This window comes from Aurantimonas coralicida DSM 14790 (assembly GCF_000421645.1).
GTDB classification, from domain to species: domain Bacteria; phylum Pseudomonadota; class Alphaproteobacteria; order Rhizobiales; family Rhizobiaceae; genus Aurantimonas; species Aurantimonas coralicida.
This window is the reverse complement of record NZ_ATXK01000008.1, coordinates 1-115343: the sequence shown is the minus strand read 5'-3', so window position 1 is coordinate 115343 and position 115343 is coordinate 1. Positions and strand designations below refer to the sequence as shown.

The following is a 115343-nucleotide window of genomic DNA, read 5'->3' as shown; positions in this document are numbered from 1 at the left end:
GATCGACATCGGCAACGCCACCACCGAGATGACCGCGCGCATGTCGAAGGGCGTGCTGCAGGCGGACGGCACGACGGCGGTCGAGCCGACCATCGACGCCGGCCATATCGGCCGCGCCGTGGCGCACATGGCGAGCCTGCCGCTGGAGGCCAACGTCCTGACGATGACCGTCATGGCGACCCAGATGCCCTTCGTCGGTCGCGGCTGACGCTGCCGCACATCGTCCGGGCCAGACCGGCCCGGACGCCTTCGAGACTGACCAGCAGAGCAGGAAACACGATGACCGCATGTTCCGCCGTCCGGCCCTATCGCGGGGTCTATCCCGTCGCGCCGACCATTTTCACCGAGGACGGTGCGCCCGATCTCGACGGCCAGCGCCGGGCGCTCGACTTCATGATCGACGCCGGATCGACCGGCATCTGCATCCTGGCGAACTTTTCCGAGCAGTTCGTCCTGTCCGATGCCGAGCGCGACGAGCAGATGCATCTGGCGCTGGAGCATGTCGCCGGCCGGGTGCCGGTGATCGTGACCACCAGCCATTTCTCCACCGATGTGTGCGTCGCCCGCTGCAAGGCGGCGGAAGCCGCCGGTGCCGCCATGGTCATGGTGATGCCGCCCTATCACGGCGCGACCTTCCGGGTCGGCGAGAAGCAGGTCTTCGAATTCTTCAAGGCGCTGTCCGACGCGATCTCCATCCCGATCATGATCCAGGACGCGCCGGTCGCCGGCACGCCGCTGCCGCCGGCACTGCTCGCCCGCATGGCGGCCGAGATCGAGAACGTCTCCTATTTCAAGATCGAGACCGCCGGCGCCGCCTCCAAGCTGCGCGAGCTGATCGCGCTCGGCGGTGACGCGATCGAGGGTCCGTGGGACGGCGAGGAGGCGATCACGCTGATGGCCGATCTCGACGCCGGCGCCACCGGCGCCATGACCGGCGGCGGCTTTCCCGACGGCATCCGCCAGATCATCGATCCCTATTTCGCCGGCGATCGCGCAGCAGCCGTCGCGGCCTATGCGCGCTGGCTGCCGCTGATCAATTACGAGAACCGCCAGACCAGCTTCGCCACGGCGAAGATCCTGATGAAGGAAGGCGGCATCATTGCCTCCGACGCCGTGCGCAAGCCGATCGCCCCGGCGCATCCGGACACGCGCGCCGGTCTCCTGGAGCTCGCCCGCACGCTCGACCCGCTGGTCCTGCGCTGGGGCCGCTAGGCGGGTAAGCCTCGCCGTCGGCTGACGCCTGACCCGCGCGACGGGGAGGGCGGTCACCCGCTCATCGACGACACGACCGGCGGCCCGGGTGCTCTCCAGCGCCCGGGCCGTTCGTCATACCGGCACGGGAAATCGACCTGCGCGCCGACGCCCCCCTGCTTGTCGCTGCCCGAAACTGGTTTGTGATAAAACTAGTTGCGGCGGGTCTTTCTCTCGCCTAGCCTCCGGGCATGGTCGCCCTTGCGGCGGCCCGGACGGTGACGTCCGGCGGCCTTGGGAGGGGAAGCATGTCAGCGACACGACGGTCCGCGGAGCCGGACAGTCCTTTGCGCGGCGACGATCCGGTCCGCCGCGGTGCGCTGGACGATTACATCGCCTTTCATCTCCAGCTTGCCCAGAACGCCTCCTTCAAATCCTTCAAGCGCCATGCGGCGCAGGCCGATCTGCGGCCCGGCCATTTCGCCGTGCTCTCGCTGATCAACGACAATCCGGGCGTCACGCCGCTAGCGCTGAGCCGCGCGGCCGGTCGCGACAAGTCCACCCTGACGCCGGTGCTGCGCGATCTCGACCGGGCGATGCTGATCCGGCGCTGTCCGAGCACCGCCGATCGCCGCAGCCACGGTTTGCACCTGACCGACAAGGGCAGCGAGAAGCTGGCGCATCTGGCCGAATGCGCCGCCCGTCACGACCGGGAACTGGACGCCATCGTCGGGGCGGGCAAGCCCGCGCTTCTCGACATGCTGCGCCGCCTCATCGCTGCGCTGGATTGAGAGGAACGTCGCCGATGTACACCGCCAGCACCGCCTTTCTCGAAGCCCTGATGGAAGCGGGGGTCACCCATCTCTTCGTCAATTTCGGCAGCGACCATCCCGGCCTGATCGAGGCGATCGCCGAGGCGCGTGCCAAGGGTCGTTCGGTGCCCCGCGTCATCACCTGTCCGAACGAGATGGCCGGGATGAGCGCGGCGCAGGGATTCGCGCAGGTCTCCGGACAGGCGCAGGCGGTCATCGTGCATGTCGAATGCGGCACCCAGGCGCTGGCCGGCGCGGTGCACAACGCCGCCAGGGGCCGCGTGCCCATGCTGATCTTCGCCGGCGCCTCGCCCTTCACCCAGGAAGGCGAGCTGCGCGGCAGCCGCAACGAATTCATCCAGTGGATCCAGGATGTCCACGACCAGCGCGGCATCGTGCGCGGCTACATGAAATACGACAACGAGGTGCGCACCGGGCGCAACGTCAAGCAGCTCGTCCACAGGGCCATGCAGTTCGCCGGCTCCGAACCCCGCGGCCCGGTCTATCTGATGGGCGCGCGCGAGGTGATGGAGGAGGAACTCGCCGAGCCGGTGACGATCGATCCCGGCCAGTGGCGCGCGCTGGCTCCCGCCGCACTGCCCGAGGCGGCGGTCGGCACCATCCTCGACGCGGTCGCGGAAGCCCAGCGGCCGCTGGTGGTGACCTCCTATGTCGGACGCAATCCTGAGGCGGTGCCCGAGCTCGTCCGCTTCTGCGAACGCCTCGGCATCGGCGTTCTGGAATCGGTGCCGAACGCCATGAACTTTCCGCACGACCATCCGCTCTATCGCGGCAACCAGTGGAACGAGCCGCGCCAGAACGCGGCGCTGGCCGAAGCCGACTGCGTCATCGTCATCGACAGCGACGTGCCGTGGATCCCGACCATCAGCAAGCCGGCGGCGGATGCGACGATCATCCATCTCGACGTCGATCCGCTGAAGGCGGCGATGCCGCTCTGGTATATCGGCGCGCGCCACGCCTTCCGCACCGATGCCGCGACGGCGCTCGCGCAGCTCAATGCCGGGCTCGACGCACGGCAGCCGGCGCCCGAGATCGTCGATCGACGCAGCCGCCATCACGCCGCCGCGAGCGCAGCCCGGCGCGAGGGCCTGATCGCGCTCGAAGCCGGCGCGCCGGACGCGATCACGCCGGAATTCGCCACGGCCTGCGTGCGCCGGCACATCGACGCCGACACCATCGTCCTCAATGAGGGCATCACCAATTACCCGGTAATCTTCAACCACATGCGAATGACCGCGCCGGGCTCGATCTTCACCTCCGGCGGGGGCTCGCTCGGCTGGAACGGCGGCGCGGCCATCGGCGCCAAGCTCGCGGCCCCGGAGAAGACCATCGTCGCGATGACCGGCGACGGGTCCTACATGTTCTCGGTGCCGTCCAGCGTGCACTGGATGGCCGCCAAATACGGCACCCCGTTCGTGCAGATCGTCTACAACAACCGGGGCTGGAAGGCGCCGCGCTTCTCGGCGATGGGCGTCCATCCCGACGGCTATGCCAGCCGGGCCGACGATCTGGACATCGGCTTCGACCCGCCGCCACGCTATGCCGACATCGCCGCGGCGGCCGGCGGCGCCCATGCGCGCCGGGTCGAGCGGCCGGACGAGATGGAGGCGGCAGTGGCCGAGGCGTTCGACATGGTGCGCAACCAGGGACGCTCGGCGGTTCTCGACGTCTGGCTGGCATCCGCATGAGGATCGCCGGGATCGCGATCGACCGGGCGCATGCGGGCCGGGATGGCCGGCACCGCTTGCCGTCCAGCGGTTCTCCGACGATGGTCGCATGGCGATGGGGAAGGGATGGCTAAGCCCCGCGCGGCGTGACAATCTAGTTGGAAGCAAAACGAGTTTGCCGGCACTGCCGGAGGTCGAACGAGGTGAGCGGGAGGCGGCGGGAGACGATCCGCACCCGGTACCGGAGCACCCGACGGTGTCGCCCGGAACAAGCGAAGAGGAGGACGCGATGTTGAGGATGAAGAGACGGCAGTTCCTGGCGGCGACGGCGGGCGTGCTTGCGGCCCCCGCGCTGATGCGCAAGAGCTGGGCGGCCGAGCCCGAAGTGACGCTGAAGCTGCATCACTTCCTTGGCCCCAAGGCGCCGGCGCACAGCCAGATGCTGGAGCCCTGGGCCCAGTCGATCGAGGCCGATTCCGGCGGCCGGGTGAAGATCGAGATCTACCCCTCGATGACACTTGGCGGCGCGCCGCCGCAGCTTTTCCGGCAGGTCGCCGACGGCGTCGTCGACATCGTGTGGACGGTGAACGGCTATACGCCGGGCCTCTTCCCGCGCTCGGAAGTGTTCGAGCTGCCGACCATCTTCACCAACGACATCGCCGCGGCCAATCTGGCGATGCGCGAGATGTATGACGAATATCTGGCGCCCGAATACGAGCCGGTGCATCTCCTGTTCAATCACGTCCATGCCGGACAGGCGATCCAGATGGCCAACAGCCCGGTGCGCACGGTCGCCGATACCCAGGGCAAGAAGCTGCGCGTGCCGGGCCCGACCGGCAACGACGTCGTCACCGCGATGGGCGCGACCCCGGTCACCATGCCGGTGCCGGACCTGCCGCAGGCGCTGTCGACAAACGCCGTCGACGGGGCGCTGATCCCCTGGGAGATCATTCCGCCGCTGAAGCTGCAGGAGGTCACCCAGTACCAGATCGAGGGACCGGACAAGAACCGGTTCGGCACGACCACCTTCCAGGTCTCGATGAACAAGGGTCGCTGGGAAGCGCTGCCGGACGATCTGAAGGCGGTGTTCGACAAGAACTCCGATGAGGCGTTCCTGCGCAAGGTCGCCGAGATCTGGCGCGGTGCCGACGATCACGGCATCAAGGTCGCGGTCGACGCCGGCAACGAGCACATCCAGCTCACCGCCGAGGAGATGCAGACCTTCAACGACGCGCTCGGACCGGTCGTCGACAAATGGCAGGCCGACCACACCGACTTCGATTCCGCGGCCCTCGTGGCGGCGGCGCGGGCGGCCATGGACAAGCACAAGTCCTGATGGTCCGCGACGAGACAAACCGCGGCGGGGCAGTCATGCCCCGCCGCACCGGCTGGCTGGCCGCCGGCGTCCGGCTGGTCGCACGCCTCGTGCGCTACTGGGCGCTGGCCGGCGGCATTCTTCTGACCGGGCTGGCCGTGATGACGGCGCTCAGCGCCGGCTCGAACATCGCCTTCTCGGTGCCGTTTCCGGCCGACCACGAACTGGTCAAGCATTTCGTCGCCATCGTCATCTTCATGTTCCTGCCGTACTGCCAGCTCGCCGGCGCGAACGTGACGGTGGACATCTTCACCGAAGGCATGAGCGCGGGCGCGAAGGCGGCGATGGCGCTGTTCTCCGCGATTTTCGCGGCGGCCTTCGCGCTGCTGCTCCTGCGCCAGATGTCCTACGGCTTCGGCAGCTACATCCAGTATCCGGAGGTCACGCCGGTGCTGAAGCTGCCGCTGTGGACCGCCTTTCCGCCCATCCTCCTGTCGCTCGCGCTGCTGTTCCTCGCGGCCGTGGTGACGATCCTCGACGGGGTCGCCGGCATGCGCGGCCAGCCGAAATGGACCGAGGACACTCCTGCGACAGCGAGCGAGTAGACCACGATGATCGACCCGTTCCTGCTCGGCATTCTCGGGCTTTTGCTGCTGTTGTTCCTGATCGCCGTGCGGGTGCCCATCGCCTACACGATGATCCTGGTGGGCATGGCCGGCACGGCGATCCAGTCGGGCTCGACAGTGCTCCTGTACCAGCTCAAGGACCTCGCCTACGCGCAGTTCTCGAACTACGATCTGTCGGTGCTGCCGATGTTCATCCTGATGGGTGGGCTGGCGTCGCGCTGCGGCCTCTCGCGCGATCTCTTCCGTGCCGCCAATGCCTGGCTCGGGCGCTTCCATGGCGGTGTCGCCATGGCGGCGGTCGCGGCCTGCGCCGGCTTCGGCGCGTTGTCCGGCTCGTCCACAGCGACGGCCTCGACCATGGGGCAGGTCGCGCTGCCGGAACTGCGCCGCTACAAGTTCTCGCCGTCGCTCGCCACCGGCACGATCGCCGCCGGCGGCACGCTCGGCATCCTGATCCCGCCCTCGGTCGTGCTCATCGTCTACGCCATCATCGTGGAGACCAACATCGTCACGATGTTCGCCGCCGCGCTGATCCCGGGCATCCTGGCGATGCTGATGTTCATGGCGACGATCGCCATCTATGTCCGCTTCGTCCCCGGCTCGGGTCCGGTGGGTGAGGCGGTGCCGCGCCAGGAACTGGTCGCGGCGAGCATCGCGGTGATCCCGGTCGCCATCATCTTCGGCGTGGTCATTGGCGGCATCTATGCCGGCGTCTACAGCCCGACGGCGGCGGCCGCGATCGGCGTCTTTCTCGTCGGCATCTACGGCTTCGGACTCGGACGGCTGAACTGGGGCAGCTTCGTCGAGGCGCTGCTGGAGACGGCGCGCACCAGCGGCATGATTTTCCTGATCCTCTTGGGCGCCGAACTCCTGAAGATCTTCATGGCCCGGGCCGGCGTGCCGCAGGCCGCCGCCGGCTTCCTGCAGGAGAGCGGCCTCGCGCCATTCCAGATCCTTGCCCTGATCATCGTGGCGTTCCTGATCTTCGGCTGCCTGATGGACAGCCTGTCCATGGTGATTCTGGCGATCCCGTTCTTCTGGCCCGTCGTCGCCGGGCTGGATTTCGGGCTCGGCCCCGAGGAGACCAAGATCTGGTTCGGCATCATCATCCTGGTGGTGGTGGAACTCGGATTGATCACGCCACCGGTGGGGCTGAACGTCTTCATCATCAACTCGCTCGCCCCGGACGTGCCGATGCGCGAGACCTTCAAGGGCGTGATGCCGTTCTTCGGATCGGAAATCGTGCGGGTGCTGCTGCTGATCGCCTTCCCGGCGATCTCGCTACTGCTGCCGCGCCTGCTGCAATAGGCAGAGCTGACGGCTGCGGGGACGGGCGAGCAGTCGCGTTCCCGACCGAGCCGGGAACGCGTGCCGTCGGTTGGTCAGGCGCTTTCGACGCTCTGCTCGATGGCGCCGAAGATCGAATGCCGGCGCTCGTCCAGCATCTCGATGCGGACGGTGTCGCCGAAGCCGAGAAACGGCGTGTCCGGATCGCCACCGCCGGCTGCCTCGGCGCGGCGAAGGCCGGCGAGGCTGGAATGGCCGGAACCGCCCGCCTCGATCGAGGCGCCCTGGCCGCCTTCCGGCTGGTCGGCGACCGCGCCCGAGCCGACGATCGTGCCGGCCGCCAGCCGGCGGGTCCGCGCTGCCCCAGCGATCAGCGCCGGGAAATCGAAACGCGTGCCGATGCCCGCATCGACCCGGCCCAGCGGCTTGCCGTTCAGGTCGACGCAGAGCGTGCCGCTGAGCCGGCCGCCGTCCCATGCGTCGCCGAGTTCGTCCGGCGTCACGGCGACGGGGGAGAAGGCCGGGCTCGCCGTGCCAGGACGCCCATCGGTCCCCACGGGTGAATCGGGCGAGCCGCGCAGCGCGACGGCATTGACCAGCATGACCAGACGGATCGCCTCACGTGCTTCCGCGGGCCCCGCGCCCATCGGCACGTCCCCGGTGATCACCGCGATGCCGCCGGCCAGATCGATGCCCCATGCCTCGTCGGCGGCGAGGATCGGCTCGCGCGGGCCGAGGATCGCATCCGACGCGCCCTGGTGGAGCGCTGGCCCGTCATCGGGCCCGGCAGCCTCCGTCGCCGCCTCGATCCATTGACAGGCGCGGGGCAGGGGGCTGGCCGCATCGTGCTCGTGGAAACGTTCGGCCGGCACCGCCCCGGTTTCGAGGCTCTGGGCTAGCGTCGCCAGATGCGGCGCGACGCGCGCCCAGTCGTCAAGCGCCGCCTGCAGGGTCCGGGCGAGGAACGCGGCGTCGGTCATCTGCGTGAGATCGCGCGAGACGACGACGAGGCGGCCATCGCGGCTGCCATCCTTGATGGTTGCAAGTTTCATGCGTCGGGGATCCTCCTCAAGAGGCTGCCGCAGCACCTGCTCCGGCAAGCCGGCCGGTTCCCGGACTCCACCTGCCGGGCCCTGGCGACGTCAAGCCTAGCACGCATGCGGGAATGTGGGGCGGGTTTCGCGTCGGCTCCCTACCGGTCTCAACCGGGCGCCGAGCGCGGCCGGCGGCGGGACGGCGGGGGCGGCCGAACTCGACAGCGGACGGGGGATGCCATACGGATCGCCCATCGGCTTTGCGCCGCGAAACCCCGACGAGCCACGGATCCGCGTGCGTCCCTTCAGATGCCCGGGCCTTTCGAGAGACGAACATGCTGCATACGGTTTCCGCCTTCGACCGCATCGGCGAGGAGAACGCCTTCGCGGTGCTCGCACGTGCCACCGCCCTTGCCAATTCGGGCCGCGACATCATCAATCTGGGCATCGGCCAGCCGGATTTCCGTACGCCGGAGCACATCGTCGAGGCGGCCATCAAGGCGCTGCGCGACGGCCATCACGGCTACACGCCGGCCAATGGCCTGATCGCGACCCGCGAGGCCGTGGTGCGGCGGACGCTGGCGACGACCGGCATCGAGGTCTCGCCGGAATCGGTGATGATCCTGCCGGGCGGCAAGCCGACCATGTATGCGGCGATCCTGATGTTCGGCGAGCCGGGGGCCGAGATCCTCTATCCCGATCCGGGCTTTCCGATCTATCGCTCGATGATCGAGTTCACCGGCGCGACGCCGGTGCCGGTGCCGGTGCGCGAGGAGAACGGCTTCGCCTTCTCGGCCGAGGAGACGCTGTCCCTGATCACGCCGAAGACGCGGCTCCTGATCCTCAACTCGCCGGCCAACCCGACCGGCGGCGTGACCCCGCGCGCCGAGATCGAGAAGCTGGTGAAGGGCCTCGCCGACCATCCGGACGTGGCGATCATGTCGGACGAGATCTACGACGTGATGACCTATGACGGCGAGGCGCATTGCTCGCTCCTGACCTTCCCGGAGATTCGCGACCGGCTGATCGTCCTGAATGGCTGGTCGAAGACCTGGGCGATGACCGGCTGGCGCATGGGCTGGTCGATCTGGCCCGATGTGCTGATGGACAAGATCCGCAAGCTGGCGGTCAATTGCTGGTCCTGCGTCAACGCCCCGAGCCAGTTCGCCGGCATCGCCGCGATCGACGGGCCGCAGGACGACGTCGAGACGATGATGCGGGCTTTCGACCGGCGCCGCAAGGTGGTGGTAGAGGGCCTGAACGCGCTGCCGGGCGTCTCCTGCGCGACGCCCAAGGGCGCGTTCTACGCCTTCCCGAACATCTCGCAGACCGGCTGGAAGGCCAAGAAGCTGGCCTCGGCCCTTCTGGAGGAGGCCGGCGTCGCGCTGATCGGCGGGCCGGATTTCGGCATTCTTGGCGAGGGCTATGTGCGGCTGTCCTACGCCAATTCGGAGGAGAACATCGTGCGGGCGCTCGAGCGCGTCGACGGGTTCCTGCGCTCGCATTCGGCGCCTGCCTGACAGCGGCGGACCATGGATATGCCGGGAAATCCGGGTGCGGTGGTTTAACTCTCGGGCCGACTGATTAGGTTGGAGAGCTTACCCCGAACACCAGGAGACGGCATGTCCGATCAGAACGACAACGAGAACGGCATCCAGGGTGTCATGGTGGAGAAGCTGGAGGGCGTTTCGCAGCTCCCCGACGGCAATGTCGCCCTGATCATCCGCAATGGCGACGCGCCCATTGGCCTCGTCTTCACGCCCCAGGACGCGCAGGACGCGGCGAAGCTTCTGGCTTCGGTGCATCCCGAAGACGGCGCACCGAACGGCGACGCCGCCTGAGGCAGGATCTATCGATGGCGGGTGGCGCGCAGCCATCCGCCATTTTTCGTTTCGGGCGGTCTGTTGGCCGTGACGACCGGCAACGCCGCGTTCGCGCCAACGCCCGCCCGGTGGCGGCCCGAGATCAGTCGGTCGGAGGCAGGGCCTCGGCCCAGGAGACGATCCGAGCGGCGAGGTCGTCGGTGGTCTGCGGCGACACGATATCACCCGCCAGGACGTGGCTCGCCGGATCGCCGCTCGCCGGCACCTCCACCACTTCGCGCGGACCCTGCCAGCGTTCCATGACCGCCTCCGTCGCGGCGGGATCGACGATCCGGTCGTTCGGCGAAAACAGCGTGAGGACCGGAAGCGCGATGCCGGAGATGTCGGCCCGCAGGGTTTCGCGCACCAGCGCCGCCATCGGGACCAGCGCGCCGATGGGATAGCGCGTCGTCCAGTTCTCCGCCTGCGGATCGTTCAGCGGATCGAAGCCGCGGGTCTCGCCGCCGACCAGCGGCAGGAGATCGCGCGCCCAGGGCAGGTCCAGCGCAAAGGCCCAGCGGTCGAGCAGGCCGAAATTCGGCGAGATCAGCACCAGTCCCGCCACATCCTCCATCAGGCCCGGCTGCGTCGCCCCGAAGGTGGCCAGCGTGCCGCCGGTCGAGGTGCCGATGACGATGACCCGGTTGCCGATCTCGCGGCCGATGGCGACCGCTTCGGCCAGATCGTTGAGCCAGGCGTTGACGTCGGCCTGTTCCATCGCGGCGCCGTCGCGGCCATGGCCGGTAAGGCGGGTGTAGAAGAGGTTCGCGCCCAAGGATGCCGCGACCTTGTCGGCGAGCGGCCGGGTCTCTCCCTTGGCGGCGGAGAAGCCGTGCGCATAGACGATCGAGACCGGCGTGCGGGCGCGCGAGGCCGGATAGGCCCAGACGATCTCCTTCTGCGCGTTCGGGCGCAGATTGGGAATGTCCGCCTCGGTGCGCGCGAGGTAGGCGTCGGCATCGGCGCCGATGGCGGCGGGATCGAAGCGGATCGTCGTTTCCACCGGTTCGCGCGGTCCGAACAGCCAGACGGCTGCACCGGCCAGCAGCAGGACGATAACGAGAGCGATAAGCGTTTTCCAGAGCAAGGGCAGCGTCCGTTCGGCGGTGGCAGGCGTGGCTTCGTCTATCGCGTCTGGTGCCGGCGTGAAACCGTCGGGATCGTCGCTCCCGTGCCGGCGTTCAGCCGCGGCTGTCGCCGGCTTCGACCAGCCGCCGGATCAGCGCGCCGACCATCAGGTCGAGATGGGCACCGCCGCCATTCTTGTAGGCGGTGATGGCGTCGGGCGAGGACCGGCCGGCGGTTCCGGCGCACAAATCGTGCAGGTCGCCCAGGACGTCGTCGGCGGTGATGGTGCCGGCGTCGAGCGGGATCTGGATCTCGCCGATATGGCCGAAGGTCGTGCGGCGGGAATCGACGAAGAGTTCGGCGCGCTGGAGCAGCGTGTCGTCGGCCTCGCGCATGTCGGGCCGGAAGGCGCCGATCAGATCGACATGGGTGCCGGGGCTCAGCCACTCGCCCTTCAGGAACGGCTCTTTCGACAGGGTGGCGGTGGAGACGATGTCGGCGGCAGCGACCGCCTCGGCCAGCTCGGTCGCGACCGTCACCGGAATGGCGTTATCGGCGTATTCCGCCGCAAGCGCCTCGGCCTTGTCGGTGCTGCGGTTCCACAGGATGATTTGCTCGAGGTCGGGAAAGAGCTCGCCATAGGCCGGAATCAGCGTGCGGGCGACCGTGCCGGCGCCGCAGATCAACAGCCGCCGCGAACCGGGGCGGGCCAGCAGCCTGGCGCCGAGGACGGAATCGCCGGCGGTCTTCCATTTGGTAACGAGGATGCCGTCGACGAGAGCCGTGGGCGCGCCGCTGTCCTCGTCAAAAAGCAGCATGCCGCCCTGCACGGACGGCAGCGGCGGGTCGCGGCGCGGATTGTCCGGATAGACGGTCACCGATTTCAGCGCGATGCCGAGGCCTTCGATCCAGGCGCCGCGATTGAGCAGGCTGCGCCCATCGCGCGACAGCAGCATGTCGCCGATCTCGGCCTGCGGCAGGCGATGCGCCTCGCGGATCGCCTCGGTCACCGCCGTCCAGGTCAGGAGATGATCCGCCTCTGCGCTGCCAATGATCCTCATCGCGGCGCGTCCCCGGCGACCATGCTGGTGGGGGCCGGCGTGTGGTGCTCCCTTGCCAGCGCCTCGACCGATTCTATCGCCGGCGTCTGGACCATCCGCGTCGCATAGGGCGTAAAGCCGTGCTTGCGGTACAGCGGCAGGGCGGCGGGATGATCGAGCGTGTTGGTCTCGATGGTCAGGCGTTCGGCGCCTTCCGAAAAGCCGGTGACGATTGCCTTGGACACCAGATGATCGGCAAGGCCGCGACCGCGAAAGGCCGGCATGATGCCGAGATGGACGATGCGGGCCGATTTCAGCGACCGGCGCATTTCCAGTTCGAACCAGCCGGCGACGATGTCGTCGGCCAGGAGCACGAAGATGCGGGTCGCCTCGTCGTGGATTTCCCGGTCGAGGCGGTCGTCCGGCAGGATCCGCGACGTCCAGTGATGCGGGTCGCCGACGCTGCGATAAAGCGTGCGATAGGCATCGAGCGCAATGTCGCGGATTTCGCGAAAGCTCAACTCCGTGTCGGAAGCGGGCGGCGAGGCCACCCGCTCGGGCGGCTGACGCAGTTCCAGGCTGGTGACCGTGGTCGTCAACAGGCGCATGGGGATCACGGTCCGGTCACGACCGGTGTGTCGGTCGCGCCGCCCCATTCCGTCCAGGAGCCGTCATAGAGCCGGTGCTGCCTGCTGCCGAGGGTTTCCAGCGCCAGGTTGAGCACGGCGGCGGTCACGCCCGAGCCGCAGCTCGTCACCACCGGAGCATCGGGATCGACGCCTGCCGCGGCGAAGGCGGCGCGCAGTTCCTCGGGCGATTTCAGCCGGCCGTTCTCGGCAAGCTGCAGGAAGGGCAGGTTGCGGGCGCCGGGCATGTGGCCGGCGCGAACGCCCGGGCGCGGCTCGGCGGCTTCGCCGGCAAAGCGGTCGGCCGGGCGCGCATCCACCACCTGCAGCGCGCCGTCGTCGACGATCCGGCGCATCTCGTCGAGGGTCGCGACGGCATCGGCGTCGAAGCTGGCCTCGAAGGTCGCGGGCTCGGGCGAGACCTTGCCGGTTTCGACCGGGTGATTGCCGGCCCGCCAGGCCGGAAAGCCGCCGTCGAGAATGCGCACGTCCTTTGCGCCATAGGTCCGGAACATCCACCAGACGCGCGGCGCGGAAAACAGGCCCATGCCGTCATAGACGACGATGGTGTCGGTCTCGCGGATGCCGAGCCTGCCGACGGCTGCGCCGAAATCGGCGGCCGAGGGCAAGGTGTGCGGCAGCGACGAGGCCGGATCGACGATCGCGTCCTGATCGAAGAACACCGCGCCGGGAATGTGGGCTGTCTCGAATTCGGGCTCGGCCAGACGCTTCTGCGCCGGCAGATACCAGGAGGCGTCGACGACCGAGAGCCCCGGCTTGCCGAGATGGCCGGCGAGCTCGTCGGGAGAGATCAGGAAGGGGTTCTGGCTCATGCGCCGCCTCGATCATGCACTGGTGCCACGGAGTGCCGCGGCCAACGGATGGCGCAGTAGATCGCACCCGTTCCCGTCGCGGCAAGGGCAGTTACGGGTTTCAGGCGGGCAGGGGGCCGAAGCGGATGCGGAAGCGCCGGTTGACCTTGCCCTTCTTCTCGATCTTGCCGATGTGGATCTCGCCGACTTCGCCGGTTTCCAGGACATGGGTGCCGCCGCAGGGCTGGGTGTCCACCGACCCTTCGTCGCCGACGCAGACCAGGCGGATCCGCCCGGTGCCGCGGGGCGGCTTGACGTTGGCCGACTTCACCAGGCCCGGATTGGCGTCGAGTTCGGCATCGCTGATCCAGCGGGTGAAGACCGGATGGTTGGCCTCCACCAGTTCCATCAGGCCGGCGGTGACCTCGGCCTTGTCCGGCGCGCCGTCGGGAATGTCGAAATCGACCCGGCTCTCGTCCTCGCCGACCGCCGCGCCGGTGATCGGAAACGGACAGACGACCGTCAGGAGATGGCAGGCCGTGTGCATGCGCATCAGCTTGTAGCGGCGCTTCCAGTCGACATGCAGCACCAGGGTCTCGCCGGGCTGCGGCAGGGTCGGCTCGTCCTCGACCAGCATCAGGATGGTGGACTTGTCGGCGGCGTAGACCGTGTCGACGATCTTCACCTGGCGGCCGTCGGCCGTCTCGACGAAACCGGTATCGCCCGGCTGGCCGCCACCGGCCGCGAAGAAATTGGTGCGCGCGAAGACGAGGCCGGGGCGCCCGTCGGCGGTGGTCTCGACGCGCAGCAGTTCGGCTTCCATCGTCGATAGATAGGAATCGTCCTGGTAGACGCGCTCGGTTCCGGCCTCGGACATGGTCAGTCCACCGGCTCGAAGGGCACGTCGAATTGCGGCGTGCGCTCGATCCACTGCGGCACCGGCAGGCCCTTGTCGCGCAGGAAGGCCGGGTTGAACATCTTCGACTGGTAGCGATTGCCGTAGTCGCACAGGATGGTCACGATGGTGTGGCCGGGGCCCATCTCCTTCGCCATGCGGATGGCGCCGGCGATGTTGATGCCCGACGAGCCGCCAAGGCAGAGCCCTTCCTCGGTGATCAGGTCGAAGACGATGCGCAGGGCCTCGTCATCGGGGATCTGGTAGGCGAAGTCCGGCTCGAAGCCTTCAAGATTGGCGGTGATGCGGCCCTGGCCGATGCCCTCGGTGATGGACGAGCCTTCCGACTTGAACTCGCCGGTCGTGTAGTAGCTGTAGAGCGCTGCGCCCATCGGATCGGCGATACCGAACTTGATCTGACCGGAGCGGCGCTTCAGGCCCATGGCGGTGCCGGCGAGAGTGCCGCCGGTGCCGACGGCGCAGATGAAGCCGTCGATCTCGCCGCCGGTGCCGTGCCAGATCTCCTCGGCGGTGGTGACCACATGGCCGTCGCGATTGGCGAGATTGTCGAACTGGTTCGCCCAGATCGCGCCCTGCGGATGGGTCCTGGCCAGCTGTTCGGCGAGGCGGCCGGAGACCTTCACGTAATTGTTCGGGTTCTTGTAGGGGACCGCCGGCACTTCGATGAGCTCGGCGCCCATCAGGCGCAGCGCGTCCTTCTTTTCCTCGCTCTGGGTCTCGGGGATGACGATCACAGTGCGATAGCCGAGCGCGTCGGCGACCAGCGACAGGCCGATGCCCGTATTGCCCGCGGTGCCTTCGACGATGATGCCGCCGGGCTCCAGGAGACCCTTCTCCTCGGCGTCGCGGATGATGAACAGCCCGGCGCGGTCCTTGACCGACTGGCCGGGGTTCAGGAATTCGGCCTTGCCGTAGATCTCGCAGCCCGTCGCTTCCGATGCCTTGTGCAGTCGGATGAGCGGCGTGTTGCCGATGGCGTCGAGGACGGAATTGTATCGGGACATCTGGGACCTGATTGGCGGGATGCGGAATGCTGCCGCGAAACTATGACCGGTGGGTGGGGGTGGCAAGGCAATGATTGCCGTGACGGGAAACTTGTCTGCCGCCGCGCACCGGGAATCACTGGCCGCCTGCCGAGGCGGCGACCGAATCGGTAACGGCGGGGACGGCGGCGTCCGGTCGGCTCAGCCCTTCACTTCGCCATAGGCGTCGAGCGCCCGCTTGCGCGCCGTCCCGTGGTCGACGATCGGCTTCGGATAGGTCTTGCCCAGTTCCACCCCGGCCTCGGCCAGGGTGTCGGCATCGGCCTCCCAGGGCGCGTGCAGGGCCTTGTCCGGCAGATCGGCGAGTTCGGGCACGAAACGGCGAATATAGTCGCCGTCGCCATCGAAGCGCTGGCTCTGTGTGACCGGATTGAAGACCCGAAAATAGGGCTGGGCGTCGGCGCCGCTGCCGCCGATCCACTGCCACTGGGCGGTGTTCGAGGCGATGTCGCCATCGACCAGCGTATCCCAGAACCAGCGCTCGCCCTCGCGCCAGTCGATCAGCAGGTCCTTGGTGAGGAAGGAGCCGACGATCATCCGCACGCGGTTGTGCATCCAACCGCATTCCCAGAGCTGGCGCATGCCGGCATCGACGATGGGGTAGCCGGTGAGGCCCTTCTGCCAGGCCCGCAGCTCGGACTCGGCGCTGCGCCAGGGGAAGGCGTCGAAACGCTCATTGTAGTTCTGCGTCGCGAGCGGCCCGAAATTGTGGAGCAGGTGATAGTTGAAGTCGCGCCAGACCAGTTCCTTCTTGAAGGTCTTCAGCGCGTCGCCCGGAATGGTCTTGCGCCGGTTCGCATAGGCTTCCGCCGTGTGCCAGAGCCGATAGGGCGAGATTTCGCCCCAGCGCAGATGCGGCGACATGCGCGAGGTGGCGTCGTCCCCCGGACGGTCCCGCCCGTTAGGATAATCGTCCAGCCATTCGTCGCAGAATTCCTCAAAGCGCTCATGCGCGGCGGCTTCGCCGACCTCCCAGAACGCGGCGATGCCGCCGGACCAGTCAGGGCGCGTCGGTAGCAGGCCCCAGTCCTCCAGCCTGTCCGAGCGGGGCTGATCGTCGAGCGCTGCGAGCTTGTCCGGCGGGTCGATCGGATCGCGGGGTTCGCGCTCGGCGAGGTTCTTCCAGAACGGCGTATAGACCTTGTACCAGCCGCCGGTCTTGGTGCGCACCTTGTCGGGGTCGTGCAGGATGTTGGCGGTGAAGCGCTGCACCTCGACATCGCCGCCCAGCGCCTGCTCGACGGCGTCATCGACGGCGCGCGAGGCCTGGTCGTAGCGCCGGTTCATCAGAAGCGTCGTGGCGCCGGTCGATTCGACGATGTCGACGACATGGTCGCGCGCCTTGCCGCGGCGCAGGATCAACGGCGCCCCCTTGTCGGCGAGATCCTTGCCGAAGCGCTTCAGCGAATGATGCAGCCACCATTTGTGCGCCCCGCCCAGGGGCCGCACGCCGTCGCTCTCCTCGTCGAGAACAACAAGCGGCACGACCGGGCGTCCGCTGTCGGCGGCTTCGGCCAGGGCCGGGTTGTCGTCGAGCCTGAGATCGTCCCGAAGCCAGACGACGATCGGTTCGATCTGTGATGTCTGCGTCATGAATGCTGCCTACGCTTGTCCCGACGTGATCCGGTCGGCCCGGTATGGGGCACCATGTGTCGCGAAAGCGCGGAGAGGCGAGGGCGGTGCGACCAAACGGGCCGAATCGCGGCAGCGCGTGTTGCGTCCGGCAGAAGGCAAACAGGGCGCTGAAACGAAGAAAGCCGCCGGTCGCGAGACCGACGGCTTTCAAGAAACTGGCTCCCCGAGCAGGGCTCGAACCTGCGACAATTCGATTAACAGTCGAACGCTCTACCAACTGAGCTATCGGGGAATGACGCGTCCAACGCGTTGGCGTGCCTATAGCAAAGCGATTGCGCATTTGCCAACCCGTCCGGGCAAAAAAACGCATCGCAGCATGGCGGAAAAACCGACAGGGCGGCAAAGGCTTGTGCGGACGGGGCGCCGCGCCCATTTCGCAGCGCAGGTGACGGGCCACAAGGAATGCCGCAGGTCATGGACGAACAGCAGGACGTGCCCGATGCCGGCGGCCACGACGAAGCGTCGGTCCGCAAGGCGCACCGTATTGCGGTGATGGGGCGCGACATGCCGCTGCCCGCCTCGCGCGGCCTGCGGATCGCCACGGGCGCCGCGCTGGTCCTGGGCGGCACCGTCGGCTTCCTGCCGATCGTCGGCTTCTGGATGATTCCCGTCGGCCTTCTGGTGCTGTCGGTCGATCTCGGCCCGGTGCGGCGGTGGCGCCGCCGCACGGCGGTGCGCTGGGGCCGCTGGCGCGCAACCCGCCGCAACTGAGCGAGCGGTTGTCGGCCCGTCAGCGCAGCCGCGTCGGCCGCCACACCACGATATTCGGACGGCGGTCCCGATCGAGCTCCCTGGCCTCGACCTCGCAATCGCGTTCGCGGCATTCGCGGCAGCGAAACGCCAGCTTTTCCAGCGGGCCTGCTGGATCGGCGGCCATGGCCAGGTCCACCGCCAGGAACGAGGCGGCATGGCCGCATTTGCGGCATGTGGCGGTGACCAGCATGCCGCGGCGTGCGGCTTCGCCGAGGGTCCCCGATCGTGGTCTGCTGGTATCGCTCATGCCCGCTAGATGGAACGAAGCATGAACATCGTCAACGGAAAAAAGGGCGCTGCCGCAAGTCCGGCAGCGCCCCGCGGGCGACGGGAGCTGGGAGGATGCTCCGGTGCCGATTACAGGCCGTTGGCGACCGGCTGATAGGCCAGCGGCGTGACGGTCGTGCGGGTGGCGGGCGCGAATCGCGCCGCGTCACGGGCGGTCTGCGGTGCGGCCGTGCGTTCGGTGCGGGTCACGCGGCGAGCGTCGCTGCGAACCGCATCGTTGCGGTCGGCCGCGGCGCGCTGGCCGGACTGGAACTCGCCGTAGAAATGGCCATAGCCGACGTCGCCGGTGGAGGCGAGCTGGGCCGAGGCCGGAGCGGCGAAGGCGAGGGATGCCGCGAGGCCTGCGGCGAGGAGCGAAAGCGTCTTCATGGCAATGGTCCCTTGGTTTGGGGCTCCGGCGGACTGCGCTTGGCAGCATCCGAAAACCCGCTAATGATGCGATGCATCAGACCTATTGTTGGAACGCTCCCGGTGGTAGATGGCGGAATTGCAACTCGTCGTCCTACTGGTGGAACGCATGCCCAATCTCGATGACCTCTTCTATTTCGAGGCCGTGGTGCGCCATGGAGGCTTTGCCGCGGCGGGCCGGGCGCTGGGCATTCCAAAGTCGAAGCTGAGCCGCCGCGTCGCGGCTCTGGAGCAGCGGCTCGATGTCCAGCTCTTGGAGCGCTCGGCCCGTCGGCTGTCGCTGACGGCGGTCGGCGACGTATTCTACGGCCATTGCCGTGCGGCGCTCGCCGAAGCCGAGGCGGCCGAGGAGGCGGCCCAGACCCTGACCGCCGAGCCGCGCGGGCTGGTTCGGCTCGGCTGCCCGCCGGGCTTTGGCGAACATGCGCTGGCCGGCGTGCTGCCGGCGTTCTTCGCGGCCTATCCCAAGGTGCGGCTGCAATTGCTGGTGTCGCTGGAGACCATCGATCTCATTGCGGAGCGGGTCGACGTGGTGATCCGCGCCAATCTCGCCTTCGAGGAGAACTCCGACCTGGTGGCGCGCAAGCTGGGCCCGATCGGCATCGTCCTGGTGGCGAGCCCGGCCTTCCTAGCGGCGCATCCACCCATCGCGCGACCGGAGGATCTGGCCGGCCTGCCGACGATCGCCCATCAGAAGACGCAGGACCAGAGCATTTGGGAGCTCTATGACGGCGCCGACCGGCCGGTGCGGATCCGCCACGAACCCCGGCTGCTGGTCAACGACTTCGCCGTCTCCCGCGAGGCCGCCATCGAAGGGCTGGGCGTCGCGATGCTGCCCCAGGCGGTCTGCTACGACGCGCTCGCCTCGGGCGCGCTGGTCCGGGTGCTGCCGGATTATCATGCCGGCGAGAGCATGGTGCATCTTCTGTTCACGTCGCGGCGCGGCATGCTGCCGGCCGTGCGGCTGCTGGTGGATCACCTGATCGACACGCTGCCGGAGGTGATGCGGCGCAAGCGCGCGGCCGTATACGAATCGCAAACCGTCGCCTGAGCGCCAAGTCGCTCATCTGGAACCGAATTCCGCTTCGACCCCTTTCGCTTTCCAACAAACGAATGAGAGGCGGATACAATGTTCAAGCAGCTTGCGGCAGCCCCGATCCTGGCAGCAGCGCTCTTCACGGTTCCGGCCATCGCGCAGTCGACCTCCGGCGATTCCCTGTCGCAGGGGATGATCGAGATGGCGTCGCTGTCGGTCGAGCCGCGCGAGAGCCGCAGCATCAAGAGTGCGTCCAACGGCGTGCCGATCCCGACGCCGCGGCCGGAAACCATCCGCAACATCGCGCCGCAGGAGCCCGTCGAGCGCACCGCCGAAGGCTATCGCCTGATCGGCCCGCGCTTCTTCCCGGCCCAGTAAGCCGCATGCGCTGACAGGCGATGGTGCCGCCGGTCGTCGAACTGTCGTGAATACAATGTAGGGGGAGAAAGCTGGAGGCCTCGGAGGGAATCGAACCCCCGTGCAAGGATTTGCAGTCCTCTGCGTAACCACTCCGCCACGAGGCCTCACCGGCGCTGTACCTACTGATTTGATTGGGCTCTCGCAAGCCCCTCCGATCCGATCTGCGAACATCGTCATGCCGGCACGCCGGCAGCCCCGGTTTTCTGTCACGCCGCAACGCCGAACGGTGCGTTGCGGCGATCTTCGCCTTGCCTCGCTTCTAGGGCGCGACTAAGGAAACGACAGAGAACAAGGCGAAACGGCGACGAGAGATCGGAATGTCGACCATGGACTTTGATGCCGCCCGTACGCGGATGGTGGACAACCAGATTCGCACCACCGACGTGACCCGCCACGAGATCCTGCGGGCCTTCCTCGAGGTGCCGCGCGAAGAGTTCGTGCCGGCCGCGCGCAAGCCGCTGGCCTATATCGACGAGGACGTGCCGCTCGGCAACGGCCGCTTCATCATGGAAGCCTCCCCCTTCGCCAAGCTGATCCAGCTCGCCGCGATCCGTCCCGACGACGTCGTTCTCGATGTCGGTTGCGGCACCGGATATTCGTCGGCGGTGCTGTCGCATCTGGCCGGCTCGGTGGTCTCGCTGGAGCAGGATCCGGAGCTTGCGGAAGCGGCGACCGAGAACCTCGCCCGGCTCGACTATGTCACCTGCGCCGTCGTCGAAGGCCCGCTGAACGAAGGCTATCCGTCGGAAGCGCCGTTCGACGTCATTTTCGTGCAAGGTTCTGTCGACATCCTGCCTGAAACCCTGCTCGAACAGCTTCGGGATGGTGGCCGTCTGGTCGTCGTCGAGGGGCAGGGCAATGCGGCGGAAGCCAAGCTCTACTTCAAGGACGACAACGGCGTCGTCGGCAGCCGGTTCGGATTCAACTGCAGCATCCGGCCGCTGCCGGGCTTTCAGAGGAAGGCCGAGTTCGCCTTCTGAGCGATCAGCATCGTTGCAGATTTGCCGATTCGCGAAACAAATGCCGGGCAGGGGGCCGTGTCGCTTGATCGATCGGCCGTGCGCCTGATTAGTATGCCCCAAACCTCAAATGGCATTCCCGGGTCTGACGTTTCCGGGAGACGTCGGGGCGGGGGCGGTGACCGTTACCTAAGTGGGCCGCGTCATGGAGTATGAACATTGATCGGCAAGACTGTGATTGCCGCGCTTCTGGCCGCGGGCACGCTGTTGTCCTCTCCCAGTGGGGCGCTGGCGGAAACGCTGACCGGGGCGCTCGCAAAGGCCTACAAGTTCAATCAGGATCTCAATGCCGCCCGCGCCCAGCTCCGCGCGACTGACGAGAACGTGCCGCAGGCCCGCTCGGCGCTCAGGCCCTTCATCAGCGGCGTCGGTTCGGCGAATGCCAGCCGCAGCCGCACGACCCGTGGCGACGACCTGCCGCGGATTCGCGACCGGACCGACTCGATCGGTTTCGGTGTGCAGCTGAACCAGACGATCTTCGACGGCTTCCAGACCCAGAACAACGTCGCCGCGGCGCAGGCCCAGATCCGGGCAGCGCGCGGCAATCTGTCCAACACCGAACAGAACGTCCTGTTCGATGCTGCCAGCGCCTACATGAATGTCCTGCGTGACCGGCGCATCGCCGCGCTGCGCCGCGAAAATCTCGGCTTCCTCGAAGAGCAGGTGCGGGCCGCCGGCGCACGGTTCGAAGTCGGCGAAGGCACGCGGACCGACGTCGCCCAGGCCGAATCGCAGCAGGCGCTCGCAACGGCGCTTCTGAACAGCGCGCTGGCGCAGGTGGCGTCCAGCGAGGCGACCTATTTCGACATCATTGGCGATTCGCCCGATAATCTGGTTGCCGGCACGCTGCCGTCCGGCGTGCTGCCGCGCTCGGTCGACGAGGCCTTCCGCATTTCTCAGGCGGAGCATCCGGCGATCCAGGCGACGCTGGCAGCGGTTGACGCGGCGGCCTTCCAGGTGAAGTCGGCGGAAGGCGCCTTCCTACCCGAGCTCAGCCTGACCGGCCGTGTCGATGACACTTACGCGCTCAACGAGCGTGACCCGTCCAGCCTGCCGGGCGTGCGCGTGAACACCCAGAACGAGGTCTCCGCCTCGGTCGGGGCGCAGCTGACGATCCCGATCTATCAGGGCGGTCGCGCCAGTTCCGTCGTGCGCCAGGCCAAGGAAGTGCTCGGCCAGCGGCGCATCGAAGTGGATGGCGCCCGTGATCAGGTGCGTGCCGCGGTGGCGACGTCATGGGCGCAGCTGCAGGCGGCGCGGGCCAACATCACGGGCTACCGGGCCCAGGTCGACGCGGCGCGGCTCGCCCTCAACGGCGTCATCGAGGAGCGCAATGTAGGCCAGCGCACCACGCTGGACGTGTTGAACTCCCAGGCCGACGTAATCTCGGCGCAGATCCTGCTGGCCGGTTCGACCCGCGACGAGGTCGTCGCCGGCTATGCCGTTCTGTCGGCCATCGGCCGCCTGTCCGCCGAGCGCCTCAACCTCGTGGCGAATGTCTATCGGCCGACCGAGCATTACGAGGCGGTCGAGGACAAGTGGTTCGGCCTGCGCACCCCCGACGGCCGCTGAGCCTCGATCGGGCGAGCGCCGGACCCCGCGAAGCGAGTCCGGCCGGCAACAGCACGCTGCAAGAAGCTGGTGATAGAGACGCTGAAGGGCCTTGCGGGATTCCCGTCGAGGCCCTTTGCGCTTAGGCTTCACGCATGATTCGAGCGATAGGGTCTGCGCCTGTCGCCCAATTTTGCGGGAGCTCGTCATGAGCAATGCTCTACCGGCACGGGAACCGTCCATGGACGAGATCCTGGCCTCCATCCGGCGTATCATCGAAAGCGGCGAGGAGAAGTCCCCCTCGCGCCGGGCTGCGGCCAAGCCGGCCGCTTCGGTCGAGCGCGATGATATGCAGGCTGGCGAGCCGGCAATGCGCGCGCAGCAGGGTTCCAGGCCCGCGCTGACGGAGCCGCGCCTCGAGAACCCGGCACCGGTTCAGGCCGAGCGCGACGAGGTCTCGGGCTTCGACGGGCTCGGACGCCCGGCCAACGATACGGTGCGTCAGGCCCCCCGGCCCAAGCTCGGGATCGTGCCGCCCGCGGCGCCGGTCGCGGACGATGAGGATGTCGCAGACGACGCCGGGATGTCGTCCGGCCCGGGCCTCTCGCTGGACATGGTCGAAGACGAGGTCGAGACGGCCGTCCGACAGGCGGTTGCGGCCCATGACGGCCGCCTGGGCAATGCGGCGGATGCGACCGACGCGGACATCTTAGAAGACGTGACGGCGCTGTCGTCGGCCCGGCTGCAGGCTGCCTCGCTCGCCGCGGCGTCCGAGCGCCGGACGGACGCGGTGCGCGATTCCGTTGCCGATGTCTCTGCCATGGCTGCCACTGACGACGAAGACGAAGTGCCTGCTGAAGCGCGGCTGGAGCCGGCGGAGGCGATGGCCTCCGCGCAGGCTGCACCGATGCCGGCCGGGTCCATTGCAACATCGTCCGCTGCCGAGGTTTCGGCCGAAGCCGACGAGCCAGCCGATTATCTCGGCGAGTTCGACGAGGACGAGTTCGCCAGCGAGCTTCTCGACCGGGCCGGCCTGTTCGAGGCGGGCCGGGCCGACGCCGACGTCGATGTGGCAACAGATTCCGTCGTCGGCGATAGCGCCGAGGACGAGGACCGGGAGGCCGAAGAGGCTCCCGCCATGACCGCGCGCCCGTCGTCGCAGGCGCACGAGCCGGCTGAGGTCGAGGCCAAGGCCGCGGAAGCTGTCGAGGCGCCGGCGGCGCCGTCCGCACCGGTGGCGGCGACGACTGCGGCCGACATCCACGCCCTTGTCTCGCATGAGGCCGGCGAGCGCATCGCCGGGTCGTTCGAGGATCTCGCCCGCGTCATCCGCGACGAGCAGATGCGCACCATGGACGAGACCGTCCGCCAGATGCTGCGGCCGATGCTGCAGGAATGGCTCGACGACAACCTGCCGCGCCTCGTCGAGCGGCTGGTCCGCGAGGAGATCGAGCGCGTCGCCCGCGGCGGTCGCCGCTGACAAACCCGGCCTGCGGCGCGCAGATCGCATCGCGGGCCGACACGGCTCTTCGTTGACAGTGTCGAAAGCAAGGCTGTAACCGGTTCTGGAACATCACCGCCCCGGGGAATCCGGCTGGCGCGCGCACCGGACAAGCCATGATCGAAAAGACCTATGACGCCGCGGCGATCGAGCCGCGTATCGCCGAGCGTTGGGAAGAGGCCGAGGCCTTCCACGCCGGAGCCGGCGCCGCCGAGGACGCCGAAGCCTTCTCGATCGTCATTCCGCCCCCCAATGTCACCGGCTCGCTCCACATGGGGCACGCGCTGAACGACACGCTGCAGGACGTGCTGGTGCGCTTCGAGCGCATGCGCGGCAAGAAGGTGCTGTGGCAGCCGGGCCTCGATCACGCCGGCATCGCCACGCAGATGGTCGTCGAGCGTCAGCTGGCCGAGCGCAAGGAGCCAGGCCGGCGCGACATGGGCCGCGACGCCTTCATCGAGCGGGTCTGGCAGTGGAAGGGCGAATCGGGCGGGGCGATCCTCGGCCAGCTGCGCCGTCTCGGCGCGTCCTGCGATTGGTCGCGCGAGCGCTTCACCATGGACGAGGGCCTGTCGAAGGCCGTGCTGCACGTCTTCGTCGAGCTCTATCGCAAGGGCCTGATCTACAAGGACAAGCGTCTCGTCAACTGGGACCCGAAGCTGCTCACGGCGATTTCGGACCTCGAGGTCGAGCAGAAGGAGGTGAAGGGTCACCTCTGGCATTTCCGCTATCCGCTGGCCGATGGCGTCACCTACGAGCATCCCTACAATCTCGATGCCGAGGGCAACCGCATCGCGTGGAAACCGTCCGACGGCGAGCCCGCCGGCTACGAGACCCGCGACCATCTGGTCGTCGCGACGACCCGGCCCGAGACCATGCTGGGCGACAGCGGCGTGGCGGTCAGCCCCGAGGATCCGCGCTACCGCGATCTCGTCGGCAAGTCCGTCATCCTGCCGCTGGTTGGCCGCCGGATTCCGATCGTCGCCGACGAATATCCCGATCCCGAGGCGGGCACCGGCGCGGTGAAGATGACGCCGGCGCACGACTTCAACGATTTCGAGGTCGGCAAGCGCCACGATCTCATGCAGATCAACATCCTGACGATCGCCGCGAAGATCACGCTGGCCGAGAACGAGGCCTTCCTCGACGGTCTGGAGGAGACCGCCGAGCTCGAGCGCACCATTGCGGCGCTCGACGGCGAGGACCGCTTTGCCGCGCGCGAGGCCATCGTCGCGATGATGGAGGAGGGCGGTCTCCTTGCCGCCGTCGAGGACCATCCGCACACGGTGCCGCATGGCGACCGCGGCGGCGTGCCGATCGAGCCGTTCCTCACCGACCAGTGGTATGTCGACGCCAAGACGCTGGCCGAGCCGGCCATCGCCTCGGTGCGCGAGGGCCGCACCAAGTTCGTGCCGAAGAACTGGGAAAAGACCTATTTCGACTGGATGGAGAACATCCAGCCCTGGTGCATCTCGCGTCAGCTCTGGTGGGGCCACCAGATCCCGGCCTGGTACGGGCCGGACGGCGAGATCTTCGTCGCCAAGACCGAGGAAGAGGCGGTCGCCGCGGCGCTGTCGCATTATGTCACCAACGGCACAATCGACGACGAGGAAGCCCGCGCCATGGCCGCCGACCCGGCGCGCCGCGACGGCTTCCTGCATCGCGACGAGGACGTTCTCGACACCTGGTTCTCGTCGGCCCTCTGGCCGTTCTCGACGCTCGGCTGGCCGGACCAGACGCCGGAACTCGCGACCTATTATCCGACCAGCGTCCTCGTCACCGGCTTCGACATCATCTTCTTCTGGGTCGCCCGGATGATGATGATGGGCCTCGAATTCATGGACGAGGAGCCGTTCCACACGGTTTATGTCCACGCCCTGGTGCGCGACAAGACCGGCGCCAAGATGTCGAAGTCGAAGGGCAATGTGGTCGATCCGCTCGATCTCATCGACGAGTTCGGCGCCGACGCCCTGCGCTTCACCCTGGCGATCATGGCGGCGCAGGGCCGCGACGTGAAGCTCGATCCGCAGCGCATCGCCGGCTACCGCAACTTCGGCACCAAGCTGTGGAACGCGACCCGCTTCGCCGAGATGAACGGCGCCGTGCACGGCGGCACCCTCGATCCGTCGCAGCTCACGCTGCCGCTGAACCGCTGGGTCGTGACCGAGCTCGGCCGCACCATCGCCGAGACTGAGACCGCCATCGCGGCCTACCGCTTCAACGAGGCGGCGGCGACGCTCTACCGCTTCGTCTGGAACCTGTTCTGCGACTGGTATGTGGAGCTGGCCAAGCCGGCTCTGATGGGCAGCGACGAGGCTGCGGCCAACGAGGTGCGGCACGTCATGGGGGCGGTGCTCGACCGGATCTACGCGCTGCTGCATCCGTTCATGCCGTTCATCACCGAGGAGCTGTGGCAGGTGACCGCCGCCGGCGAACGCGCCTCGCTGCTCTGCCATGCGGCCTGGCCGGTGCTCGACTTCGCCGACCGCGACGCCGCCGACGACATCAACTGGCTGATCGAGGTTGTGTCGGAGATCCGCTCGGTGCGGTCCGAGATGAACGTGCCGGCGGCGACCGAGGCCGATCTCGTCGCGGTGGCGCCGGATGCGGCGACCGCGGCGCGGCTGGAGCGGCACGGCGCCGCGGTGAAGCGGCTGGCACGGCTGGCGACCATCGTCACCGCGGAGACCGCGCCGGAACAGTCGGCGCAGATCCTCGCGGCAGGGGGCAGCTTTGCCCTGCCGCTGGCCGGGCTCATCGACGTCGCCGCCGAGCGCAGCCGCCTTGGCAAGGCCCGCGACAAGGCCCTGGGCGAGATCGAGCGGATCGACCGCAAGCTCTCCAACCAGAAGTTCGTCGCCAACGCGCCTGACGAGATCGTCGAGCAGGAGCGCGAGAAGCGCGAAGGCTACCGGATCGAGGCCGACAAGCTGTCGGCGGCGCTCGAACGGTTGCAGTAGCCTTACAACCGGGAGCACGGCGTTTCCTTGCATGGAGGCGCCGTGCTCCTGCAAGGCCCGGTATCATCCGGCCCTTGGCCCCGAGCCGTCGATCTGTCGTATTTATGACACGCTCGGGACACGATTTTGTCTCCTCGTGCCGCGCGCGCGCCGATCTCTCCCTACGTAACTGCCCGTTCCCCAACGCGAAAAAGCAGAATGTGCAAAGGCTTGCGCAGGCTTCGCCGGCTATGATCGCCGCTGTGGCGGAAGCGTCGCAATCGCCCCGGTGTTGCAACCGGGGAGTTCCGGACCGCGAATTTATCGTTTACGTTTGCGTCAACTTTCAGCGGCTGGGTTCCCGCGGAAGTTCAACAAGAGTGGGGGGATTCCATTGCGAACTTTTCTGACAACGATTCTCGGCGCGTCCCTGGCTTCGGCGGCGCTCAGCACGTCGGCCCTCGCCGGTGGCTTCCAGCGCGGCACGGCTGACACGGACATCCTGTTCGAGCAGGGCACCGCCGTGATGCGGACCGGCGTCACCTACGTCAATCCGCAGCGCGGCTTCGAGTCGATAAACGGCCAGAGCGGCAATTTCGGCACCTATACGCAGGATTACCTCATCCCGTCGCTGGCCTTCGGCATCAACAGCGAGATGGCTGGCTGCGCAGGCACCTACGTGATCTCCTTCGCGGCGGAATCCGACTACACCGGCGCGCCGGGCGGGGCGCTTCCGGCTGGTCCGACGGCCAATTCGCGAACCGAGACGAGCGAGTTCGAGTCGAACGAGTTCGGCCTGACCTGCCGCCTGTCCTACACCAATGACATCGGCCGCTTCAGCATTCTCGGCGGCGTCTTCGCCGAAGACTTCACCTTCGATGGAACCAGCCTCTCTGCGACTCCGATCAATGCGGTTCCGGTGTTCCTGCCGGTGCGCACGACCGTCGAGACGAAGAGCGACTATGCATACGGCTATCGCGTCGGTGCGGCATTCGAGAAGCCGGAAATCGCTCTGCGCGCCCAGGTGATGTATCGCTCCGAGGCAACGCATGATGAGTTCACCGGTACCGGACAGGTGACGGCGAACGGCGATGCCTACATCATCGGACCCGGTGGCGTGCAGGTTGTCGTGCCCGGCGCTCCGGCTCCCGGAACTCCAGTTGCGGCAGGCACCTCCAACTTCTCGGATGTCGTCAGCCCGCAGAGCCTCTACATCAACGCGCAGACCGGCATCGCACCGGGCACGTTGCTGCTGGCGTCGTTCCGCTGGACCGACTGGAGCACCAACGGCACCGCCGTCAGCTCGATCACCACCGGTGGCGTGACCCGCTCGAGCCTGTCGCCCTACAACTGGCGTGACGGCTACACGGCGTCGATCGGCCTCGGCCGGGCGTTCACCGACGAGATCTCGGCGGCCGTCTCGGTCGGCTACGATCGCGGCGTGTCGACCGGTTCGGAGACGACCTACACCGATCTCTACACCCTGGCCGGCGGCGTCTCGTTCAAGGCCAATGAGTGGAGCGAGCTGCGCTTCGGCGGTCTCGTCGGCTACTGGACCGATGGCGAGCAGTCGACCAGCGACGGTGCGTACTTCAATGCCACGGTCGGCGACGATTTCGTCTATGCGGTCAACGCCTCGATGAAGTTCACTTTCTGAGTCCGGTCTTACGACCAACTCGTTGAAACACAAGGAAGGCGCGTCCGCAGGGCGCGCCTTTTTGCTGGCCGGGACCCTCTCGCGGGCATCGAGGCGAATTCGCTGCTTGTGGGATCGCTGCAACACTATTGCAGCGGAGCATCGCCTATAGTCCGCCGCGGGGAGCCATGCCCCGTTGCCGCCACAAAACCCGCTCACCCCAGAGGTGCTGATCGGGCGCGGCGTCGAGGCGGGCCATGAACAGCGTTGTGTACGAGGGGGACCGATGGACGCGCATTCGATCGACAAGAAGAACCTGCCCAGCCGGCATGTGACCGAGGGGCCGTCGCGCGCGCCGCACCGCTCGTATCTCTACGCCATGGGTCTCACCAAGGAAGAGATCCATCAGCCGCTGGTCGGCGTCGCCTCCTGCTGGAACGAGGCCGCGCCGTGCAACATCTCGCTGATGCGCCAGGCGCAGGTCGTCAAGAAGGGCGTCGCGGCAGCCCGCGGCACGCCGCGCGAATTCTGCACCATCACCGTCACCGACGGCATCGCCATGGGCCATCAGGGCATGAAGGCCTCGCTGGTCTCGCGCGACCTCATCGCCGATTCGGTCGAGCTGACCATGCGCGGCCATGCCTATGACGCGCTGGTGGGTCTGGCCGGCTGCGACAAGTCGCTTCCGGGCATGATGATGGCGATGGTTCGCCTGAACGTGCCGTCGGTCTTCATCTATGGCGGGTCGATCCTGCCGGGCAATTTCCGCGGCCAGCAGGTCACCGTCCAGGACATCTTCGAGGCGGTCGGCAAGCATTCGGTCGGCGAGATGAACGATGACGATCTCGACGAGATCGAGCAGGTCGCCTGTCCGTCGGCCGGTTCCTGCGGCGCGCAGTTCACCGCCAACACCATGGCGACCGTGGCCGAGGCCATCGGCCTGGCGCTGCCCTATTCCTGCGGTGCGCCGGCGCCCTACGAGATCCGCGACAAGTTCTGCTACGCGTCGGGCGAGATCGTCATGGAGCTCCTGGCCCGCAACATCCGGCCGCGCGACATCGTCACCCGCAAGGCGCTGGAGAACGCCGCCGCCGTCGTCGCGGCGACCGGCGGTTCGACCAATGGCGCCCTGCATCTGCCGGCGATCGCGCATGAATGCGGCATCGAGTTCGACCTGTTCGACGTCGCGGAGATCTTCCGCAAGACGCCCTACATCGCCAACCTCAAGCCGGGCGGCAAATACGTCGCCAAGGACATGTTCGAGGCCGGCGGCATCCCGATGCTGATGAAGACCATGCTGGACCATGGCTATCTGCACGGCGACTGCATGACCGTCACCGGCCGCACCATTGCCGAGAACATGGCGAAGGTGACCTGGAACCCGAACCAGGACGTCATCCATCCGGCCAACACGCCGATCACCGAGACCGGCGGCGTCGTCGGCCTGAAGGGCAACCTCGCCCAGGACGGCGCCATCGTGAAGGTGGCGGGCATGAAGAACCTGCGGTTCTCCGGCCCGGCGCGCTGCTTCGATTCGGAAGAGGAATGCTACGAGGCCGTCGCCAAGCGCCAGTACAAGGAAGGCGAGGTTCTCGTCATCCGCTACGAGGGCCCGCGCGGCGGACCCGGCATGCGCGAGATGCTGTCGACCACGGCGGCGCTCTACGGCCAGGGCATGGGCGACAAGGTCGCGCTGATCACCGACGGCCGGTTCTCCGGCGCGACCCGCGGCTTCTGCATCGGCCATGTCGGCCCGGAAGCGGCGCTCGGCGGTCCGATCGGCCTGCTGCGCGATGGCGACATCATCACCATCGATGCCGTCGCCGGGACACTGGACGTGGACGTGTCGGATGACGACATGAAGAAGCGGGCCGAAGACTGGAAGCCCCGCGAAACCGACTACCAGTCCGGTGCCATCTGGAAATACGCCCAGCAGGTCGGCACGGCGCGCCTCGGCGCAGTGACACATCCGGGCGGAGCGGCGGAAAAGCACTGTTATGCGGACCTCTAGTTCGTTCCTGTCGGTCTCGATCCTGGCGTTGACGCTGCTTGGCAGCGTCGGCGGGTCGGCGCTTGCGCTCGACCCGGCGGCCAGGGTCAATCCCGACGCAGGACCGCTGGAACTCTTCTCCTTCGGCTTCAAGGCCTATCAGCGCGGCGAGAAGGTGGAAGCCTTCGAGGCGCTGCGCTACGCCGCCGACAAGGGACATCCCGGCGCGCGCTGGAAGCTCGGCCGGATGTATGCCGAGGGCGACGGCGTGCCGGAGAACGACTACGAGGCCTTCAAGATCTTCGAACAGATCGTGCGCGATCAGGGCGAGGAGGAAGGCAACTTCACCAATGCCGCCTACGTCTCCAGCGCGGTCGTCGCGCTGGCCGACTATCTGCGCGTGGGAATCTCGGGCAGTCCGGTGGCGGTGGACCTGCAGCGTGCGCGGCAGTTCTACTTCCACGCCGCGTCCTATTTCGGCGACGCCAAGGCGCAGTTCGAACTGGGCCGCATGACGCTGAACGGGGAGGGCGGCAAGGCCAATCCCCGGCAGGCGGCGCGCTGGCTGAATCTGGCCGCCGAGAAGGGCAATGTCGGCGCCGCGGCGCTGCTCGGCTATCTGCTGTTCGACGGTGACCGCATCTCGCTGCCGGCCCAGCCGGTGCGCGGGCTCGGCATGCTGACCATGGCGCTGAAGCAGGCCTCGCCGCGCGACGAAAAGTGGATCCGTCCGCTGCAGGAAGAGATCTTCGCGATCGCCTCGGAAAACGAACGGCGCACCGCGCTCGCCTATGCCGAGCAGCAGATCGCGTCCGCGACCGGCATGGTCAGCACCAAGAACTGATCATCTGCGGATAGTTTGCGACGGCCGCGTCTGCGCTCCGATGGAATGCGTCAGAGCGGCTCAGGCTGCCAGTTCGACCAGCACCGGGACGTGGTCCGACGGCTTTTCCCAGCCGCGCACATGCCGGTCGATCCCCGCCGATGCCATCCGGTCCTGCGCCTCGGGCGACAGCAGCAGATGGTCGATGCGGATGCCGTTGTTCTTCTGCCAGGCACCGGCCTGATAATCCCAGAAACTGTAGGTGCCGTCGGCATCGGTCGTGGCGCGGATCGCGTCACTCAGCCCCAGATTGATGAGCCGGCGATAGGCCGCGCGGCTCTCGGGCTGGAAGAGGGCGTCGCCCGTCCAGTTGTCGGGCCGCGCCGCGTCGGTGCGTTCGGGGATGATGTTGTAGTCGCCGGCCAGCACCAGCAGTTCCTCGCGGGCCATGCTTTCGCGGGCATGGGCGTGGAGACGCTGCATCCAGGCGAGCTTGTAGGTGAATTTCTCGGTGCCCAGCGGATTGCCGTTGGGCAGGTAGAGCGAAGCGACCCGCAAGGGGCGGCCGTGGAAATCCCAGACGCCCTCAATGAAGCGGGCATGCTCGTCGCTGCTGTCGCCCGGCAGCCGCGGCTCGATCGAGACCGGCTTCTCCTTCGACAGGAGCGCGACGCCGTTGAAGCCCTTCTGGCCATGCGTCTCCACATGGTAGCCGAGCGCCTCGAGCGCCTCGCGCGGGAAGGTCTCGTCGACATTCTTGATCTCCTGCAGGCAGGCGATGTCGGGCGAACGTTCCCGCAGCCAGGCGAGAAGGGCGTCGAGGCGGGCCTTGACGCCGTTGATGTTCCAGGTCGCGATCAGCACGGGGGCGTCAGACCGAGAAGGACGTGCCGCAGCCGCAGGAGGCGACGGCGTTGGGATTGCGGATCTGGAAGGACTGGCCCATCAGGTCGTCGACGAAATCGACCACCGAGCCTTCCATATAGACGATCGAGACTGGGTCGATAACGACCCGCGCGCCGTCGCGCTCGAGGATGATGTCGTCCTCCTCGCGGCCGCTGGTCAGGTCGTATTTGTAGGAAAAGCCCGAGCATCCGCCGCCTTCGACGGAAATGCGCAGCGAATCGGCGTCGTCGCTTTTCGACAGGATCGCCGCGATCCGCCGGGCTGCGGCTTCGGAAACGGTGACGGTGTGATCGGTGGTGTCGCTCATCTTGCCGTTCGGCGCGTCGTTGGCTGGCGCGCCGCTCCTTGTTCGAGGGCTGACACTTAAGTATGGACGCCGGGTTGGCCGGTCAATCGGGACGGATCGTTTCGCGATGGATGAATCCCAGGGAACACGCGACGCGGCATTCGCGCGGATCGGGATGGGCGGCATCGCCCGTGCCCCTTACGCCGTGCAGCCCGAGGAATCCCGCGGCCGCCTCTATCCCGAACCCGCCAGCCGCACCCGCACGCCGTTTCAGCGCGATCGCGACCGGATCGTCCATTCGACCGCCTTTCGCCGGCTGAAGCACAAGACCCAGGTCTTCGTCGCCGACGAGGGTGACCATTTCCGCACCCGCCTGACCCACACGATCGAAGTGTCGCAGATCGCCCGCGCCTTCGCCCGGGCGCTGCGGCTCGACGAGGATCTGACCGAGGCCATCGCGCTGGTCCACGATTTCGGCCACACGCCCTTCGGCCATGCCGGCGAGCGGGCCCTCGACCGGCAAATGGCGGCCTATGGCGGCTTCGACCACAACGCGCAGTCGCTGCGGATCGTCACGGCGCTGGAGCATCGTTACGCCGAGTTCGACGGGCTGAACCTGGCCTGGGAAACGCTGGAGGGGCTGGTCAAGCACAATGGCCCGCTGGTCGGGCCGCGGGCCGAGCCGGGCACGCTGCTGCCGAGGCCCGTGGCGGATTTCGACGCGCTGTTCCCGCTGGAGCTCGATGGCTTCGCCAGCCTCGAAGCGCAGGCCGCGGCGATCTCGGACGACATCGCCTACAACACCCATGATCTCGACGACGGGCTCAGGGCCGGCTTGATCGACGTGGAGGATCTGCGCGAGCTGCGGCTCGCCGGCGCCATCCTGAAGGAGGTCGAGGAGGCCTATCCCGGTCTCGACCGCACCCGCACCGGCCACGAGATCCTGCGACGCCACATCACCCGCATGGTCGAGGACGTCATCGGCACGGCGCTCTCCGGCATCGCCGCCATCGACCCGAAGAATGCAGGGGACATCCGCTCGGCCGACCGCGCGATCGTGCTGTTCTCGCCGGCCATGCGTCAGGCGGTGGACGAGACGCGGCGTTTCCTCTTCGAACGGGTCTATCGCAACGAGAGCATCATGCAGGTGATGCGCACCGCCGAAGGCATCGTCGATGCGCTGTTCGAGCGGCTGATGGCGCGGCCCGACCTGATGCCGGGCGACTGGAGCCGCGATGCGGACAGGCTGCCGGCGGACAAGCTGGCGCGGCGCGTCTCGGATTACCTCTCGGGCATGACCGATACCTTCGCCATGGCCGAGCATCGCCGGCTGTTTGACGTCACTCCGCAATTGCGCTAGCCGGCCTTTCCTTCTTTAAGGCACGCAGATGCGTGACGCCCGGCCGCCAGAACGTCCGGGCCGCGCCGCGACGGCGGCCGCCGGAACCAGTCGAGGTCCAGGATGAACATCTTCGCCGATTTCGAATCGCGCGTGAAGGCTGCGGTCGAAGCCGTTCTTTCCGATAGTGAAAGCGGCGTGCCGGATCTGGCGCGCGTCACGGTCGAGCCGCCGCGCGATGCCGCCCATGGCGACCTTGCGACCAACGCCGCGATGGTGCTGGCCAAGCCGCTGGGCCTGAAGCCGCGCGATCTGGCCACCCGCATCGCCGCGCATCTTGCCCGCGATCCCGATGTCGAGACGGCCGAGATCGCCGGGCCGGGCTTCATCAATCTGAAGCTCTGCCAGCCCTTCTGGATCGCGCATCTGGCAGGCATTCTCGCCGCCGGCGGCGATTTCGGCCGGGCGCCTGCCACCGGCCGCCGGGTGAATGTCGAATATGTCTCGGCCAACCCGACAGGGCCGATGCATGTCGGCCACTGCCGCGGCGCGGTCGTGGGCGACGCCGTGGCGAGCCTGATGGCCTTCGGCGGCGACGAGGTGACCACCGAATACTACATCAACGATGCCGGCGAGCAGGTGAACGTTCTCGCGCGCTCGGCCCTGCTGCGCTACCGCGAGGCGCTGGGCGAGACGATCGACGAGATCCCGGCCGGTCTCTACCCCGGCGAGTACCTCAAGCCGGTGGGCGAAAAGCTGGCGAGCGAGTTCGGCGACCGGCTCCTTGCGATGGACGAGGCGGAATGGCTGCCGCTGGTGCGCGAACGGGCCATCGACGCGATGATGGAAATGATCCGCGCCGATCTGAAGCTGCTGGGCATCGAGCAGGACGTGTTCTTCTCCGAGCGCACCCTGCATGACGACAATGGCGGCAAGATCGCCGCCGCAATCGCCGATCTGCGGGAGCGGGGCTTCGTCTATCAGGGCTCGCTGCCGCCGCCCAAGGGTCAGTTGCCCGAGGATTGGGAAGACCGCGAGCAGACCCTGCTGCGCTCGACCGAGGTCGGCGACGACCAGGACCGGCCGCTGGTGAAGTCCGACGGCCGTTACACCTATTTCGCCGCCGACGTCGCCTATTTCCGCGACAAGTTCGAGCGCGGCTTCCAGGAGATGGTCTACGTCCTCGGTGCCGATCACGGCGGCTATGTGAAGCGGCTGGAAGCCGTGGCGCGGGCGGTGTCCGGCGGCACCGCGACGGCGGACGTGCTGTTGTGCCAGCTCGTGAAGCTCTACCGGAACGGCGAGCCGGTCACGATGTCGAAGCGCTCCGGCAATTTCGTCACCCTGGCGGACGTGGTGGAGGAGGTCGGCCGCGATCCCGTCCGCTTCATGATGCTGTTTCGCAAGAGCGACGCGCCGCTGGACTTCGACTTCCAGAAGGTCACCGAGCAGTCGAAGGACAATCCGGTCTTCTACGTGCAGTACGCCCATGCCCGTTCGGCCGCGATCTTCCGCCAGGCCGTCGAGGCCGGGCTGACGCTGCCCGACTTCGCTTCGCTCGACCGCGAGACGCTGGATCTCCTGAACGACGAGGGCGAGATCGGCCTGATCCGCAAGCTCGCGGAGTTCCCGCGGCTGATCAAATCGGCAGCCGATGCAAAGGAGCCGCACCGGCTGGCCTTCTATCTCTACGACCTCGCATCGTCGTTCCACGCGCAGTACAATCGCGGCAAGGACCTGCCGGAATTACGGTTTGTTAACGCTGATGAGGCCAAGATCACCTTGGCCCGACTGGCTCTGGTGAAGGCCGTGGCGCTGGTTCTGGCTACGGGACTCGGCCTGATCGGGGTCGACGCTCCGGAAGAAATGCGCTGACCGATCACGCTTTGGTCAAGTTCGTCCCCTAGCCCACGAGAAGGGGCCGGACGCCTCCGGAGCACGAAGATAGGCGGGGGTGTGAATGTCGACGGGGGACATGAACGGCGCGGGTTCGAAGACGGACCGGCTGACGGCGACGCCTGACGAAGATCCGTTCGCGGATCTGGCGAAACTGATCGATCAGCCTTGGGGCGCGGAGCCTGCGGTGCGCGCCGAGCGTGACGCCGCTGCCGCGCCGACCGGCGATGCGACCGGTTTCGACGAGGAGGCCCTGGCCGGCGTCCTCGACAAGGAATTCAACCGCAGCTTCGAATCGATGGACGATTTCGCAGCGCCTGCGATGGCTGCTGACGCGCCGTCCCGCGACGACGAGACCATCACCAATTCCTATGCGAACTGGGTGTCGCCGCGCGGCGCTTCTGCCGCGTCTACGGGTTTTGCCAGCCAGTCGCGCTCCGCGACGACGCCGGCTGCCCCCGAGGCCCAGCTCGACGCCGCGATCGACGACGAGCTGGAGGTCGCGCTGCGTGGCCTGTCGGCTCCGGCCAATCCGCGCGGCACGCCGCTGCATCACAGCGAGGCTTTTGCGCCGGCAAGGGTCGAGCCTGCGCCGATGCCGCAGGCCAGCACCAAGCCGCTCGACGATTTCGACGAACTGATCGCCAGCGAACTCGCGGCGATGACCACGACGCCGCAGGTGCAGCGCATCAACGAGGCATGGGACGGTGCCGATACGCGCATGGCAGCGGCCGGACCGTCCGCGCCGCAGCACGGCCATGCCGGTCTCGCCCAGGACGACAGCAATGCCTTCGGCGTCGAATCGCTCGACGATCGTTTCGATGATGGCCGCGGTGTTCGCGGTGCGTCTCACCGGGCCGCCGGCGCCATGCTCGCGGCAGGGCAGGGACGTTTCTCGCCCCGTTCGCTCGGCTTCGGCGCCAGTGTGCTGGTCATCGCGCTGCTCGGCGGCGTTGGCGCCTATTACGCATCCGGAAGCGGCGGCGTTGCGGGCTCCGACGAGGTGCTGATCGTGCGCGCCGATCCCGAGCCGGTGAAGGTCGCGCCGAAGGATCCGGGCGGCCGCGCCGTGCCGAATCAGAACAAGGCGGTCTACGAGCGCGTCCAGAGCGCCGACGCCGACATCAAGCCATCGCAGACCACTCTCCTGTCGGCAGCCGAAGAGCCGCTGGAACTGCCCTCGCAGGTCGCCAACGATCTGCCGGGCGTCGATCTCAGCCCGATCGGCACGGCGCGTGCCGCGTCGAACGGGATCGGCGACGGCTCCGTGCGGGTCGCCGACGCATCCGCCTCTGCCGAGCCGATCGCGGTCCTGACGCCGCGGCGCGTGCGCACCCTGACCGTGCGGCCGGATGGCACGCTGGTCACCGAGGACACGGTGCCCGAGACGTCGATGGCGGATCTGCGCGGCGAGAACCCGGCGATGATCCCGGCCGCCTCGCGTCCGGTGGAACTGGCGACGGACGCGGCCGATGCCGCGACGACCGAGACGGTGGACGACACAGCATCGGCAGGACAGCCTGCACCGGGCATGCCCGTGCCGGCGATGAAGCCGACGCGACCGGCCTCCGCCGCGACCCGCGTGGCGGCGCTCGCCACGGCAGAGCCCGAGCCGCAGGTGTCGCCGGCCGCCGTCGCCCCGGCGCCGACCCCGGTCGCGCCGGAGCCGGCCGTCGATTCGGCCACGGAAACCGCCAGCATCGCGGCACAGCCCGCAGCGGCGCCCGCCGCCGTGACGGCCCCTACCGGTGACGGCTATTACGTCCAGATCTCTTCGCAGCCCAGCGAAACGGCGGCGCGGGAATCGTCCCAGGCGCTCGGCCAGCGCTATGCCGGCGTGATCGGCGGGCGTAACCTCGTCATCCAGTCGGCCGACATTCCGGGCAAGGGCACCTATTACCGGGTGCGCGTGGCGACCGGCTCCAAGGACGAGGCGACGAGCCTGTGCTCCCAGCTCAAATCAGCCGGCGGCAGCTGCTTCGTGGCGCGCTGAGCGTCGCCGGCCTTGCCGGCGTCGCACTGACGGGCCGTTCCTCGCGCGGGACGGCTCCTTCCATTCTTCACACAGACACACGTCCCGGCGCTGACGCGGGACCATCCGTGCACGCACAGGAGACGGGAATGAGCGGATCGAAGGCGTGGATTGCCGCGCCGGCCGGGCTTCGCCTGACGGCGGACGAACGCGCCTTCTTCGCCGACGAGCGGCCCTGGGGCTTCATCGTCTTCGGCCGCAACATCTCCGACGCCTCGCAACTGTCCGATCTGACGGCCGAACTGCGCGAGATCGGCGGGCGCGCCGCGATCCCGGTCTTCATCGACCAGGAAGGCGGGCGGATCAATCGCCTCAAGCCGCCGATGGCGCCGGCCTATCCGACGCCGGCCGATCTCGGTCGGCTGCATGCCGCCGATGCCGAGGCGGGCGTGCGCGCCGCGTGGCTGCAGGGCCGGCTGCTGGCCGCCGACATCATGGTCTATGGCATCAATGCCGACTGCGTGCCGTGCCTCGACGTGCCGGTGCAGGGTGCGGATTCGGTCATCGGGGATCGTGCCTACGGCCTTGACGGCGACACCGTCGCCGCCCTCGGTCAGGCCGTGGCGGACGGGTTTGTGGCCGGCGGCGGCCTACCGGTGATGAAGCATATTCCCGGCCATGGCCGCGGCAATGCCGACAGCCATTACCGCCTGCCGGTGGTCACAACGCCCCGCGCCGAGCTGTCCCGGACAGATTTCGCCCCGTTCAGGGCCCTGAACACGGTGCCGGCGGCGATGACCGCGCATATTCTCTATACGGATATCGATGCCCGTCGCCCGGCGACGCTGTCGCCCGTGGTGATCGAGGAGGTCATTCGCGGCGAGATCGGTTTCGACGGTCTCCTGATGAGCGACGACATCTCGATGAAGGCGCTGCAGGGCGATCTCGGCGACCTCAGCCGCGAATGCCTCGATGCCGGCTGCGACGTCGTCCTCCACTGCAATGGCGACATGGCGGAGATGCGCAAGGTCGCTGACGCCGCGCAGCCGCTGGCAGGAGAGGGCGAGCGCCGCGCCGCCGCCGCCGAGGCCTGCATCGCGCCCATCGTGCCGGCCGACGAGGCCGCGCTGCGGGCGGAATATCGCGAACTCGTCGCCCGCGTCGCCTGAACCGGTTGCCGTCGCCGCGGCGAAGGGTTAGCCAGAGCGCAGAAGGCTGGGCGCGCGCGCCGGCCGACCAGAGTGACGGGCTGTCCAACGTGCATGACCGGACCCGCGACGCCGTCGCGCCATCCCAGAAATCCGCGAGCAGGACGAGCGCCGGCGTCAGCTTTGCCGCCCGTCTCGCCTTCGAGAACGTCTCGCACGCGGTCGGCGACACGCAGATCCTGAACGACATCAATCTGGCGGCCGAGCCCGGCGAGATCCTGTGTCTGCTCGGGCCATCCGGGTCCGGCAAGACGACGCTCCTGCGGATCGCCGCGGGGATCGAGCGGCAGACGGCGGGACGGCTGGTTCTGAACGGTCGCGAGATCGCCGGCGAGACGGCGTTCGTACCGCCGGAAAAGCGCGGCATCGGCCTGATGTTCCAGGACTTCGCGCTGTTTCCGCACATGACCATTGCCGAGAATGTCCGCTTCGGCCTGACCGCCATGTCGGGGGACGCGGCGCGCAAGGAGGCGATGGCCGCGCTGGAGCGGGTCGGCTTGAGCGGCTCCGCCGGGCTTTATCCGCACACCCTGTCGGGCGGCGAGCAGCAGCGCGTGGCGCTGGCGCGGGCGATGTCGCCGCGCCCCTCGGTGCTGTTGATGGACGAGCCGTTCTCCGGCCTGGACAGCCGTCTGAAGGACGTGGTGCGGACCGACACGCTGCAGATCCTGCGCGAAAGCCGTGCGACCGCGATCATTGTGACCCATGACGCCGAGGAGGCGATGCGCATGGGCGACCGAATCGCGCTTCTGCGCGACGGGCGCCTGGTGCAGCTCGGCACGGCGGCCGAACTCTACAGTCGCCCGGCCAGTCTCTTTGCCGCGGGATTCTTTTCCGAGCTCAACGTCATCGACGGCAATGTGCGCGGCGGCCGCGTGGTGACGGCACTCGGACCGGTCGCCGACACGGCCCTGCCGGACGGCACGGCGATGACCGTGGCCCTGCGTTTGACGGGCCTGCGCCTGCAGGAGCGGGACGACGGCGTGTTTGGACGGATCGTCGCACGGCGGTTTCTGGGCAGCGTCGATCTGATGACCGTGGCCATCGAGGGGCTCGATTATCCGCTGCGCTCGCGCATGCGGGCGGGAATTGTCGAGCAGGGGCGGCGCGACGTCGTTGTTTCCGTTGATCCGCAAGACGTTATCGTGTTTGAAAAGTCCGCGGACGATCGCTAGCTTGGGAAGATCGAACGCCTTACGCGTTCCAGGGAGATTTTATAATGGGTAGCTTCAGCATCTGGCATTGGCTCATCGTCCTTGCGGTCGTGCTGCTGCTCTTCGGTCGCGGCAAGATCCCGGAACTGATGGGTGACGTTGCCAAGGGCATCAAGAGCTTCAAGAAGGGCATGTCGGAGGACGAGACCGAGGCGGCTGCTCAGGAGCGCCGGTCGCTCGACCATAACGAGGCCGACGTGGTGGCCCGCGACGTCAAGCGGGAGAAGACGGTCAACTGATCGCCTGCACATGAGGTCATCGATGACGACGGTGCGCCGTCGTCATCAGGTCAGTTCGCTGTTTCCGAGACGCTGAAATGTTCGATATCGGCTGGTCCGAACTCATGGTCGTTGCGGTGATCCTGGTGGTCGTCGTGGGGCCAAAGGATTTGCCGCGCATGCTGCGCACGTTCGGGCGCACCAGCAAGCAGTTGCGGTCCATGGCCGGCGATTTCCGCCGCCAGTTCGACGATGCGTTGCGCGAGGCTGAGCTCGACGATGTCAGGGACACCGTGAGCAAGGTGCGCGATCTCGATCCGACCAAGGACGTGCGTGCGGCGATGAACCCGATGAAGGCGGTGGGCGACGAGATTCGCTCGTCGCTGAAGGCCGCGACCAAGGCGCCCGAACCGAAGGTGCCGGGCGCCTCCGGTGCGGCCGTTGCGGCCGAACCCGACAAGGCGGGGGCGACCAACAGCCCGCAGCCGGCGGACAAGCCTGCCGAAAGCGCGGATGCCGCGCCCCAGAAGAAGAGCGAGGACGCGGCGTGAGTCGGAACGACACCGATATCGAGGCCTCCTCGGCGCCGCTCATCGAGCACCTCATCGAGCTGCGCACGCGGCTGATGTGGAGCCTCGGCGGCTTCCTCGTGGCCTTCATCCTCTGCTTCTTCTTCGCCAAGCCGATCTTCAATTTCCTCGTCGTTCCGTACCAGACAGCGACGGAATGGGCCGGCGTGCACAACAAGCAGGTCGAGCTGATCTACACGGCGCCGCAGGAATTCTTCTTCACCCAGGTGAAGATCGCGGCCTTCGGCGGCTTCTTCCTCGCCTTTCCGCTGATTGCCTCGCAGATCTACAAATTCGTGGCCCCCGGCCTCTACCGCGAGGAGCGCGGCGCGTTCCTGCCGTTCCTCGTCGCCACGCCGCTGCTGTTCCTGCTCGGCGCGGCGCTGGTCTATTACTTCTTCACCCCGATGGTGATGTGGTTCTTCCTGTCGATGGAGCAGACGGGAACCGGCGGACAGGCCGCGATCCAGCTGCTGCCGCGGGTCTCCGAATATCTGTCGCTGATCATGACGCTGATCTTCGCCTTCGGACTGGTGTTCCAGCTTCCGGTGGTGGCGACGCTTCTGGTGCGGGCCGGCATCACCTCCTCGCAGGGGCTGGCCGACAAGCGCAAATACGCCATCGTGCTGGCCTTCGTCGCCGCGGCGATCCTGACGCCGCCCGACCCGATGTCGCAGATCGGTCTTGCCCTGCCGACGATCCTTCTCTACGAGGTGTCGATCTTTGCGGCACGGATGATCGAACGCAAGCGGGCCCAGCGGCAGCGCGAAAGCGAGGCGCAAGCCGATAGCTGACGGCATGACCCGGATCCCGCCGCTCGTCGGTCGGGAAACGGGAATCAATGCTCGACATCAAGTGGATACGTGACAATCCGGACAAGCTGGATGCGGCCCTCGCACGACGCGGCGCCGCGCCCCTGGCCGATCAGCTTCTCAAACTCGACGAAGAGCGCCGGGCGCATCTGACCCGCCTGCAGACCTTGCAGGGGCGGCGCAACGAGGCGTCCAAGGCGATCGGCAAGGCCAAGGGCACCGGCGACGAAGCCGGCGCCGAGGAGCTGATCCGCGAGATCGGTGAGATCAAGGAAGCCATCCAGGACGGCGAGGAGACCGAGCGGCGCATCGACAAGTCGCTCGAGGACGCGCTCGCCCGCATTCCGAACATCCCGCTCGACGACGTGCCCGAGGGCGCGGACGAAGCCGACAATGTCGAGATCCGCCGTCACGGCGAGGCGCCGAACTTCGGCTTTGCGCCGAAGGAGCATTACGAGCTCGGCGAGGGCCTCGGCCTGATGGATTTCGAGCAGGCGGCAAAGATCTCCGGTTCGCGCTTCACCATCCTGAAGGGCCAGCTCGCCCGGCTGGAGCGCGCCCTCGGCCAGTTCATGCTCGACCTACACACCGGCGAACACGGCTATCAGGAAACCGCCGCGCCGCTCTTGGTGCGCGACGAGGCGCTGTTCGGCACCGGCCAGTTGCCGAAGTTCAGCGAGGATCTCTTCCACACCAGCGAAGGCCGCTGGCTGATCCCGACCGCCGAGGTGCCGCTGACCAATATGGTGCGCGAGCAGGTGCTGGGGGCGGGCGACCTGCCGCTGCGCTTTACCGCGCTGACTCCGTGCTTCCGCTCGGAAGCCGGCTCGGCTGGACGCGACACCCGCGGCATGCTGCGCCAGCACCAGTTCTACAAGGTCGAGCTGGTCTCTGTGACCGACGAGGACTCCTCGATTGCCGAGCACGAGCGCATGACCGCGGCAGCCGAAGAGGTGCTGAAGCGTCTCGGCCTGTCCTACCGGGTCGTGACCCTTTGTGCCGGCGACATGGGCTTCGGTGCCCGCAAGACCTACGACATCGAGGTCTGGCTGCCGGGGCAGGACGCGTTCCGCGAAATCTCCAGCTGTTCGGTCTGCGGCGACTTCCAGGCGCGCCGCATGGGCACGCGCTACCGCGTCGAGGGCGAGAAGGCCGCGCGCTACGTTCACACGCTGAACGGCTCCGGCGTCGCCGTCGGGCGGGCGCTGATCGCGGTCATGGAGAATTACCAGAACGAAGACGGCTCGATCACCGTTCCGGAGGTCCTGCGGCCCTATATGGGCGGGCTCGAACGGATCGAGAGGACGGCCTGATGCGCCTGCTGCTGACCAATGACGACGGCATCCACGCCGAAGGGCTTGCCGTGCTGGAGCGGATCGCACGCGAGCTGACGGACGACGTCTGGGTCGTGGCGCCGGAGACCGACCAGAGCGGGCTGTCGCATTCGCTGACGCTGTCCTCGCCGCTGCGCCTACGCAAGATCGACGAGCGCCGCTTCGCCTTGTCCGGCACGCCGACCGACTGCGTCATCATGGCGGTCAAGCAACTGATGGATTCGCCGCCGGACCTGGTGCTGTCGGGGGTGAATGCCGGGCAGAATATCTGCGACGACGTCACCTATTCCGGCACGGTCGCCGGTGCCATGGAAGGCACGATGCTGGGCTTGCGCTCGATCGCGCTCAGCCAGGCGTTCAAGCCCGGCAGCCACCGCGAAGCGCTGTGGAAGACGGCCGAGACCCATGCGCCGGCGCTGATCGAGCGCCTGATGGCGTTCGATACCCCGCCCGGACACCTGATCAACGTGAATTTCCCGGCGGTCGAAGCCGACGCGGTCGAGGGCATCGAGGTCACGCGCCAGGGCAAGCTCGACTATTCGCTGGGCATGGAAGAGCGCCGCGACGGCCGTGGCTTCCCGTATTTCTGGCTGAAGTTCGGGCGGCAGGCCGGCGCCGAAGTGGAACAGTCGGACGTGGCCGCCCTGACGGCCGGGCGGATCTCGGTCACGCCGCTGCATCTCGACCTGACCGCCCATGCGCTGCGCGACGAGCTGCGCACGCTGCTCGGTTGATGGCGCCGACCGGCGAAGGCATGGGGCGCGACCGCGAGGATCTGGCGGCCTTCCTCCTGTCGCTCCGGTCGGAGCGCATCACCGATGCACGGCTTCTGGAAGCGGTGGAATCGGTGCCGCGGCGGCTGTTCCTGCCCGAGGGCATCGCCAACGCCTATGAGAACCGCTCGGCCCCCATCGCCTGCGGCGAGACCATGCACGGGGCGCTGGCCGCCGTGCGGCTGGTGGCGGCGCTGGACGTGCAGCCGGCGCACCGGATTCTGGAGATCGGAACCGGCAGCGGCTACATCACCGCGCTCCTGGCCCGGCTCGCCACCCATGTCAGCTCCTTCGACCGCTATCGCGGGCTGGTGGAGCCGGCGGGTCGGCGGCTGCGCGACATCGGCATCACCAACATCTCGCTGTTCCTGGAAGACGGGCGCGACGGCTTTGCCGGCGGGGCGCCGTTCGACCGGGTGATCGTCCATGCGGCGTTTCCCGCCGTGCCGCGGCAGTTCCTCGACCAGCTCGGCTCCAACGCAGCGATGATCTGCGCGCTCGGGCCGGGCGACGGGCCGCAGGAACTCCTGCGCCTGCGCAAGGTGGGCAGCCGCTTCGAGCGCGAGCCGTTGGGCACGGTGCGCTATCAGCCGCTGGCCTTCGGCACGGCCGACGTCCTCTGATCGGGGCACGACAAGGCGTCGAAGGGCCGTCAAACATGGCGTCAACGTCCAAGAAATGTCGTTTTTGCCCCGCGACTTAACCGGGCAGTAAGATTAACGCGCTTCAATAGGTCCAAGAGTAAACTAGCGTGCTCAAGGGACGGCGATGCGTATCAATGTGCTGAAATCCGTGCGGCTCAGAATGGTGCGCTCCGTCGCGATGGTGGGATTGGCCGGCCTCGCGGCGGGTTGCAGCTCCGACGTCGTGCGTTTCGACGATGGCTTCTACACCGGAGCCGTGCCGCAGGCGCCGGCCAGCAACCAGATGGCGGCCAGCCAGCCCTATCCGGGCGATGTCGATGCCATGAACACCGGCAGCGTCTCCCGGGGCATGCCGGCCTATGGCAACGGCGCCCAGGCGGCATCGGGCTACCCGGCGCAGAACCAGGGCTCCTACCAGACGGCCGCGAACAGCTATCCGCAGGGCGGCGTCGCCACCTCGGGCGCCGTGCAGACCAGCCAGCTGCCGCCTCCGCCGCCGCCGAGCTACGCCACCGCACCGCAGTCGCAGGCTTCCGCCGCGCCGACCTCGTCCTCGGTGCCCGCCACCCGCGGCGCACCGCCCTCGACGCTCGGTGAGCAGGCGGCCCGTGTCGTCTCGCCGCAGAGCCGGCCGATGCAGTCGTCGGCCTCGCAGCCGACGCGATCGGCCGCCGCCAGCGGCGGCAGCAGCGTGAAGGTCGAGAGCGGCGATTCGCTGCTGGGTATCGCACGCCGCACCGGTGTCTCCGTTGCCGACATCAAGCGCGCCAACGGCATGAGCGACGACACCATCCGCATCGGCCAGACGCTGACCTTGCCGGCCGGCGCATCGGCACCGACCCGTGTCGCGGCTGCCGAGCCCAAGGCCGCGCCGGAGCCGCAGCGTCCGGCCGAGCCGCAGAAGGTCGAGGCCGACAGTGCGGCGCCGAAATCCTACTCGCCGCCCAAGACCGCCGAGAAGTCCGGCCGTCCGTCGGCCAGCGAAACGCCGAAGGCGGCCAGCCCGTCGACGACCGTCAGCAAGGAAGTCGAGACCGAGGTGGCGGCCGTCGCGCCGAACTCCACGGGCATCAGCCAGTTGCGCTGGCCGGTGCAGGGCCGCGTCGTCAATCGCTTCGGCGAGAAGGTCGGCTCGCGCCGCAATGACGGCCTCAACCTGTCGGTGCCCCGTGGCACGCCCATCAAGGCCGCCGAGAACGGCGTCGTGATCTATGCCGGCGACGGCCTGAAGGAGTTCGGCAACACCGTTCTCGTCAAGCACGACAACGGCCTCGTCACCGTCTACGGCCACGCCGACCAGATCGACGTGGAGCGGGGCGCCAAGGTCAAGCGCGGTCAGCAGATCGCCAAGTCCGGCATGTCGGGCGACACCGACATTCCGCTTCTGCACTTCGAGGTGCGCAAGGATTCGGCCCCGGTCGATCCGACCAAGTACCTCCAGTAGACGCCGACCTCCAGGCGTGACAGGCCCGGCCCCGCGGACAGCAGCGGGGTCGGGCCATTTGCGTTTGGCTTCAGGGGATCAGCTGTCGGCGACCGGCGTCAGCGTCCGGCCGAGGCGCCCGGCCAGATCCTGGACGAACTGGAAGGCCACGCGGCCGGAGCGGCTGCCCCGGGTCGTCGCCCATTCCAGCGCCTCGTGGCGGACCCGATCCGGATCGACGTCGAGATCGTAGGCGGCCAGATAACCGTCGATCATCGCCAGATAGTCGTCCTGGCTGCAGCGGTGGAAGCCGAGCCACAGGCCGAACCGGTCGGAGAGCGACACCTTTTCCTCCACCGCCTCGCCGGGATTGATCGCCGTCGACCGCTCATTCTCGATCATGTCGCGCGGCAGGAGATGGCGCCGGTTCGAGGTCGCGTAGAACAGGACGTTCTCCGGCCGTCCCTCGACGCCGCCCTCCAGCGCCGCCTTCAGCGACTTGTAGGCCGAATCGCCCATGTCGAAGGACAGGTCGTCGCAGAACAGCAGGAACGGGTAGGGCGCGGCCCGCACGATCCCCATCAGCCGCGGCAGATGGTCGATGTCCTCGCGGTGGATCTCGATCAGCTTCACCGGCGCCGCGCCCGCGTCGAGCCCGGCATTGACCGCGCCATGCGCCGCCTTCACCAGCGACGACTTGCCCATGCCGCGGGCGCCCCAGAGAAGCGCATTGTTGGCCGGCAGGCCTCGGGCGAAGCGGTCGGTGTTCTCCAGGAGAATGTCGCGCGAACGCTCGATGCCCTTCAGCAGGGCGATCGGCACGCGGTTGACCGAGGGAACCGGCACGAGCCCAGCCGGCGGGTCGAAGACGAAACAGTCCGCCGCCGTAAAGTCAGGCGCCGGGGCAGGGGGCGGCGCAAGCCGTTCCAGCGCCCCCGCGATCCGGTCCATCGTGTGCTTCAGGCTGGCGAGTTCTGCGGCATCCATGGCGGCTCTTTCGTCTCGAAGCTTCGCCGGATCGTCGGCCCGGCGGACGCTTGTTGCATTCGGGGCGACCGATCGTATATTCCGCGCACATCGTAAAGGCCCTGCTGTCGGCGCTGCGTCGCGCAAGGCATGACCCTGTGCCGATTTTCTGAGAGGTTTTTTCCATGTTCGTGACCGAGGCTTTCGCCCAGACGGGTTCCGCAGCGGGGGGGAGCGATCTGTTGATCAGCGTTCTGCCGTTCGTGGCCGTGTTCGCGATCATGTATTTCCTCATTATCCGTCCGCAGCGCACCGCCATGAAGAAGCGCGAGGAGATGCTGAAGAACATCCGCCGCGGCGACACCGTCGTCACCGGTGGCGGCATCGTCGGCAAGGTCACCAAGGTGCACGAGAGCGGCGAGCTGGAAGTGCAGATCTCCGAGCAGACCCGCGTGCGCGTCATGCAGGGCACCATCGCCGACGTCCGGGTGAAGGGCGAGCCGACCGCCGCCAACACCAAATAGCCGTGTTGGCGCGGCACACAGCGCCACTGGACTGAGATTGCGTCGCTGCCGGCCTTGCCACAAGGGTCGGTGGCGGCGGTTTTAACGCTTGCCAACGGCGCGCAATACCGGCGCGGCCGTCGACCCTGTCGGGACACCCATGCTCTATTTCTCGCGCTGGAAGACGTTTCTGATCTGGCTGACGGTCGCCATCGGCGTCCTCTATGCGTCGCCTAACGTCCTGCCGCAGCAGGCGCTGGACAAGCTGCCGTCCTGGTTCCCGCAGCAGTCCGTGACGCTGGGTCTCGACCTGCAGGGCGGCTCCTACATTCTTCTCGAGGTGGATTCGCAGTCGCTGGTCGCCGACCGGGTGCAGACCCTGCGCGACGACGCGCGGCAGGCGCTGCGCACCGAGCGCATCGGCTATGCCGGCCTGTCCGACAACGATCGCACCGTGACGATCCGCCTGCGCGACCCCGAACAGGTGGCGGCCGCCCGCGAGGCGCTGTCGCCGATGACCGACCCGATCTCCAGCGGCAGCGTGCTGGGTGGCGGCGCGGTGACGGAGGTAGCGATCGCCGAGCCGCAGCCCGGCGTCCTGACCCTGTCGCTCACCGACGAGGGCGTGGCCTATCGCACGTCGGCTGCGGTGACCCAGTCGATCGAGGTGGTGCGCCGCCGCGTCGACGAGCTCGGCACCACCGAGCCGGTGATCCAGCGCCAGGGTGACGACCGCATCATGGTGCAGGTGCCCGGTCTCGGCGATCCGCAGCGGCTCAAGGCGCTGCTCAACCAGACCGCCAAGCTGACCTTCCGCCTCGTCGACGTGACCGCTTCGGCCGAGGACGTCGCCCGTGGCAGCCGTCCGCCGGCGGGCTCGGAGCTTCTCTACACCAACGACCCGACCCCGGCGCCGGTTCTCGTGCAGCGCCAGATCATGGTGTCGGGTGAAAACCTGACCGACGCCCAGGCCGGCTTCGACAGCCAGAGCAACGAGCCGGTCGTCAACATCCGCTTCGACACCCAGGGTGCCCAGCGCTTCGGCTCGGTCACCCAGCAGAATGTGGGGCGTCCCTTCGCCATCGTCCTCGACGAGAAGGTGCTGTCGGCGCCGAACATCCGCGAGGCGATCCTCGGCGGCCAGGCGCAGATCAGCGGCAGCTTCACCGTCCAGAGCGCCAACGATCTCGCGGTGCTGCTGCGCGCCGGCGCGCTGCCAGCAACGTTGAACATCATCGAGGAGCGCACGGTCGGACCGGGCCTCGGTGCCGATTCGATTGCCGCCGGCGAGACCGCCGGCGTGATCGGCGCCCTCCTCGTCGTCGTCTTCATGCTGGCCGCCTACGGCTTCCTTGGCATCATCGCCAATATCGCGCTGATCGTGAATTTGGTGCTGCTGTTCTCGGTGCTGACCGTCATCGGCGCGACGCTGACCCTTCCAGGCATCGCCGGCATCGTCCTGACGCTCGGCATGGCGGTGGATTCCAACGTCCTGATCTACGAGCGCATCCGCGACGAGCGCCGGCAGGGGCGCTCGGTGGTGCAGGCCATCGACATCGGCTTCCAGAAGGCGCTGGCGACGATTCTCGACGCAAACATCACCACGCTGATCGCGGCGGTCGTGCTGTTCTTCCTGGGGTCGGGGCCGGTACGCGGCTTCGCCGTGACGCTGGCCATCGGCATCATCACGACCGTCTTCACCGCCTTCACGCTCACCCGCTGGCTCGTCGCCGCCTGGGTGCGCCGCAGCCGGCCGAAGGAACTGCCGCGCGGCTTCATCCGGCTGGTGCCGGAAGTCACGCGCATTCCGTTCATGAAGGTCCGCCTGCAAGCCTTTGCCCTGTCGATGCTTCTGTGCGTTGCATCGGTGGGCGGCCTCTTCGCGGTGGGGCTCAATCTTGGCATCGACTTCACCGGCGGCACGCTCATTGAGGTGCAGGCCAAGAATGGCGAGGCCGATATCGGCGACATCCGCGAGCGTCTCGGCGCAATCGGCGTGCCGGACGCGCAGGTGCAGGAGTTCGGCACCCCGACCGAGGCGCTGATCCGCATCGGCTCGCAGGGCGGCGACGCCTCGCAGGTGGCGATCGTGGAATCGGCGCAGGAGGCCCTGGCGGCCGACTACGACTTCCGCCGCACCGAGGTGGTCGGCCCGACCGTCTCGGGCGAACTGGCCTTCGCGGCGATCGTCGGCGTTCTGGCGGCGCTCTTCGCGATCCTAATCTATGTCTGGATCCGCTTCGAGTGGCAGTTCGCGCTTGGCGCGATCATCGCGACGGTCAACGACGTCTTCCTGACGCTCGGCTTCCTGGTCGTGACGCAGCTGGAATTCAGCCTGGCCAGTGTCGCGGCGATTCTGACGATCGTCGGCTACTCGCTGAACGACACGGTGGTCATCTACGACAAGGTCCGCGAGAATCTGCGGCGCTTCAAGAAGATGCCGATCGGCCAGCTTCTCGACCTGTCCGACAACGAGATGCTGGCGCGCACCACCATGACTTCGGCCACGACGCTGCTGGCGCTGGCGGCGCTGTTCGTCTTCGGCGGCGAGGTGATCCGCTCGTTTGTCGCCTCCATGCTGTTCGGCGTGGCGATCGGCACCTTCTCGTCGATCTTCGTCGCCGCACCGGCGCTGATCTTCTTCAAGCTGCGGGCTTCGGACTTCGCAGCCAAGAAGGAAGAGGAAGAGGCGGCGCGCGAGGGCGGCTCGACGGCGCGCGAGGCCTGACATGGCGAAGGGTATCGAGATCCGCGAGGCCCATTTCCCGGGCCGGGCCCCGATCGAGGCCTATGGCAATGGCGGCTTCCGCTTCGCCTCCATGTCGCATCGCGGCTCGATCCTGTGCCTGCCGTCCGGCATCTACGGCTGGGACGGCACCGCCGAGGCGCCGTTCACCGGCGAACGTCTCGGGAAGGTGTTCGAGGAAGCCGAAGAGATCGGCTTCCTGTTGTTCGGTACCGGCAAGGACATTCGCCGGCTGCCGCCGGCGCTGGCCGACCGCATGCGCCAGGTCGGCATTTCCTGCGATCCGATGTCGACGGGCGCGGCGGTCCGCACCTTCAACATCATGCTCTCGGAAGGCCGGCCCGTAGCGGCGGCGCTCGTGGCGGTCGACTGAGCCAGTTCTCGTGACCTCCGCGGCGGTCTGACGCCGGCCGAACGACTGGCCCGATGCGCCGCGCCACACCATCTTTCATCCGCGGGCCCGAAGCCCGAACCAAGCCGAGGCGCTGAGACACGGCCATGACGGATCTGAGCGAGAATTACGCCGAGTGCCTGCGTCTGGTGGAGACGGCCGATCGCGACCGGGCCATCTCGCTGGCCTTCGTTCCGGCGGACAAACGCAACGATGTCGCCGCCCTCTATGCCTTCAACATCGAGACCGCGCGGGTGCGCGATTCGGTGAGCGAGCCGATGCCGGGCGAGATCCGCCTGCAATGGTGGCGCGACGCGCTGGCGGCGCCCGACCAGGGCGCGGCCGGGCATCCGGTCGCGGCTGCCGTCGCCGACACGATCGCCCGCCACGACCTGCCGCGTGCGGCGTTCGACCGCTTCCTCGAAGCGCGCATCTTCGACCTCTATGACGATCCGATGCCGTCGAGCGAAGAGCTGGAGGCCTATGCCGGCGAGACCGCCTCGACGCTGATCATGCTGACGGCGATGGTGCTGGCGCGCGACGCGGCGGAGACGCAGGCCGATGCGGCGGGACATGCCGGGGTTGCCCAGACGGTCGCCGGCGTCCTGCGCCTGTTGCCGCAGCACCGCGCCCGGCGGCAGGTCTTCGTGCCGGCCGACATTCTCGCCGCTGCCGGCTGTTCGAGTGAAGAGCTGATCCGCGGCGAGCGGGAACCGGCAGGCCGCGCGATCGCGGCGATGACCGCCTTCGGGCGCCAGCACGTGCGCGCCTGGACGACCAAACTCGGCGACATTCCCAAGCCGCTGCGACCGGCCTTCCTGCCGGCGGCGCTGGCGGGGCGTTACCTCGACCTCATCGAACGGGACGGAGCGGCGACGCTCGACCAGCCCGTCGAGATCGGCCCGCTGCGCAAGGCCTACATCAACTGGCGCACGATGCGGCGCTGACGGCGGGGATCGACCGCCGGAGCGATCCGCGCTTACATCGCCGCAGCGGCCCGTGCATCCGGGCCAGCACAACGAACTTCCAACCGATCCGAAAGCCGACCCCACCATGGCATTGCGCACGATGAGGTCCGCGCCCCGGCATGTCGGGCAGTTCTGGCGCTCGCTGGCGGCGGGAGCGGGCGTCGCGGCCTTCCGCTTTCCGCTGGCGAGCCTACTGATCGTCGCCATCGCTATCCTGTCCAACCTTGCCCTGCGGGATGTCTATCCGGTGGCCGAGGACGATCTCGCCTGGCTGCTGGCGGCGTTCTATGGCGCGGCGGCCATGTCGGTCGGCATGGTGCTGGCGATGGAGGCGCGGGGCGCGTCCGTGGCGGTGCGGCAGGGCGCGTCTGTCCTTGTGGCGCTCGTCGTCGGTGCGGCGATCTGGGCCGGGCCGGCGCTGGCGGTGTTTCCGCCACCGCTGATCGTTGCCGCGACCTTCGCCGTTCCGCTGGCGGGGTATCTGGGCCTGCGCGATGCGGAAAGGTTCTGGGTCTTCACCTTCTGGACCGTGGTCGGCGTCAGCCTCGCCTTTCTGTCGGTGCTGCTCTTCGTCCTCGGCCTGTCGGCGATCCTGGAGATGATCCGCTACCTGTTCGAGGTCGGGCTGCCGGGCGACGCCTACGAGCATATCTTCGCCACGGCCTTCGCGCTGGTCGGGCCGCTCTTCGCGCTGGGCCGTATCCCGCATCATTTCGACGAGCGCATGCCGGCGGGACAGGACGAACGGCTGATCTCGGGCCTGCGCATTCTGTTCGACTGGGTCGCCGTGCCGCTGGTGCTGGCGACGGCGCTGGTCCTGCATCTCTATGCCGCCAAGATCCTCGTCACCGGCGACGTGCCGAAGGGCGAGATCGGCTGGATCGTCACCTTCTTCGCGCTGTTCGTCCTCATGCTGCGCATCGCGGTCGATCCGTTCCGTGCCGGCGCCGCGGCGGCCACGCGGCTTTTCACACGGTATTTCGCCCTGGCGCTTCTGGTGCCGCTGTCGCTGCTCGCCTATGCGATTTGGCTGCGGATCGGCGCCCAGGGGTTCACGCTGGAGCGGTACTACCTCGCCCTCGGGGCGCTGGCGGCGTGGCTGGTCCTCGCACTGCAGTTTCCGGGACGCACGCGTGGCGACATTCGCTGGATGGCAGCGGTGCCGGTGTTGCTGCTGGCGGTGTCGGCCTTCGGGCCATGGGGCGCGTATGACACGGTTGGCCGCAGTCAGGCCGCCCGCATCGTCGAGCGCTTCGTGGTGGACGACGGCGCCGGCGGGCGCCGGCTGGTCGCGACTGAGCGGCCGGATCGCGAGTCCGCCGAACTGCGCTCGCGCCTCTACGTTCTCGACGATGTGAGCCAGCTCGACCGCCTGGCGCCGCTGCTGCCGTCGGACTTGATGGAGGGGGAGGAAACGGACCGGCGCGAGCGCATTTTCGCGGCGCTCGATCTGTCGGGTCCCGTCGGCGTGCGCGAATTGCGCAGCTTCACCGCCAATGCGCCGATGGTGATCGACATCGCCGGGTTCGATCGCGTCGTCCCGGAGCGCGACCTGCGTGAGGGGCCCGCAGACGGCGAGACGAGCAGCACCAACGCCCCGTCATCCGAAGGAGCGGTGCTGGCGCTTGCAGGTGGCGAGTTGGTGCTGCGGATCGGCGGGGCGGAAGACCGCTTCGATCTCGGGGTGGCGATCGACGCCCTGCCGGAGGCGGTCTACGCGACGGCGCCGGACCGATTGCCGATGCAGGTCGTCGATCTCACCGGCGCGAACGGGCGCAGTGTCCGCCTGGCGCTGCGCCAGATCGTGCGGGATGGTGACGACGGGGCCATCCTGTCGGCGCTGCTGACGGTCTACTACCGGTCCGGCGAATGGCAGGAGCGGCCGGGCGGCTGAGCCCGGCCCCTGGGTCTTCGATCAGGCCGTGGATACTACTCGGCAGCTTCCGCGATCGGTGTCTGGCCGAGCCAGCCGGCGAAATCTGCGAGGGCGCGGGCGGACAGGGCCTTCTTCTTGGCGATCGCCTTGTCCTTGCCGCGAAAGCGCGTGACGCCCTCCGGCTTCTGGATGGCGCCCGGCTCCAGCGGCGGGAACAGGCCGAAATTGATGTTCATCGGCTGGAAGGACCGCTTGCCGCTCTCTTCCTGATGGGCGAGGTGGCCGCCGGTGATATGCGCGGCGAGCGCGCCCATGGCGGTCGTCTGCGGCGGCGGGGTCGCGGCTTCGCCGAGGCGCTCGGCGGCGGCGAAACGGCCGGTCATCAGCCCGACGGCGGCCGATTCCACATAACCCTCGCAGCCGGTGATCTGGCCGGCAAAGCGGATATGCGGGCGCACCTTCAGCCGCAATGTCGGGTCGAGCAGGGTCGGCGAGTTCAGATAGGTGTTGCGGTGCAGGCCGCCGAGCCGTGCGAACTCGGCGTTTTCGAGCCCGGGAATCATCCGCAGCACGGCCGCCTGGGCGCCGTATTTCAGCTTCGTCTGGAAGCCGACGATGTTGTAGAGGGTGCCGAGCGCATTGTCCTGGCGCAGCTGCACGACGGCATAGGCCTTGATGTCCGGCTGGTGGGCGTTGGTCAGGCCCATCGGCTTCATCGGGCCGTGACGTAGGGTCTCCGGACCGCGCTCGGCCATGATCTCGATCGGCAGGCAGCCGTCGAAATAGGGCGTGCCTTCCCATTCCTTGAACTCGGCGCGGTCACCCTCGACGAGGGCGGCGACGAAGCGCTCGTAGGTGTCCTTGTCGAGCGGGCAGTTGATGTAGTCCTTGCCGGTGCCGCCGGGGCCGACCTTGTCGTAGCGCGACTGGAACCAGGCCTTGTCCATGTCGATGGAATCGAAATGCACGATGGGCGCGATGGCGTCGAAGAAGGCGAGGGCGTCGGTGCCGGTGGCGGCGCTGATCGACTCGGCCAGCGACGGCGCGGTGAGCGGGCCGGTGGCGACGATGCTGGGACCCCATTCCTCCGGCGGCAGGCCCTCGACTTCGCCGCGCTCGACGGTGATCAGCGGGTGGGCCGCGATCGCGTCGGAGACGGCGCCGGAAAAGCCCTCGCGATCGACGGCGAGCGCGCTGCCGGCGGGCACCTGGTGGGCGTCGGCGCAGCGCATGATCAGCGAATTGGCCAGCCGCATCTCGGCATGGAGGACACCGACCGCATTGGTCTGGCTGTCGTCCGACCGGAAGGAGTTGGAGCAGACCAGCTCGGCCAGCTGGTCGGTCTTGTGGGCTTCGGTGCCGCGGACGGGCCGCATCTCGTGCAGCACCACGGGCAGACCGCGTTCGGCGATCTGCCAGGCAGCTTCGGATCCGGCGAGCCCGCCGCCGACGACGTGAATGGGTTGTTTCGACATGGAGGTAATTTAGCAGTCGCGCGTGGCGATCAAAAGGCCGCGTGGCGATCCGCGCGCATGATCGGGCAAGTTTGCGGCCTCCAAACGACAACACCCGCCGGGGGGAGGACCCGACGGGTGTCGCATTGGGACCTGCGCTGGGAGGAGGATGCGCAGGTCATATCCGCTTCAGGCCCGGGAGGAGGTGGGCCCTACGCGAAACTCTAGAAGGTCTCTGATCGCCCGTCGGGGGGAGGACCCGACGGGCGACTGAGAGGTACCTGCGCTGGGAGGAGGATGCGCAGGCACTTTATCCGCCTTGGGCTTGGGAGGAGGAGTAGCCCTCGGCGAAGCTCTGTAATCTCTGGGCGCCCGCCGGGGGGAGGACCCGGCGGGCGTCTGGGTGGAAACTGCCTGGGAGGAGGAGTGGCAGTTTCCGATCCGCCTGGGTCCTGGGAGGAGGAGTGGACCCTTGCGAAAGTCTTGGCTGATAATCAGCCGATGGCGCGGCGGGCGACCGAGTTGATGTCGCCGCGCGAGATGCCGAGATCGGCCAGCTCGCGCTGGGAGAGACGGTTCAGTTCGTTGACCGTCTCGCGGTAGCGGCGCCAGTTGTTGTAGGAGCGAACGAGGTTCATTGGTCTATCCTGCGGTCTTAAATCGATTGAAGCGGCTGATTGTTTCGTCTGCGTCGCTTCGTTGACTGGAAGGTAGGCGGTGCATGTCGGACCCGCTAGAGCCTTCGATGCATGGCAGCCTTGCGATTTGTGCATCGCAACAATTGACATCGACGCACGGGTCGTGGGCGCGCTCGCCGGGGCAACTCACTCTTACCCTCGTGCGGGCAGGAGCCTGGTCGAGCCGCTCGCCGTTCTCTGAAGGGATGCGCGGGGGTTCGGCGCCGGATCACGCCAAAACGGCCGGTCCCGTGTGAAAAAGCCATGGAATCATGCGGATTGGCCCCCATATGGGCCTTTCGTGGCCGCGAGGCCGGTGATATAGAAGCGCGCGTCTCGCGTCGCCCACCGTACGGCGCACTATGCGGGTGTGGCGGAATTGGCAGACGCACTTGGTTTAGGTCCAAGCGCCGAGAGGCATGGGGGTTCAAGTCCCTCCACCCGCACCAGCGGCCGCTTTCACGGAATTCATTGCGGGTCGGCCTGAATGATCGGTCGTCTCGAGCACACAAGAAGGTATCCAGAATGCAGGTAACGGAAACCAAGGCCGAGGGCCTGAAGCGCGAGATCGAGATCGTCGTGCCGGCCTCGGATCTTGAAGCGCGGCTCCAGACCCGGCTCTATGAAGCCAAGGACCGGGTGCAGCTGAAGGGTTTCCGGCCGGGCAAGGTGCCGGTTGGCCATCTGCGCAAGATGTACGGCAAGTCGCTGATGGCGGAGATCGTCAACCAGATCCTGACCGAGACCCCGCGCAATGTCATTGCCGAGCGCAACGAGCGCTCTGCAATGCAGCCGGAAATCGGCATGTCCGAGGACGAGGCCGAGGCCGAGAAGGTTCTCAACGGCGGCGCCGACTTCAAGTTCACCCTGACCTACGAGACGCTGCCGGCGTTCGAGCTCAAGGGCACCGAGGGCATCAAGATCGAGCGTCCCGTCGTCGAGGTGGCTGACGCGGAGATCGACGAGCAGGTCGAGCGCATCGCCGAGAACGCTCGGACCTACGCCGCCAAGGATGGCGCTGCGGACAAGGGCGATCGCGTCACCATGGACTTCGTCGGCAAGATCGACGGCGAGCCCTTCGATGGCGGCACCGCCACCGACAGCAACCTGGTGATCGGCTCCGGGCAGTTCATCCCGGGCTTCGAGGACCAGCTGATCGGCGTGAAGGCCGGCGACGAGAAGACCGTCGAGCTGACCTTCCCCGAGGATTACGGCGCCGCGCATCTCGCCGGCAAGCCCGCGACCTTCGACGTCACCGTCAAGGAAGTCGCCGCTCCCGAAGAGACCACGATCGACGACGAGTTCGCCGCCAAGCTCGGTGTCGAATCGCTGGATCGCCTGAAGACGGTCGTGCGCGAGCAGATCGAGAGCCAGTACGGCCAGGCGACGCGCCAGAAGGTCAAGCGCCAGCTGCTCGACGCCCTCGACGCGGCGTATGATTTCGAGCTGCCGGAGAAGCTGGTCGAGGCCGAGTTCACCAACATCTGGAACCAGGTGCAGGGCGAGCTGACCAACAGCGGCAAGACCTTCGAGGACGAGGACACCACCGAGGAGAAGGCGCGCGCCGAATATCGCCGCCTCGCCGAGCGTCGGGTCCGCCTGGGTCTGGTCCTGTCCGAGATCGGCGAGAAGGCCGGCGTGCAGATCACCGACGAAGAGCTGCAGCGCGCCATGTTCGAGCAGCTGCGCCGCTATCCGGGCCAGGAGAAGGAAGTCTACGAGTACTTCCAGAAGAACCCGGACGCCGTCGCCAGCCTGCGCGCGCCGCTCTACGAGGAGAAGGTCGTCGACCATCTGCTCGCCGAGGTGGATGTCACCGACAAGACCGTCAGCAAGGAAGAGCTGATGGCCGAGGACGAGGACGACAAGGAAACCGCCCTCGCGTCGTAAGGCGTCGCGTCGCGCAAGCGACCATCGTCGAGAATTTCGGGAGGGCCGGCGCGAGTCGGCCCTTTCGCATATCTGGCCGGCAGTGCAGGGCTCGCGCCCGCCCAAGTCTGGTCATCACTATCGCCGATAGAGACGTGCGCCGCGCGGACCCGCCGCGTCGGCACATAGTGGCAGCGCCGATCCGTCGGCCCTGCGCCCCCGCCACCCGGACCGATCACAGAACAGGCTTCCCCGCGGCATGCAGCGATTTCCGACGACCGCCATCCTCGCCTTCCTCATCGGGCTCTTCGTCCTCACCGGCGCAAGTCACGCCCAGATGCCGGGACTGTCGATCGGCGCGTCGGGCGAGACCGAGGCCAGCGCGTCGGCCGATCCCTCGCTGGACGATCTGATCGGCATTCTCGAGAACGACGACACCCGCGCCAAGCTGATCGAATCGCTGAAGGCCGCCGCCTACAAGGCGCCGGAAGCCGCTGAAGCGGCCGAGGCCGGCACGGACGCCGCGCCGCGCACGCTGCCCGGCGAGATCGCGCAGTGGACCCGCTCCATGGCGGGGGGCCTGCTGGACACCTGGGATCAGGTCGCGGCCAGTCTCGTCTCGGCGTCCCAGATGCTGTCGGGCGCCAGCCGGATCGACCTGCCGATGCTGATCTCCGCAATTCTGCCGGTGGGGCTGGTGGCCCTCGTCGCCTTCGGCGTGCTGTTCGCCAGCCGGGTCATCAAATATCCGATCTTCCGGCGGCTGGCCGATGCCGCCGAGCGCACCGGCCCGATCAACAAGCTCCTGCTGCTGGTCATCTCGTCGATCGTCGACGCGTTGTCGGTGGTGGTCGGCTGGGCCGCCGGCTATCTCGCCGCGGTGATCTTCTTCGGCGGCGAGCCGGGGATCAACCAGGCCCTGTTCCTCAACGCCTTCCTGCTGATCGAGATGGTCAAGGTCGGCCTTGCCAGCTTCGTGTCGCCGTCCTACCCGCAATTGCGGCTGACGCCGTTCTCGAACCGGCAGGCGAGCTACTGGTATTTCTGGATATCGCGGCTGATCTCGATCCTCGGCTACACCTTCATGTTCGTCGCGCCGATCGTGCAGCAATCGTCGAGCATCGCGGCGGCCGAGGCGGTGCGCTTCATCGTCGTGGTCCTCTGCCTGCTCCTGACCATCGGCCTGATCCTGAAGAATCGCGGCGTCGTGCGCGAGCGGCTGAAGCGCGCCAAGCACCAGGGCGACCGTTCGGTCAGTGCCTGGGTCTATGCCTTTGTCGGCCAGATCTGGTGGGTGCTGGCGATCGGCTTCGCGCTGGCGCTTTTCATCGTATGGGTCCGCAGCCCCGAATCCGGCCTTGCTTTCATGACGACGGCGACGCTGAAGTCGATCGCGGCCATGGCCGTTGGCGGACTGATCGTGTCGATCCTGTCGCGGGTCATCGCCCGGGGCATCCCGATCCCGCAGAACCTCAAGGACCGGTTGCCGCTTCTGGAGCGCCGGGTGAATTCCTTCATCCCCAACGCGCTCACCGTCTTGCGCGGCGTCGTCATCGTCGTCGTCCTGGCGGTGATCCTGGAGGCCTGGAACCTGTTGTCGTTCAGCGACTGGCTGGCCAGCCCGCTGGGGCAGCGCTTCGCGGGCGGGCTCGTCGGCGCGGGCATCATCCTGGCGGTCGGCGTGGCGATCTATATCGGCGTCTCGTCCTGGGTGGAGTACCGCCTCAACCCGAATTACGGCACCGTGCCGACGGCGCGCGAGCGTACGCTCCTGTCGCTGTTCCGCAACGCCTTCACGATCACCATGATCGTGCTGGTGGCGATGCTGGTTCTGTCGCAGATCGGCATCGACATCGCACCGCTCCTCGCCGGTGCCGGTGTCGTCGGCCTCGCCATCGGTTTCGGCGCCCAGAAATTCGTCCAGGACATCATCACCGGCGCCTTCATCCAGATCCAGAACGCCATGAACGAGGGCGACATCGTTGAACTGAACGGCATCTCCGGCACGGTCGAGGAGCTGACCGTGCGGTCCGTCGGCCTGCGCACGCTGGAAGGCACCTGGTACCTGATCCCGTTCTCCTCGGTGGACCAGGTGGCGAACTTCTCCAAGGACTTCGCCTATTACGTCGCCGATATCGGCGTGGCCTATCGCGAGAATGTCGACGACGTGAAGCAGATGATGTTCGACGCCTTCGACGAGCTGAAGACCACCGCCGTCGGGGAGAACCTCCTGAGCGAGCTCGACATGTGGGGGGTCAACGAGCTCGGCGATTCGGCCGTCGTCGTGCGCGGCCGGGTGATGACCAAGCCGTCGACCCAGTGGGGCGTCGGCCGGGCCTATCGCGAGATCATCAAGCGGATGTCCGACGAGCGCGGCATCGAGATCCCGTTCCCGCACATGACGCTGTGGTTCGGCGAGGACCGGAACGGCAAGGCGCCGCCGGTGCGGGTGCGCCAGAACCTGGAAGCCGATACGGCGCATCCGGCGATCGAGGCGAGCGGCCAGCCGACCGAGGGCGGCGACTACGGCACCCACGACGCGGACCGCAAGCCGATTCCGCCGGGCGGCGGCGACATCGACAGTGCCGGCGAGGGCAGGGGCTGATTGCGCAACGGCCCGCGCACGACCATATGGGGCACAGGGGCCAATCCCTTGGGCCTCATGGCATTCGGCGCGGGGGAACGCCTTGCATAGGCGCTTGGCCAAGTCCTATCTACTGAACCAGACGAATCCCTTCGCTATTCCCGCGGCACCCGGTGGTGCCGCTCATCAGACCAAGCAGCGAGACGACGACCGATGACACATCCCGTGGAAACCGCGATGAACCTCGTTCCCATGGTGGTCGAGCAGACCAACCGGGGCGAGCGCGCCTACGACATCTTCTCGCGGCTTCTGAAGGAGCGGGTGATCTTCATTACCGGCCCGATCGAAGACTCGATGGCCACGCTGGTCTGCGCCCAGCTGCTGTTCCTCGAGGCCGAGAATCCGAAGAAGGAAATCGCCCTCTACATCAACTCGCCCGGCGGCGTGGTGACCAGCGGCATGGCGATCTACGACACCATGCAGTTCATCAAGCCGGCGGTCTCGACCCTGTGCATCGGCCAGGCGGCCTCGATGGGTTCGCTGCTGCTGTGCGCCGGTCACAAGGACATGCGCTTCGCCACGCCGAACGCCCGCATCATGGTGCATCAGCCGTCCGGCGGCTTCTCGGGTCAGGCGTCCGACATCGAGCGTCACGCCCAGGACATCATCAAGCTGAAGCGCCGCCTGAACGAGGTCTATGTCGAGCACACCGGCCAGGACTACGAGACGGTTGAACGCACGCTCGATCGTGACCACTTCATGACCGCCCAGGAGGCGCGCGAGTTCGGTCTGATCGACAAAGTCTATTCGTCGCGCGACGCCCTCGAGGCCGAAGGCACCAAGTAGGGCTGCGTCGTCACGCCATGGCCACACTTGCATCGCGATCATGGCGGCGCGTGCGTTAAGCGCCGCTCAAGCAATCGACGCTACGCTGGACGATGTGCAAGAGTGGCCGATGGTATCGGGTCGTGGCTTTCGGGTGAGAGTCGCTTTGCCGAACGGGGCCGGGGGCACTAGGTTCGGTAGACCAAACGAGAAACGGATCCCTGGAGGGGACCGGATCGGAAGGAAAGACGCATGAGCAAAACGAGCGGCGGCGACTCCAAGAACACGCTCTACTGCTCTTTCTGCGGGAAGAGCCAGCACGAAGTCCGTAAGCTGATCGCCGGGCCGACGGTCTTTATCTGCGACGAGTGCGTCGAGCTGTGCATGGATATCATCAGGGAGGAAAACAAATCCTCCATGGTGAAGTCGCGGGAGGGTGTCCCCACCCCGCAGGAAATCATCGCGGTTCTCGACGACTACGTGATCGGGCAGTCCTTCGCCAAGAAGGTGCTCTCCGTCGCCGTGCACAACCATTACAAGCGGCTCGCCCACGCAGCCAAGAGCAACGACGTCGAACTGGCGAAGTCCAACATCCTGCTGATCGGCCCGACCGGTTGCGGCAAGACGCTGCTCGCGCAGACGCTGGCCCGCATCCTCGACGTGCCGTTCACGATGGCGGACGCGACCACGCTGACCGAAGCCGGCTATGTCGGCGAGGATGTCGAGAACATCATCCTCAAGCTGCTGCAGTCGGCCGACTACAATGTCGAACGCGCCCAGCGCGGCATCGTCTATATCGACGAGATCGACAAGATCAGCCGCAAGTCGGACAATCCCTCGATCACCCGCGACGTGTCGGGCGAGGGCGTCCAGCAGGCGCTGTTGAAGATCATGGAAGGCACCGTCGCTTCGGTTCCGCCGCAGGGCGGCCGCAAGCACCCGCAGCAGGAATTCCTGCAGGTGGACACGGCGAACATCCTGTTCATCTGCGGCGGCGCCTTTGCCGGTCTCGACAAGATCATCTCGGATCGCGGTCGCAAGACCTCGATCGGCTTTGCGGCGAATGTCGCGGGTCCCGACGACCGGCGCACGGGCGACGTGTTCCGTCAGGTCGAGCCCGAGGATCTCCTGAAGTTCGGCCTGATCCCCGAGTTCGTCGGCCGTCTGCCGGTCCTGGCGACGCTCGAGGATCTCGACGAGGCGGCACTGGTCCAGATCCTGGAAGAGCCGAAGAACGCGCTGGTCAAGCAGTACCAGCGTCTGTTCGAGATGGAGAATGTCGAGCTGTCGTTCCACGAGGACGCGCTGCGCGCGATCGCCCGCAAGGCGATCGAGCGCAAGACCGGTGCCCGCGGCCTGCGCTCGATCATGGAAGCCATGCTCCTCGACACGATGTTCGACCTGCCGACGCTGGAAGGCGTGCAGGAAGTCGTGATCTCCGAGGACGTGATCGACGGCAATGCCCGTCCGCTCTACATCTATTCCGAGCGGAACGGCGAAAAGGAAAACGTCAGCGCCTGATGTGAATCATCAAGGCGAGGTTTGACGGCTTATGAGCCCGTCCCGGCTTGGCGCCGGGGCGGGCTTTTCATTTTCGAGGACCGTCGCCTGCGACATCGGACAGCACCCGCGTCCCGCTGCCGAATCGCTTGAATAGCAGGCGTGTGACGCCCACATTACGGTCGTGATGGCGCTGTACCCGCGCGCTTCGAAGAAGGCGCAGGATCGGTGGCCGAACACGGCGAGGATGCCGTAGAAAGGAATACCATGTCTGATATGCAAGAACGCCAGGGTGCCGCCGGGGCGGCTCTGTACCCGGTTCTGCCGCTGCGCGACATCGTCGTGTTTCCGCACATGATCGTGCCGCTCTTCGTCGGCCGCGAAAAATCGATCAAGGCGCTCGAGGAGGTGATGGGTGCCGACAAGCAGATCCTGCTTGCGACCCAGAAGAACGCCTCCGACGAGGACCCGACCGCGGATGCGATCTACGAGATCGGCACCGTGGCCAACGTGCTGCAGCTCCTGAAACTCCCGGACGGCACCGTGAAGGTGCTGGTCGAAGGCATGGGCCGGGCGAAGATCGAGAGCTTCTCGCCGCGCACCGAGTGGCACGAGGCCTCCGCCAGCCTGATCGAGGAGACCGAGGAAGACCCGGTCGAGATCGAGGCGCTGGCGCGTTCGGTGGTCTCGGAGTTCGAGAACTACGTCAAGCTGAACAAGAAGATCTCGCCCGAAGTGGTGGGGGCTGCCGGCCAGATCGAGGACTACTCGAAGCTCGCCGACACGGTCGCCTCGCATCTGGCGATCAAGATCCCAGAGAAGCAGGATATGCTGGCGATGATCAGCGTGCGCGAGCGGCTGGAAAAGGCCCTCGGCTTCATGGAATCGGAAATCTCGGTTCTGCAGGTGGAGAAGCGTATCCGCTCGCGCGTCAAGCGCCAGATGGAGAAGACCCAGCGCGAGTACTACCTGAACGAGCAGATGAAGGCGATCCAGAAGGAGCTCGGCGACGGCGAGGACGGCCGCGACGAGATGGCCGAGCTGGAGGACCGGATCAAGAAGACGAAGCTCTCCAAGGAGGCGCGCGAGAAGGTCGCCGCCGAGATGAAGAAGCTGAAGCAGATGTCGCCCATGTCCGCCGAATCGACGGTCGTGCGCAATTATCTGGACTGGATCCTCGGGTTGCCCTGGGGCGTGAAGTCGCGCGTCAAGGTTGATCTGAAGAAGGCCGAGGACGTTCTCGAAGCCGATCATTTCGGGCTCGAGAAGGTCAAGGAGCGGATCGTCGAGTATCTGGCCGTGCAGAGCCGCCAGTCGAAGCTGAAGGGGCCGATCCTGTGCCTCGTCGGCCCTCCGGGCGTCGGCAAGACCTCGCTCGCCAAGTCGATCGCCAAGGCGACCGGCCGCGAATATGTGCGCATGGCGCTGGGCGGCGTGCGTGACGAGGCCGAGATCCGGGGCCACCGGCGGACCTATATCGGCTCGATGCCCGGCAAGGTCATCCAGTCGATGAAGAAGGCCAAGAAGACCAACCCGCTGTTCCTTCTCGACGAGATCGACAAGATGGGCCAAGACTTCCGCGGCGATCCGTCGTCGGCGCTTCTGGAGGTGCTCGATCCCGAGCAGAACGCCAGCTTCGTCGATCACTATCTCGAGGTCGAATACGATCTGTCGTCGACCATGTTCGTGACGACGGCCAACACGCTGAACATCCCGGCGCCGCTGATGGATCGGATGGAGATCATCCGCATCGCCGGCTACACCGAGGACGAGAAGGTCGAGATCGCGTCGCGGCACCTGCTGCCTAAGGCGATCCGCGACCATGCGCTGAAGCCCGAGGAGTTTTCCGTCAGCGCCGATGCGCTGCAGGAGATCGCCCGTCGCTACACCCGCGAGGCCGGCGTGCGGAACTTCGAGCGCGAGCTGATGACGCTCGCCCGCAAGGCCGTCACCAAGATCCTCAAGGGCGAAGAGAGCAAGATCGAGGTCACGGCCGCGAATCTGTCGGACTATCTCGGCGTGCCGCGTTATCGCTACGGCGAAGCGGAGACCGAGGATCAGGTCGGCGTGGTGACCGGACTGGCATGGACCGAGGTCGGCGGCGAATTGCTGACGATCGAAGGCGTCATGATGCCCGGCAAGGGCAAGATGACGGTGACCGGCAACCTCAAGGAGGTGATGAAGGAGTCGATCTCGGCTGCGGCCTCCTATGTCCGGTCGCGGGCCCTCGACTACGGCATCAAGCCGCCGCTGTTCGAGAAGCGCGACATCCACGTCCACGTGCCGGAAGGCGCGACGCCGAAGGACGGTCCGTCCGCCGGTGTCGGCATGGCCACGGCCATCGTCTCGGTGCTCACGGGCATTCCGGTGCGCCGCGATATCGCCATGACCGGCGAGATCACCCTGCGTGGCCGGGTCCTGCCGATCGGCGGCCTGAAGGAGAAGCTCCTGGCGGCGCTGCGTGGCGGCATCAAGAAGGTGCTGATTCCGCAGGAAAACGCCAAGGATCTGGCCGACATCCCGGACAATGTGAAGAACGGGCTGGAGATCGTGCCGGTGTCGCGGATGGGCGAGGTGCTGCGGCACGCGCTGATCGAGATGCCGACTCCGGTCGAATGGTCGGAAGTGGACGAGCCGATGTCCGGTCAGCCGCTGGTGGAAAACGGCGCCACGGCTGTTGCCCACTAGGCTCACCTTCACATCTTGTTAGTAATGCCGCCGCTCGTCGGCGGCATTTTTTTGCCCCAAAGCCCTGAAAACAGGGGCTTTGGCGTTGCAGAACGTTGTATCATCCGCGAAAGTCGCGGCCGTACTCACGGATCGCTAAGATGCGCGAACGATAAAAGGAGGGTATCCATGAACAAGAATGAACTGATCGCCGCCGTATCCGAGAAGGCTGACCTGTCCAAGCAGGACGCCAGCTCCGCAGTGGACGCGGTGTTCGACACGCTGCAGGCCACCATGGCGAAGGGCGACGACATCCGCCTCGTCGGCTTCGGCACCTTCTCGGTGTCGCATCGCGCCGCCTCCAAGGGCCGCAACCCCTCGACCGGTGCCGAGGTCGACATCCCGGCCCGCAACGTGCCGAAGTTCGCTGCCGGCAAGGGTCTCAAGGACGCCGTCAACAACAAGTAAGTTCTGGCGCGGCCCCGCGGCCGCAGCAGTGCGAACGTAAAGACACCGGTCCAGGCGACAAGCCTGACCGGTGTTTTGCGTTTCAGGGGCCGGTATCGCACAGCGAACAAAGGCCGGCGTCGTGGCTTGCAGTCAGAAATCGGAGAGAATGTGCGGCAGGGCCGCAGGGCCGGAGCGGGCAGGGTGCCGCTGGCAGGATGCGGTCCGCGCGGCATGGCGCTGCGGACGGCTGCCGGCGGGGCAGGCGGGAAGGCCTGCCCCGCGGCGTATCAGTCGGCGCTGAGGGTCCGTGCTTCCGGGCCCTTGTTGCCCTGGACGAAGCGGACGGTGACCTTCTGGCCGTCGGCGAGGGTGGTCAGGCCGGAACGGTTGAGGGCCGTGGCATGGACGAAGACGTCCTTGCCGGCGCCGTCGTCGAGGCCGATGAAGCCGAAGCCCTTGTCGGCATTGTACCACTTGACCGTGCCGGTGGCCTCTTCCTCGGGACCGCCGGGAGCACCGCCGCCCTGCCGCTGGGGCGCGGGACGGGCGCGTGCCGGTGCGGGGTTGCCGGAGCCGGCCGCGACCGAAAGCACCTCGGTGACCTGCATGCCCTTCTGGCCCTGGTCGATCCGGACCGTGAGGCGGGTGCCTTCGGTCACGCCGTCGGCGCTGGCGCCGGCCGCCTCGAGGGCCCGCACGTGCAGGAATGCCTCGGTGCCGTCGGCAGCCTTCACGAAGCCGAAGCCCTTGGTGGCGTTGAACCACATCACTTCGGCGTCGGACGGCAGCGATCCGCCGGACCCGCCAGCGGGCGACGAGCGCTGGAAGTAGCTCGGCTCGGCATCCCGCTCCGCCGGCAAGGCGCCGTCATCATCGAATCCGCGGCGGCGCGTGTCGCGGTGGTCTCGGTATTTACCCATGGTGGTCTCAGCTTGGACATGTTCGGATTGCGGAATATGTAAAGGAAACGGCATCACGCGCAAGCGGCAGAGGATGCGTTTTACATCCTCCGCTCGCGCGATAGCTGTTTTCCGCGAATGATTTACCAGCAAATGATCGCGCATGCGACGGCGAAATATCGCCGTCAGGCGCGTTCCGCCGCATCGGCGATGACAGCGAGGAAGGTGTCGCCGTAGCGTTCCAGCTTGGCGAGACCGACGCCGGGAACCGCGTGCAAGGCGTCGGCATCGTGTGGCCGCCGCTCGGCCATGGCCCTGAGGGTGGCGTCGGAAAACACCATGTAGGGCGGGACCTGCTGCTCCTTGGCGAGCCGCAGCCGCTCCTGGCGCAGCGCCTCGAACAATGTCGCCGCGGTCTCGTCCATCCCTTCCGTCGCATGGTCGCTGCGGCGGAACTGGGTGGCCTTGCGGACCCGGTCCTTGCGCAGGATCACCTTGCGCTCGCCGCGGAACACGGCGCGGGCATCCTCGCCCAGCTTCAGGGCGCCGAAAGCGGCGTGGTCGATGGTCAGAAGGCCCGATGCGGTGAGCTGCCGGGCGACAGACTGCCAGACACGCTGTTCGGTATCCTTGCCGGCGCCGAAGACCGGGATGCCGTCCTGGCCGGCGCGCACGACCTTGTCGGTCGCCTTGCCGGTGAGAACGTCGATCACATGGCCCGAGCCGAACCGTTCGCCGGTGCGGTAGACGGCGGCGAGCAGCTTGACCGCCGCCTCGGTGCCGTCCCAGGTCTCGACCGGAGACAGGCAGGTGTCGCAATTGCCGCACCGCCCCTCGTGATGCTCGCCGAAATGGGCGAGGATGGCGGCGCGGCGGCAGTCGGCCGTCTCGCAAATGGCCAGAAGGGCGTCGAGCTTGGCGCGCTCGACCCGCTTGATGGTTTCCTCCGAGCCGCCCTGATCGATCATCCGCCGGCGCTGGACCACGTCCTGCATGCCGTAGGCCATCCAGGCGTCGCTCGGCTGGCCGTCACGCCCGGCGCGGCCGGTCTCCTGGTAATACGCCTCGACCGACGAGGGCAGGTCGAGATGGGCGACGAAGCGCACGTCCGGCTTGTCGATGCCCATGCCGAAGGCCACCGTCGCGACGAGGCAGAGATTCTCCTCGTTGAGGAAGGCGGACTGGTTGGCGGCGCGCACGCTGGCGTCGAGGCCCGCATGGTAGGGCAGGGCGCGGATGCCCTGGGTGTTCAGCCAGGCCGCCGTCTCTTCCACCTTGCGGCGTGACAGGCAGTAGACGATGCCGCTGGCGCCTTCGTGGCGTTCCAGGAACGACAGGAGCTGCTTCTTCGGATTGTCGCGCTCGACGATGGCGTAGCGGATGTTCGGCCGGTCGAAGCTGGTCATGTAGACCGGCGCGTCGGTCAGCCGCAGACGCTCGATGATGTCGGCCCGCGTCGTCTGATCCGCGGTCGCAGTCAGGGCGATCCGCGGCACCGAAGGAAAGTCGTCGGCAAGGGTTTCGAGCAGCCGGTATTCAGGCCGGAAATCGTGACCCCAGGCGCTGACGCAATGGGCTTCGTCGATGGCGAAGAGGGCGATGCGGACACGTGACAGCGTGCGCCGGAACCCCTCGCTGACGATCCGCTCCGGCGTGACGTAGAGAAGGTCGAGCCTGCCGGCGAGAAGGTCGGCGCGCACCGTGTCGCGCTCCTCGTCGCTCATGGACGAGTTCAGGGAGGCAGCGTTGACGCCGGCCTGGCGCAGACCCTCGACCTGGTCGTGCATCAGCGCGATCAGCGGCGAGACGACGATGCCGACGCCCGGGCGGCAGAGTGCCGGGATCTGGTAGCAGACCGACTTGCCTGCGCCGGTCGGGAACAGGACGACGGCATCGCCGCCGGCGACGACCTGATCGACCACCGCTTCCTGCTGGCCGCGAAAGGCCGCGTGGCCGAAGACCGTCCGCAGCATCTCACGCGGATCGGCCGTCGCGCCGGCATTGGTCGCCTGCGTCGGGCCGTTCCTGTCGAACAGGGGATCGGTCTTGGCCGGCCCGGCGGACCGGCGTCCTTCTTGCTGCATCATCGTCTCCGGGAATCGCCGCGCGAGGGTCGGCCATCGGGCGGCGCAACGCAACTCGTCGGCCCGTGCCGGACCGGCGGCGATCGGTCACGTGTAGGTGGTGGCCCGTGACGGGGCCGCAATGGGTTCATGGGGCGCCCGATCCGGCATCGACCGGAAAACGGGCGCTGAGAAAGCGGGAGCCCGCGAGGCCGAACCGCCACGGCGTCTCGGCGCCCTTGGTGATGCCGATCCGCGGCCCGACGACGATCTGCGGCGATGCGGCTGCCGGCTCCAGCCGGAACGGCGGCGCGTCGAGGCGGCAGCCATCCTGCGCGCCGGTGATGCCGAGAGCCTGGGTGAGTCGCCCCGGACCGGCGCAGAGCTTGCGGATGTCGGCGAGGCCGCGCCGCTCCGCCATGGCGTCGAGGCCGAGCGTCGGTTCGATCGCCCGGATCAGGACGGCACTGGCGTTGCCCGGCGCCTCGCAGACGAAATTGAGGCACCAGTGGATGCCGTAGGAGCGATAGACATAGGCCCGACCCGGTTCGCCGAACATCGCGGCGTTGCGCGCCGTGGCGCCCTTGAAGCTGTGGGAGGCGGGGTCCTGCTGGTCGTAGGCCTCGGTCTCGACGATCGTGCCGCCGACGGTGCCGTCGACGACGAGCGTCGCACCGATCAGGTCCCGGGCGACGGACACGACGTCACGGTCGAAGAAGCGCGTTGGGATCATCATGGCTCGGCGGTGGCTGTTTAGGGCGCTTGGCGATCGGCGGTGCTTCGACGACGCACGGCGCGCCGTTTCGTTCCGACTGCGGCGAGGCGGAACGCATCGATTTCACGTGCCCGCCCTTCCGCAGATCGGTGGCCCACCGGATGGCGGTGGTCGGGAACGGCATCGGCGCCTTGACGTTTCGCGGTCGAGGCAACTTGAGGAGGTATCCATGCCCGCTCAGTCCAAGTCACAGCAGAAGGCCGCCGGCGCGGCCCTGTCCGCCAAGCGCGGTGACACCAAGGTCTCTGATCTGCAGGGCGCGTCGAAAGGCATGTACGAATCGATGAGCGAGAAAGAGCTCGACGACATGGCGTCGACCCAGCGCAAGGGCAAGCCGGAGCACAAGTCCGACTAGCGCCACCGTTCTTCGCCTTGCAATCAACAGCCGGCAGGTGACCCTGCCGGCTGTTGCCGTATCGGGTACGTAGAGGCCGGCGAAGACGCCGTGGCGCTTGTGCGACAGCGGCGCCGGCATCGTGAGCCGCGGCGTGCATCGGGGAACACATGTGCTAAGGGCGCCCGACATCATGTGACGGAGCAGTCTTCTAGCGATGCCGAAAAGCGCCCTCGACAAGGATCTGAAAAAGGTCGTTTCACTGGAAACGGCCACCTACGGTTCGGCCCGCTCGGTCGCGGCGCCCGGCATGGCGGTGCTCTTCCTTCTGGGGGCGATGGCGCTGGCCAGCGTCTTCGTGGCCGATGGTCCGCTGACCTATCTCGTCGTCATCGCCGCGGTGATCGCCGGCTACATGGCGTTGAATGTCGGCGCCAACGACGTTGCCAACAACATGGGCCCGGCCGTTGGGTCGAAGGCGCTGACGCTGGCCGGTGCGCTGGCGATCGCCGCTGTCTGCGAGGGCGCGGGCGCCATCATCGCCGGTGGCGACGTGGTCAGCACGATCTCTCGCGATCTCCTGCAGCCGCACGCGGCGATGGAGGCGATCGACTTCATCCTGATCATGATGGCGGCGTTCCTCGCCGCCGGCCTGTGGATTCACCTCGCGACCGTCTTCGGCGCGCCGATCTCCACCACCCACGCCATTGTCGGCGGCGTCGTCGGCTCCGGCGTCGCGGCAGCCGGCGCCGGGATCGTCGCGTGGCCGATGCTGGGCGCGATCGTCGCCAGCTGGATCATTTCGCCGGCGCTGGGCGGCGGCATTGCCGCGCTGCTCCTGGCACTGGTCGAGACCCTGATTCTCAACCGCGAGGACCGTCTCGCGGCGGCCCGGCGCTGGGTGCCGGTGCTGGTGGCGCTGATGTCCGGCATCTTCGCCATGTATCTGATGACCAAGGGCCTGAAGCGGCTGTGGAAGCCGGAGCTGGCGCATGTGCTTGCGGGCGGGCTCGCGTTCGCCATCGTCGGCTGGCTCGTCGCCCGGCCTTGGATCCGTCGGCGTTCCACGGGGATGGACAGCCGCATCAAGACGATCAGCAGCCTGTTCGTGCCGCCGCTGATCTTCGCGACCGCGCTGCTGTCCTTTGCCCATGGCGCCAACGACGTCGCCAATGCGGTCGGACCGCTGGCCGCGATCGTGGCGACTGCCACGTCGGGATCGACTGCCGACGGGCAGGTGGTCCTGCCGCTCTGGGTGCTGTCGATCGGCGCGATCGGCATCGCGGTCGGCCTCGCATTGTTCGGGCCGCGGGTGATCCGCACCGTCGGCGAGAAGATCACCAAGATGAACGAGATCCGCGCCTATTGCGTCGCCCTGTCGGCCGCGATCACGGTGCTGCTGGCCTCGAGCCTCGGCCTGCCGGTGTCCTCGACCCATATCGCGGTGGGCGCGATCTTCGGCGTCGGCTTCCTGCGCGAGTTCAAGTCGAACCGCGGGCTGGTCAATCCCGGGGTGCAGCCGCGGACGCTGTTCCTGAAGACGTCGCGGCTGAACGCGACGCCCGAGGAGGCGATCGCCAATTTCCAGAAGCGCGAACGGCGGCGTCTGGTGCGGCGTCAGCACCTGTTCGGCATCGCCGCCGCCTGGGTGATCACGGTTCCTGCGGCAGCATTGCTCTCGGCGCTGCTCTACCTCGCCATGTCGGCGATGGTCGTCAGCTAGCGGTCAGCCGGCGGTAGAGCTTCTCGGTCAGCTCGACGACCGGCTTTTCCGTCAGCAGGCGGCGGGTTTCGGCGAAGGTTGCCCAGTGCCGGTAGCGCTGGCGCATTTCCTGCCAGGCGTCGTGCTGCTGCTCGACCCGCAGCGGATAGAGCGTCACGTCGAGGACCTTGGTCTGGCGAAGCCCGCGCTTGAGCGTGCGGTAGGTGCCGAGCGGGGCCTGTTCGACATGGCCCTGGACGCCGGCCTCCTCGAGCGCTTCCTGCGCGGCGCTCTCCCAGGGGGCCAGGCCCTCCATCAGGGAGCCCTTCGGAAAGATCCAGCGGCCGGTGCGGCGCGAGGTGATCAGCAGGAAGACGGGCTGGTCGCCGACCACCGCATAGGGGATCGTCCCGGTCTGGGTGCCCGAGGGGTCGCTGCCGCGCAGCATCGAACGTTCGGCGAGTCTTTCGCGCAGCACTTCCATCATGGGGCCGGTTCCTCTCTCGTTCCGCTCGGCGCGCAGGCCATCCCGGCGCGCGCAAAGCAGATCATCATCATATCAACTGCATTGAACTTGCCTCGGTCTGGCGGCGGCAAGTTGCCTGTAAAGATTGTGTCGCGGCGAGCCTGCGCGGCGCCTGCTAGAGGCAGGGCGGCAGACATCGAATCGCAGCGTATCATCCGTGCATGAGTTATAGGGCGCACCTCGTGCGCTTTCCAGCCCCTGCTGTCGGGTGCGAGAGGAAAAGCCCTGTGGCGCCAAGCGTTTGTCTTCACGCTTGCGTGAATCGCGGGAGAGCCTGGTGGCCGTTCGGACACGGGTCGCGACGATAGTCCGCAAGGCCGCGCCAGGCGGACTTCCGGCTTCATGCTTTGGCCATATTGGAGTGCGTTACGAGCTTGTAACGCTTGGTCAGCGGGCGAATCCGGCAAGACCCGTCAGCTTCCGTTTACCATGACGGGCTAGGTTCTGCAGGGACGTGCATATCCACGAGGAGTTTCGATGACGATTTCCAACGACGCGTGCAACGGCAAGCGGCTCAGCCGCCGTCGCTTCGTGCTCGGCACGGCGGCCGCCAGTGCAGCGATGCTGCCCGGTGCCGCCTTTGCGCAGAACGCCCTCGGCGAACTGCTGCAGGCGCCGACGCGCGGCAATTGGGACGATCAGTTCGACACGCGCGGCTCCAACGTCCGTCAGGTCGCCTCGAACTCCCCGGTGCTCTCCGAAAACACGATCTATTCGCTGCAGGAGGCGATCAACAGCTATTCCGCCATCGTGCAGGGCGGTGGCTGGCCAATGGTGCCGGAAGGCGAGACGCTGAAGATCGGCGTGCAGTCGCGCACCGTGCCGGTGCTGCGGCAGCGCCTGGCGATTGCCGGCGACCTCGGCAGCAATGCCGGCGGGTCGCCCGCCTTCGACACCTATGTCGATGCGGCGGTGAAGCGCTTCCAGGCCCGCCACGGCCTCCCGGCCGACGGCGTCGTCTCGGGCCACACCTACAAGGCGATGAATGTCGGCGCCGATTTGCGTCTCGGCCAGCTCCAGACCAATCTGCAGCGTCTTCGCGAGAAGGTCGCCACCGATCTCGGCCAGCGCTACGTCGTGGTCAACATTCCGGCCGCCTCGATCGAGGCCGTGGAGAATGGCCGCGTCGTGCAGCGCCATACGGCGGTCGTCGGCAAGGTCGACCGGCAGACGCCGATCCTCGACTCGCGCATCACCAATCTCAACCTGAACCCGTACTGGCATGCGCCGGTGTCGATCGTCCGCAAGGACATCATCCCGCTGATGCAGAAGGACCCGACCTATCTGGAGCGGAACGCCATCCGCATCTTCGACGGCAATGGTCAGGAAATCCCGCCGCAGACGATCGACTGGAACACGGAAGAGGCGGTGAAGTACCTGTTCCGCCAGGATCCGGGCAAGATCAACGCGATGGCGTCGGTGAAGATCAACTTCCCGAACCCGCATGCGGTCTACATGCACGACACGCCGCAGCAGAGCCTGTTCTCGGAGCTGATGCGGTTCGAATCGTCGGGCTGCGTGCGCGTGCAGAACGTGCGCGACCTGATCGTCTGGCTGGCCCGCGACGTGCCGGGCTGGGATCGCCAGCGCATCGAGCAGGTGATCGCCGCCCGCGAGCGTCAGGACATCGACCTTGAGAACCCGGTGCCGGTGCATTTCACCTACATCACCGCCTGGGCGACCGATCCGACGGTCGTGCAGTTCCGCGACGACATCTATCACCGCGACGGTGTCGAGCAGCTGGCGATGAGCGAACTGACGGCGACGGCCTATGCGCCGAACCAGCAGAACCCCTATGCCCGCGGTGACGACGGCTACTGAGCCACGCCAACGCGACGACATGCGGGCCGGGTGCAGCGTGCGCCCGGCCTTTTTCATGCGCGGCCTTTCGCCGTTGGTGCTGCGCAAGCGGCTATGGTATTGGCGCAGCCATCTCGTGGCAGAACCCCGCCGGGTCGCCGCGCCGCCCGAAGGAGACCATCATGAGCCAGGCCATTCGTAACGATGCGTCGCGCGAGTTCGGCGATTTCTTCACCGCCTCGCTGGCCGACCGCGACCCCGACATCTTCGGCGCCGTCGGCAACGAACTGTCGCGCCAGCGTCACGAGATCGAACTGATCGCGTCCGAGAACATCGTGTCGCGCGCCGTGCTCGAGGCGCAGGGCTCGGTGCTGACCAACAAATATGCCGAGGGCTATCCGGGCCGGCGCTACTACGGTGGCTGCGAGTTCGTCGACGTCGTCGAGACGCTTGCGATCGACCGGGTCAAGCAGCTCTTCGGCTGCGAATTCGCCAATGTGCAGCCCAATTCCGGCAGCCAGGCCAACCAGGCGGTGCTGCTTGCCCTTTCGAAGCCGGGCGATACGCTGCTCGGCATGAGCCTCGACGCCGGCGGCCATCTGACCCACGGCGCCAAGCCCAATCTGTCGGGCCGCTGGTTCAACGCCGTGCAGTACGGTCTCGATCTGGAGACCGGCCTGATCGACTACGACCAGGTCGAGGCGCTGGCCGTCGAGAACAAGCCGGCGATCATCGTGGCCGGCGGTTCGGCCTATTCGCGGCAGATCGACTTCGCCCGCTTCCGGGCGATCGCCGACAAGGTCGGGGCGTATCTGTGGGTCGACATGGCGCATTTCGCCGGCATCGTCGCCGCTGGGCTTCACCCGAGCCCGTTCCCGCACGCCCATGTCGCCACCTCGACGACCCACAAGACTCTGCGCGGGCCGCGCGGCGGCATCGTCCTGACCAATGACGAGGCGATCGCCAAGAAGATCAATTCGGCGGTGTTCCCGGGGCTGCAGGGCGGACCGCTGATGCACGTCATCGCCGGAAAGGCCGTGGCCTTCGGCGAGGCGCTGACGCCGGGCTTCCGCTCCTATATCGGGGCGGTCTGTGAGAACGCCCGGGCGCTGGCGGAAACGCTGCGCGAGGGCGGTGTCGACATCGTCTCGGGCGGCACCGACACCCATCTGATGCTCGTCGATCTGCGGCCGAAGGGCCTGACCGGCAAGGCGTCGGAACTGGCGCTCGGCCGGGCCAACATCACTTGCAACAAGAACGGCGTGCCCAACGACCCGGAAAAGCCGATGGTGACCTCGGGCATCCGGCTCGGCACCCCCGCGGCCACCAGCCGCGGCTTCGGCGTGCCGGAGTTCCAGGAAGTCGGCCGGATGATCGTCGAGGTGCTCGACGGCCTGAAGGCGGCCAATTCCGAAGAGGGCAACGCCGCCGTCGAGGCTGCGGTGAAGGAGAAGGTCGTCGCGCTGACGGACCGGTTCCCGATCTACGAAGGCCTCTGACAGCCGCCCGGGCCGGCACGGCCCAGCCAGGGATCATGCGCGGCGGCCATCAGCACGCATGATCGCTTCCAGGATCGAAGAGGTGCCATGCGCTGTCCCTATTGCGGCTCGCAGGACAGTCAGGTGAAGGATTCGCGCCCCGCCGAGGATGGCGGCACGATCCGGCGCCGGCGCGTCTGTCCCGATTGCAACGGTCGCTTCACGACCTTCGAGCGCATTCAGCTCCGCGAGCTTCAGGTGCTGAAGAAGTCCGGCCGCAAGGTGCCGTTCGATCGCGACAAGCTGGCCCGTTCGGTCGAGGTGGCGCTGCGCAAGCGCTCCGTCGATCCCGACCGGGTCGAGCGGCTGATCTCCGGCATCGTGCGCCGGCTCGAGCAGTCCGGCGAACAGGAAGTGCGGTCCGAAGCGCTGGGCGAAATGGTCATGGAAGCCCTGAAGGGGCTCGATGACGTGGCCTATGTTCGCTTCGCCTCCGTCTATCGCGATTTCCGCGAGGCTCGCGATTTCCAGTCGCTGATCGGCGAGCTGGGACGCGGCGACGGCCCCGCGGCGATCGACGAGGACGAGACCGCGCCCGACGAGACACCCTCGTGACCGGGCAGGGCACTTTGACGACGAGCCCCGAACGACCGGCCACCGACGTCGACCGGCGCTTCATGGCGGCCGCCATCCGCTACGCCCAGCGCCATGTCGGACGCACGGCGACCAACCCCTCCGTCGCGACGCTGATCGTACGCGACGACGGAACCGGCCCGCGCATCGTCGGGCGCGGTGTCACCGCGATCGGCGGCCGGCCGCATGCTGAGACGGGCGCGCTCGCCGAAGCCGGTGAGCTTGCGCGCGGCGCCACCGCCTATGTCACGCTGGAGCCCTGCGCCCATCACGGCCGCACGCCACCCTGCGCCGAGGCGCTGGTGACGGCGGGAATCACGCGCGTCGTTTCGGCGGCGGCCGATCCCGACCCGCGTGTCGACGGCCGCGGCCACGCGATCCTGCGGGCCGGCGGATTGTCGGTCACGCCGCGCGTCATGGCCGCAGAAGCCGCCGCGCCCATCTCGGGCTATCTGACACGGCACGGCGCGGGCCGCCCGGAAATCCTTTTGAAGATGGCGCTGTCCCGCGATGGCCGGATCGGCATTCGCGGCGGCGGCCAGGTGAAGATCACCGGTGCGGTCGCCGACGCCCAGACCCATCTGGCGCGGGCCCGCCACGATACGATTCTGATCGGCGCCGGGACCGCGCAGGAAGACGATCCGCGGCTCGACTGCCGTCTGCCGGGCATGGCCGACCGGTCGCCCAACCGCATTGTGCTCGATCCGCGGCTGCGGACCCCACCGGAGCTGACCATCGCGCGCACTGCCTCCGAGACGCCGACGCTGATCGCCACCCTCGCCAGCGCCGATCCCGAACGCCGGGCGGCGCTGGCCCGGCAGGGCGTGCAGTTCATCGCCTGCGAGGCTGATCCGGAGACCGGCCGCATCGCACTGCCCGAACTGCTGGAGGATCTGGCGGCGACGGGCGTTGCGAGCGTGCTGGTGGAGGGCGGTGCCGAGACCGGCGCCAGTTTCCTCGACAGCGATCTTGTCGACCGGCTGATCCTGGTGCAGGGGCCGGTGGAGATCGGCGAGGAGGGCGTGCGCGCGCCGATCGACGTCGCCACGGCGCGCAGCCGCTTCCGCCTGGTCCGCGAATATCGCTTCGGCGACGACCATTGGTACGAGTTCGAGAGAAGGGCCGCCTGATGTTCACCGGGATCGTCACCGACGTCGGCCGGATCGTCCGCACCGAGCGCCTCGACGCCGGCCGCCGCTTCCGCGTCGCCACCCGATACGACCCGGCCGGGATCGCGCTGGGCGCATCCATCGCCTGCTCGGGCGTCTGCCTGACCGTGACGGCGCTGCCACAGGCGGGCGACGCCGACCGCTGGTTCGAGGTGGAAGCCTGGGAGGAGGCGCTGCGTCTGACCACGGCCGGAAGCTGGGAGGAGGGGAGCGCTCTCAATCTCGAGCGGTCGCTGAAGATCGGCGACGAGATCGGCGGGCATCTCGTTTCGGGTCACGTGGACGGGCAGGCGGAGATCGTCACCGTCACCGAGGAGGGCGAGGCCGTCCGCTTCACCCTGCAGGCGCCTGGCGACCTCAGCCGCTTCATCGCCCGCAAGGGCTCCGTCTGCCTCGACGGCACTTCGCTGACGGTGAACGGCGTCGACGGCGACCGCTTCGACGTTCTCCTGATCCGCCACTCACTGGACGTGACCACCTGGGGCACGCGAAAAGCCGGCGACAGGGTGAATCTCGAGGTCGACCAGATCGCGCGCTATGCCGAACGGCTGTTCGGCGCACGGTCGGCGGAGAGCTGAGGCTCCGAGCGAGCCGAAGACCTATCGTCTTTTCTGCATGTCTTTGCCGGTTTTGCCCGTCACGACACGCTTTCGCCGCCTCCATCCTGTTGCGTGCAGGGCGCGCGAGGGGTAACCCACGCCATCGCTTCCCCGAAGGATACCGCAATGGCTGCCAAGCTGAATCTCCTCGTCGTCGAGGCCCGCTTCTATGACCCCATCGCAGACCTCCTTCTGGACGGTGCGACGGCGGCGCTGACGGAAGCCGGCGCCGATTTCGACGTCGTCACCGTTCCCGGTGCGCTGGAAATTCCGGCCGCGATCGGTTTCGCCCTCGGCGCAGCGGATGAATCGGGCACCGAGTATGACGGCTTTGTCGCACTCGGCTGCGTGATCCGCGGCGAGACCTATCATTTCGAGCTGGTGTCGAATGAATCGGGCCGGGCGCTGACCGACCTGACGGTTCATGAGTCGATCGCGCTCGGCAACGGCATTCTGACCGTCGAGAACGAGGAACAGGCCCGCGACCGGGCCGACCCGAAGCGCAAGGACAAGGGCGGTGCCGCGGCCCGTACGGCGCTGGCGATGATTGCCCTGCGCGAGCGGATGGGAGCCTGATCATGTCCAGTTCCGAACCTCAGGCGCGGCCGGTCAAGCAGGCCAACAAGCGCGGCGCGGCACGGCTCGCGGCCGTTCAGGCCCTCTACCAGATGGAAGTCGGCGGCACCGCGCTGCTGGAGACCGTCGCCGAATACGAGAATTTCCGGCTGGGCAGCGAGATCGACGGCGAGACCTATCGCGAGGCCGATGCCGGCTGGTTCCGCGACGTGGTGTCCGGAGTCGTGCGCAGCCAGACCGAGATCGATCCCAAGATCCACGCCTCGCTGCCGACCGACTGGCCGCTGTCGCGCATCGACACGACCCTGCGGGCGATCCTGCGGGCGGGCACCTACGAATTGTCCAACCGCAAGGATGTGCCGGTCGCGGTGATCGTGTCGGAATATATCGACGTCGCCAAGGCCTTCTACACCGGCGACGAACCCGGCCTGGTCAATGCCGTGCTCGACCGCGTGGCGCGCCGCGTACGGGCCGAGAAGCCCGGCGAGACCCGGACCGCGCGTCGCGGCGCAGCCGGCGGTGAGCCCTCGGCGTGAGCGCCCCGGTCGCCAGAACGCCAGCCCCCGGGCCGGTGCTCGGCGAAAAGACCGTCCGTCGCAACGCCATCATCCTGGCCGCCGCACAGGCGCTGTGCGGCGCCTCCGGGCCCGTCGCCATCTCGATCGGCGGCCTGGCCGGCTCCTGGCTTCTCCTGGCCGACAAGTCGCTCGCGACCCTGCCGGTGACCGGCTACAATCTCGGCGTCGCCCTCGGTGCACTTCCGGCAGCCGCCCTGATGCGCGCCGTCGGCCGGCGCTACGGCTTCATCTCGGGGGCCCTGGTCACCTCGGCCGGCGGCCTCGTCGCGGCGACCGCGCTCTTCCAGGAAAGCTTCTGGCTGTTCGCCTTCGCGCTGATGCTGATCGGCGTCGGCGGCTCCTTCGTCCAGCAATATCGCTTCGCCGCCACCGACGGCGCGCGCCGCTCGTTCCAGTCGCGGGCGATCTCGATCGTCCTGGCCGGCGGCATCTTCGCCGCGGTGATCGGCCCTCAGACGGTGCGCTATACGGCCGACCTGTTCCTGCCGGTGGAATTTGCCGGCGCGTTCATCGGGCTGGTCTTCCTGGGCCTTGCCGGCGCCGCCATCCTGTCCTTCCTGCGCATTCCGGACAGTCCCGACGAGGGGCATCCGGCCGATCTCCTGCCGGCGCGGCCGCTGGCGACGGTCGTGGCGCAGCCGCGGTTCCTGGCCGGCCTGTGCTGCGGTGTCGGCAGCTTCGCCATGATGAGCTTCGTGATGACCGGCGCGCCGCTGGCCATGGTCGGCTGCGGCCTGTCCAAGGACATCAGCACGCTCGGCATCCAGTGGCATGTCCTGGCGATGTTCGGTCCGAGCTTCTTCACCGGCCGGCTGATCCAGCGCTTCGGCAAGGAACGCATCGTCGCGACCGGCCTGCTGCTGCTGGCCGCTAGCGCCGCCGTCTCCCTGTCGGGTCTCGCGGTCTGGCAGTTCTGGACCGGCCTCATCCTGCTCGGTCTCGGCTGGAACTTCGGCTTCATCGGTTCGACCGCCATCGTGGCGGAGACCTATCGCCCGTCCGAGAAGAACAAGACGCAAGGCTTGCACGACTTCGTCCTGTTCTCGTCGGTCTCGCTGGCCTCCTTCCTGTCGGGGCGCACCTTCGTGGCCGCCGGATGGGAGACGATGAACATGGTCGTCTTCCCGGTGGTGCTGGTCTGTCTCGTGGTTCTCGTCCTGCAGGCGCGCTTCGCGCCGCTGCAATCGGCCGCCGACTGAGATCCTCGTGCCGGGCGCCCGTCCGGCCCGGACGGACACGAGCCTGAATTCCGGCCTGACCGCGACCGCGTCGTGCCGAAGATCACGGCGCTTGACGGCTTGCCGACTCCATATAACCTCGACCCGCTTGGCAAGGCGGGGAGCCTTCCCCGTCTTCGGCAGAACAATCGAAGATTGCCGGACCAAACCGGCACGGATCGAGGGGACAGCATGCCGACAATTCTCATAGTGGTGGCCCTGTGCGGGCTGCTGGCTCTTGCCTATGCGGGCTGGGCGACGCGATCGGTCCTTGCGGCCGACCAGGGCAATGCCCGGATGCAGGAAATCGCCGGGGCCATCCGCGAAGGTGCCCAGGCCTATCTCGCCCGCCAGTACACGACGATCGCCATTGTCGGCGTGGTCGTGGCGATCGTCACCGCGCTGCTCCTGTCGATCTACGCGGCGGTCGGCTTCGTCATCGGCGCGGTCCTGTCCGGTCTGGCCGGCTTTATCGGCATGAACGTCTCGGTCCGGGCCAATGTGCGCACGGCGCAGGCCTGCTCGCGCTCGCTCAGCCTCGGCCTCGGCATCGCCTTCAAGTCCGGCGCCATCACCGGCCTTCTGGTTGCCGGTCTCGCGCTTCTCGGCGTCACCGTGTATTTCTACGTCCTGACGGTCTGGATCGGCCTCGACGTGTCCGATCGCACGGTCATCGACTCGCTGGTCTCGCTCGGCTTCGGCGCCTCGCTGATCTCGATCTTCGCCCGCCTCGGCGGCGGCATCTTCACCAAGGGCGCCGATGTCGGCGGCGATCTCGTCGGCAAAGTGGAAGCCGGCATTCCCGAGGACGACCCGCGCAACCCGGCGACCATCGCCGATAATGTGGGCGACAATGTCGGCGACTGCGCCGGCATGGCAGCCGATCTGTTCGAGACCTACGCCGTGACCGTCGTCGCGACCATGGTGCTCGGCGCGATCTTCTTCGCCGGCACCGACATCATCGAAAGCGTCATGATCTACCCGCTGGCGATCGGCGGTGCTTGCATCCTGACCTCGATCGTCGGCACGTTCTTCGTGCGTCTCGGTTCGAACGGCTCGATCATGGGCGCGCTCTACAAGGGCCTGTGGGCGACGACGCTCCTGTCGATCGTCGGCATCGCCGTCGCCACCTGGGCGACCATCGGCTTCGGCGACATCGGTCAAGCAGCGTCGGGCATGACCATCAACGGTCTCAACCTGTTCGTCTGCGGCATCATCGGCCTCGTGGTGACCGGCCTGATCGTCTGGATTACCGAGTACTACACAGGCGTCGGCTTCCGGCCGGTCCGCTCGATCAGCGAGGCGTCGGTGTCGGGCCACGGCACCAACGTCATCCAGGGCCTTGCCATCTCGCTGGAATCGACGGCGCTGCCGACGATCGTCATCGTCGCCGGCATCATCTCGACCTTCCAGCTTGCCGGGCTCTACGGCACCGGCATCGCCGTGACGGCCATGCTCGGCATCGCCGGCATGATCGTGGCGCTCGACGCCTTCGGTCCGGTCACCGACAATGCCGGCGGCATTGCCGAAATGGCCGGCCTGCCGGCGGATGTCCGCAAGTCCACCGACGCGCTCGATGCTGTCGGCAACACGACGAAGGCGGTCACCAAGGGCTACGCGATCGGCTCGGCCGGTCTCGGCGCGCTGGTGCTGTTCGCGGCCTACAACTACGATCTGGCCTATTTCGTCGAGCAGGCGAATGCCGGCAACGGCTTCGAGTATTTCCGGGGCGTGGAACCGGATTTCGCCCTGACCAACCCCTTCGTCGTGGTCGGTCTGCTGCTCGGCGGCCTTATCCCGTTCCTGTTCGGCGGTATTGCCATGACAGCCGTCGGCCGCGCCGCGAGCTCTGTGGTGGACGAGGTGCGTCGGCAGTTCCGCGAGAAGCCGGGCATCATGGCCGGCACCGAGCGGCCGGACTATGCACGGGCCGTCGACCTGCTGACCAAATCGGCGATCCGCGAGATGATCGTGCCGTCGCTGCTACCGGTGCTCGCGCCGATCGTGGTGTATTTCGGCGTCTATCTGATCGCCGACAAGAGCCAGGCGTTCTCGGCGGTGGGCGCGATGCTGCTCGGTGTCATCGTCACCGGCATCTTCGTCGCCATCTCGATGACCTCCGGTGGCGGGGCCTGGGACAATGCCAAGAAGTCCTTCGAGGACGGCTTCGTGGACAGCGCAGGCGTGCGTCACGAGAAAGGCTCCGACGCCCACAAGGCCTCGGTGACCGGCGACACGGTGGGTGATCCCTACAAGGATACGGCCGGACCGGCGGTCAATCCGGCGATCAAGATCACCAACATCGTCGCGCTGCTGCTGCTCGCGGTGCTGGCGCACAACTGATCGCGGCTGAGCCGAAACAAGAAAGGCCCCGCAGGCGAAAACCTGCGGGGCCTTTTCGGTGACGCGGTAGCGGTCTCGGCAAACCCTAGAGGTTCGGGCCCGGCGAGCCGCTGCCGGTATCGGACAGGATCTGGCCGAGGAAGGTGCGGTCCTGACCGCCGGTCGGCGTGGTGCGCGAGATGAAGTCGAAGGGCTGGCCGTCCTGCAGGCCGTAATTGGCGATGCGCTCGACCCGGCCCTCGCCGTCGAAATAGACCGATAGGACGCGCTGGTCGACGAGCTGCGGCTTCATGAAGGCGACCGGCCGGACCCGCTTCTGCGAGATGTAGTAGAACACCTCGTTGTCGAAGGTCGCCGTGGTCGAGGGCGAGCCCAGTGCCAGCAGCACCTGTTCGCGGCTCGAGCCGACCGGCACGAGTTCGACGGTCTTTTCGTCGATCACGTAGCCCTGGGTCAGCACTTCGCTGGTCGTGCAGTTCGACAGGGCCAGTGCGGCCAGAACGGCGGCCGAGGCGAGGAGAGGGCGCTTGAGTCGGACGGAAGGCTTCACGCTGTCTTACTCCTTGAGGCCATCGCCGATACGCGGCTGGCAGGTCCGTTGCCGCGACGCGGGAGTGCCGGCCGGCGGGATGTCCGCAAGCGGACGCCTCCGGCTGACGCGCGAGCGCGGCGGATGCGTTTTGGTAAAGCACCTGCGGGAGCGTTGCAATCGATCCGGCGCTGTGGCACCGCCCGTGGCAGTGTAGCCATCGATCGGCCCAGCAATGTTTCAACGTTTCAGAGCCAACCGTCGTCTCAAGGCGCGCAACCGCGAGGTCGTCGACGATCTCTACGCCGCGCTGGTGATCCGGTCGCGCCAGGACGACCTCTATCTCGCCTGCGCTATTCCCGACACGGTGATGGGACGCTTCGAGGCGCTGTCGGTGCACGTCTTCCTGTTCCTGCGGCGCTGCCGGGACGAGCCGACCCTGCGGCCGCTGGCGCAGGAGGTGGTCGATCGCTTCATCACCGACATCGAGGATTCGATCCGCGAACTCGGCGTCGGCGATCCGTCCGTGCCCAAGCGCATGCGCAAGCTGGCCGGCGTCTTCTACGAGCGGGTGTCGGTCTATGATGCCGCGCTCGACGCTGGCGACGCGGCGGCCCTTTCGGCTGGCCTGAAAGGCCGGGCGGTGCCGGCGGATGCGCCGGAGGATGCAAGCGCGCGCCTTGCGACCTACATGATGGCGGAAAACGAGCGATTTGGAGCGATCGCGGCCGAGACGATCCTGGCCGGCACGCTCCAACCAGGGACCAGACCATGAGCAATCCGCAGACCGGGCCCGACCCGATCCGACTTCACATCGCCGCCGAGAAGCTGCCGCGCGACGGCCTCGAGATCCACTACGAGGCGAACGAGGCCGAGCGTGCCGCGCTGGCCCGGCATCTCGATATCTTGGAGGTTCGCGAGCTGCGGGCCGACCTCACCGCCTCGCGCTGGCGCGGCGAAGGGGTGAAGGTGAAGGGCAGCCTGCGCGCCACCTTGGTCCAGGAGAGCGTCGTGACGCTGGAGCCGGTCAGCCAGGCGCTGAACGAGGCGTTCGAAACCACCTTCGTGCCGGAAGGCTCGCGGCTGGCGCCGGTGCCCCAGACCGGCGAGAACGAGATCCATGTCGATCTGGAAAGCGAGGACCCGCCGGAGACCTTCCGTGGACCGCAGATCGACGTCGGGCCGTTCCTGATGGAAGCGGTGTCGCTGGGGCTCGATCCCTATCCGCGCGAATCCGACGTCGCCTTCGAGGCCGTCGACACCGATCCCGACCCCAAGGCGGGCGTCCGCTCGGCCTTCGACGTGCTCACCACCCTGGTGCCGCGCGAGACCAAGGACGCCAAGGGCGAATGACTGTTTCAATTCGGCGGTTGCTGTTCACGCGTAAACCGATATCTTCGCGCCGCGCGGCCAGGACGCCGTGCGCAAAGGCGAGAGACCATTGATTTCAAACACTGGTATCACGATTTCGGTCGACGCCATGGGCGGCGACCACGGCCCTTCCGTCGTCTTGCCGGGAGCTGCCATCGCGCTCCAGCGGCATCCGGGCACGCGGTTCGTGCTGTTCGGTCAGAGCGAGGCGGTGCTGCCGGTGCTCGACCAGCATCCCGAACTGAAGGCGGCCTCGACCTTCCACCATTGCGAGATCTCCATCCGCATGGATGACAAGCCGTCCCAGGCGCTGCGGCAGGGGCGGTACAAATCGTCCATGTGGCGCGCCATCGAGGCGGTGAAGACCCATGAGGCGGACGTCGCGGTCTCGGCCGGCAACACCGGCGCCCTGATGGCGATGGCGAAATTCTGCCTGCGCACCATGGCCAATATCGAGCGCCCGGCCATCGCGGCGATCTGGCCGACCCTGCGCGGCGAGAGCATCGTTCTGGACGTGGGCGCCACGATCGGCGCCGACGCCCAGCAGCTGATCGATTTCTCGATGATGGGCGGCGCCATGGCGCGCGCGCTCTTCGGCGTCGAGCGGCCGACGGTCGGCCTCCTCAATATCGGCGTCGAGGAGGTGAAGGGCCAGGACGAGATCCGCGAGGCGGGGCGCCTGCTCAAGGAGACGCCGATCCCGGGTATCGACTATCGCGGCTTCGTCGAGGGCGACGATCTGGGACAGGGAACCGTGGACGTGGTGGTGACCGAGGGCTTCACCGGCAACATCGCCCTGAAGACCGCCGAGGGCACCGCCCGGCAGATCAGCGCCTATCTGAAGGCGGCGATGAACCGGACCTGGATGGCCCGCGCCGGCTATCTGCTCGCCCGCAGCGCCTTCCAGCGGCTGCGCGACAAGATGGATCCGCGCAAGGTCAATGGCGGCGTCTTCCTCGGCCTCAACGGCATCGTCATCAAGAGCCATGGCGGGACCGACGCCGAAGGCATCGCGGCGGCGATCGATCTCGCCCATGCGATGGCCCGGCACGGCCTGCGCGAGAAGATCGAAGCCGACCTGGAAAACTTTCACCTGCGTGTGTCCGACGACGTACCGGCGCCCCCCGAGAGCAGCAGTCAATGACGATGTCCATCCGATCCGTGATCCGCGGCACGGGCTCCGTTCTGCCCGCACGCACGATGCGCAACCAGGACTTCGCCGGCATCGTCGAGACCTCCGACGAGTGGATCCGCCAGCGCACCGGCATCGAGGCGCGCCATATTGCGGGCGAGGGTGAGACGACGGTGTCGCTCGCCGAGGGCGCGGCCCGCAAGGCGCTGGACGCGGCCGGCCTGACACCCGCCGATATCGACGTGATCATCCTGGCGACCGCCACGCCGAACAACACCTTTCCGGCCTCCGCCGTGCAGGTGCAGCACAAGCTGGGCATCACCCATGGCTTCGCCTTCGACGTCCACGCGGTGTGCAGCGGCTTCGTCTACGCGCTGACGACCGCCGATCTCTATCTGAAGGGCGGCGCCGCCAAGCGGGCGCTGGTGATCGGCGCGGAAACCTTTTCGCGCATTCTCGACTGGGAAGACCGCTCGACCTGCGTCCTGTTCGGCGACGGCGCCGGCGCGGTGGTGCTGGAAGCGGTGCCCGCGGACGCGGCCGATGTCGGGTCGGCCCAGGGCATCATCACCAGCAAGCTGCGCTCGGACGGCTCCCATCAGGGCAAGCTCTATGTCGATGGCGGCCCGTCCACCACCGGCACCGTCGGCAAGCTGCGCATGGAGGGCCGCGAGGTCTTCAAGCATGCGGTCGGAATGATCACCGACGTCATCGAGGAATCCTTCGCGGCGGCCGGCATCGGCCCGGACGACGTCGACTGGTTCGTGCCGCACCAGGCCAATCGCCGGATCATCGACGCCTCGGCACGCAAGCTGGGAATCGCGCCGGAAAAGGTGGTGATCACCGTCAATCAGCACGGCAACACCTCCGCCGCCTCGATTCCGCTGGCGCTCGACGCGGCCGTGCGGGACGGCCGGATCAAGCGCGGCGACCTCGTCCTTCTGGAGGCGATGGGCGGCGGGTTTACGTGGGGGGCAGTTCTGATCCGCTGGTAGACATCGATCCTTGATTCACATGCTGTTTTCGTTAATGTTCGCAACGAACAAGGCGCTGCCCGCATGTTTCGCCCTGCGGTCTTCCGGCAAAGTTAGGGGACATTGATGGGAGAGAGAACTCTCACCAGAGCGGATCTTTCGGAGGCCGTCTTTCGCAAGATCGGGCTGTCGCGAACCGAGTCGGCGCAGCTGGTGGAAATGGTCCTCGACGAGATGTGCTCGACGATCGCCAGCGGGGAATCGGTGAAGATCTCGTCCTTCGGGTCGTTTCTGGTGCGCGAGAAGAACGAGCGGATCGGCCGCAATCCGAAGACCGGCGAAGAAGTGCCGATCCTTCCGCGCCGCGTTGCTGTGTTCAAGCCCTCCAACGTCCTCAAGGACCGGATCGTCGAGGCGCATGTGCAGCGCCAGGACGGCGGCAGCGCCGACAAAGAGACCGAATCCATGGCCATGCTGAACGCGGCGGCCGAATAGCCGAAACGGCTCGACGATTGCGACCATGACCGACAAGAGCGCCGACGCCTTCCGGACCATCAGCGAGGTCGCTGACGAACTCGACCTGCCTCAGCATGTGCTGCGGTTCTGGGAAACCCGTTTCCAGCAGATCAAGCCGATGAAGCGGGGCGGGGGGCGCCGCTATTATCGGCCGGACGATGTCGAGCTCCTGCGCGGCATCCGCTACCTGCTCTACGTCAAGGGCTTCACCATCAAGGGCGTGCAGCGGATCCTCAGGGAGAACGGTCCGCGCTTCGTCGTTGCCATAGGGACCGGCGACATGGCGGCGCTGGCCCAGATCCAGGCTGGCCGGACGCCCGCTGCCGCCGCGCCCGCGGCCGAGGCGCCCCAGCCGCCGCTGCACGATCTCGATCTGATCGCCACCGAACCGTTGCCCGAGCCATCGGCGGCCGAGGCCGCGCCGGCGCCCATGGCCGCTCCCGAACCCGAGATCCGGGAGCCGGACGAGCCGGCGAAGCCGCGCGGCGGTTTCCTGAAGCGCTATCGCGAGCCTGCCGCGGATGCCGGCATGGGGCTTCCGGCCGAAAGCATCGCCGCCCTCGACGACGTGATTCTCGAACTTCTCGAGTGCAAGCGCCTGCTCGATCAGGTCCGCTGATCGGCCGGTACGGGCCGCGATTGCGGGGCTACCATCGCGTCGCCGCCGCCGCGTTCCGGGCCACCCGCATGCGCCGCCGATCGACATCAGACGATGGCGCTTTCGCGCCGATTTTCCTGTTGCACCGAAAGCGTCCGGCCTCTAGGAGTGACGCAGTCGGAGCGTAGCGCAGCCTGGTAGCGCACCTGAATGGGGTTCAGGGGGTCGGAGGTTCGAATCCTCTCGCTCCGACCAGCTTTCCCACATGACATCGCAGCATGATTTCTGAGACGACACGGCCTGTCCGTGCCGTTCACGGCGCGGCGCTTGGGCTTGTCCCTTTGCGCGTCGCCATCGCCTGCGCAATCGCGCGTGCCGCCAGCCCGTCCGTCATTGTCCGGGCGGTTGTGTCGAGGCGGGGCCGGTCAGTCTGCGACGGGCATGCGGCAATGTGCTCGCCAATCGATCCGCAACCTATCGCGCCACGCACTGTTTCACCCCTTGAGTTGGAACACGAAGCGGAGCACGCATGGTCAAGAAAGTCAGTTCGACCGAGGCCCGGCAGGGAAGCAGGGGGCGTCCCGTCCTCCTGATCCTGATCGCCGGTCTCTTCCTCATCGTGGTCGGTTATTTCATCGTCGGAGCGATCGGTTATTCGACACAGCCCGATGGCGATACGCTGGAACCGGATTCCACCCGGACCACGTCCGAACAGACCGACAGCGTCGTCGTGTCCCCGCAGGACTCGCAGACCGGCGATTGACCGTTGCAGCGTGCCGGACGGCGCAGCACCGTTCGGCAAACTCATGTGACGCGTATTCTCGGACGCAGCGTCCCGGCATCGCATCTTCAGCCTTCAAAGCGCATCCGCATCGCGGGACTCGACGCTGACGCCGTCGGTGACGCTGTCGCTGGGAAACAGGATGACCCGCGCGCCCTCCGGCACGCCGTCCCGCAGTTCGGCCATCGCGTCGTCGCGGTGATCGATGTCGACTGGCCGCATGACTGCGCGGCCGTCCTCGACCACATATACATTCCAGGCGTCGCCCGAGCGGAACAGCGCGCCGAGCGGCACCCGGCGGACGGCGTCGGCCTGCCAGAGCGCGATCCTGACGAAGACGCGGTAGCGGTGGCCGGGCAGCGGCGTCTCGGCGTCGGTCGGATCCATGTCGAGCCGCACATTCACCCGCTGTTCCTCGATGCCCAGGGCGGACACCTTGGTGAAGGCGGTCGGCTCGATGCGGCGCACCTTGGCCGTCAGATCGGGTCCACCCCAGTCGGCGATGATGGCCGTGGCGCCCTCGCGCACCCGGACCGCGTCCGAGGAGAGCAGGTCGACGACCACCTCCAGCCGGCGCGGGTCGCCGATCTCGGCGAGGGCGGTGCCGGCCGGCACCACCGCCTCGCTCTCCACCGGCACCGAGATCACCACGCCGTCGGTCGGCGAGAGCAGGGGAACGCAGCGGTCGGAGAGGGAGCCGACCGAGGGCGCGTCGTCCGGCTGGATCAGCCGCACCTGGGCGCTCACCAGTTCACTCTGCCGGAGCGCCACCTGGTTCTCAGCGCGCTGCAGCGCGGCCTGCTTGAGTTCGACGGCGGTTCTTGCCGCCTCCAGCGCGGCGGCGGAGATGATGTTGGTCGCCTTCAGCTTCTCGGCACGTTGCAGTTCCGATTCGGCCTGCTTGAGATCCGTCGCGGCAAAGGTCAGGTCGGTCTCGGCCAGTTCGATCCCCGCGCGGGCGACGCCGACTGCGGCGGCCAATTCGCCTTCCGAGCGCATGTCGATGAAGCTGGGATCGATCGGATGCAGCGTGGCGATCAGGCTACGATTGGCTACCAGCCGGTCGCCGACATGCAGGGGGCTGCGCTCGGTTCGGGCCGCATAGGGCGCCGACACCGTGTAGACGTCGCGGTACTGGGCGATGCCTTCCTCGTCGACGGTGACGGTGAGAGGGCCGGTGGTCACGACGGCGATATCGACGGGGATCGGCTTGGGGCGCAGGGCCTCGTAGGCGGCGAAGGCGAGACCGGCGAGGACCAGCGCGAGCAGGAGGTATTTGAGCCAGCGTGCCATGGATTACTCCCTCGTCTTCAGGACGCGGATCAGGTCGAGGCGGTCGACCCGGCGACGCACCAGCAGGGCGGAGCCCGCGGCGGCCGCCAGAACGATAAGGCTGGCCTTGGCGAAGATGGCGGGCTCCAGCACCAGCGGGATCTGGAAGAGGTCGCTGGCGAACCCGTCCGTCACCAGCATCGCGAAACCGGCACCCAGCGCCCAGCCGAGGGGCTGCGCAAGGATGACGACCAGCAGGAGTTCGGTCAGAAGGACCTGCGAGACCTCCATCCGGGTGAAGCCGAGCACCCGAAGGCTGGCAAGTTCCCGCGCCCGTTCCGACAGCTGAATGCGCGCCGAATTGTAGATCACGCCGAAGACGATGATGATCGCCAGCGTGAGGTAGAGGGTCGTCATGATCGAGATGTTGCGGTCGATTGTCTCGCGGAACTTGTCGCGCGACAGGGTCTGCAGACCGAGCGATGCGATCGCGGGCGTCGACTTGATCGCCGCGTAGAGGGCATCGAGCGCGGCCGTGTCGACCGCCAGATGCGCGCCGCCGACGCGCGGTCCCTCGCCGGTGAGGCGCGACAGGGCGTCGATGTCCATGAAGACGCCCAGCCCCAGAAAACTTTGCACGACGGCGCTGATCCGTACGGTGGTCGTGATCTGGCGGCCGGTGAGCACCTCGACATTCGCCGTTCCGCCCCGGGTCAGACCGAGCACCTGGGCGACGCGTTCGGAAATGACGACGCCGTCGGACGGCAGCACCATCGGATCGAAGTTCGCGTCGAGGACTCGGGAGAGGGTGGTCGCCGGCGGCTTTCCGGTGATGGCGAGGCGGCGTGACCGGTTGCCGTTGCTGAGGATGACCGGCACGCTGAGATAGGGCTCGGCGGCGACGACGCCGGGCAGATGGCGCACGGCCGCCATGACGGCGGGCTGTGCCGGCTCGCCGAAGGCGAGACTCGCATGCTGCCGATCGGCCCGCCAGAACACCGTCTCCACCATGAAGTCGACCGAGTCGCGCGCAAACAGCGCCGTGACCAGAAGCGCGACGCCGAGGGCCATGCCGAGGCTGGTCAGCGCGGCACGGACCGGCTGATGCAGCAACTGGCGGAACGCCATCACGGTGAGCTTGGAGAAGAGGTTCGCCAGTCCCAGACGGGCGAGCAGCGACCGGCCGAAGCGCGCCGGTGCCGGCGGGCGCATCGACACGGCGGGATCGAGCGCCAGGACTGACAGGATCGCCTTCATCGCGCCGGCCAGCGCCGCGGCGATCGAGATGCCGGCGGCGATGGCATAGAGGTCGGGGCTCGACTGGAACACGAGGAAGGGGAAGGAGAAGAACTCGCCATAGAGGCGGGCGAGCCCGCGCCCGAGCCAGGTTCCGGCTCCGGCGCCGATCGCGACGCCGACCGCCGAGATCGCGATCACCAGCTTGGCGTAGTGCCAGGCGATCGTGCGATCGTAATAGCCGAGCGCCTTCAGGAGGCCGATCTGTTCGCGCTCCAGGGCCACCAGCCGCGTCAGCACGATGTTGATGAGGAAGGCCGAGACGAGGAGGAAGATCGGCGGGATGATCCGCGCCATGGCCGCGAGCTGGTCCAGCTCGGCGTCGAGAAAGGCGTGCGACATCTGATGCTTGCGCCCATAGGCTGCCATGCCGCCATAGGGCTCAAGCAGGCGGTCCACCGCCATCAGCACCGCCGGTTCGCTGGCGCCGGGCATCAGCCGCAGGACCAGATTGTTGAACGCCTCCTTGCGGTCGAACACCGGTCCCAGCACGTCCCCGGGCCTGTAGAGGATGGCATAGCGGCGCGGGTCGGGGACCATGTCGCCCGGCCCGATCGTGTAGATGAACTCCGGCGACAGGACCGTTCCGGTGATCTGCAGCCGTTCCTTGCGTCCGTTGAGGATCGCCGAAAAGCTGTCGCCGATGCGGAAGGCGTGGGCCTTGGCGAAATCCTCGTTGACGGCGACCTCGTTGGCCCGGCCGGCTTCGGGGAGCCTGCCGCGACGCACCAGCAGCCGATTGACCCGGGGTTCGCCATGGGCGGGGAGCGAGATCACCTGACCGGAGGCGGGTTCGCGCATCTGCGGCAGGTCGAGCAGCACCCGGCGGCTGATCCGCATCTCGAAGGAGGCGACGCCGGGAATCTCCAAGATCGCCTTGTCGAGCGACAGCGGCGCCCGGTTCGCCTCGGCCACGACATGGGCGAAGCGGTAGCGCTCGTAATAGGCCTCGCGGGTCAGCAGCAGGGACCGGTGCGCACCGACCGCGATGATGATCGTCATCACCCCGCAGGCCATGACCAGCGCCACCGCCAGGCCCTGCGCCCAGAGGCGCATGAGATCGCGCAGGAGTTTGCGGTCCAGCGCGCCCACCGGGATCACCAGCTCACCTGGCTCGGGGCCAGGCGCGTTGCGTTGCGGTGCGTGCTCTCGATCCGCCCGTCGACGAACTGGAAGACGCGGTGGGCGATCGCCTGGATGCCGGCATTGTGGGTGATGATGGCGGTGGTCGTGCCGAGGGTCCGGTTGATGGTGGTCAGCGCCTCCAGCACCATGATGCCGGTCGCCGAATCGAGCGCGCCGGTGGGCTCGTCGCACAGCAGCACTTCCGGCTGCTTGGCGATGGCCCGGGCGATGGCGACGCGTTGCTGCTCGCCGCCCGACAATTGCGCCGGGAAATGGTCGCGGCGCTCGGTCAGCCCGACAAGTTCCAGCGCCTGCGACGGCGTCATCGGATTGCGCGCGATCTCGGTGACCAGCGCAACATTCTCGCGGGCGGTGAGGCTGGGGACCAGATTGTAGAACTGGAAGACGAAGCCGACATGGTTGCGCCGGTACAGCGTCAGTTCGCGGTCGCTTGCGCCGCTGAGGTCATTGCCCTGGAAGCTGACGCGGCCGTCGGTCGGCCGGTCGAGCCCGCCCATGATGTTGAGAAGCGTCGACTTGCCGGAGCCGGACGGGCCTAGCATGACCACCACTTCGCCGGCCGCGAGCTCGGCACTGACGCCGCGCAACGCCCAGACGTCCGCACCGCCGGTCCTGTAGACCTTCGTGACGTCCTGCATCGCAAAGACAGCGTTGTCCGTCATGCCGCCAGACGAGCATCCGCGGAGCCTGGAGACCTTGACCTGCCTCAATCCGCCGGAGGCTGCTGTTGATCGGGATCAAGGCCGGGCGTCGCGGTCGGGGTCATCCTGCAGGATGCCCGGCGCGCCGCAGGTTCGGACGCGCGGAATATGCGCCGCATCAGACATTAGGCGTCGTTCCGCATCGCGCCGGCCGCGCTGTCGTTACCAGGGAGATTGGCCATGAACGACGTGACACAGGTGCGCGAGGCCGTGGGCGTGTTCCACGACCAGACGCAGTTCCAGGCGGCGATCGACGATCTGCTGCTCGGCGGCTTCGACCGGGCGGAGATCAGCCTTTTGGCCAGCCGCGCGGCCGTCGAAGCGAAGCTCGGCCATCGCTACAGATCGGTGCGCGAGCTGGAGGATGATCCGGCCGTTCCGGTCGTCGCCTATGTCTCGAAAGAAAGCCTCGGCGATGCCGAAGGCATGGTCGCGGGGATGCTCATCTATGTCGGTGCCGTCGCTGCGGCCGGCGCCATGCTGGCCTCCGGCGGCACGCTTGCCGCGGCCATCGCGGCCGCTTCGGTTTCGGGCTACATCGCTGGCTCGCTCGGCAGCGTCCTCGACCGGACGATCGAGCGCCGGTATTCGCGGCGCCTGGAAGAACAGCTTGCCGATGGCGGGCTGCTCTTGTGGGCGCATGTCCGCGATCCCGAGCACGAGGCCCGCGCCGTGGACATCATGCGGCGCAATGGCGGGACGGACGTTCATGTCCACGATCTGACGTCCGCCGCGAAGGAGGCCGCCGAGATGAAGCGCCGGATCGGTGACCTTTTGGACGAGGCGGGGAGGGAATCCTTTCCGGCCAGCGATGCGCCGTCCTTCAATCCGGGGACGGCCGGCGGGCCGCACTGACGCTTCCGCCGCCAGTCGCGCGGCGCGGCATCAGAAATGCACGCCGATCCTGAACGGCCCGTGACGGGTCGAGGCGGCGACGAGATAGGCGGTCGACCAGCCGATCAGGATGAAGCCCCCGACCCCTTCCAGCGCCCCCAGCAACCGCCATTCCGGCAGCAGCACCACGTCGCCATAGCCGACCGTGGAGAAGGTCGAGGTCGAGAAATACAGCGCCTCGTCGAAGCTCTGATGGGCGCCCAGCAGCATGTAGGCGAAGGCCCACAGCCAGATCTCGATCGTGTGCAGGGCGAACAGGCCGAGCACCGTCCCGAGCATCGACAGGGACCGCCCCAGAGCGTGGCGGTTCAGGTTCAGCCCGCGGATCACCCATGCCATGGCGCGGGTGAGCGCGACGAGGCCGAGCGTATGAACGAGGACCGTGAGCGCGATCACCAGGGTGCCGATGGCGAGATTGAGCAGCAACAGCGTCTCTCCGATGCATCGTTTGGATCCGATGGCGCGCAGCGCCGATGCAGTGCCGGCCCGCCACTTTTCAGGAGCCGAGGCACGGCAGCATCCCGGACCATGGGTAAAGCGACGATCGCTGCGTGTGCTTGCGCCAGATCAATCCCGTCGGGGTGATCCTCCCCCATTGTGACCTTGGCCGGTTCCCCGATCCGAAACCCGGGAGCCGGCGGGGAAGGAGCCCATCATGGTCACGACCGATCTGAACGCAATCCTGGTCCGGTGCGAGGCCGCGACCGCGACCGACGCTGCGCTAGAGGCCGAGCTTCGCACGGCGCTGCATGAGCATGCGTCGTCAGTCGAGAGCGCCGCGGACGCGGACCTCGCCCTGGCGTCCGCCGACGGGGCGCTGGCGATGGTCGCCAAGACCCTTCCGGGCTGGAGCATCATCCTGCGCGGCGGCACGGGTCCTGGCGGGCACTGGCACTGCGTGCTACGGGAGGGCGAAGGCCACCACGACGATCAGACCGTGGCGGCGGCCCGCGGCAACACCCCGGCCATGGCGATTGCCACCGCGACCTTGAAGGCGATCGCCGGGTTCAAGGCCGGTTACCGCTGATCGCACGCGCCCCTGGCGCAGCACTTTTCACGCAGCCTGAGCGACGGTTCGCGGCCATCCGTCCGGACATCGAAGGAGACGGAACATGCCCGACAGGGAAATCCTCTGGTTCGAAGCGACCGGGCGCGGTGATGTGGCGCGGGTCGGCGGCAAGAATGCCTCGCTCGGCGAAATGGTGCGCGCGCTGGCCCCGGCCGGCGTGGCGGTGCCGCCGGGATTTGCCACGACCGCGGACGCCTACCGCCGCTTCGTGACGGCCAACGGGCTCCACGCCGTCCTGCGCGACACGCTGGATGCACGCGCCGCCGGCAAAATTACCCTGGCCGAGGCCGGCAGCACGATCCGCGCCGCCTTCGTGCGTGGCGACTGGCCCCCGGAGACCGCGGCGGCCATCGGCGAAGCCTATAGCGAGCTGTCGCGCCGTTCGTCCATCGAGGATGTCGACGTGGCCGTGCGCTCCAGCGCGACGGCGGAGGATCTGCCGGACGCCAGCTTCGCCGGGCAGCAGGAAACCTTCCTCAACGTGTCCGGTCCCTCCGCCGTGCTGGACGCCTGTCGTCGCTGCTACGCCTCGCTGTTCACCGACCGGGCGATCGCCTATCGCGAGGCCAAGGGCTTCGACCATTTCAAGGTGGCCCTGTCCGTCGGGGTGCAGCGGATGGTGCGGTCCGATCTCTGCGGGTCGGGGGTGATGTTCTCGCTCGACACCGACACCGGCTGCGACAACGTCGTGCTGATCAATGCCGCCTGGGGGCTTGGCGAGAACGTCGTGCAGGGCGCCGTCGATCCGGACGAGTATCAGGTCTTCAAGCCCTTTCTCGACGACCCGGCGCTGACCCCGATCATCCACCGGGCGCTCGGGGCCAAGGACAAGAAGATGGTCTACGCCACGAGCGGAGACCGGCCGGTCAAGAACGTCGCGACGTCGCTCGTCGAGCGCCGGCAGTTCGTGCTGGATGACGCCGACATCCTGGCGCTGGCCCGCTGGGCGGTGATCATCGAGGCCCATTACGGCTGCCCAATGGACATGGAATGGGCCAAGGACGGGCGCGACGGCGCGCTGTTCATCGTCCAGGCGCGGCCCGAGACGGTGCAGTCGCGGCGCGAGGTCGGTGCGGTGAAGCGCTACCATGTCGGCGCGCATGGCCGCGAGCTCTGCGCCGGCCTGTCGATCGGGGAGGCCGCCGTTGCGGGTCCGGTCTGCGTGATCCGGGATGCCAGCGAGATCGCACGCTTCGTTGACGGATCGGTGCTCGTCACGGAGATCACCGATCCGGACTGGGTGCCGATCATGAAGCGCGCCGCAGCGATCGTCACAGACCATGGCGGGCGCACCTCGCACGCCGCCATCGTCAGCCGCGAGCTCGGCCTGCCGGCGATCGTCGGTACGGGCAGTGCCACGCAGATCCTGCATGACGAGCAGGAGGTGACGGTCTCCTGCGCCGAGGGCGAGGTCGGCTTCGTCTATGAGGGGGACGCCGAGGTGACGGCCGACGTCCTCGATCTCGCCGATGTTCCGCCGACGCGGACCCGGATCATGCTGAACCTCGCCAATCCCGCCGCGGCGATGCGCTGGTGGCGGCTGCCGGCCGACGGGGTCGGGCTGGCGCGGATGGAATTCGTCATCAACAACGCCATCAAGATCCACCCGATGGCGCTGGTCCATCCCGAGCGCATCGCCGACGCCGCGGAACGGGAGGAGATCGCCGGGATCACCCGCGGATACGAGGACAAGTCCGCCTTCTTCGTCGACCGGCTGGCCGAGGGGCTCGCCCGCATCGCCGCGACCGTTCATCCGAAGCCCTGCATCGTGCGGATGAGCGACTTCAAGACCAACGAATATGCCCAGCTTCTCGGCGGCCGGGCCTTCGAGCCCGAGGAGGAGAACCCGATGCTCGGCTTCCGCGGCGCCTCGCGTTACGATTCCCCCCAGTACCGCGAGGGCTTCGCGCTGGAATGCCGGGCGATCCGCAAGCTGCGCGAGGAGATGGGCTTTACCGGCGTCATCGTCATGATCCCGTTCTGCCGCACGCTTGAGGAAGCCGATCGCGTGCTCGCGGTGATGGCCGAGAACGGGCTGGTGCGCGGCGAGAACGGATTGGAGGTCTATGTGATGTGCGAGATCCCCGCCAACGTGATCCTGGCGGGGGAGTTCGCCACAAGGTTCGACGGCTTCTCGATCGGCTCCAACGACCTGACCCAGCTGACGCTGGGCATCGACCGGGATTCGGACCTTCTCGCCGCCTCCTTCGACGAGGAGAACCCGGCGGTGAAATGGATGATCCGCCACGTGATCGGCGAGGCGCACCGGGCCGGCGCCAAGGTCGGCCTCTGCGGCCAAGCGCCCAGCGACAATCCGGCCTTCGCGGCCTTCCTCGTCGAATGCGGCATCGATTCGATCTCCGTCACGCCGGACAGCTTCGTCGCCGTGAAGCAGCATGTCGCACGCGCCGAGGCCGGCGAGGGGACGGCCTCGCGTCCGGCGGAGGCTGCGCTATCATGATCGGGCAACAATTTCGAAGGCCGATGCCATGAGCGAGAACCTCGTCGTCTGCGCCCGATGCGGCGGCATCAACCGTGTCGCGCCGGACCGCCCGGCGCTCGCCGCCAGATGCGGGAAATGCAAATCGAAGCTGTTTGCCGGTCATCCCGAAGATGTCGACGCGGCGGTCTTCGAGCGTCAGGTTTCCCGCAGCACGATTCCGGTCCTGGTGGATGTCTGGGCGCCGTGGTGCGGACCGTGCCTGTCCATGGCGCCGGCCTATGCGGCGGCGACCGCGGAACTCGAACCCCATGTCCGGCTGATCAAGCTCAATTCCGACGCAGAGCAGGCGGCCGCCTCCCGCCTGTCGATCCGTGGCATTCCGACGATGATCCTGTTCGCCAGGGGGCGGGAGGTAGCGCGGACCTCCGGCGCCATGGGAACGGGGCAGATCGTGCAATGGGTCCGGGACCACTTGCCGGCAGCGAGCGCCTGACGGCGGAACGCGCCTGTCGCACCCGGGGCCGTCGTCCCGGAGCGAGAACTATGGGGGGCCGAGCGGCAGCATCCGTCTTCGGCGTCCTCCGCCCGCGCCTTGCCGCCGTTCCCTTCCATCCCGGCCCCTGAAAGCCTGAGGAGACGCCCGTGGACGACCATCCGGCACTGCAGACCGAAGGACGCGACAGGCTCGCCGAGCCCGTCCTGCGCTTTCACGGCGCGGCGCGGGCCGTCACCGGCTCCTGCTACGAGCTCGAAGCGGACGGCCGGCGGATCCTGATCGACTGCGGCCTGTTCCAGGGCTCGAAGGCCGAGAAGGAACTGAACTATCGCGCCTTTCCCTTCGATCCGAACGGCATCGACGCGGTTCTCCTGACCCACGCCCATATCGACCATTCCGGACTGCTTCCCAAGCTGACGAAGGCGGGCTTTTCCGGTCCGATCTTCGCGAGCCGCGCGACGGAGGATCTGTGCACGGTGATGCTGCCAGATTCCGCCTACATCCAGGACACCGAGGTCGCGCATCTGAACCGGCGCAACAAGCGCCGCGGCCGGCGCACCGTGGTGCCGATCTATGACGGCGCCGATGTGGTGAACTGTCTGAAGCAGTTCGAGCCCGTCGCGCTCGGCGACTGGTTCACCGTCGCTGGCGGCATCCGGGCACGCTACTGGAATGCCGGGCACCTGCTCGGCTCGGCCTCCATCGAGCTCGAATGTCCGGCACCCGGGGAGCGGCCGCGGCGCCTGCTGTTTTCCGGCGACATCGGCCCGGAGCACAAGCTGCTGCAGGCCGATCCATCGGCACCCTCCGGCTTCGACTACGTCATCTGCGAAAGCACCTATGGCGATCGCGACCGGGAGGGGGCGAGCGAGGCCGACCGCCGCCGGCTGTTGCGCGAGGCGGTGGAGGCCGCGCTGGACCCGGACGGGGCGCTGCTGATTCCGTCCTTTGCGGTGGAGCGGACCCAGGAACTGCTCGTCGACCTCCAGATCCTGATCGAGAGCGGCGATCTGCCGGCGGTGCCGATCATCATCGACTCGCCGCTGGCCACCCGTGCCACCGGCGTCTTCGCCCGGCACGCCAGGGAGCTGGATCACGGCGAGATCCTGTCGCGGGCGCCGACATCGCCGAATATCCGCTTCACCGAATCCGCCGAGGAGAGCAAGGCGCTCGACCGGCTGAAGGGCTTTCACATCGTCATCGCCGCCAGCGGCATGTGCGAGGCGGGGCGGATCCGCCATCGGCTGCGCAACTGGCTGTGGCGGCCGCAGGCGACGGTGCTGTTCGTCGGCTTCCAGGCCCAGGGGACGCTCGGCCGCATCCTGCGGGACGGGGCGTCGACGGTCCGCATTCAGGGCGACGAGGTGATCGTGCGGGCCAAGATCCGGGCGATCGATCTCTATTCGGGCCATGCCGACGGGCCGGAATTGCGGGAATGGCTCTCCGAGCGGTGCCCGGTGGCGGCCGGCGTGTTTCTCGTCCATGGCGAGGTCGAGGCCATCGACGCACTGAAGGCACGGCTCGCGGGCGTGGTCGCCCAGGAGCGCATCGTCATCCCGCAACTGGACGCGGCGTTCAGGCTGACAGCGCGGTCGGCCGTGCCGGTATCCTCGGAGCCCGTCTCCCGCATCGATCCGGCCCAGCCGGGCCATCTGGACTGGCACAACGAGGTGTCCCGCCTGCTTCTCGACATCAACGAGCGTCTGGAGAACGCGGCCGGCGACAAGGCGCGCGGCGTGATGATCCGGAAGCTGCGCCGGGCCATGAGCGAGGTCGATTGAGCCGAAGGGTGATCGGGCTGCGGCACGGATCGCGCGCATGCCTGATCGCCGCGGCTGGCGGTGATCAGCCGAGCAGCTTGCGGAACGTCCGTTTGAGCCGGCCGGGACGCAGCGGGTCGGCAAGGTTGGATTCGGCCAGCATTTCCTCGTCCGGCGTGAGTTCGCGCATCGGCAGCGGCACCAGGCGGCGGCCGTTCGTGGCGCTGACCCTGTCGACGAGGGCGATCATCGATCCGCCGTCGGCCAGCGCGTCGCGGACCGCATCCTCGGGCAAGTCGAGATGCTCGGCGAGGAGATCGTCCCGGATGTGGGCGATCCGCTGCGCGACCGCGGGATCGTCCTCGGATTCGATGACGAGGTCGCACTCGCTGTCATAGCCCATGGACCGGTTGTTGAGATTGGCCGAGCCGATCTTCAACAGGCGGTCGTCGGCGATCATGATCTTGGCATGGACGTAGATCGGCGTGCCGGCGGCGTTCACCGGATAGACCAGGCGGAAGCGGTCGTTGTGGTCCGCCTTGCGCACGATCTGCATCATGCGGATGCGCGAGGAATCCATGAACTCGGCTTCCAGCCAGCCATCGGCCGTGTCGGGATTGACCACGAGGATCTCCGGCCCGTCCGGTTCGGCAAGCCGTTCGGCGATCGCCTCGGCGATCCGGCGGGAGGCGAAATACTGGCTTTCGATATAGAGGCGGTGCCTGGCCGTCGCGATGGCCGCCAGCGTCGCGCGTTCGATCTCGGTCACCTGCGGACGTTCGAGATGCTCGGGTACCGTACGGCAGATCGAGACGTCGATATTCTCGAAGTCCACCGTCACGTCGCTGGGCCAGATATCGAAGTCGCCGGCGAAGGGGCCGAGCATCTTGCCCGTCGCATGGGCCCAGCGGCTGCGGGCAAGATCGGAGAGCGCCTTGGCCGCCGGACCGGTGACGCAGGTCGTCGCGTCGTGCCAGGGGCCGAGCGGCGCCTTGCGGGGCGACAGCCGGCCCGGGCTCGCCTCGGCGTGGTCCCTGGTGTCCCAGCGCCCGGTGGTCATGTCGATGCCGCCGCAGAAGGCCAGTGCCTCGTCGATGACCAGCAGTTTCATGTGATGCGTCGAGAGCGGCGGATGCACGCCGTCGAGCCGCATCTGCACCGGGCCGGATAGTTTCCAGCGCAGCAGGGTAAGGGGCGTCTCGCCGCGGCCGATCGAGTACATCATGCCGGTATCCCATTTGAGGATCCGGATATCGAGCTCGGGCCGGCGCTTGCCGAGCCATGTGAGGAAGGGGCCGACGGGGTTGGGACCGTCCAGTGTCTTGCCTTCCGGCTCCAGGTCGATCCGCGCGTCGAAATCCCAGCCGATCAGGAGGATCGAATGCCGGGCCTGCAGCATGGCGTCCTTGGCCGCCTTGAAGAAGTCGGCGGCGTCGATGATGACCGACAGTCTGTCGGCCCGTTCCCGGCGCCAGAACCAGTCGTCCGTCTGTTCGTCGAGCGCATGCGCGTTCATACAGTCTTCCAGTGGCGTTTCGTTGACGGGAACGAAGCTAGCAGCAGACCCGCGCACGGAAAGCCCGTCGCGCAACGATCTTGTCGCCGATCCTCCGAAACCTCCGGAAACGGCCCGGTGGTCACGCGGCGGCGCCGGCCTGTTCGAGGTCCTCTCTCGCAATCCGGCAGGCGACGGAATAGGCCGGGTTGAAGACGTTGGCGACGTCGTAGCGGACCGTCTGGCCGAGAAAGTGGCTCGCCGTCACCGCATCCATTGCGTAGTGGCGGGACAACCAGTCCAGCATCTCCGTGGTGGCGTGCTGCAGCGCCTGGTCGAGGGGGCGGGCATTGCCGAGGGTGAAGATGCCCTGCGCATCCTCGCCGCGCGGCCAGCCGATGGTGCGGCCCTTGTCGATCTCCACGGTGAAGGCGACCTCGAAGGAGGTCTCGATGCCGGTGCCGACGATTTCGCCATCGCCCTGGCAGGCATGGCAATCGCCCAGGAAGAACAGGGCGCCGGGCCGGAAGACCGGGAATGACAGGGTCACGCCGGCCGTGATGCCGCGATAGTCCATGTTGCCGCCATGGGGACCGCTGGTGGCGGTGGATATGGCCTGGCCGAGCGCCGGCGCGACGCCGCAGCAGCCGATCATCGGGGCCAGCGGCAACACCCAGTCGCGCAGCCGCGTCGGCGGGTTCTCCAGCCGCACGGTGCCGGCGTCCTTGTCGATGATCCACTCGACCCGCTCGCGCTCCGGCATCCGGGCGGCGCGCTGCGGATCGACGACGTTCGGCGCCAGGACGGAGAAGGTCCAGCCGCGGTCGCGGTTCGGCGTCATGCGCTCGATGGTGACGCGCAGCGTATCGCCCGGCTCGGCGCCTTCGACGAGGAAGGGACCGGTCATCGGGTTCGGCCGCGTGCCGACAAAGGCGCCGGTGGCGTCGGCGCCCCAGGCGTCGAGCGTGTCGGTGATGACGGTGTCGCCCGGCGCAATGCTCAGCGCCGGCTCGTGCGGGCCCAGCGTGTTGTGGAAGCGTGTCGGCTGGAAACGGTGTTCGGCCACGGGACAACTCCGGTCATTCGCGTTCCCTCTGCCTATAGCCGCGGGGACGGGGGACGGCCAATGCCGCGGGGCGACAAAACGCCGGCGCGCCGCGAAATCCCGTCCCGTGTTCGCGATCCGCTGGCCGGGCATTTGCCGATTTGCGCGAGGTCAATGGCGCTCGTGCGGGGGCGGGCTACGGTCGGGCGAATGACGGCCCCGTCGCGGCCCAGCCAAGGGAGTTTTCCATGTACCGGACGATACTGGTCTGCCTCGACAACAGCGAGCGCGCTGGCGCGATCCTGCGGACGGCGCTGGCGATCGCCGAGCGGCAGGGCGCCCATCTGGTCGGCCTGCATGTCGTGCAGGACGTGGTGGTCAGCATCCCGACCGAGGTCTCGCTGGAATACATCGACCAGGCCCGGCAGGCGGCGCAGAGCGAGGCCGATGCCATTGCCGACGTCTTCAAGACGGCGACCGCGGGTGCCAGCGTCTCGACCGAATGGCGGCGCGAGGAGCCGATGGCAGGCGATGCGGACTCGGTCTGGACCCGGAATGCGCTGGTCGCCGATCTCGTCGTGGTCGGGCAGGCGGCCGGCGGCGCCGACGTGCCGCTGACCGATCTCCTGATCGAGACCGGGCGACCGGTGCTGTTCGTGCCCTATGCCGGCGAATATGCGCAGGTGGGCAAGCAGCCGCTCGTCGCCTGGAACGGCAGCCGCGAATCGGCGGGCGCCGTGTTCGACGCGCTGCCGCTTCTGAAGGACGCATCGCTGGTGCGGGTGCTCTGCATCGACCCCGACAAGGCGGGCGCCAAGGCCGGCCTGGCTCCTGCCGACGACATGGCGCTGGCGCTGGCCCGGCATGACATCAGGGCTGAGGCGGCCCGTTCGCACAGTGGCGAGATTTCCGTCGGCGACGAGGTACTGGCGCAACTCGTCGATCACGGCCACGATCTCTTGGTGATGGGCTGCTACGGCCATTCGCGGCTGCGCGAAATGCTCTTCGGCGGCGTTACCCGGCATATCCTGCAGCACATGACCGTGCCGGTTCTGATGTCGCGATAGGGCGCCGATGACGCGCAAGGCGGTTTCGCCCGCCCGGTCGAACAGGGCCCCGCGGTGCGGCGGGGTGTATGCTGCCGGCACGACCACCCCTCACGCCGAGATCCGGGCCGCGCAATGATTGTGAGCGATCCGATGAGCCCCATGAGCGCAGACCCGGAGCCGGGCCAGCGGCCGGCGGATGGATGGCACGCGCTCGACGAGGCGGCGACCTTCGGCAGGCTCGGCACCGCCGCCGCCGGGCTCGACGATGCCGAGGCGGCACGGCGCCTCGCCGAGTACGGCCCGAACGCGCTGCCGGAGCCGCCGTCGCGCTCGCTGACGCTGATCGTCCTCGGTCAGTTGAAAAGCCCGCTGATCTATCTGCTGCTCGCCGCTGCGGCCGTATCGCTCGTCCTTGCGGAGATCGACCAGGCGGTCTTCATCTTCATCGTCCTGGCCATCAACACCGCCATCGGGGCGGCGCAGGAATCTCGCGCGGAAGCCAATACCGCCGCATTGCGCACGGCGATCACGACCGTCTGCCGCGTCTGGCGGCAGGGGGCGGTGCGTCTGACCGACAGCAAGGCGCTGGTGCCCGGCGACGTGGTGATCCTGGAGGCCGGCGACCGGGTCCCGGCCGATCTGCGCCTCCTCTCCGCATCCGAACTCCAGGCCGACGAATCCGCACTCACCGGGGAATCGCTGCCGGTGGAAAAGGCCGCCGGCGGGGCGCTGGCACCGGACACGCCTCTTGCCGAGCGTGCGACCATGCTGTTTGCCGGCTCGACGCTGCATCGCGGACGCTGCCAGGCGGTTGTCGTGGCGACCGGCACCCAGACCGAGCTCGGGCAGATCGCCGGCTCGCTGCAGGAAGCCTCGGCGCCGCCGCCGCTGACCGTCAAGCTCGACCGTTTCACCCGCATGCTCGGCCTCGTCGCGCTCGCCCTGGTGGCGGTCGTCGTCGCCCAGCAATTCAGCATTGGGGCGTCGTTGCAGGCGACCTTCTTCGTGGCGGTGGCGCTGGCCGTCTCGGTCATTCCCGAAGGGTTGCCGGTGGCCGTCACGGTCGCCCTGTCGGTGGCGACGCGCCGGATGGCCCGGCGCAACGTCATCGTGCGGCACCTACCGGCCGTCGAGGGCCTGGGCGCCTGTACGGTGGTGGCGACCGACAAGACCGGCACGCTGACCCGCAACCAGCTGACGGCCAAGCGGCTGTGGTTGCCCGGGCATGGGGCCGTCGCGATCGAGGGCGCCGGCTTCGATCTGGGTGGACGGCTGCTGCAGGACGAGGCGCCGCTCGCCCCACCGGCGCAGGAGGCGGCCCGGGATCTCGCTGCCGCCGCCGCGCTCTGCAACGACGCGGCCTTCGATCCGGACGGCGGCGAGGCGGGGCGCAGCGGCGACACCGTCGATCTCGCGTTTCTCGTTCTGGCGATGAAGACCGGACTGGACGTCGCGGCCCTGCGCCACACCGCACGGCGGATGGCCGAACTGCCGTTCTCGGCCGAGCGCAAATATGCCGCGAGTCTCGACGAGGAGGGCGGCTCAATCCGCCTGCACGTCAAGGGCGCGGCAGAGGTGCTGGTGCCGCACTGCCTCGGCGTCGATGTGGACGCGGTGCTGGCGCTCGCCGACGAAATGGCCGGGCAGGGCTTTCGCGTCATGGCGGTTGCCGCGAGGACCCTTGGCCGGGACGAGGCCGCGGGCCGCCTGCCGCCGATGGACCAGCCGCTGGAAGGGCTGACCCTTCTCGGCCTCGTCGGCTTCATCGACCCGCTGCGCACGGAAGCGAAGGATGCCGTCGCTGATTGCCGCGGGGCTGGCGTCGCGGTGAAGATGATCACCGGCGATCATGCGGCCACGGCGCTGTCGATCGCCCGCAATCTCGGCATCGCAGCCCGGCCCGAAGACGTGATGACCGGCCGCCAGATGGACGACCCGGCGACGGGAACCGACGCGCGCATCGCCGCGACGTCCGTGTTTGCCCGGGTCGAACCGAGCCACAAGGTGCGGATCGTCGAGGCCTTGCAGCGCGGCGGCCATGTCGTGGCGATGACCGGAGACGGCGTCAACGACGCGCCGGCGCTGCACCGGGCCGATCTCGGCGTCGCGATGGGGCGCGACGGCACGGATGCGGCCCGCGACGCGGCCGATCTCGTTCTGACCGACGACAATTTCGCCTCGATCACGGCCGGCATCCACGAGGGGCGCGCCGCCTACGCCAATATCCGCAAGGTGATCTATCTGGCGATCAGCACCGGCGCCGCCGAGGCGGTGTTCTTCCTTATGGCGCTGTTCACCGGCTTTCCGGTGCCGCTGACGGCGGTGCAGCTGCTCTGGCTGAATCTCGTGACCAATGGCGGCCAGCATGTCGCCCTGGCGCTGGAAAAGCCCGAGCCGGGCCTCCTGTCGCGGCCGCCGCGGCGCACCGGCGAGGCGATTTTCGACGCCCTGATGATCCGCCAGACGGCCCTCTCGGGCGCGGTGATCGGCATCGTCGGCTATCTGGTCTTCGCCTGGGCGATCTCGGCGGGCTGGAGCGAGTTCGAGGCCCGCAACGTCCTTCTGTTCCTGATGGTCGCCTTCGAGAACGTCCATGTGATGAATTGCCGGTCGGAGACGATCTCGGCGTTCAGGGTGCCCCTGGCGAACAACTGGCCGCTGCTCGCATCGATCGTCGCGGCGCAGGCGATCCATATCGGCGCGGCCTTCACGCCGGGCCTGCGTGACGTGCTCGACCTTGCGCCGATCCCGTGGGAGCAATGGGCGCTGCTGGTGCCGATGGCGCTGTCGGTGCTGGTCGTCATGGAGATCGACAAGGCGCTGCGGGCCAGCCGCAGCGTCGGCAGGGCGGGTCGGGGCCGATAACCGCTGGGTGACGCGCGGCGTGTCCGGGATGGTGCGTCAGCGACGGGGCGAGAGGTGGGCGCTGACTTCGGCGAGATAGGGGTTCTGGTCGCGGCTGGCGCCGTAGGCCGCGGGGTCGAGATCGGCGAGGATCGTCGTCGCGTCGCTTTCGCCGGCCGAGGCCAGCACCGAGCCGTCCGGGGCCGCGATCACCGACAGGCCCTGATAGGCAAATGTGCCGTCGCTGCCGCAATGATCGGCATAGACCACGAAGAGCTGGTTCTCGAAGGCGCGCACCGGCACGACGTTCTGCGCGATGAAGCGCGCGCCGTCGCTCTTGGGCAATGCCGTCGGCACGATGATCGCCTCGGCGCCCCGCAAGGCGAGGTCGCGGCACAGCTCGGGAAATTCCACGTCGAAGCAGACGAGCAGGCCGCAGCGCAGGCCGGCGATCTCGACGATGGGCGAGGGCGCATCGCCCGGCCGGAACAGGCCCTTCTCGTAGTCGCCATAGAGCATGCGCTTGGCGTAGAGGACCGGCGCGCGGCCCGGTGTAATCAGCGCGGCGGCGTTGTCGACGCCGTGAGCTGTGCGGATCGCAAGCCCCATGACGATGGCGATGCCGAGCCGGGCGGACGCCTCCTGCCATTCGGCAAGGCCGGCGTTCGCTGCCTCTGCGGTGTTGGCGATCGACTGGCCGGCGCCGTAGCCGGTCGGCGCGAGCTCGGGCAGGACGGCGAGGTCAGCGCCGGCGGCGGCCGCGTCCTCGAGGCTGCGCAGGATTGCTGCGTGCCGGTCGGCCGCGTCGGTCATCGCGGCGTCCAACTGGATGGCGGCGACCTTCACTTGCCGTCTCCGTTGGACCAGGCGCCGAGCAGGCGCGGCAGGTCGCCGAAGCGGGCGACGAAGCCGAACACCACCACCGCCACGGCGACGAAGAGGATCGAGACCGAGGCCATGGTCGGCGTGTAGCCGTAGCGCAGGGCGTTGAAAATCTTGATCGGCACCGTCTCCAGCGTGAAGCCCACCGTCATGTAGGCGACGATGTACTCGTTCAGCGACAGGACGAAGGCGAAGGCGAAGCCCGAGACGATGTAGGGCGCGATCATCGGCAGCACGATGGTCGTCAGGATGGTCCGGTCGTTGGCGCCCATGGTGCGCGCGGCCTCGGTCACCTCGCGGTCGATGGTCTGGAAGCCGAGCGAGATGGTCACCAGCGGCAGGCTGGTGAAGAAGATCGCGTGGGATATGACCACCGTGTACCAGGCGCCGTAGCCGCCCATCGTCGCCCAGAAGGACAAAGCGCCGAGCGCGGTGATTACCGGCGGCAGGACGAAGGGCGAGACGCCCAGCAACTGCACGGTCCGGCCGATCGCGGTGACCCGGCGCCACAGCGCATAGGCGATCGGCAGGGCGATGAGGACGGCAATGGTCGCCGCACCGAGGGCGATCAGCACCGAGGTGGTCAGGGCGCCGCGCCAGCCCTCGTCGGCGAAGATCTGGCCGTACCAGGCGAGCGAAAAACCCTCGGGCGGGAAGGTCAGGCTGCGCTTCTCGTTGATCGAGACGCCGGCGATGACGACGATGGGCGCCGCCATGAACAGCCCGACGGCGGCGAAGAACAGGCGGGTGAGGAACGTGCCGATCATGCCGCGCGTCCCTTCCGGCCGAGCGTCGTGGTCAGCAGCACGAGCGACAGGCTGGTGACCACCAGGAACACCGCCATTGCCGCCGCAAACGGCATGTTCGACTGGTAGATCGCCTGGTCGGTGATCAGCACCGACAGGGTCCAGTGCTCCGGCCGGCCGAGCAGTTGCGGCAGGAGATAGGCGCCCAGCGCGAAGACGAAGACGATGATGAAGGTGGCGATCAGCGCCATCCGCAGCGCCGGCAGGATCACCGTGAAGAAGGCCCTGAGCGGCGAGGCGCCGAGGGTGCGGGCGGCTTCGGCCAGCGACGGGTCGAGCCGGGAGAAGGACGGGTAGAGCACCAGCACCGCATAGGGGAAGGCCTGGTAGGTCATGCCGGCAAGGACGGCGAAGAAGCCGGGCGTCCAGGCATCCGGGTTGTCCATCAGGCCAAGGGACACGAACAGGTTGGAGAGCCCGGCCGTGCGGCTGAGCAGCGTCGACCAGGAAAAGCCGATGATCACCTCGGACAGGGACAGGACCGCCAGCATCGCCACCAGCCAGGGCACCTGCCACTTCCGGCGGAGCTTGGTCAGCAGATAGGTGAAGGGTGCGCCGACGATCAGGCAGAGTGCCGAAACCAGCGCCGACAGGCCGAGCGAGAAGACGAGTATCTTGCCGAAGAACAGGCTGAGAAAGCGGGCATAGTTCGCCGTCGTCAGCACCGGCTGGTAGAAACCGCCGGCGACCCGCTCGAACAGCGAGACGGCGATCATCAGGCCGAAGGGCACGACGAAGAAGGCGAGCAGCATCAGCGCCGGAAAGATCAGCGGCGCCTGTTCGCGCCAGCCTCCGGCCTTCGTTCCGGGCGCGGCGGCGCTCACGCGGAAGCTCCGGCAGGGAAGACGACGATGGCGGCGGGATCGAGCGCCAGAGAGACGGTGTCGCCGACCATGAGATCGTTACGGCCGGCAGCGCGCTGGGCGACGATGCGGCCGGCGGCGGTCGCCAGATACACCTCGACGGCCGAGCCCATGTCGCGGACGAACTCGACGGTGGCGGGCAGGGGCGCGGCGCCCTCGCGCTCGACGCTGACGTCCTCCGGCCGGATCGAGATTTCCGCCGTGGCGCAGCCGGCCGGCAGCGTCAGCCCGGGGACCGGCGCGTCGGCGATGGTCGCGCCGCCATCGGCGGCATGGGCGGTCAGGAGATTGGTCTGGCCGAGGAAGTCGGCGACGAAGGCGTTGGCGGGCCTCCGGTAGATGTCGATCGGCCGGTCCATCTGCTGGATGCGGCCGCCCTTCATGACGACGATGGTGTCGGCCATGGTCATGGCTTCGCGCTGGTCGTGGGTGACGACGATGGTGGTGATGCCGAGCCGTTCCTGCAGCTGGCGCAGTTCGACCTGCATGGCTTCGCGCAGCTTGGCGTCGAGGGCCGACAGGGGCTCGTCGAGAAGGAAGAGCTTGGGCGAGACGGCGAGGGCCCGGGCGATGGCGACGCGCTGGCGCTGGCCGCCCGACAATTGCGCCACCGACCGGTCGGCGACGCCGGGCAGGCGAACGAGATCGAGCAGCTCGACGACGCGGGCATCGCGCTCGGCGCGGGGCCGGCCGCGGATCTTCAGCGGATAGGCGATGTTCTCGCCGACGCTCAGATGCGGAAACAGCGCCAGCGACTGGAACACCATGCCGAAATCGCGGCGGTGGACCGGGCGGTCGTTGATGGTCTCGTCGTTGAAGCGGATCGTGCCGGCGGTCGGGGTTTCGAGGCCGGCAATCATCCGCATCAAGGTGGTCTTGCCGCAGCCTGACGGCCCGAGCAGGCAGACGAAGCTGCCGGCCGGCACGTCGAGGACGGCGTCGTCGACGGCGAGGACCGAGCCGTAGCGCTTGGTGATGTTGGCAAGTTCGAGTGCGCTCATCGGCCTGGACGTTTCCTGGTGCTGGGGTCCGGCCGCCCCTGACGAGGCGGCCGGTGAATGGGCGGGCGTCGGGCTCAGCCGACGATGAGTTCGGTCCACTTCTGGTTCAGCCAGTCGGACTTCTCGACATAGAGATCATAGCGCGGAACGATCGGGTCGATCTCGGAGGAGACCGCCGCGAATTCCTCGTCGGTCAGGTCGAGAAGGTCACGCTTGATCACCGGTGCCGTGCCGACCTTGCGGGCGAGCAGGCTCTGGACCTCCGGCTGGGTCATGTAGTCGATGAACTCGTGGGCGACGTCGCCCTTCTCGGAGGCCTTGGAGATCGCCCAGCAGCCCGAGTCGGAGATGCCGCCTTCCTTCGGGAAGGTCGAGCGGACCGGGAAGCCGTCGGCCGCGGCGAGGCCCGTGACGTCGTGATAATACTGGCCCATCGGGATTTCGCCGGATTTCAGCGCCTGTTCGAACTGGGCTTCGTCGCGGTACCAGAGCTGGACGTTCGGCTTCACCTCGGCGAGCTTGTCCATCACCTTCAGGATGCCTTCCTCGGTGTCGAGCACGTCGGTGCCGCCGAAGAAGGTCTTGGCGGTGACTTCCAGAAGGAACGAGTTGGAGACGAGGGCGAGAAGGCCGAGCTTCTCCTTGTTGGCCGGGTCCCACAGGGCCGCCCAGCTTTCCGGCGCGTCCGGATAGGTGTCGGTGTTGGTGACGAGGTTGATGTACCAGGCCACGGCACCGACGCCGGCGACGCGGCCGTCGGGGTAGTTCACGACGAAGGGCGGCAGGACGTCGCCGGAGTTGGCGATCCTGTCCATGTCCAGCGGCTGCCACAGTTCGGTTGCGAGGCCCTTGCGCATGGCGACCTGGGACATCATCGACACGTCGGCCGGCGCGACACCGGCGCGGGCGGCCTGCTCGAGCTGCACCAGCCAGGCTTCGCCGGTCGGCTCGGCGACGCTCTCGACGGTGATGCCGGTGGCCTCGGTGAAGGCCGGGAAGACGTTCTTGTCGAAGGAATCTTTGAAATAGCCGCCATAGACTCCGACCTTCAGGCTCTTCTCTTGAGCCCTGAGGATCGACGGCATGGCCAGCGTGGCGCCCGCGGCGCCGGCTGCGGCGAGCAGATGCCGCCGGTTCAGGATGAGCGGGGACTTCCGGGTCATGACTTCATCTCCTTGGTTGCAACGTGACTTCGATCAGCGGGCGGCGCCGGAACGGTCCGGCGTGAAATCCAGAAGGCTCAGAAGCTCGAACAGCATCTGCGCGCCGGCATGGGCGGTGTTGGTGGTGGCGTCGTATTGCGGTGCGACCTCGACCACGTCGCCGCCGATCATGTTGATCCCGGCGAGACCGCGCAGGATCATCTGCACTTCGCGGGTCGTCAGGCCGCCGATCTCCGGCGTGCCGGTACCGGGCGCGAAGGCCGGGTCGAGGCTGTCGATGTCGAAGGAGATATAGACCGGACCGTCGCCGACGACGGCACGGGCCTTGGCGATCACCGCCTCGAGGCCGAGGCCGGGAATCTCCTCGGCATGGATGACGGTCATGCCGGATTCGAAGGAGAACTCCCACAGATATTCGGAGGCGCCGCGAATGCCGATCTGGATGGTGCGCTCGGGGTCGAGCACGCCATCCAGCACCGCCTGCCGGAACGGGCCGCCATGGTGGAACTTGCAGCCGTCGAAGGGCCCGGACGTGTCGCAATGGGCGTCGATATGGATCATGCCGACCGGAGCTTCGGCGCCCAGCGCCCGCAGGATCGGCAGGGTGATCGAATGGTCGCCTCCGACGAAGAGAGGCAGGACGCCGGCCTTGGCGATCGTGGCAGCGGTGCGCTCGATATCCTCGTGCGACGTGGCAAGATCGAAGCGGCTGCGAAACGGCACGTCGCCGATGTCGGCGACCTTGAGACTGGCCGTCGGCATGGTCTTCAGCACGTGATTGTAGGGTCCGACGCGCTCCATGGTGCGCAGGGCACGCGGGCCGAAGCGCGAGCCATTGCGGTTGGTGACGCCGAGATCCATCGGCACGCCGATCATCGCGACGTCGAGGTTTGAGAGATCCGGCGCGGCCCAGTCGATGGCGCGATGGGGGGCGTCGAGCAGGGTCGGCACGCCGGCATAGGGGGCGACACGGGTGCCCTTGGGGTCGAAGAGCCGGTCGGCCACGGCCGCGAAGCCCTTGTCGTAGATGATCCGCTCGTTGTCGCCGGCGAAGCGCTGCCGCAGCGCTTCCAGTTTGCCGCTATCCATGAAGGTTCCCCGCTGGACGGTCTGGTTCGTTGGCAAAGGCGCCGGCGGACAGGCCGAGGCCGATCCGGCGCGCCATCTCGCGGATGCCGTCCGCATCCACATTGGCGAAGGCGATCCGCAGATGCTGGTCCTGGCCGGGGCCGAAGAAGCTGCCGGGCAGGACCAGCACCCCGAGTTCGCGAGTCAGCGCCTCGGCGACCGCCTCGGCCGGCCGGTCCGGGATGGGATGGCGCACATAGGCGAAATAGGCGCCGATCTGGTCGAGCTCCCAGCCCGGCAGGCTGGCAAAGGCGGCGCGGAAGATGTCTGCCCGTCGTGCGATCTCGTCGCGGTTTGCGTCGCGCCAGTCGGCCAGTTCATCAATGGCCCAGGGCAGTGCCGCCTGAGCCGGGCGGGGCGCGCAGATCTGGATGCAGTCAATGACCTTTTCCAACTCGGCGATGGTCGCCTCGCCGGCGATCATGGCGCCCACCCTGTGGCCGGGAATGGCGTAGGATTTGGAGAATGAGTAGAGCGCGATCAGGTTTTCGCGCGCGTCGGTTTCCGCGAACAGCCCATGCGGCTTGCCGAGCGCCGGGTCGAGGAAGTCGCGATAGGTCTCGTCGAGGACGAGATACATCCCACGCGAAACGCAGACTTCCATCAGTTCGGCGAGGCGTTCCGGCGGATAGACGGCGCCGGTCGGGTTGTTCGGGCTGACCAGCACCAGCGCCCGGCAGCGCGAATCGAGCACCGCCTCCAGCCCGGCGACGGAGGGCAGGAAGCCATCGGCCGCCTCGGTCTGCAACGGGCGCGCCTCGATGCCGAGCATTTCCAGCGTCATCTTGTGATTGAAGTACCAGGGGGCCGGCAGCACGACCACGTCGCCGGCGCGCGCGACGGTCAGCATGGCGGCGAAGAAGGCCTGGTTGCAGCCGCTGGTGATGGCGACGCGGCCGGCCGCGACGGGCATGCCGTAGCGCGCGGCGACATGGTCGGCATAGGCCTCGTGCAAGGCGCGGTCGCCGAGAATGTCGCCGTAGCGGGCACCGGCCGCCGAGGCCGCGGCTTCGGCCAGGCTGGTGGCGAAGCCGGCCGGTGGGGCATGGTTCGGAACGGCCTGGCTGCAGTCGATCAGCGGGCCGTGCCTTCCGTCATAGGCGGCGATCCAGCGGCCGGCGCGCGCGATCGGCGGCACCGAGACGGCGGTCAGCAACGGATTGGGCAGCGGCGCGGTCACTGGCAATCCGGACAGGCGTTAGTCGGCCGCGGCGAACGCCCCGTGCACGGCGCAGCCTCAGCGGGGTTCTGCAGGACGCTCAACGGGCCTCTCACCGGGATATCGCCGCCTCCAAACGGATCATGGATACTCTCTCCGACTGCCCGCTCACCCGATGATGGCAGCGACCGGCTGCTTGCGGATTGCTCAAACCGGGCCTTTGCCCTTTTCCTCATCATGTGCCGCGCTGGACGCATGGTGGAATATCGGCCTATCAATTCAAACATTGAAAAACGTCAAAGTGGTGCGGTCGCTCATGCGCGTTTCCGGAAGTGATCTTCGCCTGCTGCAGGTCTTCGACGCGGTGGTGCGGCATGGCGGCTTCGCGGCCGCGGCGTTGGATCTGAATGTCAGCCAGTCCACCATTTCCAACCACATGACGGCGCTGGAGGAGCGGCTGGGCTTTGTCCTGTGCCAGCGCGGCCGCGGTGGGTTTCACATGACCGAGAAGGGCCGGGCGGTCTGGGAGGCCGGGCGCCAGCTCGAAAAGGCGCTCCAGGACTTTTCCACCGACGTCGCCTCGGTGCGGGGCGAGCTGCGCGGCGAATTGCGGATCGGCATTCTCGACGCGGTGGTCTCCGATCCGGCCAACCGCCTTGCCGACGTCATCGCCGCCTATGGCCGGATCGCGCCGCATGTCCGGCTGGTGATTGCCCAGGAGCGACCGCAGGATCTGCAGCAGAAGGTGCTGGACGGGCTCTATCACTGCGCCATCGGCAGCTATCGCAACCGGATCGACGGCATCGTCTACGACCGGCTGCATGACGAGCGCCACAGCCTCTATTGCGGGCGTCTGCATGAGGCGTTCGAGGCCGACGATGCCGAGCTGACCGATGCGCGTCTTGCGGCCATGCCTTTCGTCCACCGCGGCTACTGGCGGGACGAGGACACGCTGCGCCAGCTCGACTGGCGCGTCGAGGCGACGGTCTTCCAGATCGAACCGCAGCTCATTCTGATCCAGTCCGGCCGTTATATCGGTCTCCTGCCGAACCATTACGCGGCCGAGGGAGTGGCGGCCGGCACGCTGCGGGCGATCCGGCCGAAGGAGATCGGCTATACCTGCGAGTTCGAATTGTTCTCGCCGCGCAACCGCCGACCGAGCGATGTCGCCGCCGCCTTCATCGAGACGGTGCGCACGGTCTGGCCGTCGGCGCAGGACACCTGACGCGTTCGGCCTTCGCTTCGCGTGGAGGCGCAGCAGGCGGTCGCAACGATGCTCCGTGCTTCAACCATGACTGCGGTTACACTTCGTAACATACTGGTTCATATGCGGTTCATGTGCCGAGGCCTACCGTCCTCTCACCACCAATGAGGACACATATCATGTTCAAGCGCACACTCATCGCCATCGCAGCCGTCTCCATGCTGGCCGCGCCGATGGCCCAGGCGCAGGCCCAGAGCCGGCACGACAACAACCGTCCCACCGCACAGCAGAGCCAGTCTCGCGACCACGGCGCCCAGCGGCATCGGGCGCAGCGGCCGACCGCTGCACGGGCCAAGTTCCGGTCCGGCCAGCGCTACGGCAACTGGAAGCGTCACCAGAGCGTGCGGGATTTCCGCCGGCACGGTTTGCGCGCGCCTGGCCGGGGGCAGAACTGGATCAAGGTCGACAACCAGTATCTGCTGATCTCCGCGGCCACCGGGCTGATCCTCGGCCTTGCCGCCGCCCGCTAAGCCGGACGCCTGTCACCCCGCCAGCAGCGCAACCGCGTCGCTGGCGGGGTCTTCCAATGCATCGATGACGTCGAAATGGTGCTGCCTTGGCGCTTCGATCGCCGCGGTGCGCAGGCCGAGCCCGCGCCAGGCGCTCGCAAGCAGCGTGTTCTGCCGGCGAAATTCGGGCAGTTCGTCGCCGCCGACGAGGCAGGTGAGGGCGGCATTGCCGTGCGGTTCGAGCAGCGCCGGGCTTTCGGCGCGGGCTTCGGCGAGATCGAGGGCCAGAATCTCGTTCATCTGCGTCTTCAGGAGCGGACGCAGGTCGTGAACGCCGCTGATCGACAACACCCGGTCGATCCGGGCGGCGGTCGCCTCGGAGAGCGGCGAATCCGTGCAGATCATCCGCGTCACCAGATGGCCGCCGGCCGAATGGCCGGACAGGCGGATCGGGCCGGAGACCTCCGCGGCGACCGTGTCGAGGAACTGCCCGACGTGACGTGTGATCTCCGCGATTCGAACCGTCGGGCACAACGGATAGGACGGCATGGCGACGGCAAAGCCGCGCGCCAGCGCGCCGGCCGCCAAATGCGACCATTCGGACCGGCCGAACGCCTTCCAGTAGCCGCCATGGACATAGACGGCGAGACCGGCGGGCGTGCCCTCCGGCAGGAAGAGATCGTAGACCGCCCGTTCGCCGTCGCCATAGGGGCAGGCGAGGCGGGCGCGACCGGCGGCTTCCAGCTCCTGCCGGAAAGCCGCTGCCCGCTCACGCCAGCGCGGCGGATAGGTCTCGGCCCCGGCAATCGCGCCGGCATTGCCATAGGCCGTGTCGAAATCCGTGATCGCCGCGTCCACCATCTGGCTCATGCCCCGTCGCCTCGTGTCGTTCTCTCCGGCGCGGCTCAGAAGAAGGCCTGGAGGCCGGTCTGGGCCTTGCCGAGGATCAGCGCATGGACGTCGTGCGTGCCCTCGTAGGTGTTGACGGTCTCCAGGTTCTGGGCGTGGCGCATGACGTGGTACTCGCCCATGATGCCGTTGCCGCCATGCATGTCGCGGGCGGTGCGGGCGATGTCCAGCGCCTTGCCGCAATTGTTGCGCTTGACCAGGCTGATCATCTCCGGCGCCATGGCGCC

General features: G+C 67.6%; 104 protein-coding genes and 4 tRNA genes (1 of these 108 running past the window's edge). 71 read left to right on the top strand and 37 right to left on the bottom strand.

The annotated features are described in order from the left end of the window. The 7 genes from H536_RS0116270 to H536_RS0116240 all read left to right on the top strand — a co-directional run. Positions 1–208: the 3' end of an SDR family oxidoreductase gene (locus tag H536_RS0116270; RefSeq protein WP_024351484.1), read on the top strand. It extends 545 nt beyond the left edge of the window; 208 of the gene's 753 nt are visible here — the last part of the coding sequence; its start codon lies off the left edge, out of view; its stop codon occupies positions 206–208. 71 nt (positions 209–279) lie between these two features. Continuing rightward, entirely contained in the window at positions 280–1212 is a 933-nt protein-coding gene (locus tag H536_RS0116265; protein ID WP_024351483.1) for a dihydrodipicolinate synthase family protein, read from the top strand. 287 nt (positions 1213–1499) lie between these two features. Further along, positions 1500–1982 carry a MarR family winged helix-turn-helix transcriptional regulator gene (locus tag H536_RS0116260; RefSeq protein ID WP_029703430.1) on the top strand — a complete coding sequence of 161 codons (483 nt, stop codon included), beginning with the start codon at positions 1500–1502 and terminating at the stop codon, positions 1980–1982. Positions 1983–1996: 14 nt separating this feature from the next. Further along, entirely contained in the window at positions 1997–3712 is a 1716-nt protein-coding gene (locus H536_RS0116255; protein WP_024351481.1) for a thiamine pyrophosphate-requiring protein, read from the top strand. 268 nt (positions 3713–3980) lie between these two features. Continuing rightward, on the top strand, positions 3981–5027 hold the full coding sequence (locus H536_RS0116250) for a TRAP transporter substrate-binding protein (protein WP_029703428.1): 1047 nt from the start codon (positions 3981–3983) through the stop codon (positions 5025–5027). Positions 5028–5062: 35 nt separating this feature from the next. Next, positions 5063–5611, top strand: coding sequence for a TRAP transporter small permease subunit (locus H536_RS0116245; protein ID WP_244495436.1), 549 nt, complete (start codon positions 5063–5065; stop codon positions 5609–5611). A gap of 6 nt (positions 5612–5617) precedes the next feature. Next, on the top strand, positions 5618–6940 hold the full coding sequence (locus H536_RS0116240) for a TRAP transporter large permease (RefSeq protein ID WP_024351478.1): 1323 nt from the start codon (positions 5618–5620) through the stop codon (positions 6938–6940). A gap of 74 nt (positions 6941–7014) precedes the next feature. On the opposite strand, the gene H536_RS0116235 is transcribed toward H536_RS0116240, so the two are convergent. Then, positions 7015–7971 carry a fumarylacetoacetate hydrolase family protein gene (locus tag H536_RS0116235; RefSeq protein ID WP_024351477.1) on the bottom strand — a complete coding sequence of 319 codons (957 nt, stop codon included), beginning with the start codon at positions 7969–7971 and terminating at the stop codon, positions 7015–7017. A gap of 317 nt (positions 7972–8288) precedes the next feature. On the opposite strand from H536_RS0116235, the gene H536_RS0116230 reads away from it, so the two are divergent. Further along, complete coding sequence (locus H536_RS0116230) at positions 8289–9473, top strand: pyridoxal phosphate-dependent aminotransferase (protein WP_024351476.1); 1185 nt, start codon at positions 8289–8291, stop codon at positions 9471–9473. A 102-nt stretch (positions 9474–9575) separates the two neighbouring features. Then, entirely contained in the window at positions 9576–9794 is a 219-nt protein-coding gene (locus H536_RS0116225; RefSeq protein ID WP_024351475.1) for a hypothetical protein, read from the top strand. A 124-nt stretch (positions 9795–9918) separates the two neighbouring features. Here H536_RS0116225 and H536_RS0116220 read toward each other — a convergent pair whose 3' ends face one another. From H536_RS0116220 to H536_RS0116185, 8 genes are all read right to left on the bottom strand, one after another. Continuing rightward, on the bottom strand, positions 9919–10902 hold the full coding sequence (locus H536_RS0116220; RefSeq protein ID WP_024351474.1) for an alpha/beta hydrolase: 984 nt from the start codon (positions 10900–10902) through the stop codon (positions 9919–9921). Positions 10903–10996: 94 nt separating this feature from the next. After that, positions 10997–11944: an ornithine cyclodeaminase family protein gene (locus tag H536_RS0116215; RefSeq protein ID WP_024351473.1), complete on the bottom strand. Its 948-nt coding sequence runs from the start codon at positions 11942–11944 to the stop codon at positions 10997–10999. Next, positions 11941–12531 carry a GNAT family N-acetyltransferase gene (locus H536_RS0116210; protein WP_024351472.1) on the bottom strand — a complete coding sequence of 197 codons (591 nt, stop codon included), beginning with the start codon at positions 12529–12531 and terminating at the stop codon, positions 11941–11943. Before H536_RS0116210 ends, H536_RS0116215 begins: the two co-directional genes overlap by 4 nt. Before the next feature lie 5 nt (positions 12532–12536). Beyond that, positions 12537–13382: a 3-mercaptopyruvate sulfurtransferase gene (gene sseA, locus H536_RS0116205; protein WP_024351471.1), complete on the bottom strand. Its 846-nt coding sequence runs from the start codon at positions 13380–13382 to the stop codon at positions 12537–12539. Positions 13383–13482: 100 nt separating this feature from the next. After that, positions 13483–14238 carry an alanyl-tRNA editing protein gene (locus H536_RS0116200; protein ID WP_024351470.1) on the bottom strand — a complete coding sequence of 252 codons (756 nt, stop codon included), beginning with the start codon at positions 14236–14238 and terminating at the stop codon, positions 13483–13485. Positions 14239–14240: 2 nt separating this feature from the next. Further along, positions 14241–15281, bottom strand: coding sequence for a cysteine synthase A (locus H536_RS0116195; protein ID WP_009209252.1), 1041 nt, complete (start codon positions 15279–15281; stop codon positions 14241–14243). A 180-nt stretch (positions 15282–15461) separates the two neighbouring features. Continuing rightward, a complete protein-coding gene (locus tag H536_RS0116190) occupies positions 15462–16913 on the bottom strand; it encodes a cryptochrome/photolyase family protein (RefSeq protein WP_024351469.1) in 1452 nt (483 codons plus the stop codon). 198 nt (positions 16914–17111) lie between these two features. Then, a tRNA-Asn gene (locus H536_RS0116185) sits at positions 17112–17187 on the bottom strand. 182 nt (positions 17188–17369) lie between these two features. Here H536_RS0116185 and H536_RS0116180 point away from each other — a divergent pair. Then, positions 17370–17666 carry a hypothetical protein gene (locus H536_RS0116180; RefSeq protein ID WP_024351468.1) on the top strand — a complete coding sequence of 99 codons (297 nt, stop codon included), beginning with the start codon at positions 17370–17372 and terminating at the stop codon, positions 17664–17666. A 19-nt stretch (positions 17667–17685) separates the two neighbouring features. On the opposite strand, the gene H536_RS0116175 is transcribed toward H536_RS0116180, so the two are convergent. Further along, positions 17686–17955, bottom strand: a complete 270-nt coding sequence (locus H536_RS0116175) for a hypothetical protein (protein ID WP_148233775.1) — start codon at positions 17953–17955, stop codon at positions 17686–17688. A 110-nt stretch (positions 17956–18065) separates the two neighbouring features. Further along, positions 18066–18365, bottom strand: a complete 300-nt coding sequence (locus tag H536_RS0116170) for a hypothetical protein (RefSeq protein ID WP_024351466.1) — start codon at positions 18363–18365, stop codon at positions 18066–18068. A 148-nt stretch (positions 18366–18513) separates the two neighbouring features. Between H536_RS0116170 and H536_RS0116165 the strand changes: the two genes are divergently transcribed. Both H536_RS0116165 and H536_RS0116160 read left to right on the top strand, forming a co-directional pair. Continuing rightward, complete coding sequence (locus H536_RS0116165) at positions 18514–19455, top strand: LysR family transcriptional regulator (protein ID WP_029703421.1); 942 nt, start codon at positions 18514–18516, stop codon at positions 19453–19455. Between the two features lie 78 nt (positions 19456–19533). Further along, the gene (locus H536_RS0116160; protein ID WP_024351464.1) at positions 19534–19818 is read left to right on the top strand and encodes a hypothetical protein; all 285 of its coding nucleotides are present in this window, start codon (positions 19534–19536) and stop codon (positions 19816–19818) included. A 72-nt stretch (positions 19819–19890) separates the two neighbouring features. On the opposite strand, the gene H536_RS0116155 is transcribed toward H536_RS0116160, so the two are convergent. After that, positions 19891–19964 (bottom strand) — tRNA-Cys (locus H536_RS0116155). 222 nt (positions 19965–20186) lie between these two features. Between H536_RS0116155 and H536_RS0116150 the strand changes: the two genes are divergently transcribed. The 7 genes from H536_RS0116150 to H536_RS0116120 all read left to right on the top strand — a co-directional run bounded on the left by H536_RS0116150 (position 20187) and on the right by H536_RS0116120 (position 31340). Then, complete coding sequence (locus H536_RS0116150; RefSeq protein ID WP_024351463.1) at positions 20187–20840, top strand: protein-L-isoaspartate O-methyltransferase family protein; 654 nt, start codon at positions 20187–20189, stop codon at positions 20838–20840. 198 nt (positions 20841–21038) lie between these two features. Then, on the top strand, positions 21039–22451 hold the full coding sequence (locus H536_RS0116145) for a TolC family outer membrane protein (protein WP_024351462.1): 1413 nt from the start codon (positions 21039–21041) through the stop codon (positions 22449–22451). 187 nt (positions 22452–22638) lie between these two features. Next, positions 22639–23910: a PopZ family protein gene (locus H536_RS25370; protein WP_280137476.1), complete on the top strand. Its 1272-nt coding sequence runs from the start codon at positions 22639–22641 to the stop codon at positions 23908–23910. Between the two features lie 137 nt (positions 23911–24047). Further along, positions 24048–26891, top strand: a complete 2844-nt coding sequence (locus H536_RS0116135; protein ID WP_024351460.1) for a valine--tRNA ligase — start codon at positions 24048–24050, stop codon at positions 26889–26891. Positions 26892–27264: 373 nt separating this feature from the next. Next, entirely contained in the window at positions 27265–28527 is a 1263-nt protein-coding gene (locus H536_RS0116130) for a long-chain fatty acid transporter (protein WP_024351459.1), read from the top strand. A 265-nt stretch (positions 28528–28792) separates the two neighbouring features. Then, the gene (ilvD, locus tag H536_RS0116125) at positions 28793–30517 is read left to right on the top strand and encodes a dihydroxy-acid dehydratase (protein ID WP_024351458.1); all 1725 of its coding nucleotides are present in this window, start codon (positions 28793–28795) and stop codon (positions 30515–30517) included. Then, positions 30504–31340 (top strand): tetratricopeptide repeat protein, encoded by an 837-nt coding sequence (locus H536_RS0116120; RefSeq protein ID WP_024351457.1) that lies wholly within the window; start codon positions 30504–30506, stop codon positions 31338–31340. Before ilvD ends, H536_RS0116120 begins: the two co-directional genes overlap by 14 nt. Before the next feature lie 60 nt (positions 31341–31400). On the opposite strand, the gene xth is transcribed toward H536_RS0116120, so the two are convergent. Beyond that, the gene (gene xth, locus H536_RS0116115; protein ID WP_024351456.1) at positions 31401–32183 is read right to left on the bottom strand and encodes an exodeoxyribonuclease III; all 783 of its coding nucleotides are present in this window, start codon (positions 32181–32183) and stop codon (positions 31401–31403) included. A gap of 7 nt (positions 32184–32190) precedes the next feature. Next, positions 32191–32532 carry an iron-sulfur cluster insertion protein ErpA gene (gene erpA, locus H536_RS0116110; RefSeq protein WP_024351455.1) on the bottom strand — a complete coding sequence of 114 codons (342 nt, stop codon included), beginning with the start codon at positions 32530–32532 and terminating at the stop codon, positions 32191–32193. A gap of 106 nt (positions 32533–32638) precedes the next feature. Between erpA and H536_RS0116105 the strand changes: the two genes are divergently transcribed. The 12 genes from H536_RS0116105 to H536_RS0116050 all read left to right on the top strand — a co-directional run bounded on the left by H536_RS0116105 (position 32639) and on the right by H536_RS0116050 (position 45934). Further along, on the top strand, positions 32639–33871 hold the full coding sequence (locus H536_RS0116105; RefSeq protein WP_024351454.1) for a deoxyguanosinetriphosphate triphosphohydrolase: 1233 nt from the start codon (positions 32639–32641) through the stop codon (positions 33869–33871). Positions 33872–33973: 102 nt separating this feature from the next. Next, on the top strand, positions 33974–35725 hold the full coding sequence (gene argS / locus H536_RS0116100) for an arginine--tRNA ligase (protein ID WP_024351453.1): 1752 nt from the start codon (positions 33974–33976) through the stop codon (positions 35723–35725). Between the two features lie 85 nt (positions 35726–35810). Further along, entirely contained in the window at positions 35811–37739 is a 1929-nt protein-coding gene (locus H536_RS22725) for an SPOR domain-containing protein (protein ID WP_024351452.1), read from the top strand. Between the two features lie 128 nt (positions 37740–37867). Then, a complete protein-coding gene (gene nagZ, locus H536_RS0116090) occupies positions 37868–38887 on the top strand; it encodes a beta-N-acetylhexosaminidase (RefSeq protein WP_024351451.1) in 1020 nt (339 codons plus the stop codon). A gap of 89 nt (positions 38888–38976) precedes the next feature. Next, positions 38977–40101 (top strand): ABC transporter ATP-binding protein, encoded by a 1125-nt coding sequence (locus H536_RS0116085; protein WP_024351450.1) that lies wholly within the window; start codon positions 38977–38979, stop codon positions 40099–40101. 44 nt (positions 40102–40145) lie between these two features. Next, positions 40146–40379 carry a twin-arginine translocase TatA/TatE family subunit gene (locus H536_RS0116080; RefSeq protein WP_024351449.1) on the top strand — a complete coding sequence of 78 codons (234 nt, stop codon included), beginning with the start codon at positions 40146–40148 and terminating at the stop codon, positions 40377–40379. A gap of 116 nt (positions 40380–40495) precedes the next feature. Beyond that, on the top strand, positions 40496–40909 hold the full coding sequence (gene tatB / locus H536_RS22720) for a Sec-independent protein translocase protein TatB (RefSeq protein ID WP_244495435.1): 414 nt from the start codon (positions 40496–40498) through the stop codon (positions 40907–40909). Next, positions 40906–41721 (top strand): twin-arginine translocase subunit TatC, encoded by an 816-nt coding sequence (gene tatC, locus H536_RS0116070; protein WP_024351448.1) that lies wholly within the window; start codon positions 40906–40908, stop codon positions 41719–41721. Before tatB ends, tatC begins: the two co-directional genes overlap by 4 nt. 47 nt (positions 41722–41768) lie before the next feature. Continuing rightward, a complete protein-coding gene (gene serS, locus H536_RS0116065) occupies positions 41769–43052 on the top strand; it encodes a serine--tRNA ligase (protein ID WP_024351447.1) in 1284 nt (427 codons plus the stop codon). Beyond that, positions 43052–43807 carry a 5'/3'-nucleotidase SurE gene (gene surE, locus H536_RS0116060; protein WP_024351446.1) on the top strand — a complete coding sequence of 252 codons (756 nt, stop codon included), beginning with the start codon at positions 43052–43054 and terminating at the stop codon, positions 43805–43807. The genes serS and surE overlap by 1 nt, the downstream gene beginning before the upstream one ends. Next, a complete protein-coding gene (locus H536_RS0116055; RefSeq protein ID WP_051141623.1) occupies positions 43807–44469 on the top strand; it encodes a protein-L-isoaspartate(D-aspartate) O-methyltransferase in 663 nt (220 codons plus the stop codon). The genes surE and H536_RS0116055 overlap by 1 nt, the downstream gene beginning before the upstream one ends. A 145-nt stretch (positions 44470–44614) precedes the next feature. Then, on the top strand, positions 44615–45934 hold the full coding sequence (locus H536_RS0116050) for a peptidoglycan DD-metalloendopeptidase family protein (protein ID WP_024351444.1): 1320 nt from the start codon (positions 44615–44617) through the stop codon (positions 45932–45934). Between the two features lie 78 nt (positions 45935–46012). Here the strand turns inward: H536_RS0116050 and H536_RS0116045 are convergent, their stop codons facing one another. Continuing rightward, positions 46013–46900, bottom strand: a complete 888-nt coding sequence (locus H536_RS0116045; protein ID WP_024351443.1) for an ATP-binding protein — start codon at positions 46898–46900, stop codon at positions 46013–46015. Positions 46901–47064: 164 nt separating this feature from the next. Between H536_RS0116045 and yajC the strand changes: the two genes are divergently transcribed. The 5 genes from yajC to H536_RS0116020 all read left to right on the top strand — a co-directional run bounded on the left by yajC (position 47065) and on the right by H536_RS0116020 (position 53381). Beyond that, a complete protein-coding gene (yajC, locus tag H536_RS0116040; protein WP_024351442.1) occupies positions 47065–47403 on the top strand; it encodes a preprotein translocase subunit YajC in 339 nt (112 codons plus the stop codon). Positions 47404–47542: 139 nt separating this feature from the next. Then, the gene (secDF, locus tag H536_RS0116035; RefSeq protein ID WP_024351441.1) at positions 47543–50110 is read left to right on the top strand and encodes a protein translocase subunit SecDF; all 2568 of its coding nucleotides are present in this window, start codon (positions 47543–47545) and stop codon (positions 50108–50110) included. 1 nt (position 50111) lies between these two features. After that, positions 50112–50501: an Mth938-like domain-containing protein gene (locus H536_RS0116030; protein WP_024351440.1), complete on the top strand. Its 390-nt coding sequence runs from the start codon at positions 50112–50114 to the stop codon at positions 50499–50501. Between the two features lie 134 nt (positions 50502–50635). After that, a complete protein-coding gene (locus tag H536_RS0116025; RefSeq protein ID WP_024351439.1) occupies positions 50636–51466 on the top strand; it encodes a phytoene/squalene synthase family protein in 831 nt (276 codons plus the stop codon). Between the two features lie 121 nt (positions 51467–51587). Then, on the top strand, positions 51588–53381 hold the full coding sequence (locus H536_RS0116020) for a DUF4153 domain-containing protein (RefSeq protein WP_024351438.1): 1794 nt from the start codon (positions 51588–51590) through the stop codon (positions 53379–53381). 35 nt (positions 53382–53416) lie between these two features. Here the strand turns inward: H536_RS0116020 and trmFO are convergent, their stop codons facing one another. Further along, positions 53417–54838 (bottom strand): methylenetetrahydrofolate--tRNA-(uracil(54)-C(5))-methyltransferase (FADH(2)-oxidizing) TrmFO, encoded by a 1422-nt coding sequence (trmFO, locus tag H536_RS0116015; RefSeq protein WP_024351437.1) that lies wholly within the window; start codon positions 54836–54838, stop codon positions 53417–53419. Positions 54839–55311: 473 nt separating this feature from the next. Further along, entirely contained in the window at positions 55312–55455 is a 144-nt protein-coding gene (locus tag H536_RS23810) for a DUF1127 domain-containing protein (protein ID WP_081651954.1), read from the bottom strand. A 403-nt stretch (positions 55456–55858) separates the two neighbouring features. On the opposite strand from H536_RS23810, the gene H536_RS0116005 reads away from it, so the two are divergent. The 7 genes from H536_RS0116005 to H536_RS0115975 all read left to right on the top strand — a co-directional run bounded on the left by H536_RS0116005 (position 55859) and on the right by H536_RS0115975 (position 65407). Beyond that, positions 55859–55943, top strand: a tRNA-Leu gene (locus H536_RS0116005). A gap of 76 nt (positions 55944–56019) precedes the next feature. Then, the gene (gene tig, locus H536_RS0116000) at positions 56020–57384 is read left to right on the top strand and encodes a trigger factor (protein WP_024351436.1); all 1365 of its coding nucleotides are present in this window, start codon (positions 56020–56022) and stop codon (positions 57382–57384) included. Between the two features lie 238 nt (positions 57385–57622). After that, positions 57623–59968 carry a mechanosensitive ion channel domain-containing protein gene (locus tag H536_RS0115995; protein WP_024351435.1) on the top strand — a complete coding sequence of 782 codons (2346 nt, stop codon included), beginning with the start codon at positions 57623–57625 and terminating at the stop codon, positions 59966–59968. A 192-nt stretch (positions 59969–60160) separates the two neighbouring features. Further along, positions 60161–60793 carry an ATP-dependent Clp protease proteolytic subunit gene (locus H536_RS0115990; protein WP_009209287.1) on the top strand — a complete coding sequence of 211 codons (633 nt, stop codon included), beginning with the start codon at positions 60161–60163 and terminating at the stop codon, positions 60791–60793. A 231-nt stretch (positions 60794–61024) separates the two neighbouring features. Beyond that, positions 61025–62293 carry an ATP-dependent Clp protease ATP-binding subunit ClpX gene (gene clpX / locus H536_RS0115985; RefSeq protein ID WP_009209288.1) on the top strand — a complete coding sequence of 423 codons (1269 nt, stop codon included), beginning with the start codon at positions 61025–61027 and terminating at the stop codon, positions 62291–62293. A 246-nt stretch (positions 62294–62539) separates the two neighbouring features. After that, positions 62540–64960, top strand: coding sequence for an endopeptidase La (lon, locus tag H536_RS0115980; RefSeq protein WP_081651953.1), 2421 nt, complete (start codon positions 62540–62542; stop codon positions 64958–64960). Between the two features lie 24 nt (positions 64961–64984). Then, a complete protein-coding gene (locus H536_RS0115975) occupies positions 64985–65407 on the top strand; it encodes an HU family DNA-binding protein (RefSeq protein ID WP_458363648.1) in 423 nt (140 codons plus the stop codon). 269 nt (positions 65408–65676) lie between these two features. Here H536_RS0115975 and H536_RS25365 read toward each other — a convergent pair whose 3' ends face one another. The 3 genes from H536_RS25365 to H536_RS0115960 all read right to left on the bottom strand — a co-directional run bounded on the left by H536_RS25365 (position 65677) and on the right by H536_RS0115960 (position 69087). Beyond that, on the bottom strand, positions 65677–66309 hold the full coding sequence (locus tag H536_RS25365) for a cold-shock protein (protein WP_024351432.1): 633 nt from the start codon (positions 66307–66309) through the stop codon (positions 65677–65679). A gap of 164 nt (positions 66310–66473) precedes the next feature. Beyond that, positions 66474–68372, bottom strand: a complete 1899-nt coding sequence (gene recQ / locus H536_RS0115965; RefSeq protein WP_024351431.1) for a DNA helicase RecQ — start codon at positions 68370–68372, stop codon at positions 66474–66476. A gap of 127 nt (positions 68373–68499) precedes the next feature. After that, positions 68500–69087, bottom strand: a complete 588-nt coding sequence (locus H536_RS0115960) for a DNA-3-methyladenine glycosylase (RefSeq protein ID WP_024351430.1) — start codon at positions 69085–69087, stop codon at positions 68500–68502. A 208-nt stretch (positions 69088–69295) separates the two neighbouring features. On the opposite strand from H536_RS0115960, the gene H536_RS0115955 reads away from it, so the two are divergent. Then, positions 69296–69481 (top strand): DUF3008 family protein, encoded by a 186-nt coding sequence (locus H536_RS0115955; RefSeq protein WP_024351429.1) that lies wholly within the window; start codon positions 69296–69298, stop codon positions 69479–69481. Between the two features lie 196 nt (positions 69482–69677). Next, positions 69678–71183 (top strand): inorganic phosphate transporter, encoded by a 1506-nt coding sequence (locus H536_RS0115950; protein WP_024351428.1) that lies wholly within the window; start codon positions 69678–69680, stop codon positions 71181–71183. On the opposite strand, the gene H536_RS0115945 is transcribed toward H536_RS0115950, so the two are convergent. Beyond that, entirely contained in the window at positions 71176–71649 is a 474-nt protein-coding gene (locus H536_RS0115945; RefSeq protein WP_024351427.1) for an NUDIX hydrolase, read from the bottom strand. The two genes, H536_RS0115950 and H536_RS0115945, sit on opposite strands and share 8 nt — an antisense overlap. 516 nt (positions 71650–72165) lie before the next feature. Here H536_RS0115945 and H536_RS0115940 point away from each other — a divergent pair. The 9 genes from H536_RS0115940 to H536_RS0115900 all read left to right on the top strand — a co-directional run bounded on the left by H536_RS0115940 (position 72166) and on the right by H536_RS0115900 (position 82081). Then, positions 72166–73509 (top strand): L,D-transpeptidase family protein, encoded by a 1344-nt coding sequence (locus tag H536_RS0115940; RefSeq protein ID WP_024351426.1) that lies wholly within the window; start codon positions 72166–72168, stop codon positions 73507–73509. Positions 73510–73670: 161 nt separating this feature from the next. Beyond that, on the top strand, positions 73671–74987 hold the full coding sequence (glyA, locus tag H536_RS0115935; protein WP_009209296.1) for a serine hydroxymethyltransferase: 1317 nt from the start codon (positions 73671–73673) through the stop codon (positions 74985–74987). 87 nt (positions 74988–75074) lie between these two features. Continuing rightward, positions 75075–75581, top strand: a complete 507-nt coding sequence (gene nrdR / locus H536_RS0115930; protein WP_024351425.1) for a transcriptional regulator NrdR — start codon at positions 75075–75077, stop codon at positions 75579–75581. After that, positions 75578–76729: a bifunctional diaminohydroxyphosphoribosylaminopyrimidine deaminase/5-amino-6-(5-phosphoribosylamino)uracil reductase RibD gene (gene ribD, locus H536_RS0115925; protein ID WP_024351424.1), complete on the top strand. Its 1152-nt coding sequence runs from the start codon at positions 75578–75580 to the stop codon at positions 76727–76729. The genes nrdR and ribD overlap by 4 nt, the downstream gene beginning before the upstream one ends. Further along, the gene (locus H536_RS0115920) at positions 76729–77346 is read left to right on the top strand and encodes a riboflavin synthase (protein WP_024351423.1); all 618 of its coding nucleotides are present in this window, start codon (positions 76729–76731) and stop codon (positions 77344–77346) included. Before ribD ends, H536_RS0115920 begins: the two co-directional genes overlap by 1 nt. A gap of 147 nt (positions 77347–77493) precedes the next feature. Beyond that, positions 77494–77943 (top strand): 6,7-dimethyl-8-ribityllumazine synthase, encoded by a 450-nt coding sequence (locus H536_RS0115915; protein WP_024351422.1) that lies wholly within the window; start codon positions 77494–77496, stop codon positions 77941–77943. 2 nt (positions 77944–77945) lie between these two features. Then, positions 77946–78479 (top strand): transcription antitermination factor NusB, encoded by a 534-nt coding sequence (gene nusB, locus H536_RS0115910; RefSeq protein ID WP_024351421.1) that lies wholly within the window; start codon positions 77946–77948, stop codon positions 78477–78479. After that, positions 78476–79720 carry an MFS transporter gene (locus tag H536_RS0115905; RefSeq protein ID WP_244495433.1) on the top strand — a complete coding sequence of 415 codons (1245 nt, stop codon included), beginning with the start codon at positions 78476–78478 and terminating at the stop codon, positions 79718–79720. Before nusB ends, H536_RS0115905 begins: the two co-directional genes overlap by 4 nt. A gap of 210 nt (positions 79721–79930) precedes the next feature. After that, entirely contained in the window at positions 79931–82081 is a 2151-nt protein-coding gene (locus H536_RS0115900) for a sodium-translocating pyrophosphatase (RefSeq protein WP_024351419.1), read from the top strand. A gap of 85 nt (positions 82082–82166) precedes the next feature. Here H536_RS0115900 and H536_RS0115895 read toward each other — a convergent pair whose 3' ends face one another. Further along, positions 82167–82631 carry an outer membrane protein assembly factor BamE gene (locus H536_RS0115895; RefSeq protein ID WP_024351418.1) on the bottom strand — a complete coding sequence of 155 codons (465 nt, stop codon included), beginning with the start codon at positions 82629–82631 and terminating at the stop codon, positions 82167–82169. Between the two features lie 214 nt (positions 82632–82845). Between H536_RS0115895 and H536_RS0115890 the strand changes: the two genes are divergently transcribed. The 8 genes from H536_RS0115890 to H536_RS0115855 all read left to right on the top strand — a co-directional run bounded on the left by H536_RS0115890 (position 82846) and on the right by H536_RS0115855 (position 87964). Then, positions 82846–83385, top strand: a complete 540-nt coding sequence (locus H536_RS0115890) for a ubiquinol-cytochrome C chaperone family protein (protein ID WP_024351417.1) — start codon at positions 82846–82848, stop codon at positions 83383–83385. Further along, a complete protein-coding gene (locus tag H536_RS22715) occupies positions 83382–83963 on the top strand; it encodes a YceD family protein (protein WP_024351416.1) in 582 nt (193 codons plus the stop codon). The genes H536_RS0115890 and H536_RS22715 overlap by 4 nt, the downstream gene beginning before the upstream one ends. Positions 83964–84051: 88 nt before the next feature. Next, positions 84052–85125, top strand: coding sequence for a phosphate acyltransferase PlsX (gene plsX / locus H536_RS0115880; RefSeq protein ID WP_155898520.1), 1074 nt, complete (start codon positions 84052–84054; stop codon positions 85123–85125). 2 nt (positions 85126–85127) lie between these two features. Next, entirely contained in the window at positions 85128–86108 is a 981-nt protein-coding gene (locus tag H536_RS0115875; RefSeq protein ID WP_029703409.1) for a beta-ketoacyl-ACP synthase III, read from the top strand. 105 nt (positions 86109–86213) lie between these two features. Continuing rightward, a complete protein-coding gene (locus H536_RS0115870; protein WP_024351413.1) occupies positions 86214–86582 on the top strand; it encodes an integration host factor subunit alpha in 369 nt (122 codons plus the stop codon). Positions 86583–86607: 25 nt separating this feature from the next. Next, the gene (locus H536_RS0115865; protein WP_024351412.1) at positions 86608–87222 is read left to right on the top strand and encodes a MerR family transcriptional regulator; all 615 of its coding nucleotides are present in this window, start codon (positions 86608–86610) and stop codon (positions 87220–87222) included. Positions 87223–87379: 157 nt separating this feature from the next. Beyond that, positions 87380–87456: transfer RNA gene (locus H536_RS0115860), tRNA-Pro, on the top strand. Between the two features lie 274 nt (positions 87457–87730). Continuing rightward, positions 87731–87964, top strand: coding sequence for a hypothetical protein (locus H536_RS0115855; RefSeq protein ID WP_024351411.1), 234 nt, complete (start codon positions 87731–87733; stop codon positions 87962–87964). 93 nt (positions 87965–88057) lie between these two features. Here H536_RS0115855 and H536_RS0115850 read toward each other — a convergent pair whose 3' ends face one another. The 3 genes from H536_RS0115850 to H536_RS0115840 are packed head-to-tail and all read right to left on the bottom strand — an operon-like array spanning position 88058 to position 92358. Next, positions 88058–89275, bottom strand: coding sequence for an efflux RND transporter periplasmic adaptor subunit (locus H536_RS0115850; protein ID WP_024351410.1), 1218 nt, complete (start codon positions 89273–89275; stop codon positions 88058–88060). 3 nt (positions 89276–89278) lie between these two features. Continuing rightward, entirely contained in the window at positions 89279–91651 is a 2373-nt protein-coding gene (locus H536_RS0115845; RefSeq protein ID WP_035695113.1) for an FtsX-like permease family protein, read from the bottom strand. Further along, positions 91648–92358, bottom strand: a complete 711-nt coding sequence (locus tag H536_RS0115840) for an ABC transporter ATP-binding protein (protein WP_024351408.1) — start codon at positions 92356–92358, stop codon at positions 91648–91650. The genes H536_RS0115845 and H536_RS0115840 overlap by 4 nt, the downstream gene beginning before the upstream one ends. A 219-nt stretch (positions 92359–92577) precedes the next feature. Between H536_RS0115840 and H536_RS0115835 the strand changes: the two genes are divergently transcribed. Continuing rightward, positions 92578–93252, top strand: coding sequence for a hypothetical protein (locus tag H536_RS0115835; protein WP_202814812.1), 675 nt, complete (start codon positions 92578–92580; stop codon positions 93250–93252). Positions 93253–93282: 30 nt separating this feature from the next. Here the strand turns inward: H536_RS0115835 and H536_RS0115830 are convergent, their stop codons facing one another. Next, positions 93283–93717: a potassium channel family protein gene (locus H536_RS0115830; protein WP_244495432.1), complete on the bottom strand. Its 435-nt coding sequence runs from the start codon at positions 93715–93717 to the stop codon at positions 93283–93285. Between the two features lie 229 nt (positions 93718–93946). Between H536_RS0115830 and H536_RS0115825 the strand changes: the two genes are divergently transcribed. The 4 genes from H536_RS0115825 to H536_RS0115810 all read left to right on the top strand — a co-directional run bounded on the left by H536_RS0115825 (position 93947) and on the right by H536_RS0115810 (position 99080). Beyond that, positions 93947–94318, top strand: a complete 372-nt coding sequence (locus H536_RS0115825) for a hypothetical protein (RefSeq protein ID WP_024351405.1) — start codon at positions 93947–93949, stop codon at positions 94316–94318. A gap of 85 nt (positions 94319–94403) precedes the next feature. Next, positions 94404–96821: a phosphoenolpyruvate synthase gene (ppsA, locus tag H536_RS0115820; RefSeq protein ID WP_024351404.1), complete on the top strand. Its 2418-nt coding sequence runs from the start codon at positions 94404–94406 to the stop codon at positions 96819–96821. Positions 96822–96849: 28 nt separating this feature from the next. Further along, positions 96850–97296: a thioredoxin TrxC gene (gene trxC, locus H536_RS0115815; RefSeq protein ID WP_024351403.1), complete on the top strand. Its 447-nt coding sequence runs from the start codon at positions 96850–96852 to the stop codon at positions 97294–97296. Positions 97297–97445: 149 nt separating this feature from the next. Next, positions 97446–99080 carry an MBL fold metallo-hydrolase gene (locus H536_RS0115810; RefSeq protein ID WP_024351402.1) on the top strand — a complete coding sequence of 545 codons (1635 nt, stop codon included), beginning with the start codon at positions 97446–97448 and terminating at the stop codon, positions 99078–99080. Positions 99081–99144: 64 nt separating this feature from the next. Here the strand turns inward: H536_RS0115810 and H536_RS0115805 are convergent, their stop codons facing one another. Both H536_RS0115805 and H536_RS0115800 read right to left on the bottom strand, forming a co-directional pair. After that, positions 99145–100575, bottom strand: a complete 1431-nt coding sequence (locus tag H536_RS0115805) for a phospholipase D-like domain-containing protein (protein ID WP_024351401.1) — start codon at positions 100573–100575, stop codon at positions 99145–99147. A 121-nt stretch (positions 100576–100696) separates the two neighbouring features. Next, positions 100697–101620 carry an acetamidase/formamidase family protein gene (locus tag H536_RS0115800; protein ID WP_024351400.1) on the bottom strand — a complete coding sequence of 308 codons (924 nt, stop codon included), beginning with the start codon at positions 101618–101620 and terminating at the stop codon, positions 100697–100699. 227 nt (positions 101621–101847) lie between these two features. Between H536_RS0115800 and H536_RS0115795 the strand changes: the two genes are divergently transcribed. Then, positions 101848–102666 carry a universal stress protein gene (locus tag H536_RS0115795; protein WP_024351399.1) on the top strand — a complete coding sequence of 273 codons (819 nt, stop codon included), beginning with the start codon at positions 101848–101850 and terminating at the stop codon, positions 102664–102666. Positions 102667–102807: 141 nt separating this feature from the next. Next, positions 102808–105513, top strand: a complete 2706-nt coding sequence (locus H536_RS0115790; protein WP_051141627.1) for a cation-translocating P-type ATPase — start codon at positions 102808–102810, stop codon at positions 105511–105513. A 36-nt stretch (positions 105514–105549) separates the two neighbouring features. Here H536_RS0115790 and H536_RS0115785 read toward each other — a convergent pair whose 3' ends face one another. The 7 genes from H536_RS0115785 to H536_RS0115755 form a co-directional block, all read right to left on the bottom strand. After that, a complete protein-coding gene (locus H536_RS0115785; RefSeq protein ID WP_024351397.1) occupies positions 105550–106338 on the bottom strand; it encodes a carbon-nitrogen hydrolase family protein in 789 nt (262 codons plus the stop codon). Next, the gene (locus H536_RS0115780; protein ID WP_024351396.1) at positions 106335–107141 is read right to left on the bottom strand and encodes an ABC transporter permease; all 807 of its coding nucleotides are present in this window, start codon (positions 107139–107141) and stop codon (positions 106335–106337) included. Before H536_RS0115780 ends, H536_RS0115785 begins: the two co-directional genes overlap by 4 nt. Next, positions 107138–107932 (bottom strand): ABC transporter permease, encoded by a 795-nt coding sequence (locus H536_RS0115775; protein WP_051141626.1) that lies wholly within the window; start codon positions 107930–107932, stop codon positions 107138–107140. Before H536_RS0115775 ends, H536_RS0115780 begins: the two co-directional genes overlap by 4 nt. Before the next feature lie 68 nt (positions 107933–108000). After that, positions 108001–109044, bottom strand: a complete 1044-nt coding sequence (locus tag H536_RS0115770; protein ID WP_024351394.1) for an ABC transporter ATP-binding protein — start codon at positions 109042–109044, stop codon at positions 108001–108003. Positions 109045–109118: 74 nt separating this feature from the next. Next, on the bottom strand, positions 109119–110207 hold the full coding sequence (locus H536_RS0115765; RefSeq protein WP_024351393.1) for an ABC transporter substrate-binding protein: 1089 nt from the start codon (positions 110205–110207) through the stop codon (positions 109119–109121). 33 nt (positions 110208–110240) lie between these two features. Beyond that, the gene (gene speB / locus H536_RS0115760) at positions 110241–111296 is read right to left on the bottom strand and encodes an agmatinase (protein WP_024351392.1); all 1056 of its coding nucleotides are present in this window, start codon (positions 111294–111296) and stop codon (positions 110241–110243) included. Next, complete coding sequence (locus tag H536_RS0115755) at positions 111289–112515, bottom strand: aminotransferase (protein ID WP_024351391.1); 1227 nt, start codon at positions 112513–112515, stop codon at positions 111289–111291. The genes speB and H536_RS0115755 overlap by 8 nt, the downstream gene beginning before the upstream one ends. 295 nt (positions 112516–112810) lie before the next feature. On the opposite strand from H536_RS0115755, the gene H536_RS0115750 reads away from it, so the two are divergent. After that, entirely contained in the window at positions 112811–113719 is a 909-nt protein-coding gene (locus H536_RS0115750) for a LysR family transcriptional regulator (protein WP_029703404.1), read from the top strand. A gap of 158 nt (positions 113720–113877) precedes the next feature. Continuing rightward, entirely contained in the window at positions 113878–114228 is a 351-nt protein-coding gene (locus H536_RS0115745; protein ID WP_024351390.1) for an RcnB family protein, read from the top strand. Positions 114229–114240: 12 nt separating this feature from the next. Here the strand turns inward: H536_RS0115745 and H536_RS0115740 are convergent, their stop codons facing one another. Together H536_RS0115740 and H536_RS0115735 are read right to left on the bottom strand one after the other, a co-directional pair. Beyond that, a complete protein-coding gene (locus tag H536_RS0115740) occupies positions 114241–115077 on the bottom strand; it encodes an alpha/beta hydrolase (protein ID WP_024351389.1) in 837 nt (278 codons plus the stop codon). A 35-nt stretch (positions 115078–115112) separates the two neighbouring features. Then, positions 115113–115343: acyl-CoA dehydrogenase family protein (locus H536_RS0115735; RefSeq protein WP_029703142.1), on the bottom strand; the 231-nt coding region annotated here is incomplete at its 5' end.

Coding starts and splice junctions, on each gene's coding strand:
- H536_RS0116265 (WP_024351483.1), top strand. CDS start 280: ATGACCGCATGTTCCGCCGTCCGGCCCTATCGCGGGGTCTATCCCGTC.
- H536_RS0116260 (WP_029703430.1), top strand. CDS start 1,500: ATGTCAGCGACACGACGGTCCGCGGAGCCGGACAGTCCTTTGCGCGGC.
- H536_RS0116255 (WP_024351481.1), top strand. CDS start 1,997: ATGTACACCGCCAGCACCGCCTTTCTCGAAGCCCTGATGGAAGCGGGG.
- H536_RS0116250 (WP_029703428.1), top strand. CDS start 3,981: ATGTTGAGGATGAAGAGACGGCAGTTCCTGGCGGCGACGGCGGGCGTG.
- H536_RS0116245 (WP_244495436.1), top strand. CDS start 5,063: ATGCCCCGCCGCACCGGCTGGCTGGCCGCCGGCGTCCGGCTGGTCGCA.
- H536_RS0116240 (WP_024351478.1), top strand. CDS start 5,618: ATGATCGACCCGTTCCTGCTCGGCATTCTCGGGCTTTTGCTGCTGTTG.
- H536_RS0116235 (WP_024351477.1), bottom strand. CDS start 7,971: ATGAAACTTGCAACCATCAAGGATGGCAGCCGCGATGGCCGCCTCGTC.
- H536_RS0116230 (WP_024351476.1), top strand. CDS start 8,289: ATGCTGCATACGGTTTCCGCCTTCGACCGCATCGGCGAGGAGAACGCC.
- H536_RS0116225 (WP_024351475.1), top strand. CDS start 9,576: ATGTCCGATCAGAACGACAACGAGAACGGCATCCAGGGTGTCATGGTG.
- H536_RS0116215 (WP_024351473.1), bottom strand. CDS start 11,944: ATGAGGATCATTGGCAGCGCAGAGGCGGATCATCTCCTGACCTGGACG.
- H536_RS0116210 (WP_024351472.1), bottom strand. CDS start 12,531: ATGCGCCTGTTGACGACCACGGTCACCAGCCTGGAACTGCGTCAGCCG.
- sseA (WP_024351471.1), bottom strand. CDS start 13,382: ATGAGCCAGAACCCCTTCCTGATCTCTCCCGACGAGCTCGCCGGCCAT.
- H536_RS0116200 (WP_024351470.1), bottom strand. CDS start 14,238: ATGTCCGAGGCCGGAACCGAGCGCGTCTACCAGGACGATTCCTATCTA.
- H536_RS0116195 (WP_009209252.1), bottom strand. CDS start 15,281: ATGTCCCGATACAATTCCGTCCTCGACGCCATCGGCAACACGCCGCTC.
- H536_RS0116190 (WP_024351469.1), bottom strand. CDS start 16,913: ATGACGCAGACATCACAGATCGAACCGATCGTCGTCTGGCTTCGGGAC.
- H536_RS0116180 (WP_024351468.1), top strand. CDS start 17,370: ATGGACGAACAGCAGGACGTGCCCGATGCCGGCGGCCACGACGAAGCG.
- H536_RS0116175 (WP_148233775.1), bottom strand. CDS start 17,955: ATGAGCGATACCAGCAGACCACGATCGGGGACCCTCGGCGAAGCCGCA.
- H536_RS0116170 (WP_024351466.1), bottom strand. CDS start 18,365: ATGAAGACGCTTTCGCTCCTCGCCGCAGGCCTCGCGGCATCCCTCGCC.
- H536_RS0116165 (WP_029703421.1), top strand. CDS start 18,514: ATGCCCAATCTCGATGACCTCTTCTATTTCGAGGCCGTGGTGCGCCAT.
- H536_RS0116160 (WP_024351464.1), top strand. CDS start 19,534: ATGTTCAAGCAGCTTGCGGCAGCCCCGATCCTGGCAGCAGCGCTCTTC.
- H536_RS0116150 (WP_024351463.1), top strand. CDS start 20,187: ATGGACTTTGATGCCGCCCGTACGCGGATGGTGGACAACCAGATTCGC.
- H536_RS25370 (WP_280137476.1), top strand. CDS start 22,639: ATGAGCAATGCTCTACCGGCACGGGAACCGTCCATGGACGAGATCCTG.
- H536_RS0116135 (WP_024351460.1), top strand. CDS start 24,048: ATGATCGAAAAGACCTATGACGCCGCGGCGATCGAGCCGCGTATCGCC.
- ilvD (WP_024351458.1), top strand. CDS start 28,793: ATGGACGCGCATTCGATCGACAAGAAGAACCTGCCCAGCCGGCATGTG.
- H536_RS0116120 (WP_024351457.1), top strand. CDS start 30,504: ATGCGGACCTCTAGTTCGTTCCTGTCGGTCTCGATCCTGGCGTTGACG.
- erpA (WP_024351455.1), bottom strand. CDS start 32,532: ATGAGCGACACCACCGATCACACCGTCACCGTTTCCGAAGCCGCAGCC.
- H536_RS0116105 (WP_024351454.1), top strand. CDS start 32,639: ATGGATGAATCCCAGGGAACACGCGACGCGGCATTCGCGCGGATCGGG.
- argS (WP_024351453.1), top strand. CDS start 33,974: ATGAACATCTTCGCCGATTTCGAATCGCGCGTGAAGGCTGCGGTCGAA.
- H536_RS22725 (WP_024351452.1), top strand. CDS start 35,811: ATGTCGACGGGGGACATGAACGGCGCGGGTTCGAAGACGGACCGGCTG.
- nagZ (WP_024351451.1), top strand. CDS start 37,868: ATGAGCGGATCGAAGGCGTGGATTGCCGCGCCGGCCGGGCTTCGCCTG.
- H536_RS0116080 (WP_024351449.1), top strand. CDS start 40,146: ATGGGTAGCTTCAGCATCTGGCATTGGCTCATCGTCCTTGCGGTCGTG.
- serS (WP_024351447.1), top strand. CDS start 41,769: ATGCTCGACATCAAGTGGATACGTGACAATCCGGACAAGCTGGATGCG.
- surE (WP_024351446.1), top strand. CDS start 43,052: ATGCGCCTGCTGCTGACCAATGACGACGGCATCCACGCCGAAGGGCTT.
- H536_RS0116055 (WP_051141623.1), top strand. CDS start 43,807: ATGGCGCCGACCGGCGAAGGCATGGGGCGCGACCGCGAGGATCTGGCG.
- H536_RS0116050 (WP_024351444.1), top strand. CDS start 44,615: ATGCGTATCAATGTGCTGAAATCCGTGCGGCTCAGAATGGTGCGCTCC.
- H536_RS0116045 (WP_024351443.1), bottom strand. CDS start 46,900: ATGGATGCCGCAGAACTCGCCAGCCTGAAGCACACGATGGACCGGATC.
- yajC (WP_024351442.1), top strand. CDS start 47,065: ATGTTCGTGACCGAGGCTTTCGCCCAGACGGGTTCCGCAGCGGGGGGG.
- secDF (WP_024351441.1), top strand. CDS start 47,543: ATGCTCTATTTCTCGCGCTGGAAGACGTTTCTGATCTGGCTGACGGTC.
- H536_RS0116030 (WP_024351440.1), top strand. CDS start 50,112: ATGGCGAAGGGTATCGAGATCCGCGAGGCCCATTTCCCGGGCCGGGCC.
- H536_RS0116020 (WP_024351438.1), top strand. CDS start 51,588: ATGAGGTCCGCGCCCCGGCATGTCGGGCAGTTCTGGCGCTCGCTGGCG.
- trmFO (WP_024351437.1), bottom strand. CDS start 54,838: ATGTCGAAACAACCCATTCACGTCGTCGGCGGCGGGCTCGCCGGATCC.
- H536_RS23810 (WP_081651954.1), bottom strand. CDS start 55,455: ATGAACCTCGTTCGCTCCTACAACAACTGGCGCCGCTACCGCGAGACG.
- tig (WP_024351436.1), top strand. CDS start 56,020: ATGCAGGTAACGGAAACCAAGGCCGAGGGCCTGAAGCGCGAGATCGAG.
- H536_RS0115995 (WP_024351435.1), top strand. CDS start 57,623: ATGCAGCGATTTCCGACGACCGCCATCCTCGCCTTCCTCATCGGGCTC.
- H536_RS0115990 (WP_009209287.1), top strand. CDS start 60,161: ATGACACATCCCGTGGAAACCGCGATGAACCTCGTTCCCATGGTGGTC.
- clpX (WP_009209288.1), top strand. CDS start 61,025: ATGAGCAAAACGAGCGGCGGCGACTCCAAGAACACGCTCTACTGCTCT.
- lon (WP_081651953.1), top strand. CDS start 62,540: ATGTCTGATATGCAAGAACGCCAGGGTGCCGCCGGGGCGGCTCTGTAC.
- H536_RS0115975 (WP_458363648.1), top strand. CDS start 64,985: ATGCCGCCGCTCGTCGGCGGCATTTTTTTGCCCCAAAGCCCTGAAAAC.
- H536_RS25365 (WP_024351432.1), bottom strand. CDS start 66,309: ATGGGTAAATACCGAGACCACCGCGACACGCGCCGCCGCGGATTCGAT.
- recQ (WP_024351431.1), bottom strand. CDS start 68,372: ATGCAGCAAGAAGGACGCCGGTCCGCCGGGCCGGCCAAGACCGATCCC.
- H536_RS0115960 (WP_024351430.1), bottom strand. CDS start 69,087: ATGATGATCCCAACGCGCTTCTTCGACCGTGACGTCGTGTCCGTCGCC.
- H536_RS0115955 (WP_024351429.1), top strand. CDS start 69,296: ATGCCCGCTCAGTCCAAGTCACAGCAGAAGGCCGCCGGCGCGGCCCTG.
- H536_RS0115950 (WP_024351428.1), top strand. CDS start 69,678: ATGCCGAAAAGCGCCCTCGACAAGGATCTGAAAAAGGTCGTTTCACTG.
- H536_RS0115945 (WP_024351427.1), bottom strand. CDS start 71,649: ATGATGGAAGTGCTGCGCGAAAGACTCGCCGAACGTTCGATGCTGCGC.
- H536_RS0115940 (WP_024351426.1), top strand. CDS start 72,166: ATGACGATTTCCAACGACGCGTGCAACGGCAAGCGGCTCAGCCGCCGT.
- glyA (WP_009209296.1), top strand. CDS start 73,671: ATGAGCCAGGCCATTCGTAACGATGCGTCGCGCGAGTTCGGCGATTTC.
- nrdR (WP_024351425.1), top strand. CDS start 75,075: ATGCGCTGTCCCTATTGCGGCTCGCAGGACAGTCAGGTGAAGGATTCG.
- H536_RS0115920 (WP_024351423.1), top strand. CDS start 76,729: ATGTTCACCGGGATCGTCACCGACGTCGGCCGGATCGTCCGCACCGAG.
- H536_RS0115915 (WP_024351422.1), top strand. CDS start 77,494: ATGGCTGCCAAGCTGAATCTCCTCGTCGTCGAGGCCCGCTTCTATGAC.
- nusB (WP_024351421.1), top strand. CDS start 77,946: ATGTCCAGTTCCGAACCTCAGGCGCGGCCGGTCAAGCAGGCCAACAAG.
- H536_RS0115900 (WP_024351419.1), top strand. CDS start 79,931: ATGCCGACAATTCTCATAGTGGTGGCCCTGTGCGGGCTGCTGGCTCTT.
- H536_RS0115890 (WP_024351417.1), top strand. CDS start 82,846: ATGTTTCAACGTTTCAGAGCCAACCGTCGTCTCAAGGCGCGCAACCGC.
- H536_RS22715 (WP_024351416.1), top strand. CDS start 83,382: ATGAGCAATCCGCAGACCGGGCCCGACCCGATCCGACTTCACATCGCC.
- H536_RS0115875 (WP_029703409.1), top strand. CDS start 85,128: ATGTCCATCCGATCCGTGATCCGCGGCACGGGCTCCGTTCTGCCCGCA.
- H536_RS0115870 (WP_024351413.1), top strand. CDS start 86,214: ATGGGAGAGAGAACTCTCACCAGAGCGGATCTTTCGGAGGCCGTCTTT.
- H536_RS0115865 (WP_024351412.1), top strand. CDS start 86,608: ATGACCGACAAGAGCGCCGACGCCTTCCGGACCATCAGCGAGGTCGCT.
- H536_RS0115855 (WP_024351411.1), top strand. CDS start 87,731: ATGGTCAAGAAAGTCAGTTCGACCGAGGCCCGGCAGGGAAGCAGGGGG.
- H536_RS0115850 (WP_024351410.1), bottom strand. CDS start 89,275: ATGGCACGCTGGCTCAAATACCTCCTGCTCGCGCTGGTCCTCGCCGGT.
- H536_RS0115840 (WP_024351408.1), bottom strand. CDS start 92,358: ATGACGGACAACGCTGTCTTTGCGATGCAGGACGTCACGAAGGTCTAC.
- H536_RS0115835 (WP_202814812.1), top strand. CDS start 92,578: ATGAACGACGTGACACAGGTGCGCGAGGCCGTGGGCGTGTTCCACGAC.
- H536_RS0115825 (WP_024351405.1), top strand. CDS start 93,947: ATGGTCACGACCGATCTGAACGCAATCCTGGTCCGGTGCGAGGCCGCG.
- ppsA (WP_024351404.1), top strand. CDS start 94,404: ATGCCCGACAGGGAAATCCTCTGGTTCGAAGCGACCGGGCGCGGTGAT.
- trxC (WP_024351403.1), top strand. CDS start 96,850: ATGAGCGAGAACCTCGTCGTCTGCGCCCGATGCGGCGGCATCAACCGT.
- H536_RS0115805 (WP_024351401.1), bottom strand. CDS start 100,575: ATGAACGCGCATGCGCTCGACGAACAGACGGACGACTGGTTCTGGCGC.
- H536_RS0115795 (WP_024351399.1), top strand. CDS start 101,848: ATGTACCGGACGATACTGGTCTGCCTCGACAACAGCGAGCGCGCTGGC.
- H536_RS0115790 (WP_051141627.1), top strand. CDS start 102,808: ATGAGCGCAGACCCGGAGCCGGGCCAGCGGCCGGCGGATGGATGGCAC.
- H536_RS0115780 (WP_024351396.1), bottom strand. CDS start 107,141: ATGATCGGCACGTTCCTCACCCGCCTGTTCTTCGCCGCCGTCGGGCTG.
- H536_RS0115775 (WP_051141626.1), bottom strand. CDS start 107,932: ATGCTGCTCGCCTTCTTCGTCGTGCCCTTCGGCCTGATGATCGCCGTC.
- H536_RS0115770 (WP_024351394.1), bottom strand. CDS start 109,044: ATGAGCGCACTCGAACTTGCCAACATCACCAAGCGCTACGGCTCGGTC.
- H536_RS0115765 (WP_024351393.1), bottom strand. CDS start 110,207: ATGACCCGGAAGTCCCCGCTCATCCTGAACCGGCGGCATCTGCTCGCC.
- speB (WP_024351392.1), bottom strand. CDS start 111,296: ATGGATAGCGGCAAACTGGAAGCGCTGCGGCAGCGCTTCGCCGGCGAC.
- H536_RS0115750 (WP_029703404.1), top strand. CDS start 112,811: ATGCGCGTTTCCGGAAGTGATCTTCGCCTGCTGCAGGTCTTCGACGCG.
- H536_RS0115745 (WP_024351390.1), top strand. CDS start 113,878: ATGTTCAAGCGCACACTCATCGCCATCGCAGCCGTCTCCATGCTGGCC.
- H536_RS0115740 (WP_024351389.1), bottom strand. CDS start 115,077: ATGAGCCAGATGGTGGACGCGGCGATCACGGATTTCGACACGGCCTAT.